The organism is Aeromonas sp. NJAU223, from assembly GCF_051125555.1.
GTDB lineage: Bacteria > Pseudomonadota > Gammaproteobacteria > Enterobacterales > Aeromonadaceae > Aeromonas > Aeromonas veronii_G.
Window position 1 is genome coordinate 3,531,454 of record NZ_CP144204.1, and the last position, 115,343, is coordinate 3,646,796.

The window sequence follows — 115,343 nt, forward strand, 5'->3', positions numbered from 1 at the left end:
GGCGCTCGCCTACCGCGAGAACTTCTCCAGCCGCGAACTGATGCCGATCCACGGCGACTGGACCGCCTGGGACACTACCGCCAATGCCAGTATCAAACTGGATGCCTGCCTCAAGGCTGCCGCCATGCGGGCATTCATCGACAAAGAAATTGGCTGGCACAAGACCCTGTCGAACGTCGGCGTGACCGGGGTCGACGGCATGACCAAGGCCCTGTTCTGGGATCTGCAAGACCCCGATACCGAGGTCGGCCTGCTCAACGCCAACGAAATCACTGCCCTCATCCGGGCGGACGGCTTCCGCTACTGGGGCAACCGCACCTGTTCCGATGATCCCCTGTTCGCCTTCGAGAACTACACCCGCACCGCCCAGATCCTGGCCGACACCATGGCCGAGGCACACATGTGGGCCAACGACAAGCCGCTCACCCCCACCCTGGTGAAAGACATCATCGAGGGCATCAAGGCCAAAGGCCGCGAACTGGTGGCAGGCGGTTACCTGCTCGGTTTTGACTGCTGGTACAACGAGGAGCTCAACGACAAAGACACCCTCAAGGCCGGCAAGCTGCGCATCGATTACAACTACACCCCGGTGCCACCGCTCGAAGACCTCGGCTTCATCCAGCGCATCACCGATACCTACCTCATCGACTTCGGCGCCCGCGTCGCGGCCGCCGCATAAGGAGCCACCATGGCACTGCCTCGCAAACTTAAACGCCTGAACGTCTTCCTCAATGGCGATAACTGGGTCGGTGAAGCGGAAGATTTCACCCCGGCCAAACTGTCACGCAAGTTTGAAGCCTATCGCGGCGGCGGGATGGGCGGTGCCGTCAACATCGACATGGGGCTGGATGACAGCGCCCTCGATGTCTCGTTCACCTTCGGTGGCTACGGCGAACCCCTGCTGAGTTGCATGGGTGAGCCAAAAGCCGATGGCACCAGCCTGCGCTTTGCCGGATCAACCCAGCGTGATGACACCGGCGAAGTGATGGCCGTCGAAATCGTCTGCCGTGGCCGCTTCAAAGAGCTCGATCGCGGCACCCTCAAGGCCGGTGACAACACCCAGGCCAAGGTCAGCATGGTCAACACCTACTACAAAGAGACCGTCAACGGTCAGGTGATCCATGAGATTGACCTCATCAACATGATCGAAATCGGCCCCGATGGCGTCGACCGCATGGCCGAACACCGCAAGGCCATCGGCCTCTAACCCACCCAACAACCCAACGGGCGGCCCACAGCCGCCCTCACCACATATCTAGGAACCAATACCATGGAAAACAAGAGCGTTACCCTCGACCAAGTCATCCAGCGCGGCGATACCACCATCACCGAGGTTCAACTGCGCAAGCCCAAGGCGGGCGAAATGCGCGGCCTCAATATGACCGATGTGGTGCAGATGGACGTCAACGCCCTCACCAAACTGCTGCCCCGCATCACAACCCCCATGTTGACCGAGGTCGAGATCGGCAACATGGATCCGGCCGACCTGATGCAACTGGGCAGCGAGGTAAGCGCTTTTTTGGTACCGAAGAGAATGGCCTACCTCATTGCGTAGACGAGGTGATGGCCGATCTGGCCATCATCGCCCACTGGCCGCCGTCCGAGATGGCGGCCATGGAGATCAGCGAGCTGATGGGCTGGCACCAAAACCTCGTTGAGACCCACAACCGCATCAACGGGGCAACAGAGCAATGAACCCTCTCAAACTTCAAATCCTGCTCGGGGCGGTCGACAAGTTGACCGCCCCCCTCAAGGCAGCCAGCGGCCAGAGCCGCATCACCGCCAAAGACCTGGTCGAGACGAAAAAACGCATCAAGGAGCTGGAAACCCAGAGCGGCCAGATTGACGGCTATCGCACCCTGGGCCAACAGATTGGCGCCACCCGCGCCCAACTCACAGCAGCCCAGCGCGATGCCCAGCAGATGGCCCAGCAGTTTGCCAAGGTCGAGCAGCCGACCAAGGCCATGACCCGCGCCATGGAGCAGGCCAAGCAGAAGGTGCGCGACCTCTCCCAACAAGAGCGGGAAATGGTCGCCCGTCACGGCAGCCTGAAACGGGCCCTGGGCGAGGCAGGCATCAACACCAAGCAGCTCGGCGAACACCAGCGCCGCCTCAAGACCGATCTGGCTTCCGCCAATACCCAGCTCGACCAGCAGCGCGCCAAGCTGGGCCAACTGGCCGACCAGCAAAAGCGCCTCAACCAGGTCAAGGCCAGCTATGACAAGACCATGTCCATGCGCGGCACCATGGCGGGCTATGGTGCCGCAGGCATGGCAACCGGTGCCGCGGCTATCTACAAGGGCACCAACATCGCCAGCAAGGCCATGGGCTTTGATGTCGATATGTCCAAGGTGCAGGCGATCACCCGGCTGAACAAAGGCAGCGGCGAACTGGCCGCCTTGCGGGCTCAGGCGCGGGAGCTGGGCGCCAATACCGCCTTCACGGCGGGCGAAGCGGCGCAGGGCCAGGGCTTCCTCGCCATGGCTGGCTTTACCCCCAAGGCGATCCGTGACGCCATGCCTGGGGTGCTCGACATCGCCAAGGCGGGCGGTGTCGAGATTGCCGCAGCTGCGGATATCGGATCCAACATCCTGACCGGCTTCAAGCTGCCAGCAAACCAGATGAACCGGCTCGGGGATGTAATGGTCGGCACCTTCACCCGTGCCAACGTCGACTTGCAGATGCTGGGTGAAACCATGAAGTACGTGGGCCCGGTAGCGGCCGGCCTCGGCGTCGATCTTGAAACAGCCTCCGCCATGGCGGGCAAGCTGGGGGATGCAGGTATCCAGGGCAGCATGGGCGGTACCGCCATGCGGGCCATTCTCGGCCGCCTGGCTGCGCCTCCCAAGGCCGCACACGACGCGCTCGCCGCCCTGAACGTGAAGACCGCCGATGCGGCCGGTAACCTGCGCGCCCTGCCCGATATTCTCGACGAGCTCTACAAGAAGACCAGCAAGATGGGGGACACCACCCGCTCGGGCTACTTCAAGGCCATCGCCGGTGAGGAAGCCTTCGCCGCCCTGGCCGTACTGACCGAACAGGCGGGATCCGGCAAGCTGCAGGAGCTCATCGCCACCTTGAAGCAATCCCAGGGCGAGGCGGGCAAGGTCGCCAAGGTCATGGCTGATAACGCCATTGGTGACCTGGATAACCTCACCTCCGCGTGGGATGACGTGGGCATCCAGATGATGGAGACCGAGAACGGCCCGATGCGCGGGATCATCCAGCGTGTCACCGAGATTATCCAGGTCACCGGTAACTGGATGCGGGCCAACCCTGAACTCACCTCCACCCTGACCCGCATCGCGGCCGTGACAGCCGTGGCGGCGGCCGCCGGCGGTTCACTGCTGCTGGTCGTGGCTGGCCTGCTGGGGCCGCTGGCGGCTATCAAGATGGGGATGTCGATGCTGCTGGTCTACGGGAGCCCCCTGCTGACCTTCATCAAGGCGCTGACCATGGGCATGGTCAGACTCGGCATTGCCATGCTCACCAACCCCATAGGCTGGTTCATCATGGGTATTGTGGCCATCGCCGCCGGGGCTTACCTGCTCTACAAAAACTGGGACGGTGTCGCCGCATGGTTCAGCGGATTGTGGGCGCAGTGCCAGGCCCCTGCGCTCGCCTTCTGGGAGCTCCTGAAAGAGCTCTTCTCATGGACGCCTATCGGCCTGCTCATCATGCACTGGGGCGAGATTTGGGCCTTCTTCGATACCCTGCCAGCCGGGGCGGCCAACAAGGGCAAGGCCATCATCGACGGCCTGATTGGTGGCATCACTGCGAAGTGGGAGAGCCTGAAAGCCAAGATAAAGGCCCTCACCGACCTGCTGCCGGACTGGATGAAAGGGGGTGGTTCGGTCACGGCCAACGTCAACCCGTCAGGCTACCTCACCGGAAACTACAACACCCCGGCCATGGCCGGGGGATCCGGTTACGGTCCACGCATCGTGACGCCGCCGCGCCCGGTCGCCAGAGGCAACACCACCACCCAGATCAGCGCACCGATCCACATCGTCCAGCAACCCGGGCAATCCGGCGCGGATGTGGCGCAAGAGGTTCGCCGCGAACTGGACAGACGCGAACGGCAGGCCGCTGCCAATGGCCGCGCCTCCCTGACCGACCGCAATTAAGGAGCAACCACCATGATGATGACCTTGGGCTGGTTCGTGTTTATGCGCTCGACCGTGGCCCCCCTCTCACAACAAGACGAACGTGCATGGCGCCATCCGGGCAATAACCGGATTGGTGCTCGCCCGGCTTACCAGTTCGTCGGCCCGGATGACGAAACCAGCACCCTGAGCGGGGTGCTGCTGCCCGAGGTGACTGGCGGCCCTGTCTCCCTCGACATGCTCAACCAGATGGGCGACAGCGGCCAAGCCTTCCCCTTGATCCAGGGCGATGGCGTCATGCGTGGGTCATTCGTGATAGAGGGTATCAGCACCACCCGCAGCGAGTTTTTCAGCGATGGCACCGCCCGCAAAATCGAGTTCACCATCAAGCTCAAGCGGGTAGATGACAACGACAGATCCCTTGGCCAGACCCTGCTGGGACGCACCGCGGGCAACCTCTTCGGCCGCCTGGGTCTGGGCAAGCTGGTCGGCAGTATCGGCAACAAGCTCGGGGGGCTTCTCTGATGGGGGCATTCGACCAGTTCGGCACGCGATTGGCAGAGAATTTGGGGCTGACCAATCCGCTCGACGCCTTGCGCCAAGGCCACCCGGTACCGGCTTACCAGGTGCTGGTCGATGGCAAAGACATCTCGGCCACCATCAGGCCGCGCCTGATGTCGATGACCATCACCGACAACCGGGGCTTCACCGCCGACACCATCGAGCTCACCCTCGATGACAGCGACGGTCAGCTAGATATGCCACGCCGGGGCGCCACTCTGCGCGCCCTCATTGGTTGGCAAGGCCAGGCCCTGGTCGACAAGGGCACCTACAAGATCGACGAGGTGGAGCACGGCGGGGCCCCGGATGTGCTCACCATACGGGGCAAGTCAGCCGACCTGCGCGGCGGCATGAACAAACTGCGTGAGCAAAGTTGGCACCAGACCACAGTCAGCGACATCGTCGATCAGGTCGCCGCCCGCTACCAGCTCACGCCCTGCGTGGGTGACTCACTCAAGGGCCAGCTGATCGACCACATCGACCAGGCCAACGAGAGCGATCTCGCCTTCCTCACCCGCCTGGCTGGTCAGTGCGATGGCATCGCCACCGTCAAGAATGGCCGCCTGCTGTTTATCAAAGCTGGCCAGGGCACCACCGCCAGCGGTCAGCCTCTGCCGGCCATCACCATCACCCGTCGGGATGGCGATCAACACCGCTTCTCAGTGGCTGACCGGGATGCCTACACCGGCGTGACCGCCTACTGGCAAGACAACAAGGAGGCGGAAAAGAAGAAAGTCGAGGTGAAGCGCAAGAAGAAGACCAAGCCGAAGCAGGAACGGCCCTTGCCCCCGGGGGTAATGGTCAACAAGCAAGAGAACGAACTGCTGGTCGGTAGCAGCGAGAACGTCAAAGAGCTGCGGCATGTCTATGCCAGCCAGGCAAATGCCATGCGGGCCGCCCGGGCTGAATGGGAGAAGCTGCAACGCGGCGTGGCCGACTTCCAGATCACCCTGGCGCTGGGGCGCCCTGAACTCTACCCGGAGCAACCCACCACCGTCAGAGGGTTCAAGCCCCAGATTGACGAGGCCGACTGGCAGCTCACCCAGGTGGTGCACGACCTCACCAACCAAGGCTTCACCAACCGCCTGCAGCTCGAAGTGAAGCTCGACGAGCTGCCAGAATGAAAATTGCAGTCGCAAAGCCGAATAGTAATACGGGGGAGATCTTCCACCGATGCTCAACCCTGGGCACGTAACCCAGCCCGCAGGGCTATTATCTCTTATCTGGATGGATGGGTGATTTATTCATAACCCCTTCGTTATCGCTTTTCTTTTTTTAAGTATGGGTTTAGCGTTCACTTGAGGCACAGTTAACTAAGGAACGTTCTAAATGAGCTTATACATCCTGTCAAACGACGCCAACCTGCACAGTAATTTTACTTTGACTGCTAAATTTGGTGAAAAAGAGCTTGTGATTTCTTGTCCGAATATAAACTTTACTTGTTCTGCGCCATTGCTATCTAATTACTTGAAAATTGGTGGAAATCCTCCTTATCAGCCTCACTTCATATCTTATGAGCCTGAGGGGTCGCGTGTTGCATGGAAGATAGAGATCCCCAGCGATGACTTTTACAGATTCAAAGATCTATACGACACCGAGTTAGCTGAGCGAAAAGCTAGACGACCAGAGATCAGTTGTGGGGTTGGTGGGGTTGGCTTACCGGTGCCTGGGGTGTTCCGTCGTTACCCGGAAGACGACGAAGATTGATGCCGATAAAGCTAGTTATCGGAATAACTTAGCTACCGGAAGTGCGAGGTTGACCATGGTTGAAACATGCAGCCATTGTGGCGCTCTTTTTACTGTCTCCTGTATCGGAGGAGGTGGGATTTGTGGTGCTTGCCAAGAGCCTATCGACTGCCCTCATTGCAAAAAAATTGTGCGGCAAGAACGAACGACAGGCACATTTACCACGACTCTTGTGAAAGCGCCGGATAGCGCTCTTGCTCAGTACCTAGGTATTACAGATGATGAATGGGATGAGATGGACGCAGAACTCCAAGCAAATACCGGCCATAGTGGCGAGATGACTTACTCTTACTGGTTCGTTGTTCCAGAGGGAACATCCGATGAACTCTTAGCGAAGACAGGCTGGGAAGTTGATCAGATGATCGCTGGCATCCCGGTTTGGGTTGTTGAACCTGATGAACCTGACATGGCTTCTTTTGGCTAACAAACCAGCTTGATTCTGTTTGGGGGGGCCTCTGGCCCCTTTGTTCTATCTACAAGCCTGACAGCGCATAATGCGAAATTCTGTTAAATCACTACCACCAACAGAAATCGATCATCAAATTCGCTGCCGCCACTTTGCCGCCACAACCGCTTAACCAACTAGCTAAATTAAAACTAAGCGATTGTTTTTAAATTGATTTTTGCGCGTTAAAAACCCAATGCTAAAGAGCATAAAACTTTTTCGGCATAATATCGATCTCGAAGAGTTATATAAAACAATCACTTAAAAACCAGTCCCGAACCCCAAGCGGCTCGACCACTGTCAATTCTGGCCCCCTGCCGCCAAATTCGGCTTGCACTTGGGCCGCCTCGGGAGAAGACCCTCGGCAGCAAACGCTGATGCAATGGAAGCAGGATGGGTATAGCTGGCGGCCTAGTCACACGAGAGGGCGAGAATCCAGACCGGCTGTTGGGCCAGCATGATAGCACTCTTTGCCAGCAGATTGCCTGACAAACGTATGCGAAAAGCGGGAAAAATCGTTCATGGCTTCATGATGAGAACCGTCTGACACGGCATTGCGCCGGCCTTGCCCCGCGTCTTGCCAGATTTCAGGTAAAAAAATAGCAGGGGGAGGTTCGAGGCCTCGCACACCTGCTGTCTGTCGATTCGGTCGTCAGTCTGGCTGACAACCCGCCTTAACGACGGTTGGCGTAGGGGTTCGGATAGTTGAAACCCTGGGTATAGAGAGACTGGGCAAACCAATAGGTTGAATTGCTGCCTGACATATTAATACTCCTGATTGCTTAACAAGTTACGTACCTTAATGCGGGCTCAGATCCTTGAACGAACACTCGGTTCCGTGGAGGCGCACTTGCTTTGCTTCGGTTCCCTGGAGGCATTGATTGTCATCCTGACAAGTGGGATGACCCACGGCGGCTAATTTACCATCGCCGGCGAAAAAGACAATATTTTTGTGAGGTGCATCACATTATTGATGTTGTGCTGCATGAACCCCGCCTGGTAGCCAGCTTCACCATTCACGCCCTCTTTATCAGCACAAGCGGACTGCAATTTGCGCTGACTGCTCACATTTTTGTGTGATTGACTGTATTATCGTTACCCACTTCCCCAGCCACCGCTGGGGCCCGCTATCATCCCGTGCAGGTAAGGAGTCCCGACGTGGCACAGCTGAGTTCCCTCTCTCCCAAACTGATTTGGCAATTCTTCGAGCAGATCTGCTCCATCCCCCATCCTTCCAAGCACGAAGCCCAGCTGAGCGCCTGGATTGTCCAGTGGGCACAAGGGGAAGGGCTGGCAGTCAAGCAGGATGCCGTCGGCAACATCATCATCAAGAAACCGGCCACACCGGGGATGGAAAATCGCAAGGCCGTCGTGCTGCAGGCCCACATCGACATGGTGCCCCAAGCCAATGCCGACACCCAGCACGACTTCACCAAGGATCCCATCGATGCCTACATCGACGGTGAATGGGTCACCGCCCGCGGCACCACCCTGGGCGCCGACAACGGCATGGGCATGGCCGGCTGCCTGGCCGTGCTGGCGGACAAGACCATTAAGCACGGCCCGCTGGAAGTGCTGCTGACCACGGACGAAGAGACCGGCATGACCGGCGCCTTCGGTCTGGAAGCGGGCTGGCTGGAAGGCGAGATCCTGCTCAACACCGACTCCGAAGAGGATGGCGAGGTCTACATGGGCTGCGCCGGCGGGGTGGATGCCAATATCCGCTTCCCGCTGGAGCTGGTTGCCGCCACCGAGGGCGAAGGCTTCGAGCTGCAGGTCAAGGGGCTGCGTGGCGGTCACTCCGGGGTCGATATCCACCGCGGCCGTGGCAATGCCAACAAGCTGCTGGTACGCCTGCTCAAGGCCGCCGAGCCGCTGGGTGTGCGACTGGCCGAGATCAGCGGCGGCACCCTGCGCAATGCCATCCCCCGCGAGGCCCGTGCCACCCTGCTGGTGCCTGCCGCCAGCGTGAATGAACTCAAGGCCCTGGTGGATCGCTATGCCGGCATCTACCAGAGCGAACTGGCCGCCACCGAGGCAAACCTGACCGTGCTGCTCAGCAGCAAGGAGAAACCGGCCAAGCTGTTGAGCGAATCCTTGCAGGCCCGCCTGCTGGACTCCCTGATGGCCTGCCCGAACGGTGTCATCCGCATGAGCGATGCCATCCCGGGTGTCACCGAGACCTCTACCAACCTCGGCGTCATCAAGACCCTTGAAGGCGAGATCTATGTACAGTGCCTCATCCGCTCCCTCATCGACTCCGGTCGCGAGAGTGTCGAGCAGATGACCCGTTCCCTGTTCAACCTGGCCGGCGCCAGCTGCGAGTTCACCGGCGCCTACCCGGGCTGGGCCCCGAACGTCGACTCACCAGTGATGGCGCTGGTGCGCAACAGCTACCAGACCCTGTTCGGCGAGATGCCTAACGTCATGGTGATCCACGCAGGCCTGGAGTGCGGCCTGTTCAAGAGCGCCTACCCGGACTGGGACATGGTCTCCTTCGGTCCGACCATCCGTGGTGCTCACTCCCCTGACGAGAAGGTGCACATCCCCGCGGTCGAGCGTTTCTGGCAGCTGCTGGTCCACGTGCTGGAACAGATCCCCGCCAAGTAAGGCCGGTTTTATTGCCAGGTGTCATGATGCCCCGCTTCGTGCGGGGCATTTTTATGGCCATCCTCTTCCGCCAACCCGCACCCTCTTCGTGGCTCCCCTGCCTCAAAACATCCTCATTCTCTTGAAAACGTATCCATAAGAAAACTTTTATACGAAAACCTTTTCCATGATTTATGTAAATTTACAACACAATAAGTTGATCGGGATCACAAAATTCCCTAGCATCAAATTGTGACCAAGGTCACATACAACAACGATTAACAGAGCGATGAGGTAAAACTATGTTCGAGAATCTGGCAGTGCTGTTCCACCTCAAGGGTGCATCCAGCAAGAAAGGCGTCGACGAGAAAGTGACCTATGCACCGGCGACCCGCAACTACTACTTCCGCTATGGCGCCTGAGTGGGCCATCCGAAAGGCAATAAGTAGTAAAATTACAAAATATACAACAATCCACACTGCAGCTATCCCCACGGGAAGCTGTCCTGCCCGGGCCAGATATTCCACGGCCAAACCTGAACTCCAACCATGAAGATGGGGCCCACAGGCCCCATTTTTTTATTGCTCGTCTTGCTGACCGTCCGGTGCGGATGCCGGAGGCCGTGGCTCGGCCGCCGGCATCACATCGCCTTTCCCAGCGGCACCGCCTCCACCGCAGCCAGGGGGAAGTGGCAGGCCACCTGATGAGCCAGCCCGTCGCACACCGTCAGTGCGGGCGAGGCGCTGCGGCACAGATCCGTGGCATAGGGGCAGCGCTGGTGGAAGTGGCAGCCGCTCGGCGGTGAAATGGGGGATGGCACGTCGCCGGTCAGCAGGATCCGCTGATTGCGGCGACGGGGATCCGGCACCGGAATGGCCGAGATGAGCGCCTGGGTATAGGGGTGACGCGGGCTCAGGTAAAGCTGCTGAGCATCCGCCAATTCGACAATCCGCCCCAGATACATGACGGCGATCCGGTCCGAGATGTGTTTGACCACCGACAAGTCGTGGGCGATGAAGATGATGGCGAGGTTCATCTCCTGCTGCAGGGTGAGCAGCAGATTGACTATCTGGGACTGCACCGACACATCGAGCGCCGACACCGCCTCGTCACACACCAGCAGCTTGGGCTTGAGGGCGATGGCCCGGGCGATGCCGATACGCTGGCGCTGGCCGCCGGAAAACTCGTGGGGATAGCGATCCGCCGCACTGCGCGGCAAGCCGACCTTGTCCAGCAGCTCCAAGACCCACTCCCGCCGCTGTGTCGTCGTGCCCTTGCCGTGGATAATGAAGGGCTCCTCCAGGATCTGCCCCACCGTATGGCGGCCATTGAGGGATTCTGCAGGATCCTGAAACACGATCTGCATCTCCTGACGCAGGGAACGCATCTCTTTTGGCGACAGCTGGGTGATGTCCCGCCCCTCGAAGGTGATCTGCCCCGCGGTGGGCTCGAACAGCTTGAGCAGGGAGCGCCCCAGGGTGGACTTGCCACAGCCGGACTCCCCCACCAGTCCCAGGGTCTCCCCCTGTTTCAACTCGAAGCTGATGCCATCTACCGCATAGACGGTGTAGTGCTTGCGCAAAAAACCGCCACCCATCTTGAAGTGCTGCTTCAAGTCCCTGACCGACAACAAGATGCTCATGGCTGTTGCTCCTTGTTATCCAGGGGAAGAGGCGGCATCAGATCCCCCCTCTCCCTCGTGCTGAAGTGCTGCTTCAAGTCCCGCATCGACCACAAGATGCTCATACGCTCAACTCCTTCCAGTGATGGCAGGACACTGTGTGCCGCTCTCCCAGGGATTCCGCCACCGGATTGGTGCCCACGCAGATCTCGGTGGCGTGGGGGCAGCGGTTGGAGAAACGGCACCCCGTCGGCATCTCGTGCAGGGCAGGCACCTGGCCCTTGATGGTCTTGAGCAGGCTCTTTGGCACATCTTCGAGGCGCGGGATCGAGGCCATCAGACCATGAGTATAGGGATGACGCGGCCGGTCAAACAGCTCGTAGATATCGGCCCGCTCCACCGCCCGACCCGCATACATCACCACCACTTCGTCGCACAGCTCCGCCACCACCCCGAGGTCGTGGGTGATGAAGATGATGGCCATGCCGGTCTGGGCTTGCAGCTCCTTCATCAGATCCAGGATCTGGGCCTGAATGGTCACATCCAGCGCCGTGGTCGGCTCGTCGCAGATGAGCAGGGCCGGCTCGCACGCCAGCGCCATGGCGATCATCACCCGCTGGCGCATGCCGCCGGAGAGGTTGTGGGGATAGACCCCGAAGCGCCGCTCCGGCTCCGGGATCCCCACCTTGTGCAGCATGGCGATGGCGGCCGCCTTGCGGTCGTGCTTGCTGTACTCCGGCCGGTGCAGGCTGAACACCTCCATCAACTGATCCCCCACGGTCTGCACCGGGTTCAGGGCCGTCATCGGCTCCTGGAAGATCATGGAGATGCGGTTGCCCCGCACCCGGTACATCTGATCCGGCGGCAGTGACAAGAGCTCCTCCCCTTGGAAGCGGATGGAGCCCGCGACGACCTGACCATGGGGCTTGGGCAACAGCCCCATGATGGCGAGGGACGTGACGCTCTTGCCGCAACCGGACTCGCCGACGATGCCGAGGGTCTGCCCCGGCGCCACGGCGAAGCTCACCCCGTCAAGCACCTTGATCTTGCCGTCATCGACGGCGAACTCCACCTCGAGATCCCGGACCTCGAGGATGGGGGCCTCTCGCTTGGCCATGGCCGCCCCTCCCTTGTCTATGGGCTCAATCCTGGACTCAATGGTGCGCATAGGTCTTGTCGAGCAGATTGATGGGGGCCAGCGCCTCGCCCGCATCCTTGGCTTTTAGGGTCTCGGCCTTCACCTTGGGATCGATCCAGAGCAGACCGCCGCTGCTGTGGGGGTAGCCATCCATGGGCCAGTAGAGCTGATCCGGGGTGTTCTTGGTGGCAGGCACCTCGGGCAGCATCACATAGCGCCAGCTGCTGGCCCGCACATAGTTGAGCTGTACACCGGGCACGAAGATGGCGAGATCATAGATACGCTGCTGGATCTGGCGGGAGAGATCGGCCCGCTTGGCGGTATCGAACTCCACGTCGTAGGCGTCGATCAGGGTGTCGAGTTGCTTGTCTGCCACGTTGAACAGGTTGTTGGTCTGTGGCTTGTTGGCGTTATCCGAGTGGAACGACTCCCAATACTGCGGATAGAGACCGCCACCGCCCCAGCCAAGCCAGGCCGCCTCGTGTTTCTTCTCCAGCATCACCTTGAAACCGGTGGCACCATCCACCAGGTTGAGCTCCAGATCCAGGCCCGCCTTCTTGGCCTCTTCCCTGAGCACGGTCAGCCGCTTGGTGTGCTCCTGGGTGGTGTAGGTGACCGCCAGACTGAGGCGCTCGCCCTTGTCGTTTTGCAAGATGCCGTCCGGCCCCGGCTTGGCGTAGCCTCCCTTGGCGAAGAACTCCCGCGCCTTGGCCACGTCATAGGCCCGCTCGGCCAGCTGCATGTCGGTAAAGTCGCCAAAGCCCGAGCCGAAGGTGGTGGCGCGGTCATAGTCGCCGCGCAGCACGGTGGCGATCATCTTGTCGAGGTTCATGGCGTGCTGGATGCCGAGGCGCACATTGATATCCGCCAACCTGGGATTGGCGATGTTGAGGTGAACCCCCTGCCCGCCCTGCTTGGTGTCGGTCACGGCCATCACCTTCTGCACATAACCCTGCTTGTACTCCGGCGTCACCGCCTTCTCGTGCCACCAGTTCGGCAGCAGCATCTCGAAGGTGTCTATCTCCCCTTTCAGGAAGTGGCGAAACGCGATGTTGTGGTCGCGGATCACCTGCACCTTGATGGTGTCGATGTTGAACCTGCGCTGGTTGTAGCGATCCTGCTGGGCCCACCAGTCTGGCTGCTTGCTGAAGGTGATGGATTTGCCCTTCTTCACCTCGGTCATGACATAGGGACCCGTCGTGGGCACCACGGACCAGTTGTACTGCTTTACCCAGTTGGGGGTCAGCTTGTAGTAATGCTTGGGCTGGGGCCAGAGCTCCGTGGTGTTGAGCAAGTCCAGCTTGGCCTTACGATTGCCCGACTTGACCAAGATGGTGTGGTCGTCAATCTTCTCCACCGCCACGATCTCGGTGGTGTAGTAGTTGTTGTACCAGGGTGCCCGGATCTCCTTGGAACGCATCATCTCGTAGCCGAAGGTGTAGTCGTCGGCGGTGACCGGCTTGCCGTCAGACCACTTGGCGCGCGGATCCAGTTTGAAATAGACGGTCTGGTTATCCGGCGCGATGGCCCACTGGGTCGCCAGCGACGGGATGGGGTTGCCGGTATTGGGGTGGAAGCTGATGAGCCTCAGCTGGTTGTCCTGGATGAAGGAGCGGAACGCACCGTTGGAGTCGGGCCCCACGGTGCGAAACGTCAGCGGGAAGCTGTCGATGAACATGGTCAGAGAGCCGCCTGGCAGCGCCTTGGGGGAGGCAAACACCGGGTCCGTGTCATTGGTTTCCCACTTGAGATCCGCGGGCAGGCTGGCGGCCCAGACCCAGGATCCATTCACCAGCAGGAAAAGTGCACCTATCCATTTTATTTTATTCTTCATATCTGACTTCCTGGTCATGACCCCTGCTGCGGGGGCTTCTTGATTAAGGGTTAAATCATGTCACTTCACACACAACCGATATCTTGCACCACGCCATCACTGGTAGCGGGTGAACTTGCGCGGATCGAACGCCTCCCGGATGGCCTCGCCAATGAAGGAGACCATGATGAGCACCAGGCTCACCGCCGCCACCACCGAGCTCACGATCCAGATGGCACCCAGGTTGTTGATGCCCTGGGAGAGCAGCTCCCCCCAGCTCGGGGTGGGCGGCGCCAGGCCGAAGCCCAGGTAATCCAGCGCCGTCAGGGTGGAGATATTGCCCACCACGGCGAAGGGGGCCAGGGTGACGATCATCATCAGGGTATTGGGCAGTATGTGGTTGAAGATGATCCGCCCCGTGCTGGCCCCCTGGGCCCGCGCCGCCATCACATAGTCCCGCGCCCGCTCCTTGTAGGTGAGGGTGCGCATGTACCAGGTGATCCCCATCCAGCCAAACAGCACGTTGATGCCGACGAACAAGCCGAAGTTCGGCTTGGCCAGCGACACCAGGATCATGATGACGTAGAGGAAGGGCACCTGGGACCAGATCTCGATGAAGCGCTGCAGCACCAGATCAAAGCGCCCGCCGAGAAAGCCCATCATGCAGCCGATGCTGACCCCGATGACGTAGCTCGCCACCAGGGTGATGAAGGCAAAACCGATGGCGATGCGAAAGCCGTATACCAGACGCGCCAGCACATCGCGGCCGCTGGTGTCGGTGCCGAGGAAGTGGCGCTCGGCCAGGCTAGGCGCATAGGGGGGATAGGCGTCCTGCTTGAAGTCCTGCTCATAGGGGTTCCAGGGCACCAAGGGCAGCAGCACCCAATCCCCTTTTCCCGCCTCTGCGAAGCGGGCCTGCAACTGGCGGTAATTGGTCTCGTATTCGTAATCCAGCCCGAACTGCTGGCCAGAGATAACGTTTCCATAAGTCGGGAAGTAGAGCTCCCCCTGATAGCTCACCACCAGGGCCCGGCTGTTGACCAGGAGTTCCGCCAGAAGGGAGATGACAACCAGCACGGAGAAGATGATAAAGGAGTAGTAACCCCGCTTTATCGACTTGAAACGCTTGAGTTTTTTCAGTGTGACCGGGTTGAGATTCAGGTTCATGGTCAGTCTCCAAACCGCACGCGAGGATCGACCAGCGCCACACAGATGTCGGAGACGATATTCCCCACCAGCATCAGCATGGAGGTGATCGCCAGGATCCCCATGACGGTGGGGTAATCCCGCTCGACGATGGCCTCGTAGCCGAGCAGGCCTATGCCGTCGATGTTGAAGATGGTCTCGATGAGGAAGGAGCCCCCGAAGAAGACGGTGAGCACGGACCCCAGATGGCTGGCGATGGGGATCAGGCTGTTGCGCATGGCATGGCCGGTGACCGCCTTGCGAAACGGCAGCCCCTTGGCCACGGCGGTGCGCACGTAATCCGCCGACAGGTTTTCCATCAGGCTGTTCTTCATGGTCATGGTGAGGATGGCAAAATCGCCGATGGCATAGGCGATGAGGGGCAGCAGAGCGTGGGCGAAGACGGTGCGGATCTGGTCCCAGCTGCTCTCCATGTACTCGAAGTCGTCCCCCGGGAAGCCCCCCATGGGCAGCCACTCCAGATGGAAGGCAAAGACAGTGATGAGGAAGATCCCCACCACGTAGGCGGGCAGCGCATAGGCCATGTAGATGAGCATGGAGCTCAGGGAGTCGAAGCGGCTGTTATGCCTGAGCGCCTTGGCCACCCCGAGCGGGATGGAGACCGCATAGCTCAGCAGGAAGGTCGCCAGCCCGAAGAAGGCGGTGACCGGCAAGCGATCCTTGATGAGGTCCCACACCGGCTCGTAGTAACGGGTCGACTCCCCCAGATCCAGCACCGCGAGTTTTTGCAGCCACTCCCAGTAAGCGATCAGCATGGGCTTGTCCAGGCCGTAGAACGCCTTGAGCTCCTCGATCTGCTCGTCGGAGAGGGCCTGGGCTCCCTTGCTGCCACTGGAGCGCCCGCTTTCATTCTGCGATACCTGCGCCTGCATCAGCATGCGTTCGACCGGACCGCCCGGCACGAAGCGGGTGATGGTGAAGACGAGCAGGGTGATCCCGAGAAACGTCGGGATGATCAAAAGCATCCGACGTAAGAAATACGACAGCATGGTGGGTTAAACCTCATCCTTGTTGTTCTTGTATGGCCATTCAAATCCGATGAACAGCCTGTCCTTCCTGGCATTACTCACTGAATTGCCTGTCATTGGCAGACAATACCGCTCGGTCACTGTAAAAGCTCTGCAACAAAAATCAAGTAAAACGAGGCACATGAAACAGGAGGGGGCGGTGCAGTAGAAAAAACCGGAATTTTTTTTTCGAAAACCCAACTTCAAGATAAAAAACTGCTACGCCATCATATTTAAATTATTTTTATTTAATAAAATTTAATTAAACAAAACACGAAATCGGCACCAAAATCCATATTTAACAATCACTTACACTAAATCAGTGGCGATGTTGATTTTACCTATAGAAGAAGAGGGATTTTTCGATGGGCAGGACAAGGCTCCGAGCGAGAACATGAACAAAGACAGATTTAAATGCTACCAAAGTAGATATTGGCGATATATCACTCATCGGGACATGTGCATTATCGATAAGTTCAAAAATAATCAATAAAATCGAAACGGGTACATTTAACATCGTTTTCACATCGCTGAATGCAAGATGAACAGTATAAAATCCCGAAAAAAACGCCCATATAAAAAATAGTCATCTAATTCCCACCTGCCTCCCCATTCACCCCGCCTCATTTGACGTTAAACCTCAAACCTTGATAAGCCTTACGCACTGCTCCAACGAGGGCGGTACAGGAAGCAAACAAAAAACAATCAGGAAGGATACTAGCGATGCTTAGGAAAAGCAGACTCTCTGCTGCCGTAGCGTTTGCCTTGGCGAGCGCGGCAGTTGTGGCCACCCCTGTCCTGGCCGAAGAGGGCCAGAACGTAGAAAAACTGCAAAAAATCAAGGTCACAGGCTCCCGGATCTCCCGGGTCGACGTGGAAGGTTCCACCCCTGTCGTCTCCGTCAGCAAGGCCAAGATTGAAGAATCTGGCCAACAGACCGTCGCCGACTACCTCAAGCAAGCCTCTTACAACTCCTTCGGGGGGGTCTCCCCCGCCTCCGGCAGCTCCTTCCAGTCCCAGGCCACCGTCGGCCTGCGCGGCCTGGGGTCTGAGCGCACCCTGGTTCTGCTGAATGGCAAGCGGGTCGCGGGTTCCCCCACCATGGGCGGCACCTCCATCAACCTGAACACCATCCCCATGGCCGCCGTCGAGCGGGTTGAAGTCAACCTGGACGGCGGCTCCGCCATCTACGGTTCCGATGCCATCGGCGGTGTCATCAACGTGGTACTCAAGGAAGGCTATGAAGGCCTGACCTTCCAGGGTCGCCTGGGCTCCCCGAGCGAAGACGGGGGTGACGAAGCAAGCGGCTCCATCGTTGCCGGCGTCAATGGCGAGAAAGGCTCCCTGATGGCGGTCTACGAGCATGACAAGAAAGACGTCATCTACGCCCGTGATCGCGATTATCTCTCCAAGCAGGGCAACGAAGCCCCCAGCGCCTATGGCCGCAACGTGGAAGGGGTGACCGGTCTGGATGCCAATGGCGATCCGGTCTGGAAATATGGCCCCCTGGCGGGCGCCACCAACGCCGATGGCAGCTGTAAAGAGCCCTTCATCGGTTTCGAAGACGGCTGTAACTACAACTACGGCAAGATTGCCGCCACCACGGCCTCCCGCAGCCGCGACACCCTGTATGTGAACGGCCGTTATCACATCAATGACAACGTGGACTTCGTGCCCCAGATCATCGGCTCCCGGGTCGAGAGTTTCGGTCGCTTCGCCCCCGCTGCCGGGGCCTTCACCATCGATCCGGCCAACCCGAACAACGCCAGCTTCTTCACCGACAACGGCCTGGATGCCGCCGCTACCCAGGGTCTGGGTGAAGCCGCCTATGCCTACTACCGCTTCAGCAACGTCGGTCCCCGTGACAACCTGGTCACCGACCTGACCGGCAGCCTGAACCTCGGCTTCGAAGGCACCATCGCCACCGAATCCGTGGGTGACATGCAGTGGAACGCCGGTTACATGTATTCCAAGACCGACAACAAGGAGAACGGTACCGGTTACGTGCTGGCCTCCGCCGCCCAGCAGGCGATCGCCGATGGCAAGTTCGTGGGTGGCGAGTTCAGCGCCGACAGCACCAAGGCCATGGCCGCCGACACCAGCCGCCGCTCCACCATGGACTTCTACCAGTGGTACGCAGGGGTGCAGTGGGACATGGGTGAACTGCCCGCCGGTCCGGTCAGCTGGTACGCCGGCGCCGAGTACAACGACTGGGTCTACACCGACAAGTACGATGCCCAGTCCGAAGCCGGCAACATCATCGGCTCCTCCGGCAACTCCTCCGGCGGTGTGCGCGACGTGACCGCCGCCTACATCGAGACCCTGGTGCCCATCACCGAGCAGATCGAGCTGAACGTGGCCGGTCGTTTCGATGACTACAGCGACTTTGGCAGCGCCTTCTCTCCCAAGGCGAGCCTGCGCTACCAGCCGCTGGACAATCTGATGCTGCGCACCTCCTGGTCCCGCTCCTTCCGTGCCCCCAGCCTGAGCGATCTCTACGCGGCGGACTCCTACTCGGCCGACTGGGCCAAGGACTATGTCTACTGCGAGGCCAATGGCATCTCGGCAGCCAACTGCCCGAACCGTCAGTACGACACTACCCGTACCTCCAACGAGCAGCTGAAGGAAGAGACCGCGGATACCTGGAACTTCGGGGTGGCTTACAGCCCGCTCGATGACCTGAACCTCTCCCTGGACTACTACACCATCAGCATCGATGACGTGATCCAGCTGAACTCCCTGCAGTCCGTCATCTATGACGAACTGAACACCGGAAGCTCCAGCAACGTCACCCGTAACAGCCAGGGCCGGATCAATGGCGCCATCGCCTCCATGGTCAACCTGGGTACCCTGGATACCTCGGGCCTCGATCTCAAGGTGGACTACAAGTACGACCTGAACTACGCCACCGTCCGTTATGACCTCGGCGGTACCTACATCCTGGAGTACAAGGAAGGTCTGTACGCCGGCGGCCCGGTCATCGACAAGATTGGCCAGAACGGTCTGCCCCAGTTCCGCTTCAGCACCGGTGTCGGCGTCAACGTTCCCCAATGGTGGAACATGGATACCTACCTGAGCGCGAACTACATCGACTCCCAGAGCCAGGACTACATCGCCGATACCGGTCAGGAAGTCGGTCACATCGCGTCCCAGACCACCTGGAACCTGAACGTCGGCGTGGAAGCGCCGTGGGATGGCAAGATCCAGGTCGGGGTGAAGAACATGTTCAACGCGGGCCCGTCCCTCGAGAGCGATGGCTTCACCTATGACGAAGAGCTCTACAGCATCGACGGTCGCATCTACTACATCGACTACGCCCAGAAGTTCTAATCCACCAAGCAAGAGACAAGCCGGCCCCACTGGGGTCGGCTTTGCCCAACATTCCAAGGAAGTAATGGAGATAGGGTAATCCTATGAAAACAAGGACTATTACAATGAAGAAAGCGCTCCTCGGCAGCCTGGTTTCCGCTGCCTTGCTGACCAGCTTCAATCTGAGTGCCGCCTCTGCCAACCAGGCCGTGGACACTCAAGCCGCCACCGACAATGCATCCAAAGTTTCCCAACAGAAGATCGACAACTACGCCGAGTCTGCCGAAACGGCCCTGGCGCAGTACAAGGCCGCCCTGCGTCAGGTCGACAGCCTGCGAACCTACAACGAGCAGGTCGGCAAGATGGTCGAGTCCCAGAGCAGCGAGCTGGCCTCCATGCAGCGCCAGATAGACCAGATCGATCAGACCAGCACCGAAGTGGTGCCCCTGATGCTCAAGATGATCGACTCCCTCGATCAGTTCGTCTCCCTGGATCTGCCGTTCCAGAAGGTGGAGCGCGAGGACCGCGTGGCCGCCCTGACCGATCTCATGAACCGGGCCGACGTCACCATCTCCGAGAAGTACCGCAAGATCCTCGAGGCCTACCAGATCGAAGAGGGCTTCAGCCGCACCATCGAATCCTACAAGGCGAGCCTGGACAAGGATGGCAGCGAGAAGACCTATGAGTTCCTGCGGGTCGGGCGCATCGCCCTGCTCTACCAGTCCCCGGATGGTAACGAGACCGGCATGTGGAACAAGAAGACCCGCCAATGGGAAGAGTTGCCCCAGGAGTATCGCAGTGCAGTAGAACAGGGCTTGCGTATTGCCAAGAAACAGGCGCCACCCGCCCTCATCAAGCTGCCGGTTCAAACTGCGGAGAAAGCATCATGAAAGGAATCAAACTGGCCATTGCCTCCCTGATTGCGGGAGCCACCCTGATCACCCTGCCGGTGACCGCCGCCGAGAAACCGGTGGATCTCAATGCCCTGCTGAGCCAGGTCAAAGCCGCCAGCACCAGCGAATCCCAGCTCAACAAGGAGCGGGAAGCCCGCTTCCTCGCGGACAAGAACGAGCAAGGGGCCCTGCTGGCCAAAGCCAAGGCCGAGCTTGCCGCCGAGACCGCCAAGGGCGAGCAGCTCAAAGCGACCTTCGACGCCAACGACAAGCAGTTGACCGAGCTGACCGAAACCCTGCGCCAGCGTTCCGGCAACATGGGAGAGATGTTCGGCGTACTGCGTCAGTTCGCCGGCGAGTTCAAGGGGATCTTCAACGCCTCCGCCCGCCGGGTCGAGCATCCGGAGCAGGCGGCGCTGCTGACTCGCCTCGCCGAGAGTAAAGAGCTGCCCTCCAGCGACGATCTGACCGCCTTCTGGACCGTCACCCTTGGCCGCATGGTCGATGGTGGCAAGGTAAGCCAGATCCCGGCCACCGTGGTCTACGGCGAGGGCAACCAGGCCGAGAAGACGGTCACCCAGATCGGCGAGTTCAACACCGTCTCCGATGGCAAGTACCTGACCTTCGTGCCGGAAACCGGCAAGTTCGAACAGCTGCCCCGTCAGCCGGACAGCAGCGTGCTGGAGCCGGTCGCCAAGTTTGAGCAGGGCGGCGGCGCCGTCGAGCCCATCTTCGTCGATCCGTCCCGCGGCGTGATCCTCTCCCTGCTGGTGCAGTCTCCGACCCTGAAGGAGCGCATCGATCAAGGGGGTGAAGTGGGCTACGTCATCATGGTACTCGGCGTGCTCGGTACCCTGCTGGCCCTGTTCTGTGGTGCCCGTCTGTCGCTGATCGGCGGCTCCATGCGCAAGCAGCTCAAATCCGAGCAGATCATCAAGGGCAACCCCATCGGCGAGATGCTGGAAGCTTACCAGGGCCATCGCGGTGACAACATCGAGGATCTGGAATCCAAGCTCGACGAGATCATCCTGCGCAACGTGCCCAAGTTCGAGAAGGGCATCAGCATCATCAAGCTGATCGCCTCCGTGGCCCCGCTGCTGGGTCTGCTGGGTACCGTGGTCGGCATGATCGCCACCTTCCAGGCCATCACCCTGTTCGGTACCGGCGATCCCAAGCTGATGGCAGGCGGCATCTCCGAGGCCCTGGTCACCACCATGCAAGGTCTGGTGGTCGCGGTGCCCATGCTGTTCCTCTACACCATTGTGCAGACCCAGAGCCGCCGTCTCATCCAGGTGCTGGAAGAGCAGAGCGCAGGCTTTGTGGCCCGCTACCAGGAGAGCCTGTACGCCGCCAAGGCTGCAGCCTAAGGAGTCACCATGTGGTTCTGGTTGATTGAAGAAGTCGAGTCGGTCCGCCGATTTCTGGGATTGGGGGGCGACGTACTGGTCGCCCTGTTCATCCTGACCCTGATGATGTGGGCACTGCTGCTGGAGCGCTGGTTCTACTTCATGACCGTCTATCCCAAGCAGGTGAAGCAGACCAAGGCAACCTGGCTGGCCCGCAGCGACCATCTCTCCTGGTCGGCCAAGCAGATCCGGCGCGAGTTGGTCTCCCGGGTCGCCATGGCGGTGGACAAGGGGATGCCGATCATCAAGGTGCTGATCGCCCTCTGCCCGCTGATGGGGCTGCTGGGAACCGTGGTGGGCATGGTGCAGGTGTTCGACACCCTGGCCATCACCGGCACCGGTTCCCCCAGAGCGATGGCCTCGGGCATCTCCAAGGCGACGGTTCCGACCATGGCAGGCATGATTGCCGCCCTTTCCGGCCTGTTTTTTGTCAATCAGCTCGATCATAAAGCCAGGCTGGCGGTCGAGAAGCTGGAAGACAACCTGAAACACGGTTAATGCAGGATGCACTGGCCAGGCGGCACGCCGCCCGGCCATCAGTTAAGCAAGGAGTTTTTGCTATGAGAAAACGTCACAGCGACAGCGGTGCTGATGAGGCGGCCATCGATTTGACCCCCATGCTGGACATCGTGTTCATCATGCTGATCTTCTTCATCGTCACCACCTCATTCGTCAAGGAGTCCGGGGTGGAGATCAACCGTCCGAGCGCCAGCACGGCGGAGACGGTGAAGAAGGGGAACATCATGGTTGCGGTTCGCGAGAATGGTCAGGTCTGGGTCGACAAGCGGGTCGTCGAAGTGGGTGCCGTGCGTGCCAACATCGAGCGCCTGCGTGCCGAAAACCCGGAGAGTGCCGTGGTGATCCAGGCCGATACCGAATCCCGTTCCGGTCTGGTGGTCCAGGTCATGGATCAGATCCGCATGGCCGGTGTCCAGAACATCTCCATCGCGGCAAGCAAGAGCAGCTGACGCCGGAGCGAGCACCATGAGATACCTGATATCGATAGCGGTCTCCTGCGTGGTGGTGTTCTTCCTGTTTCTGGGAATGAACAAGCTCATCACGCCGGATCACCGGGAGCTGACGGAGCGTGAAGACGTCACCATGACGGACTTCATTCGCCTCAAGCCCCAGGAGACTCTGCAAGAGAAACAACGGGAACTGCCCAAGCCCCCGCCCCCGAACCGGCCCCCTCCCCCTCCTGAGATGGAAGTGGCCAGCACGGACCGGCCGCAGATGGAGAGTTCCCCCATGGACATGCCCAAACTCGACATCCCGGTCAACATTGGTGGCGGCAACGCCCTCGGTGCCTACAGCACGGGTGGCGGCGGTGGTGGCATCGGTGGCAACAACGGCGCCATTCCCATGGCGACCTTCGAGCCCATGATGCCCCGCAAGGCGGCCCTGGCGGGACTGGCGAGCGGCAAGGTGCTGGTGGAATTCACCGTCACCGAGCGCGGCACCGTCAGCAACGTGCGGATCGTCAAGGAAGAGCCACGCAGCTATGACCTCGGCAAGGAGGCCCGCAAGACCATCGCCAAATGGACGTTCAAACCGGCCATGGTCGATGGCAAGCCGCAGGCTTCCCGTATGCAGCAAGAGATCGAGTTCGCGGTCAACTAAGGAAGGTGGCGATGAAAAAGTTACATACCCTGATCCTCGCCCCGGTCGCCATGGCGGTGCTGCTCAGCACCGCCAGTTGGGCCGCCGAGCAACCCGCCCTCTCCGATCGCGCCTATCGCGCGGTCAACAAGGCGCAGGAATTGATCACCGAGAAGAAATACGGCGAGGCCAATGCCAAGCTGCAGGATGCGCTGTCCGGCGCAGGCGAGCGGGTCTACGACAAGGGCGTGATCCTGCAGACCCTGGGCTTCGTGGCCGCGCAACAGGAAAAATACGGCCAGGCGACCAAGTACTTCGCCGATGCCATCGCCACCGGCGGCCTGCCGCAGCCGGTGGCCCAGCAGGTGCGTTACAACCTGGCCCAGCTCTACATGGCGGAGGGAAACTTCAAGGCCTCCATCAGCACCATGAACCAGTGGTTCGCGAGCCTTGGCAAGGACGAGAAGCCCACCCCCCACGCCTACATCACCCTGGCCAACGCCCATGTGCAGCTCAAGCAGTACCGGGAAGCCATACCGGCGGTGGATCAGGCCATCAAGCTGTCGGGGGGCAAGGCGCCCGAGTCTTGGTATCTGCTCAAGATGGCGGCGCACTATGAGCTGAAACAGTACAAACCGGCCACCGAGGTGCTGACCGCCCTCATCGACCGGTATCCGGAGAAGAAGAAGTACTGGACCCAGCTCTCCGCCATGCACATGCAGGCGGGCAACGACGCCAAGGCACTGGCGGCGCTGGAGGGGGCTTATAACCTCGGCATGCTGACCGAAGCCAACGAGTTGCAGCGCCTCGCCAACTACCTGGCCTTTACCGGCATTCCCCATCGCGCCGCCAGGGTGATGGAGAAGGCCATGAAGGACGGGATCATCGAGGGCAGTGCGGCCAACTACAAGACGCTGGCCAACTACTGGCATCAGGCCAAGGAGCTGGATCCGGCCATCGATACCCTAGCCAAGTCCTACAAGCTGGCCCCCAACGCCGAACTGCAGTTGAAGATGGCGCGCATGATGATCCAGAGCAAACGCTACCAGGATCTGGTGGCCTTCGCCGCCAAGCCAGCGGCCAATGCCAACGGGGAACAGCGGGCGGATCTGAAGTTCCTGACCGGGGTGGCTTATTTTGAGCAGCAGAAACCGAAGGAGGCACTCTCCGCCTTCAGTCAGGCGGCTCAAAACGGCAGCGTCAGCGGCCGCGCCTCTCCCTGGATCAACTTCCTGAAGGAACAACAAGGGGGCGCCGTCACCCAGTGACATGCCAGGCGAAGCATTGGCTTCGCCATGCCTCCACGACACAAGGGGCCCTGCCCCACCAGTTGCCTTGGTGGCACATTGGCCGCTCTTCGGAGCGGTCTTTTTTATGGCCGTTTATCACGCTGACTCCCCATAAAAAAATCCGGAGCCAGGCTCCGGATTTTTTGCATCGATGAGGCATCGGAAAGATGCCGCTTCATCACATCAGTAGTTGCACACCAGCTTCCAGCTGCCGTCACCGGCCTTGGGTTCGCTGCTGGTCCACCAGTTGGCCTGCCAGACCGCCTTGCCATTGGTCACGCGATCGTTGGCATTGGCGTGATCCCCCTGCGGCCAGCTCGGATAGGCCGGATAGCTCGCCGGGTTGACGCTCTGGCTGCTGCAGGCCGTGCCGCCGCTGCCGCCATCACCGCCGCCCGTGCCCACCACGGCCTCGGCCAGTGTCGGGAAGTCAGCCTTGAGACCTATGGTCTGGCTGCCGACAATCAGGCGCACGCCGCTGGGTACACCGGCCGCCGGCAGGTAGTAGGTCATGGCCACTTCCACGTCGGAACCCGGTGCCCAGGCCTTCCAGGTCGGCAGCGTCATGGCCACCTTGTGGAAGTCCTTCTCGCCCGCGATGCCATCGGAGTTCTGGTTGCCACCGCTCTCCACCACCTTCAGGCCCATGCCACTCTGATCCGTGATGGTGTCAGAGGTGGAGGTGGGTACCAGGAACTCGATACGCGTGCCACCCGGAATGGTCTGGGTCGACTTGTTCGTCAGTTTCAGGGTGGGGTTGATCGGGTAGTTGGAATCTCCTTCCTTGAAACCGGAGAGGCTGACGCCGATGTCGAGCTGGGCTGCCGGGGCAGGCAGATCGTTCTGCTTCAGGTTGGGCGGTGTGGCCGCCTTGAACTTGTCATAGGCGAGGCTGGTCAGGGTGCTGCCCATCACATACTCGTTCTTGGCCGGATCGAAGTCATAGTCCCCCGCCATCTCCCAGAACATGACGCCCCCCAGACCCCGCTTGACGATGTAGTCCAGCTTCTTGCCCATGGACTCTTCATCTTCGGTGGAGAGGAACACCTTCTTCTGCTCGTTCCACAGCCAGGGTACCTGCGCCTTGTCGTCGAAGTAGCGCACATACTGGCCCTGGATCACGTCGGCAGGATCATTGGGATCCAGACCCCAGGCGGTACCATAGCTCGGCAGCGTGGTGATGCCGAGACTGGCCGCATGCTCCAGGTTCTTGGCGTGCCACATGGGCACGGCACCGGCGCCGATCTCTTTGCCGTTCTTGTCCAGATCATGCCAGATGTTGTCGATCCCGACCGCACCGTTGCCGCAAGGAATGGTGCTGCCACCGGTGCCCGGCTGACAGTTGCTCTGACTCGGCAGGGCCGCCTTGCCATTGAGACCATGGGTCCCGCCGGTCACCCCTTGCCAGCCACGGGTGTAATAAGGCACCCCGATGTTGATCTTGCCGGCCGCCAGGGCGCCACGGAAGTAGTGGGCCGCCCAGGCGGAGTTCAGGTAGCCGATGGCGCCGTACTGGGCCTGGCTGTAGACACCCCATTGAGCCAGCTCGGGATCCGCCTTGTTGTCGAACAGGGCGGCGTTGTGAGCCACGAAGTTGTTCCAGGCACCGTGGAAGTCATAGGTCATCAGGTTGACGTAATCGAGGTACTGGGTGACCTGGAAGTTCTCCATGCCGCGCAACAGGTAGGCCGAGGCCGGCGAGGCGATGGTCAGCATGTACTTGCGCCCATCCTCGGTGCCGGCGTTGTCCAGCCGGGTACGCAGTGTCTTCATCAACACTTCGTAGTTGGCAAACAGCTTGGCCCGGCACTGGTTGGAGAGGGGGAAGTCGTTGGGGTTGCCCGCATCCTTCATGGAGGTGGGGTATTCATAGTCCACATCCACCCCGTCGAAGCCGTACTGACGGATGAAGCTCACCGCAGAATCGGCGAAGGCGTTGATGCCAGCGGTGTTGACCGTGCAATCACCCTTGGTGGTGGCGGTGTAGAAGCCGCGGGTATCGGCCCAGCCCCCGACCGAGATCAGGGTCTTCACGTCCGGATACTGCTTCTTGTACTTGGAGAGCAGGTTGAAGTGGCCCTGATAGGCGAACTCGGGATCCATCTCGGCACCCGGCACGCCGCTCCAGGTCATCTTGGTGGCGGCGTCATCCACCTTGATGGTGTGGCTCTGCTCGTCCACAGCCGCGAAGGCGTAGTTGATGTGGGTGATCTTGTCCCAGGGAATGTCGTTGACCAGGTAGGCGGGCAGGCCGTTCTTGCCGGTACGCCAGGAGGTGAAGTAGCCGATGACCCGGCGAGCATGGTCATCCCCCATGCACTCGCTGCCATCGGCGCGGTAGATCTGGCGCACATCGCAGGAGAGGTTGCCACCGGTGGGCGGCAACGCCGCCTCTTCCACCTGCACATCCACCTGGGCGGACTCGCCCACCAGATTACCCTTGTCGGTGGCGACCAGCTTGAGGCCGGTCAGCCCCTTGGCCTGGGGTGTCCAGCTCACCTGCCAGGGCGCGCTGGTATCCTCGCCCACCTTCTGGCCGTTCACGAACAGCTCGACCTTGGCCACGTCGTTGTTGGCATCGGTGACATTGCCACTCACCGCCGTGCTGCGACCCAGCGTCACCTTGGCACCGGCAGCCGGGCTCGCGATGCTCACCTTCGGCGCCTCGGGTGCCACCACGGCGGCGACGTTGAAGCTGACATCCGCCTCGCCGAGCACCTTGCCATCCTTGTCAAGCGCCCGGGATTTCAGTTGATGGGCACCGACACCGCTGGCAGTCCAGCTCGCCGACCAGGGGGCTGCGCTGCTCACCGCGACCTGGGTGCCATCGATCAGATATTCGACCTTGACCAGGGCGCTGCTGTTGCCGCCAAGGGTCACCGCCAGGGCGACCGGGGCACCTTCATTGAAAGCGCTACCAGCGGCGGGCGAGCCAATGGCCAGCGTCAGACCCGGCGTCGTGCTGCCGTCGGTGAACGGCTTCCAGGCATCCGCCCAGACGGTGCCCACCCCGGGGGCATAGTGGTAGGACGAAGCGCCGCACCAGCCGGAGTAGGGGAATTCCTTGCATTCATAGAGGTTGCCGACGTTGCTGACGATATCGCCAGCCTTGTAGGCGGTACCGGCCTGATAGGCGGGATAGGCGGCCTGCGCCCAGCCGGGCATGGTCGCAAGGGCAACCAGCATGGCGAGCCTGCTGGGCCTGAGGGTCTGTTGCATCTTGTTATCTTCCTTGTTGGTCTTGGCTTTTAATGACCGGGCAAAGGGCAACAGCAACAGGCGAAAAGGGGTCGACAACAGGCCATGGACGGGCCACATACCCTCATGTCACCCGGGGGAGCCCCGCTATCTGTCATCGCTGGCAGACCGGAGGCTTTGCGCCCCGACATCACTGTCGGTTTGCTCTTTACCTGGGTTCCGTGAGGAACAGCCCGAGTATAGGAAGCAAGTGACAAACACTCAATCTTCATTCTCGATGAGAAATATGTAAACGCTGGCGGGCTCACACTATTTCATCCGTGATGAAATGACATCTTTATCATTATTTTCATAACGTTAGCTGTGTCAAAAAAATTGAAACAGCCTCTTTTGCTTCCCCATTCTGTGCGCTGGTTCACTGGTATGAGCAGCCAGAAGTGTGACAATGCGCGCCCTTGGTTCAGGCACCAAGGCTATGGAATCACTGGCAAAAATAAAAAAGGAAACACAATGAAAGGTACCCCTACCCTGCTGTCACTGGCCGTGGGGCTCGCGCTCGCGTCCCCGTCACTCCAGGCCGCCGGCTTCAGTTGCCCGGCCGACAGCGCCCTCACCCCCATCCCCGCCATCCAGGGCAGTGGCGACAAGAGCCCCCTCATCCCGGACGGCCAGTTTGAAAGCAACCAGAGCGTCTCGGTGAAAGCCGTGGTCAGCGCCCTCGGCGAGAGTCTGAACAAGGGCTTCTACCTGCAAGACGTGCAAGGGGATGGGGATCCCCAGACTTCGGATGGCATCTTCGTCTACCTCAACGACAAGAACTTCGCGACCAAGTACCCGGGCATCAAGCCGGGGGCCGAAGTCTGTCTGGAGGCCAAGGTCGAAGAGTATTACAACCATACCCAGCTCAAGCCCGTCTTCGACGGTAGCACGCCCCGCCTGCAGGTGCTGGCTCAGGGTGCAGTCCCCACCGCCACGGCGCTGCGGGTGCTGGAGGGGGAAACCCTGGCCCGGGCGCTGGAGCGCCACGAGGGGATGCGGGTGCGCCTCGATGCGGGCAGCGAGCTCAAAATCAGCCGCAACTTCAGCTACGACTATGCCGCCCGTCGCAACAACCTGGTGCTCTCCCACCTGGCACCCCTGATGAAACCGACCCAGTTGCACGTGGCGGGTAGCGACCAGGCCAAGGCATTGGCCGAGGCCAATGGGGGCAACCGGGTGTTCCTCGAATCGGACTTCAAGGCCGCCGATGGCAAGCTGCCCTGGCTGCCCGCCTGGGAGCCGGAGCAGGGCTACCTGCGGGTCGGCGATGCCCCGGTCAACCTGGAGGCCCTGGTCGGCTACAGCTACAACGAATACCGGCTGATCGTGCCTAAGGATCAGACCATCACGGTCGGGGATCTGCTGCGCACCGACGAGAACGATCGCCAGCGCGCCCCTGCCCGCACCGCCGGTACGGATCTGCGGGTCGGCAGCTTCAACGTGCTCAACTACTTCACCAGCCACTCCAGCGTGGGCGGTGCCCTCAACGTGCTGTGCAAGGATCAGGCGGATGCGGACAGCGCCAAGGGTTGCAACCGCGGCGCCAAGAACCTGGAAGACTTCCAGCAACAGCGCACCAAGATAGTCAACGCCATCACCGAGATGGACGCAGATCTGCTCGGCCTGATGGAAATGGAGAACAACGGCTTCGACGAGCACTCCGCCATCAGCGACCTGGTCAAGAGCCTCAACGCCCAGCAGAAAGACGCGAGCCAGCACTACGCTTTCGTCAGCCTGCCCAAGGCCCAGCTCGGCCAGGAGCGCTACTTCGGCGGCGACGCCATCATGGTGGCCATGCTCTATCGCCCGGCCAAGCTGACCCCGAGCGGGGACGCCGGCGTGATCCCGCTGCCGGAGCAGCGTTACACCGTCGGTGGCGTCGCCAAGACCGCCGGTCAGCGCGACTCCCTGGTACAGAGCTTCACCGTGGCGGGCAGCAAGGATCCCCTGACCCTGGTGGTCAACCATCTGAAATCCAAGGGATCGGGCTGCTACGAGAACGGGGATGGCAAGACCGAGCCCGCCGACCTGCAGGGCAAGTGCACCGAGTTCCGGGTCAGTGCCGCCAAGGTGCTGGGCGAGGCGGTGAGCAAGCTGCCGGGCCAGGTACTGCTGGTGGGGGACTTCAACTCCTACGCCAAGGAAGACCCGATCCGGGTGCTGACCGACTATGCGCCGGCCAGCAGCGATCGCAAGATCCGCTCCGCCTCCCACACCTTCCTCGGTGAGCAAGCCTACGAGCAGATCGGCCAGGAGGTGGCCAAGAGCTACGGTCTGGTGGACTTGAACGTCAAGTTCAACCAGGAGAAAGCGATCTCCTACAGCTATGAGGCGGAGCTCGGCACCCTGGACTACGCCCTCGCCAACCCGGCCCTGGCCAAGAAGGTCGTAGCCGTCGCCGACTGGCACATCAACTCCTACGAGAGCAACCTGTTCGAATACGGCCGTGGCTTCACCGGCGACATGGTCAAGTCCGACAACCCGTTCAGCGCCTCGGATCACGATCCCATCATCGTCGATCTCAAGCTGCAGGAGCCGAGCAAGGACGGCGGTGGTGGTGCCATGGGCGCCCTGCTACTGGCCCTGTTGCCCCTGGCCTGGCGCCGCCGACACAGCTCATGATGTACGCTGCGTAACGAAAAAAGCCCGCGACAGTCGCGGGCTTTCTCATGTGGGTCATTTGATTTGTAAATGAAGAGACGGCAATCATGAAAATAATAAATGACTGAGAAAACAAAAAGGCCACCGCGATAACGGTGGCCTTGAGTGTTTGGTGGAGCTACGCGGGATCGAACCGCGGACCTCTTGCATGCCATGCAAGCGCTCTCCCAGCTGAGCTATAACCCCGAAACTTCGTCATTCAGCAAACGGTTCTGGATGCCGTCTGTCTTTCAATAATGGTGGAGCTACGCGGGATCGAACCGCGGACCTCTTGCATGCCATGCAAGCGCTCTCCCAGCTGAGCTATAACCCCGAAACTTCGTCATTCAACAAACGGTTCTGGATGCCGTCTGTCTTTCAATAATGGTGGAGCTACGCGGGATCGAACCGCGGACCTCTTGCATGCCATGCAAGCGCTCTCCCAGCTGAGCTATAACCCCACAAAGATCGGCCTGGGTGATACACACCGCACTGCCCTGGGTACTGCATTGTCAATTTGGAACCTGGTGGAGCTACGCGGGATCGAACCGCGGACCTCTTGCATGCCATGCAAGCGCTCTCCCAGCTGAGCTATAACCCCTTGGATTCCAGATTGTTCGAGGAGAATTTGGTGGAGCTACGCGGGATCGAACCGCGGACCTCTTGCATGCCATGCAAGCGCTCTCCCAGCTGAGCTATAACCCCAACTCACCTCGGCGCTACCAAAGTTATCTCTGGCAACGGAGGCGCATGATAGGCATCACCCGCTTTGCTGTCAACCCTAAAATACCACCGGCCGGAGCGTTTAGTCAAAATTCAGGCAGTTCGCTGTTTTTACCAGCAACCTCGTCGCTATCTCTCTGTTTTACGTCACAAATCCACGATAGACCCAAACAAGAAGGGCCCCCATTCGGGAGCCCTTTTGCGTCATTCACTGCGGTCTGTTCATCCGCCTTGAAAGCCAGACTGACTACGAGATCACTCGGCAGCCATGCGCGCTTCGATATACGCCAAGGCGCGATCGATACGGGCCAGGACACGCTCCTTGCCCACCAGCGCCATCACGGCGTCGGCAATGACAGGGGGATTGGCCCAGACCGGTATTACTCGGCAGCCATACGCGCTTCGATATACGCAAGCGCCCGATCGATACGGGCCAGGACACGCTCCTTGCCCACCAGCGCCATCACGGCGTCGATAGCCGGGGATTGACCCAGACCGGTGACGGCGACCCGCAGCGGCATGCCGACCTTGCCCATGCCCTGCCCCAGTTCGGCGGCGGTGGCTTCGATCAGCTCGTGCAGCGCTTCGGTGGTCCAGGTTTCCAGGGCGGCCAGCTTGCTCTTGGCCAGGGTCAGCGGCTCTGCCGCCACACCGCGCAGGTGCTTCTTGGCGGCGGCTTCATCGAGGGCCTCGTACTCCTCGAACAGGTAGCGGCTCTGGGCGGCCATCTCTACCAGGGTGTTGCAGCGCTCCGCCAGCAGGGTCACCACTTGTGGCAAGGCGGGGCCATTGCGGGTGTCGATGTTCTGGGCGGCCATGTGCCACTCCAGATACTTGGCGACATGGGCCGGATCCTGAGTACGCATGTAGTGGTTGTTCAGCCACAGCAGCTTGTCGGTGTTGAAGGCAGAAGCCGACTTGGAGATGGCGTCCAGGCTGAACAGCTTGATCATCTCGTCCAGGCTGAAGATCTCCTGATCGCCGTGGGACCAGCCCAGACGTACCAGATAGTTCAGCAGGGCTTCCGGCAGGTAGCCGTCGTCACGGTACTGCATGACGGAGACGGCGCCGTGGCGCTTGGAGAGCTTGGCACCGTCGTCACCCAGGATCATGGAGACGTGGGCAAACTCCGGCACGGGGGCGTTCAGGGCCTTGTAGATGTTGATCTGGCGCGGGGTGTTGTTGATGTGGTCTTCGCCACGCACCACGTGGGTGATCTCCATGTCCCAGTCGTCCACCACCACGCAGAAGTTGTAGGTAGGAGCGCCGTCGGTACGACGGATGATGAGATCGTCGAGCTCGGTGTTAGCAAACTCGATGCGGCCGCGCACGTGGTCATCGAACACCACAGAGCCTTCGGTCGGGTTGCGGAAGCGAATGACGTGGGGCGCATCGGCCGGGTGATCATGGGAGTGGTCACGGCACTTGCCGTCGTAGCGGGGCTTCTCGCCATTGGCCATCTGGCCTTCACGCAGGGTTTCCAGCCGCTCCTTGGAGCAGAAGCACTTGTAGGCACGACCGTCCGTCAGCATCTCGTCGATGAGACCGTTGTAGCGATCGAAACGCTTGGTCTGATAGTAGGGGCCCTCATCCCAGTTCAGCTCCAGCCATTCCATGCCTTCCATGATGGCGTCGATCGCCTCCTGGGTGGAACGTTCCAGATCGGTATCCTCGATACGCAGCACGAACTCACCGCCCTGGCTCTTTGCAAACAACCAGGAATAGAGTGCGGTACGGGCACCGCCGACATGCAAGAAGCCGGTCGGGCTGGGAGCAAAACGGGTTTTGACTTTCATCTTTAAGCCTTGTGTGGAGGGCCTTGGGCCAATTCATTAAAAAACCGCCGCATTTTAGCACCGAGAAACCCGGATGGGAAAACCATGGCACAACCAGGGGGAAAATAGGGCCCTGCAGCACAAAGACCACTATTTATGAGTGGGATCTCAGAAGCCGACCTCTTTTTCCGCTTAGCTAGCGAGGAACGCTGGAGAAATCCTCTGTCCTGCCGATAATTCCAACAACTCAGACCCTACAAGGAACGCAAGATGCAGTTTCGTTCTATTCAGAATCGCATCCTGGTGATGGCGGGGATCGCCATGACCACGGCTTTGGTCATCCTGATCCTGCTCAACCAATACTCGGGCAAGCAGACCCAGCAACTGACCATCGCCTCCAGCCGCGCCGCCCTGCAACAGGAAGCCTGGCAAAAGGTGAGCGCCAACGCCCGCGCCGAGGCTGCCACCATCACCCAGCTGCTGCAGAAGGGGCTCTCCTATACCCAGCAGATGGCCAGCGTCTTCGCCCAGCAGCAAGGGGGCAAGCTGCCGCTCGATCGCCAGCAGGCCACGGATCTGCTCAAGGCCCAGCTCGCCCTGGAACCCCAGCTGTACGGCGCCTTCGCCGGTTTCGAGCCGGGCGGCTTCGACGGCCAGGATGCGCTCTTCGCCGGCCAGACCGCCCTTGGCAGTGACAGCACCGGCCGCTTCGTCCCCTATTTCTACCGTGACAAGGACGGCATAGGCACCGATCTGCTGCTCTCCATCGAGAAGAGCGACGCGGACGAGTTCGGCAACCCGGCCAACGACTACTACGCCTGCCCGAAACGGGAGGGGCGCTCCTGCCTCATCGATCCCTTCAAGGTGGACATCAACGGCCAGCAGGTGCTGGTGAGCACCATCACCACCCCCATCCTGCTGGACGGCCAGTTCAAGGGGATAGCGGCGCTGGATCTGGCGGTGGACTCCATCAGCCGTCAGGCCCAGTCCCTCAACAGCAACATTTATGACGGCAAGGGGGAGACCCTGATCGTCAGTGCCGCCGGCGTCATCACCGGCACCAGCGGTGACGCCAGCCTGCTCGGCAGCCGTGCCGACAAGCTGCTCGGGGATGGCTGGCAGCAGTACCTCAAGCCCGAGGTGCAGCGCCAGGAGCTCACCGATGCGTTTCGCATCTCGGTGCCCATCATGGTGCCGGGCATGAGCCGCAACTGGGCCATCATCGTCACCCTGCCCTACAAGGTGGTGCTGGCGGGGGCCGATGAGCTGGCGGCCAAGCTCGCCGACATGAACCGCGCCGCCATGACCCAGCAACTCATCGGCGCCCTGCTGGTGCTGGTGCTTGGCCTCGCCACCATGGTGGTGATCGCCCGCAGCATCACGGGCCCCATCCGCCAGATGGTCAGCCTGGTGGATGACATCGCCGACGGCGAGGGGGATCTCACCAAGCGTCTCAATACCCAGTCCCGGGACGAGCTGGGGGCCTTGGCCCGCGGCATCAACCGTTTCATCGACAAGTTGCAGCACCTGCTCGGGGATGTGCAGAAGACCGCGACCGAGGTACACCGCTACGCCGGTGACACCGATCGCATCGCCGGCCAGACCGACACCAACCTGCAGCATCACCAGGCGGAGATGGAACAGATGCTGACCGCGGTGCAGGAGATGTCTTACGTGAGCCAGGAGGTGGCCACCCACGCCAACAACACCGCCGACTCGGCCAAGCAGGCCCAGGGGGCGGCGGATCAGGGCAAGGTGCGCTTCCAGCAGGTGATCCAGTCCATGCACAGGGTCGCCGCCGAATCGGGCAAGGGCGCCGAGGTGGTCGAGGGGCTGGCCCATGACAGCGAGCAGATCACCAGCATCCTCACCGTCATTCAGGGCATCGCCGATCAGACCAACCTGCTGGCGCTCAACGCCGCCATCGAGGCGGCCAGGGCGGGCGAGCAGGGCCGCGGCTTCGCCGTGGTGGCCGACGAGGTGCGCAAGCTGGCGGGCAACACCCAGCAGGCGGTGCAGAACACCCAGGAGCTGATCGAGAAGATCCGCCACAGTTCCACCAATGCGGTGAGCGCCATCCAGCAGAGCCAACAGTTGACCCATCAGGCGGTGAACGAGGCGGATCTGGCGGAAGCCGCGCTCGACAGCATCTTCCAGGCCATCGCCACCATCAACGACATGACCTACCAGATCGCCTCCGCCGCCGAGGAGCAGAGCTCGGTTTCCGAGACCGTCTCCGGCAATCTGTCAAAAACCAACGCACTGGCCAACGACATCGCCCAGGATGCGACCAACACCGCCCAGGCAAGCCAGGCCTTGCGCCAGGCGGCCGAACGTTTACAGCAATTGCTCGGACAATTCCGTCTCAGTTGATAATTTTCCTACTCTGGACTCTCCCCCTCGGGGGCGAGTCCGTTTACCATAGGCGGCATATTTGCCTGATGGCAGGCAATGTAGTGAGAGGTAAATGCCGTGCCCACCCCGGACCGTCGCCCACGTGGCCATAACAGACGAGCCCAGCAGCGTCGCCAAGACGAATCACAAGGAAACCTGCTCCATCGTATCAATGCCGCTACCCTGCCCCTGCGCCAGCGCCTCGGTCAGGGCCTGAGCGGCCTAAAATCCAGCAAGGAACCCAGCACCAAGTCCTTCAAGCTGGCGAGCCCGCTGCCTCGCAAGCACACCATAGGCCTGCTGGTGCTGATCCCGCTCTGGCTGCTGGTGCTCGCCTGGGAGCCTGCCCCTGCGGCCCCGACCGCCGCCCCGTCAGGCTCCCTCGCGGTGCCGCTGGCGGTGCCGACCCAGGCCCTGACCGTCGGCAATGGCAGCACGGGCAGCGCACCGGTAGCCGCCAAACCGGTGGAAGAGAAGGTTGACGGCACCTGGCTGCAGCACGACGTGCAGGCCGGTGAGACGCTCTACTCCATCTTCCGCAAGTTCGAACTGCCGGGGGCCGAGCTTAGCCGCCTGATCGCCATCGAGGGGCCGGACAGGCCGCTGACCCGATTGCAGTCCGGCAAGTCGGTGTTCGTGCTGGTTGATGCCGGCCGCCGCATCCAGCGGGTCGAGGTTCGCTCCTTCGGGCAGGTGAACTACCGCTACGATCGGCAAGGGGAAGGGTTCGCGCTCAAGGAGTGAGGCCCGGCCTGACTTTATCAATGCAAACGGGAGGCGCCATGCCTCCCGTTTTTCATCCCGCCGCCCGAAATACCTCGTTGATGCGTCAATACTTTTAGCTTGCTCAAAAAATGAAAAGTGCCAAATTGACAAGGGATCGACCTTACGTACAATCGTTTGTGCTTTAAACAGGGAAGAACTACATCCGGCTGGAACACATCGACGTAGTCAGTCATGGGTAGGCCCCTGCTTTCCTAAGCAAATGCTGCCCAACAAGGCGTTAGTTTCATTTTGTTATAGATAGGACTTAGCACATGTCTGACATTCGCACCGGCCAAGTAAAATGGTTCAACGAAACCAAGGGTTTTGGCTTCATCGAGCAATCCCAGGGACCGGACGTATTCGTTCACTTCTCCTCCATCCAGAGCACAGGTTTCAAGACCCTGGCTGAAGGTCAAAAAGTCCAGTTCACCGTGACCCAGGGCAAGAAAGGCCCCCAGGCTGAGAACGTCACCCTGCTCTAAGCCGCGTCCGTGAACCCGTAGGAGGAGCCTTGGCCCCTCCTATTTTTTTGCCCGCCGTTTCCCTGCCAGCACGAGCCAGTGCCCCATCCACCACGCAGATCGTCTTATAGACAGAGATAAGGGCAGCGCTCACCGAACGCTGGAAACGACAAATCATCGCGCCGCGATGTCATTGCTAATGCAAATGGAGGATGAGGACTTCGAGGAGAGATTGAATTCGAAGAATTCAAAGAGAGATTGGAGCGGGAAACGAGACTCGAACTCGCGACCCCGACCTTGGCAAGGTCGTGCTCTACCAACTGAGCTATTCCCGCAACAGGATGTCGTCTGCACATGATTGGAGCGGGAAACGAGACTCGAACTCGCGACCCCGACCTTGGCAAGGTCGTGCTCTACCAACTGAGCTATTCCCGCAACGGAATATCATTTGCAGCACTTCGATAAGACAAGTTTGGAGCGGGAAACGAGACTCGAACTCGCGACCCCGACCTTGGCAAGGTCGTGCTCTACCAACTGAGCTATTCCCGCAACAGGATGTCTTCTGCACATGATTGGAGCGGGAAACGAGACTCGAACTCGCGACCCCGACCTTGGCAAGGTCGTGCTCTACCAACTGAGCTATTCCCGCATCGGAATATCATCTGCAGTACTTCAACAATAAGCTTGGAGCGGGAAACGAGACTCGAACTCGCGACCCCGACCTTGGCAAGGTCGTGCTCTACCAACTGAGCTATTCCCGCATCGGAATATCATCTGCAGTACTTCAACAATAAGCTTGGAGCGGGAAACGAGACTCGAACTCGCGACCCCGACCTTGGCAAGGTCGTGCTCTACCAACTGAGCTATTCCCGCTACACAGGTTGTCTTGAGGTGTTTGCTGATGATTGGAGCGGGAAACGAGACTCGAACTCGCGACCCCGACCTTGGCAAGGTCGTGCTCTACCAACTGAGCTATTCCCGCATCGGAACATCATCGGCAAATTTTTGGAGCGGGAAACGAGACTCGAACTCGCGACCCCGACCTTGGCAAGGTCGTGCTCTACCAACTGAGCTATTCCCGCAATTACCTTAAAACGGCCGTACAGCATTTGGTTGCTTGCGCTACTGTACGGGAGCCGAATTATAAGAGCAGTCATTCCAATTGCAAGGGCTTTTTTGTCACCCTGCGGCCGTTCGCTCAAAAGCTGGCCGAACTGCCGATTTTAGCAACCGGGCGATGGCAAGCCCTTGCTGCCGGCTCAGATTTTGAAGACGTGAGCGCGGTAGAACTGCAGCTCGGCGATGGATTCGCGGATGTCATCGAGGGCCTGATGGGAGCCACTTTTCTTGAATTGATCCAGCAGTTCAGGCTGCCAGCGACGCACCAGCTCCTTGATGGTGCTGACATCCACGTTGCGGTAGTGGAAGAAGGCTTCCAGATCCGCCATGTGCTTGACCATGAAGCGGCGATCCTGGCCGATGCTGTTGCCGCACAGGGGGCTGGTACGCTCGGGCACCCACTGGCGGATGAAGTCGAGGGTCTCGGCCACGGCTTTCGCCTCGTCATATTCGCTGTCCTTGACCCGGGCCACCAGACCGCTCTTGGTATGGGTGTTGACGTTCCAGTCATCCATCTTGCCGAGCTCTTCATCACTCTGGTGGATGGCGATGACCGGCCCTTGCGCCAGCACGTTCAGGTCCTTGTCGGTGACGATGGTGGCGATCTCCAGTACCACGTTCTGTTCGGGGTCCAGGCCCGTCATCTCCATGTCGATCCATACCAGGTTCTGCGCGCTGACTGTCATGATTGCTCTCTCTATTGGGAGGAATGGCGGAATTTTGCCAATTTGCATGTATCATACTGGCTTTGGATCTGTTCATAAACCGGCAAACCCCGTGGCAAAGAAAGCAAAACTCAATCTGGGTCAACAAAGGCGCGTCCAGGCCAACCGCGAGCGGCGACTGCAAAAAGAGCACAGCACTGTGGTGGATGACACCCTGTTCGGCCCCGCCATCGAAGGGGTGGTGATCAGTCGTTTCGGCCAGCACGCAGACGTGGAAGCGAGCGATGGCGCCATTCACCGCAGCAACCTCCGCCGCAGCAGCATCAGCAGCCTGGTGTGCGGCGACAAGGTGGTCTGGCGTCCCGGCCTCAATGCCGCCACCGCCGGCGTCATCGAGGCGGTGCATCCGCGCCACTCGGTGTTGACCCGGCCGGACTTCTACGACGGGGTCAAACCCATCGCCGCCAACATCGACCAGATCATCATCGTCTCGGCGGTGATGCCGGAGTTCTCCACCAACATCGTCGACCGCTACCTGGTGGCGGCGGAAGACGTGGAGATCGCTCCCCTCATCGTGCTGAACAAGGTGGACATGCTCGATACCGCCGCTCGCGAGCGCATCGAGGAGCAACTCACCACCTATCGCAAGCTCGGCTATCCGGTGCTGCTGGTGAGCTGCGAGAGTGGTGAGGGGCTCGAAGAGCTCAAGGCGGCCCTGACCGACAAGATCAGCATCTTCGTCGGCCAGTCCGGGGTCGGCAAGTCGTCCCTCACCAACGCCCTGATGCCGGGGCTGGACGTGCTCACCGGCGAGATCTCGGAAAACTCCGGCCTCGGCCAGCACACCACCACCACGGCGCGGCTCTACCACTTCCCGAGCGGTGGCGATCTCATCGACTCCCCGGGGATCCGCGAGTTCGCGCTCTGGCATCTGGAGGCGGATCGCATCACCTGGTGCTTCGTCGAGTTTCGCGACTACCTGGGTGGTTGCAAGTTCCGCGACTGTACCCACAAGGATGACCCCGGCTGCGCCCTGCGCACGGCGGTCGAGCGCGGCGACATCAGCGCCGATCGCTTCCACAACTATCACCGCATCCTGGAAACCATGCAGGAAGCCCGCCACGGTCGGCAACAAGCCCGGCTGTGACCCATTCAACTCATTCCTTAGATGAAGATCATGAGCATCACTGACAACCTGAAAATTGCCGGTCAATACTGCCTGCCGAAACACGCCCTCTCCCGCCTGGTGGGCAAGCTCGCGGCCGCCGAAGCCGGCAACCTCACCACCAAGGTGATCGAGGCCTTTATCAAGCAGTACCAGGTCAACATGAGCGAGGCCCTGCACGAAGATCCGGCACACTATGCCAGCTTCAACGCCTTCTTCACCCGTGAGCTCAAGCCCGGTATTCGCCCCGTGGTGGACGATGCCATGACCCTGGCCCTGCCGGTGGACGGCACCGTCAGCCAGCTCGGCCCCATCCATCAGGGTCGCATCATCCAGGCCAAGGGCCACGACTACAGTGCCCGCGAGCTGCTGGGGGGTTATGAGGATCTGGTGGCGCCGTTCAAGGATGGGGATTTTGCCACCATCTATCTGGCCCCCAAGGATTATCACCGCATCCACATGCCGCTGGACGGCGTGCTGGAGAGCATGGTGTTCGTGCCGGGGGATCTCTTCTCCGTCAACCCGCTCACCGCCGAAAACGTGCCGAACCTGTTCGCCCGCAACGAGCGGGTGGTCGCCACCTTCCGCACCCCTCACGGCCCCATGGCCCTGGTGCTGGTCGGCGCCACCATCGTCGCCAGCATCGAAACCATCTGGGCTGGCAACATAGCGCCGACCAAGCAGAAGGAAGTGGTGCGCTGGGACTACAAGGGGGATGAGGCCATCACCTTGCAAAAAGGCGCCGAGATGGGCCTGTTCAAGCTCGGCAGCACCGTCGTCTGCCTGTTTGGCCCCGGCATGCTGGCAGGCTTCGAGCCTCATCTGGCCAACGGCGTGACGACCCGCATGGGACAACCCTTCGCCAAGCTGGCATCTGCAGAATGAGTGACCAGAAAAGTGCCGCCCAGCCAAAGAATCCACTGCATGGGCTGACCCTCGAGGCGATAGTCACCGCCCTGGTGGCCCATTACGGCTGGGAAAAACTGGGCCAGGAGATCGCGATCCGCTGCTTCACCCAGGATCCCAGCATCAAATCCAGCCTCAAGTTCCTGCGCAAGACCCCCTGGGCCCGGGAAAAGGTAGAGAGCCTCTATCTCTACGTCCAGCGCAAGCAGGCGAAACAGAAGGAAGCCCCAGATGGCCTTTAAGATCACTTACACCTACAAGAAGCAGGCCAAAGAAATTGGCTATGCCAACGACAAGTTCAACAGCATCTACGACGCCATCGCCCATGCCGAGGGGATCAACCTTGCCAGCTTCCACGCCATGGAAGCCCAGCTGGCCCAGGTGTGCCGCCGTGACAAGAAGAGCGTGAAGGATTATCAGGAGAACTACTTCAGGGAACTGGGTTTCTCCAACATCGTCATCGAACGGGATCTCAAGGAGTAAGCATGCGTACCCTGACCCTGATGGCCGCCTCCCTGCTGCTGGCGGCCTGCAGCACCCCGACCCAGCCCCCGGTGGGCAACGATCAGGATGACCACGGTTGCCGTGCCAGTGCCGGTTACCAGTGGTCGGCATTGACCAACCAGTGCGTACGGCTGTTCGAGCAGGCCATCCGCCTGCAACCCCTCGCATCCGGCGAGACCGGCAGCGCCTTCGTGCTGTTCAACGGCGATCAGAGCCAGGCCGAGCTGACCCTGCCTGATGGCGAGCAGGTCCGGCTGGTGCGTCAGGGGGAAGAGGGCAACCACTCCTGGCAGGGCGGTCGCTACCAGCTCTTCCCCTGGAAGGGTTATGTGCTCAAATCCGGTGAACAGGCGCTGTTCCACGGTGACAGCGGCTTGCAGCCCTGAGCGCCACAGCACCTATCCAAGCCCCGGCTCCTGCCGGGGCTTTTTATTGGGCGCCTCATAAAAAAGCCACACCCGAAAGGGTGTGGCAAACAACAGGCTGGATTACTCAATCAACGCTGATCAGCGGCCTCAAGACGCTGGCTACGTCGAGGCTGCCGGGACACCTCAGCGATCTATGGCGTCCAATACCCGGGCGGAATAGACCATGGCGGCCCCGGTGTTCATGGCGATGGCGACGCCGAGGGCATCGGCGATCTCCGCCCGGCTGGCGCCCTGTTTGAGGGCGGATTCGGCATGCACCGCGATGCAGCCATCGCAGCGGGTGGTGACCGCCACCGCCAGGGAGATCAGCTCGCGGGTCTTGCCATCCAGGACACCCTCCTTGCTGCCGGCGGATGAGAGCAGCTGATAACCCTTGAGGGTATCCGGGCTCAGGGTGCCCAGCTCCATCACGCGGCCGGTCAGTTCTTTACGGTATTGTGCCCAATCTTGCATCTTGACTCTCCTCTGGGGTGAACGGGCACCTGCCCGTTCGATGGAGCCAGTATTGCATCGAGGAGTGATTCAATTAATACTTAAAAGACGCAAATAAACACCATATCGAATCATGATTGACATAGATCAGTTGATCGGCCAGGCCGGGATCCGCGGCTCCTTCGATGTGCGCTGCCTCTATCGCGGCGGCTTCGCCCTCCCCCACCCGCAGAGCCCGAGCGGGGTCATGCCCTTTCATCTGCTGATGAAGGGGGAGATCCGGGTCAGTACCCAACAGGGTCAGGAGGTGACCCTGCAACCGGGTGAGCTGCTGCTGCTGCCGGGGGGAGAGCCCCATACCATCTGGCGGGGCGGCGACCCCCTGGCGGACATCGAAGATGACGCAGGCCTGTTGCCCGTTCGTGGCGACGGAGGGGATGAAGTGGAGTTTCTGTGCGGCGAGTTTCATTACCAGGGCCCCCTGCGCCCCCTGCTGCTGGACGCCCTGCCAAGCCCGCTGTGCATCCCCCTGCTGGCCAGCGAGTCCCGCGAGGCGCTGGCCCTGGTGCTGGCCCTGATCCGCCAGGAGCTGACCCGTGAACAGCAAGGATCGAGCGCCGTGCTGACGGCCCTGAGCCAGGTGTTGCTGGCCATGGGGCTGCGCGCCCACGCCAGCGATCCCGGCGGGGCGCTTGGCCTCATCGGCGCCCTGCAGGATGCGCGGCTGGGTCGCTCCCTGCAAGCCATGCTGGCCAATCCCGCCCATCCCTGGAGCGTGGACGAACTGGCGACCCTGGCCGCCATGTCGCGTGCCACCTATTTTCGCCATTTCCGCCAGCGCCTGGGGTGCAGCGTCTGGGAGTTCATGGTGCGGGTACGCATGGTGCGGGCGGCGGAGCTGCTGCGCCAGCCGGATCACCTGCCCATCGGCGAGGTGGCCCAGCGGGTGGGTTATCAGTCCGAGGCGGCTTTCGCCAAGGCCTTCAAGCAATCCACCGGGCTCGCCCCTGGCAAGTTTCGCCAGCAGGGGCAGGCCTTCGGGGAGTGACGGGCAAAAAAAGACCCCGCTGCACGCAGCGGGGTCTGTGATCGTCAGGCTGTCCGGTGAGCGGGATCAGTTGCTGAGGGTTGCGAACAGGCTCTGTTCCAGGCTGCCGCGGGAGACGCAGACCGGCGTGATGGAGGGAGCCAGTACCCGTTCACCCGAGCCTTCGACGAAATAGAGCTGGGTGTTGCCCTTGACGTTGACGGTGGCGACGCTGTTGTTGCCGCTCTGGGTGATGATCAGGTTGATCTGCAGATTGGGGTTGCCCAGCGCCACTTTGGAGCCCATGGTGCCACAATCCAGCCACTCCAGGCCGTCGGCCGAGTTCTCAACGTTGGCGGTCATCAGGCCGGAACCACGCTGGCTGTTCTCGATGTTGAGGCCGTGATCCCCAAACCACTTCTCGGCCCGGGCCCACACCAGATCCACCGGGATCTGCATCTCCTGGGTATTGTTGGTCGCCTTGGCAACCGGCGGGGTATAGCGATATTGCTCGCCACCGTTGTTGTCACTGGCACAACCGACCATCAACAGGGCCAGGGCGCCCCCCATTATCTTCTTCATGCTGCTTCTCTCGTCCATAAGGCCACCACAGGCCAATCGGCGGCTATTATGAGGCCGGCGCGACAGGCTGTCAGCAGGGATCGGCACAAATGATCGCCATTAACCCAAGCTTTACAAAATTGGCTTGTTATCATAGATTTGCTCGAAATCTCCCCGGTGGACGCCCACGTGCCTTCCTCGCTCAACCTGGCTCTGCTCCAGCAGATCATCGACCAGTTGCCCATGAATATCTTTTGCCGGGATGCCAGCGGACGCTACCTGTTCGCCAACCAGATATTCGCGCAAGAGGCCGGACTGCAGCACCCCAGCGAGCTCATCGGCAAGACGGATGCCGAGATGCCGTGGGGAGATCTGTTCAGGGAGGAGGATCAACGTCTGCTGGCCGAGGGCCACCCCTTGCTCCACCAGCAGCTGCACTGTCATAGCGGCGAACACACCAGCTGGATGGAGATCCACAAGGTGCCCCTCTATGACGAGCAGGGCAATCCCCTCGCCCTGTTTGGCATGGTCAGCGCCATCGATCAGCGCAAGGAGCTGGAGCAGACCTTCCGCCAGCAACAACTGCTGCAACGCCGCCTGCTGGATGCCATCCCGGATCTCATCCGGCTGGAGGACCATCAGGGGGTGCTCATCGACTGCAATCAGGCCTTCCTCGATTTCATGGGGCTGACGGCGAGCGAGGCCATCGGCCATCGCGTCACGCCGCACCTGCCGGTGAAACAGACCATGGGACAGGGCGAGTACTGCCTGATGGATGCGGAGGGTCAGGGCCGCCATCTGGAGATCACCCGCATCGAGGTGCCGGACGAAGAGGGCAACGCCCTCGGCATCCTCACCCTGGGCCGTGACATCACGGGGCTGCGCACCACCCAGGCCCAGTTGCAGCAGGAGCAGCATTACGACAGCCTCACCGGCCTGCTCAAACTCTCCCACTTCCTGCAGACCAGCCGTCATCTGGGCGCTCGCAAGGCCAGCCTGCTGCTGCTGGACTTGCAACATTTTCGCGAGATCAACGATCGCTTCGGCATCCGCGTCGCCGATCGCCTGCTGAGCCAGGTGGCTCGCCGCCTGCAACGGCTGGCGCCTCCCAACTCCCTGCTCTGCCGGGTCGCCGCCGATGACTTCGCCCTGCTGCTGCCGGAGCTCCCCATCCCCTTGAGCGACTGGGGCCGCAACCTGCAGCAGGAGCTGATGATCCCCTATCAGGTGGAGGAGCACAGGATCCAGATCCCGGTCTTCCTCGGTATCGCCCACGGCAAGGCCAAGGATGCCGAGCGTCTGCTGAGCCACGCCGAGGCGGCCCTCGCCCAGGGCAAACGCCAGCAGCAGCACTGGACGCTGTTCGACCCCGAACTCGATGCCAAACTCAGGCGCCGCCAGCTCATTGCCGCCCAGTTGCCCCTTGCCATCAAGTCGGCCCAGCTGACCGCCGTCTACCAGCCCATCATCTGCACCCACAACGACAAGTTGCACGGTGCCGAGCTGCTCTGCCGCTGGCCCCACGCCGAGTTGGGGATGATCTCTCCCGATGAGTTCATCCCCCTGGCCGAAGAGCTCGGCCTCATCGGTCAACTCGGCCAGTTGATGCTGGAGCAGGGCTGCGCCCAGCTGGCCCATTGGCAACAGGTGGCGCCGGATCTGGTGCTCTCCGTCAATCTGTCGCCGCTGCAATTTCGCGATCCCGAGCTCTGCCAACAGATCTTCGCCTGCATCGAGCGCCACGGCCTCGCCCCCTGGCAGCTGGAGCTGGAGATCACCGAAGGGGTGTTGATGGAGAATGCCGACGAGATTGAGAGCAACCTCGCCAGTCTGATCGAGGCGGGCTTTCACCTCGCCATCGATGACTTCGGCACCGGCTACTGTTCACTGGCCTACTTGCCGAGGCTCCAGGTCGCGACCCTCAAGCTGGACAAGAGCTTCACCCAGGGCTTGGCCACCAACCAGGCCACCACCGCCATCGTGCGCTCCGTCATCGGGCTGGCCCATGAGCTCGGCATCAAGATCACCGCCGAAGGGGTGGAGACGCCGGAGCAGCAGTCCTGGCTGGCCCAGGCCGGTTGCGACCGCCTGCAGGGCTACCTGTTCAGCCGCCCCTTGCCCCCCGACGAGTTTGCCCTCAGCTATCAGCTGCCCCAGCGCTGACGCTCACAGCAACAAGGCCACCCGAGGGTGGCCTTGTTGTGTTGGCAGAGGGCGACAGTGACACGCTGACTCCTGCAAGCCGGTGCCCCAACCGTCGTCATCCGCCCCGTCTTTTGCAAGCAAGTGGGCAGCCTCTTCCCGACAAGGTTGGGATGCGCGCCTTACTCCTGGAAGTAGGTGCCCCAGCCGTCGTAATCCACTCCGTATTTCTCAAGGATGGGCAGCATCTTCTCGATGTCGGCCAGGATGGGTTCAATCTCCAGCTTGCGTTCGACGGTGGCATCGAAGCAGAAGATGGTGGCGCCGTCATCCAGCTCCATCTCTTCGGCATCGGTCACCTCGAAGCCAGCCTTGAACAGGTCGACCGCCGCCTTCTCCAGCAGATCGAAATCCTGGCAGGCGAAGTGGTGCTCGATCTCGTAGTCCACATCCGGATTGCTGCCGTCGGCCAGCAGCTCGTTGACGATGGCGGTAGTCTCTTCGCGCCACTCCTGCATATTGATACTCATATAAACCCCTGACGCTCTTGGATGGATGTCGACACCTGGCCGCTGCGCCGCGCCAGTGGGTGCGACTCGCCCGCCAGGGCACAGTTGCGGCCAAGCATACTCGTAGAGCCCGGCCGGCTCAATGCGGCAACCCAAGATAAGTGCCGGGCCCCCTCCCTCCCAAATGGTGGTGGCCGGAAAAAGGCGCAAACAGCGCAATAAACCAGCGCTGAAAACCCCGTCAACAGATCCAGCCACCATGAACACCATCAATGGTGCACGGACCCAGTGGATCGTAAAAAAAGCAGTCTCTTTAACCACCGACGCCGGAGTGACAAACCGCCCCCACGCAGGTATCAAGGGACGCGGGTGAATCACTACCCGCCAGGAAAGCGGAGCCCCGTGGGCTCCCTTTTTGATCATGTGAAGGAGCACATAGTAATGCCTAAAAAAACAATAATGAGCCTGCTTGTCAGCTCGACCCTTATGATTGGAAACCACGCCCTGGCCGCCCCGGCCCACGGCCCCTTTGATGCCCCCCTTGCCGACGAGGTGAAGGTACTGGAGATGCTCAAGAAGAGCGGCCGCATCCCGACCCTGGCCTCGCCGGAGCAGGAGCAGGCCGCCCTGGCCCGCTACTACCGCGAGAAGGCTCGCACCTACCCAGGCAGCAGCGGCAGCCTGGCCCAGAAGGAGGGCAAGGTGCGGGAGACCATCCTCAAGAAGATCCGGCTGAACGGCACGGCGCGCCCCGGGGATCGGGTGCCCACCCTGCAGCTCAAGTCCATCGAGCAGGAGACCTACAGAGGCAAGATGCGCAAGGACAAGATCCTCGCCATCCTGGTGGACTTCCCCGACTACCCGAAGAACAGCCTGAGCCCCGAGCTCACCAAGATGTACTACCCGGACTACAACCCGGCCCACTACAACGATCTGCTGTTCTCCGCCAAGGGCTATGCGGGCCCTAACGGCGAGCGGTTCATCTCCATGCGCCAGTTCTACGAGCAGCAGTCCGGCCAGAGCTACAGCGTGCGCGGCCAGGTGGCGGGCTGGTATACCGCCGAGAAGAGCGCCACCTACTACGGCAGCAACAAGGATGAGACCGCTGTGCGGGAGCTGGTGAAGGAGGCTCTGATCCAGGTGGCCGGGGATCCGGCCATCGACCTGTCCGAGTTTGATCAGGAGGATCGTTACGATCTCAACGGCAACGGCAATCGCAACGAGCCGGACGGCCTCATCGACCACCTGATGATCTTCCACTCCAGCGTGGGGGAAGAGGCGGGTGGCGGCGATCTCGGCGAGGATGCCATCTGGGCACATCGCTGGAATCTCGGCGCCCCCTACCCCATCCCCGGCACCAGCAGCCCGAACGGCAACTTCGGCGGCCAGTATGCTGCCTATGACTACACCATCCAGCCCATCGACGCGGCGGCAGGAGTCTGCGCCCATGAATATGGCCACGATCTGGGACTGCCGGACGAGTACGACACCAAGTACAGCGGCAAGGGGGAGCCGGTGGCGACCTGGTCCATCATGTCATCCGGCTCCTGGGCCGGGGTGATCGGCGGCACCGAGCCCACCGGTTTCTCCGCCTGGGCCAAGGAGTATCTGCAGGCCTCCCTCGGCGGCAACTGGCTGCACGGCAGCAACGTGCACGTCGACGAGCTGAACGGTCGCGGCAACGTCTACATGCTGGATCAGGCCAACGACAAGGGGCGCAACGACGATGTGGTGCGCATCAACCTGCCTCCCAAGCAGATCCCCCTCAATCCCCCCTACGCCGGCCAGTACCAGTACCACGGCGGCAAGGGCAACAACCTGGACAACCGCATGAACCTCGCGCTGGATCTCAGCGGCAGGCAGAGCGCCAGCCTCAGCTTCAAGGCCTGGTACCAGATTGAGGAGGGCTTCGACTACGCCAGGGTACTGGTCAACGGCGAGCCCATCCCGGGCAACCTGACCCGCACCGACGATCCGAACGGCGTCGGCTTCGGGGTCGGCATCACGGGGGATTCCGGCGGCTGGGCCGATGCCGACTTTGACTTGAGCCCCTGGGCCGGCCAGCGCATCACCCTCAGCCTGCAATACCAAAGCGATGCGGGTGTGGCCGAGAACGGCCTGTTCGTGGATGAGCTGCAGGTCATCGCCGATGGGGAGACCCTGCTCAGCGACGGCGCCGAGGGAAGCAGCGCCTTCACCCTCGCCGGTTTCGTGCAGAGCAACGGCAAGGAAGCCAAGGATCACTACTATCTCGCCGAGTGGCGCAACCACGCCGGGGTCGACAAGGGGCTGGCCCACATCAACGTGGCGGATCAGCTGATGCGCTACGAGCCGGGCCTGCTGCTCTGGTACGTGGACAACAGCCAGAGCAACAACTGGGTCGGCCAGCATCCGGGTGAGGGTTTCCTCGGGGTGGTGGACGGGGATCAGCGCACCCTGCACTGGAGCGATGGCGCCGTCGCCGGCACCCGCTACCAGATCCACGATGCCACCTTCAGCTTAGGGTTCCAGCGTCCTCTCGATCTCACCCATCCGAGCGGTGCCCTGCTGCGAGACTTCTGGGTGACGCCGAACCGGGTCTTCAAGGACTCGCGCAGCTATCAGAGCGAGGCGATCCCGGACGCAGGTCGGCTGCTGCCCGAATATGGCCTCAAGATCAGCGTCACCGGTCAGGCCAGGGACATGAGCACGGGTCGCATCATCGTCAGCCGCCACTGAGACAGATCGAGACGATGGGGGCCAATGGCCCCCTTTTTCATGACAAGTGGCTGAAAAGTCGTGCACTCTGGCTCTCTGCCAGGGTAAAAATCCCCCACAAGAGGCTGGATTGTTCGGTTATCGAGCGAACGGCACCACAATCTGCACCCCGTGGTTGACACCTCAGTCCAGAAGAGGTTTAATGCGCGCCGTTGCCCAGATAGCTCAGTCGGTAGAGCAGGGGATTGAAAATCCCCGTGTCGGCGGTTCGATTCCGTCTCTGGGCACCAACAATTCCTCCTTAGTTCAGTCGGTAGAACGGCGGACTGTTAATCCGTATGTCACTGGTTCAAGTCCAGTAGGAGGAGCCAAATTTGAAAGGCCCGCTCATCTGAGCGGGCCTTTTCGCATTTCGTCATCCTCGTCGTGCCTCCCTAATAGCGGTTCTCGTCCCCGTGCCAGACATGTCCGGCGGAGCAGGCCCGCGCCACCTCGTGGCAGGGGTCATCCGCATGACTGCGAAAGAAGTGCTGATCCTGCTGTAGCAGGAGCGAGCTCATCGAGTGGCTGATGCCGGCAAGCGCCTCCCCGGCAGTCAATCCTGCCACCCGGTGATCGGTGGCCAAATGAGCCAATACTTTTTCACGACTATTCATGATCGCCTCCCTCGATGAACTGAGCCGTCTCTTGACCATAGCAGTCCCCCTTCCCATCCCGCAAACCCGCGCCGACAAAGGGTTTCAGGCTAGTCCGGCGATGACGAGCGAGGTGCGGCCCATGTAAAAGGCCCGCTCAGGAGAGCGGGCCTTTTACATTCATGGCTAGCCGCCGTTACAGGCCGCCAGCAGCAAGGTGGCCCCACAGGTGGCGCTGAACATCAGCAATCCAGCCTGCAACACCCCTTCGGGATCCGTCGGTTTCTTTCTCTTCCTGAACCTTATCCATCTAGGCTTCATCGAGCCCACCTCATCCTTTGGTGCACCAGGGTGCGCATCCCCTGCCCTCCTCGGCAGGCGGCTCATCTTTGACCGGCCAGGGTCCTTCGTCAATGGCCCCTGGCGGATAAATTTTCAGCTATGAGCCGGATGAAACCAATGGATGCTAACCCCTTATCAGCAATGCGTTAACAATCCAGAAAACCGGCGTGACCCGATCGCGAGCCAGGGCTATGATGAGGCCGACGTTTTCATCCCAGAGAGATCCCAGATGAGCAGCCCCTTGCATTACGTGCTGGATGGCATCCATTGCGAGCCACACTTCTTCACCGTGCCCCTCGACCACCAGCAGCCCGATGACGAGGCGAGCCTCACTCTCTTTGGTCGCACCCTCTGTCGCAAGGACAGGCTGGACGATGACCTGCCCTGGCTGCTCTACCTGCAAGGGGGCCCGGGCTTTGGCGCACCGCGCCCCAGTGCCAGCGGCGGCTGGATCAAGCGGGCCCTGCAGGAGTTTCGGGTACTGCTGCTCGATCAGCGTGGCACGGGCCACTCCAGCCCCATCCACGCCGAGTGGCTGACTCACCTCAACCCTCGCCAGCAAGCCGACTACCTCAGCCATTTTCGCGCCGACAGCATAGTGCGGGACGCCGAGCTCATCCGCGAGCAGCTCAGCCCGGACCGTCCCTGGAGCCTGCTCGGCCAGAGCTTCGGCGGTTTTTGCAGCCTCACCTACCTCTCCCTGTTCCCCCAGAGCCTGCACGAGGTCTACCTCACCGGCGGCGTGGCCCCCATCGGCCGCAGTGCGGACGAAGTCTATCGCGCCACCTATCAACGGGTCGCGGACAAGAACCGCGCCTTCTTCGCCCGCTTCCCCCACGCCCAGGCCATGGCGAACCGGCTGGCGAAGCACCTGCACAACCACGACGTGCGCCTGCCTAACGGCCAACGGCTGACGGTGGCGCAATTGCAGCAACAGGGACTGGATCTCGGGGCCAGCGGCGCCTTCGAGGAGCTCTATTACCTGCTGGAGGACGCCTTCATCGGCGAGCGGCTCAACCCCGCCTTCCTCTATCAGCTGCAAGCCATGCAGCCGTTCAACACCAACCCGGTATTCGCCATTTTGCACGAGGCCATCTACTGCAAAGGCGCCGCCAGCGACTGGGCGGCCGAGCGGGTAAGACGCGAATTCCCGGCCCTCGACTGGGCCCCCGGCCAGGATTTCGCCTTCACCGGCGAGATGATCTTCCCCTGGATGTTCGAACAGTTCCGCGAGCTCATCCCTTTGAAAGAGGCCGCCCATCTGCTGGCCCAGAAAGCGGACTGGGGTCCCCTCTACGACCCGGCGCAGCTTGCCCGCAACCCCGTGCCGGTGGCCTGCGCCGTCTACGCCGAGGACATGTACGTGGAGTTCGACTATTGCCGCGAGACCCTCAAGGGCCTTGGCAACAGCCGCGCCTGGATCACCAACGAGTACGAGCACAACGGTCTGAGGGTCGACGGCGAGCAGATCCTGGACAGGCTCATCCGGCTGAATCGGGATCGCTGAGCCCCGGCAGGCAACCACTGCCAACAATAACGATAGAGGGCGGACAATAAGCCGCCCCATCCCCTGGAAGCAGCACAAAATAATAAGGAACATCCATTGGAACATCCGGAAATATCGGCCGGCTGGCTAAGCCGTCTCTTTTATCACTGGACCGGTCCCCTGCTGCGCAAGGGGCTGAGCCAGCCTCAGGTCAGCCTCGACGATCTCTATCCCCTGCTGCCGGAAGACAGGCGCGACCAGCGGGCCGATGCCTTCCTCGCCCTCACCGCCAAGGCCCCGGTGCGCCCCTGGCCCATCACCGCCTTCATCTGGCGCCACTATCGCGGACGCATCGGTCTGCTCACCCTGTTGCAACTGCTCGGCATGCTGGCGACCCTGGCCAGCCCCTGGCTGCTCAACCACAGCATGACCCAGCTCGGTGCAGGCGCCGATACGAGTCACAAGCTGCTATTGGCCCTGGCCTTGTTCGCCTCGGTGCTGGCATCCGGCATGCTGGCGGAGCATTCGCTGCAACTGGCCCTCAAGATGCACGTGCCCATCCGGCGGCTGCTGGCGGAGTCCCTGCTCGCCAAGGTGATGAAGCTCGGCGGCAAGAGCTTTGACGACAGGGCCGGTGGCCGGGTGCAAAACCTCATCAACCGGGACGTGTGGGACATCACCTGGATCCTGGCAGACCCCGCCATGCCGCTCACCATGGCCCTGCAACTGGGGGGCACCATCGCCCTGCTGGTGTGGCAGGTAGGCAGCGCGGGCCTGGTGGGCTTCGCCGTGCTGGCCCTGCTGCTGCTGGTCTCCACCCGGGTGGTGCGCCGCATGAACCAGCAGGAGCAGCAGCTCAAGCGCAGGCAGGACGAGCGCAACGGCATCCTGGCGGAGTACATCAAGAAGTTGCGGCTGGTGCGCCAGAACGGCCTCGGGGCCTTCTTCACCCGGGCCGCCAACGACAAGCGCCAGCAGGAGCTCGGCGTACTCGGCCGGGTGCTCAAGCTCGATGCCATCAACAGCTTCCTGATGATGAGCACCCCGCTCCTGGTGACGCTGGCCACCTTCACCACCTATCTCGCCTCGGGCCAGAGTCTGACCCTGCCCCAGGTCTTCACCACCATCGCCCTGTTCGCAGTGCTGCGCATCCCCATGATGCGTCTGCCCTATCTCATCCGCACCCTGATCAACTTCAACACCGGTTTCAACCGCCTGTGCGAGTTTCTGAACAGCCCGGAGCAGCACCGGGATCTCACTGACCCCAGCCTGCCGCTCGGCAGCCTGCAGTTATACAAGGTCACCGCCCAGCATCAACAAAAAACCGTGCTGCAAGACATCAGCCTCGCCATAGCACCTGGGGAACTGGTGGGGATCACGGGCGCCACCGGCGCCGGCAAGAGCTGCCTGCTGCACCTGGTCGCCGGTTTTGACAACGACTTTGCGGGCAGCATCCGCCGCCACGGCCGGGTCGCCCATCTGGGCCACAAGCCCTGGCTGATGAACGACAGCATTCGCAACAACATCCTGTTCGGCCAGCAATGGGATGAGGAACGCTACCAGTGGGTGCTCGGGGCCTGTGCCCTCGGCGCCGATCTGGGGCTGCTCAGCCACGGGGATCAGACCCTGGTGGGGGAACTCGGCACCCGTCTCTCCGGCGGCCAGCAGCAGCGGGTCGCCCTGGCCCGCGCCCTCTATGCCAAGGCCGACATCCTGCTGCTGGACAACCCGCTGTCGGCATTGGATCCCATCGTCTCGGCCCAGGTGCTGGAGCAGGGGCTGGCCTTCAAACCGGGGCCGACCCGGCTGCTGGTGAGCCACGACCCCGACGTGCTGGCCCGCTGCGATCGGGTGATCCGCATCGAGCAGGGGCAGTTGGTGGAGCTCGATGCCCACCAGCTGGCGGATCTCGCCGTGCACCCGCCACCCACCCCGACGCTGGCCCCGCAAGAGGCTGAGCTGTTCAGCGAAGAAAAAGTGGTGGAGGGCAAGGTGGACTGGGGGCTGTTCGGCTTCATGTGGCAGCGTCTGGCCGCCCCCGGCGCCATCCTGATCGCCCTGCTGCTCACCCTGGGCCAGGAGGGGCTGCGCATCGCCTCGGATCTCTGGCTCGGTGGCAAATCCGAAGTGAGCGACGTCGGCTCACTGCTCGGCATCTATGTGCTCTTGGGGGCCGGCTCCCTCGTCTTCATCATGGTGGTCCGGGTCATCAACTACAAACTCGGTCTCAAGCTGGCCTGGACCCTGTTCGACGGCATGCTGGGGCGCATCAGCCGCGCCCCCATGGCCTTCTTCGACAAGGTGCCCCAGGGGCGCATCCTCAACCGCTTCGACCGGGATCTGGGGGAAGCCCAGGAGGTACTGCTCTCCATGCTGATGGGGCTGTTCGCCATGTTGATCTCGGTGCTGTTGCAGGTGGTGGTCATTGGCATCAACATGCCCCTGCTGCTGCTCATCGCCCCCCTGGTGGGCTGGGCGCTCTATGTGCTGCAACGCCGCTACCGGGCGGTACAGCTCAAGCTGCGGCGCCAGTCATCGGTACTGCGCTCCCCGCTCTACATCAGCATCAGCGAGACCATTCGCGGCGCCCCCGCCCTGCGCCTGGCCGGGGCCGAGCGCTTCGCCCTGAATCAGGTGCTGCTGCACTATGACAACAACCTGCGCAGCTGGTACACCACCACCTCCATCAACCGCTGGCTCGGCATGTACCAGACCCTGCTTTCCGCCGCCCTGGTGGGGGCCGTGGCACTGATGGTGGCCTTCAGCAGCAGCTCCCTGCTGGGAGCCGTGGCCATTACCTACGCCTTCACCGCCTCCGCCATGCTCAACTCCCTCATCCGCAACTTCGCCGAGGTGGAGCAGGTGATGAACGCGGTGGAGCGGGTGCGGGAATACAGCGAGATAGAGAGCGAGCGCCAGACAGGGGAGACTCTCGCCACCTCCCATCCGGCCGTGCGCTTCGACAACCTGGGGCTGCGCTATCCCGGTGCCAGTCAGTGGGCCCTGCACAAGGTCAGTTTCGTACTGGCCCCCGGCGAGAAGGTCGGGGTGTGCGGGCGCACCGGCGCCGGCAAGAGCTCGCTGCTCGGGGTCATGCAGGCCATGTACCCCAACGCCCAGGGAGAGATCTATTACGGCGATCAGCCGCTCTCGGCGCTGGCCCCCGAGGCGGTGCGAGATCTTTACGACACCGTCTCCCAGATCCCCCTCACCTTCTTCGGCACCTTGCGTGCCAACCTGGCGCCGCTGACCGAGCAGGACGACGAGGCCCTGAAGCAGGCGCTGACCCGGGTGGGCCTCGCCGAGCGCTGCGCCGATCGGCTGGACGAGGATCTCGACAAGTTGCAGCTCTCCGCCGGCGAGACCCAGCTGCTGGTCATCGCCCGCATCCTGCTGTCCCGCCGCCCGCTCATCGTGCTGGACGAGGCCACCTCGGATCTCGATCACATCGGCATGCGCAAGATGGCGGAGCTGCTCTATCGCTACCGGCCGGAGGCGAGCTATCTGGTCATCGCTCACCACCTGGAACCCCTGCTGTCGGTCGACAAGGTGGTGGTGATGGAGGCGGGGACAGTGGTGGAACAGGGGGCGCCGGTCAGCCTGCTCGCAAACCCGGGCTCCCGCTTCCACCAGCTGTTCGCCGGCCAGGTTAATCGCCAGGTGGCGCAGATAGACATCTAACTCCCATCACCATGCAAAAAAGGCAGCCCGCGGGCTGCCCTTTTTGCATTTCCCAGTGTCGTGTCCTAAATGATTGGCCTCCGCCCCTCAAGGACAAGGTGTATGGAGATTGTATTCACCTGACAGTTGCCCACAAAAGGGAGTGGTCATACGGCTTCAAACCGGATAACAAAACGGTACCCCTACCGTGTTATCCGGAGTCACCGTATGACCACCAACGAGAAAGTAGCACGTCGTAAACTCAGCCTGCTAGAGCTCGCCAAAGAGCTCAATAACGTCAGCAAAGCCTGCAAGCTCATCGGCTACAGCCGCCAGCAGTTCTACGAGATTCGCCGTAACTACCAGACCTATGGCGCCGAGGGCTTGCTCGACAAACTCCCCGGCTGTAAAGGCGCTCATCCCAACCGGGTCGCTCCCGAGATTGAGCAAGCCATCCTCGATTACTCTCTCACCAGACCAACCCATGGCCCGCTGCGGGTCGCGCAAGAACTGGCTCTGCAAGGCATCAACGTCAGTGCGGGCGGTGTGCGCGGCGTGTGGCAACGTCACGACTTGCTCTCCAAGCATGACCGCTTGTTGCGCCTCGAGAAAACCCATAGGGAACAGACGATTGAGCTCAATGACGAGCAGATCCGCCTGCTCGAGCGCTTCAGCCCCGAGTTTCGCGAACGCCAAATTGAGGTTCACTACACCGGGGAACTGGTGGCGGTCGACACCTTCTTCGTCGGCGCACTCAAGGGGGTAGGCAAGGTGTATCTGCAAACCGTGCTGGACTGCTACAGCCGCCACGCCTGGGGACGGCTCTACACCAGCAAGCTGCCGGTGACCTCGGTTCATGTGCTCAACGAAACGGTCCTGCCGTTCTTCGAGGCTCACGAGGCGCGGGTCTATACCATCTTGTCGGACAACGGGCGCGAGTTCTGTGGGCGCCCTGACCATCATCCCTACGAGCTGTTCCTGCAACTGGAGGGGATTGAGCACCGGACCACCAAGGTACGCAGACCGCAGAGCAACGGCTTTATCGAGCGGCTACATCGTACCCTGCTGGATGAACACTTCCGTATCAAGGGGAGGACAACCTGGTATGAGTCGGTAGAGCAGATGCAGACAGACCTGGACAGCTACCTGGAGCACTACAACACCCAGCGGCCACATCAGGGCAGGATGATGGAGGGTCAAACCCCCTACAGCATGTTCAAAAAGGGTCTGAAATTGATACCGAAGGAAGTGCGCACTAAAGTAGCGTAAACAAGACACCGGTTTGAGGCCGGTGTCAGGTGATAACTAGATCTGTACAGACAAGGCTTCAATGCTGAAGAAGCTAAAAATATGTTTCTATTACACTATTAAATAAAATTAGCCATATTGTCACAAATTGTAAAAATAAATATGGAGAGCAAGAAATCCAATACCTTGTCATATTCATCTTCACTTCATTATTTATCATCCAGATCATTTTATAATGACAAAAAACAACATATATCTTTATGGGAATGATATTTTTGCTATAAGATTTACATCTCTAGATGTTGCAATCACATACAGTATATATACATTCAATATTCATATTTAAATACTGTCAAAAAATTCTCAGCTTCCAAACCAAACGCAATGTGGACCCAATCAAACCCACAGCATGAGAACCTAGATCACAAGAAAGTCAACACCCCAAAAAAATCAAAAAAAATACACAAAAAGGAAACATTTGGAATACAACTGAGAAACAACAATCAAGATAATTTGTTTTTCAATTGTTTTTTGTAGAAGAAATCTTACTTTTATAAACAAAATGCCTAAGGATCACCCGAATGTGATTTTTGTTGCAAAAAAATACACTTTTGATAGATTCCGTTCCTGAATTCAAATGACAACGCAATTGCTAAAAACATCAGTAAACTTGTGAGAGAATGAAGTAAACTGCGACACTTGGCGTCGCAAGATGCGTACTCTCGTTACATCCCTTGTGAAAATCATCCAGGGTGCGGTAGCTATGAATTTATAGAGATAATTATCAATTGATGCTGCTTCCTGCTCAGACCTCTGTCTATTTTACACCACTTTAATTGATGGCTTTCTCAATATTTTTTCCCGTCCCTTCTTGAACATGCTGTCAGAATGACTCCCTCGATGATTCAATGATGCCCCAGATGTACCCGTTGGATTTGATTGTTGTGTTCCACGTGGCGATCCAATCCACCAATTCATACTAGGTAACCTTCCATTAGGAGCGTTTTTTCAGCTAACAAGGCACTATTCCTTTCAGATGTTGGAACAGTTCGTATAGGTGATGGCCTGTTCAGAGGAGTGCAGAGTTTGCAGGTGAAATCTCCAATAGAATCTATAGCCCTGCAACTCTTAAGCATTGAATGGCTGTAATACCGCTGTTCGGTTTATTAGGTACATGAATTGAGAAGGTCAGTAACTTGTTCGTGCGGTTCCGTTCTTTAGCATGGTGCGTCTACAGTTCTGTTTTGGTTATCGATACATAGCCCTTTGAGCCTGAACGCCTCACGAAGAACATCAATCGCTACCAGTCATCACTGTAGTCGCTAGCTATCTAACGCTCTCTTAATTCCGTGCTGAAACATTCAAATGGATCATTTATCTCATTCGTCTGCTTCTAATGGACTTTCTAAAAACGCAATGAATTGGCCGAGCTTGGAGCGCAACTCGTGGCGCAGCCATATTCTTCCACTAACACAGCAGCGGCATTGACGCTGGTGCCATGCAAAGCTAAACCGGTAGACTGAAAGTAGGCTTGGTGAAACAGCAATCATTGTCTGTTTTAAATAGAACTAATGAGTCGTTAGTGTTTTTATGATAGCAGTTTTTAGCTGCATGAATTCTATATAAAAACTATCAGCACAACTGACATTCATAATGGCACCATTGGAATGTCTTCCAACATATTAAAACCGCACTATTTTATATAACAAATCCAAATAAGACTGAATAACTTTAACTTTTATCGCTATAAAACATTTATCAAGGCTTTCTTTAAATGAAATTTATACTAATCCCCTGGATGATCTCAGCAGTGACGCTGAGCGCTATCGCTGCACCAGATATCAGCCCGCAAATGATGGAACAGTTCAAGCGACTGCCCGCGGATCAGCAGCAAGCTCTGGCAAAGAAATACGGTATTTCTGTCGACCAGTTCCAGAATGCCAGCGCCATGACTCTTGTCACCCCGTCAACACCGGTGGCGGCGCCACGGGAAGTTGACTATAGCCAGGTATCCCAACGCCCGCTGATTGCAGGGGTGGCCCAGCCAGGGGAACTCCAACCATTTGGTTACAATGTGTTCGCTGGAGAACCCATCCTCGATGCTCCTGTGACCGACATGCCCGTTTCTGATGACTATGTCCTTGGACCAGGTGATGAAATCCACGTGCAGCTTTATGGCAAGGAGAATGCAGTTTATGATTTGAGCATCGGTCGTGAAGGATATATCGACTTTCCCAGCCTGGGTCCTATTTCAGCCAGTGGATTGACTTTCCAACAATTCAGAAGCGACCTTGAAGTCCGGATCAAGGAGCAGATGATAGGCGTCAATTCCTTCATCAGCTTTGGTTCCATGCGTACCATGCAGGTATTTGTGATGGGGGATGCTTATCGTCCCGGTGCTTACAACGTCAGTGGCATGGCGACCGTCACCCAGGTCTTGCAGGCGGCGGGTGGTATCGATACCGTCGGCTCCCTGCGCAAGCTCCAGGTCAAGCGGGCCGGGCAAAAAGTCATCGATGTGGATCTGTACAAGATGCTGGTCTGGGGAGATACCAGCCAGGATATTCGTCTGCAGGCGGGGGATACCGTCTTCGTCCCTGCCAAAGGCAGTGAAGTGTCCATCAGCGGGCTGGTCAAGCGCCCCGCCATCTACGAATTGAGAAATTCGGCGCCGCTTGCAGACGTGCTCACCTTAGCCGGTGGCGTAAAGGCCTCCGCCTTGCAGGAGATTTCGGTAGAACGTCATACAGACACCGGCCTGAAGGTATTCAACCTGACGCTGGCCAATGCCCATGACCGTCTGTTCAGCATCCGGGACGGCGACAAGATTTCGGTCAAACCGAGTAGCACCGAATACAGTCAAGCTATCGTCGTCAAAGGGGCTGTGGTCCGTGATGGCGTCTACAGTTACACCCCAGGTACCCGCATCAGCAACATACTCAAAAGTATTCAGCGGGACCTTATCTCCGCAACAGATCTGAGTTATGCCCTGGTCGTTCGGGAAGTAGACTCCCAGCGCAATATCAATGTGCTTCAGTTCAACCTGGGTAATGCATTGCAGCATCCAGGCAGTAAGGACGATGTGGTACTCCAGGCCAGGGATCAGGTACTCGTGTTCCGTAATGATGCCACTGACCGCCTCAGAGAGGTGGCTGCGACCTCGACGAGAGTGACGGATCTCAAGGCTAAATCACGAGAGCTGAACAATGCCGCCATGATGAGGACCGATGTATCCACCGGGGCCGATGTCAAAAATGACGAACTCAACGGCGACAACCAACTCAAGCTTTCCTCCCTGTCCGACAAGACGGCCACAGATGCTGTGGTGGCGGATTCGCGCCAAACACTTCTGGCTCCCGTTATAGAGCGCTTGAAGGCGCAGTCCACCCTGGGCCAGCCGGTGAAGATCATGGAAATACGTGGCGAAGTGAAATACCCGGGCCTCTATCCACTGACCGATAATAGCCGTATGTCCGACGCAATCCTTGCTGCCGGTGGTTTTAATGAGCAAGCCAACGTTGTCGAACTGTCCCGCGTCAATGAACGAGGCGACAGTATCCTGGTACAAAACGAACGATTATCTCTAGACACAGCCAATAGCCCGTATGGTTCACCGCTGCTGCAGTCCAAGGACAACATCAACGTCCTGCCCCACCCCCAATGGCGAGAAGAAGCAACCGTCCAGGTCTTCGGTGAAGTGAAATTCCCGGGTACTTACACTGTACGCCGAGGGGAGAGCCTGCACGATCTGATTGAGCGCGTGGGAGGCATCACGACCTACGCCAATCCCAACGGAGCCATCTTCGCCCGCAAGGCTTTGCGCAAGCAGGAAGAAGAGCGGCTGGTGATGCTGCGTGATGAACTTCGTCAAGAGATCTCGACCATGACGTTGCGCAGACAAAGCACCATTGCCAACTACAGCAGCTCTCCAGCCGAAGCCATGACTGTGGTCAACCAACTGGAGAACAGCAAGGCCATCGGACGCATGACCATCGACATGCCGGCCCTACTGGCTGGAGAGAAACAGTCGGACATCTTGCTGGAAGATGGCGACAAGCTCTATATCCCGACCATGCAGAATGTGGTTTCCATCGCGGGCATGGTGCAGTTCCCCTCTTCCCATATCTACAAAGAAGAAACCAGCATCAACGAGTACATCAGCCTGGCCGGTGGTACCAAGAAGCAAGCCGATACCGATCGCGTCTATGTCATCAAGGCCAACGGCAGTGTGATGCTGCCCAATGACAGCTGGTTTGGCGGGCGCAAGAGTCTGGAGCCGGGGGACACCATCATTGTGCCGGTGGATTCCGACTATCTGGACAACCTGAGCATCATGTCTTCGGCGACCCAGATCATGTATCAATTGGGCGTCGCCTGGTCCGCCATCAAATAACGCGCTGGACGCGTCCTGTCATATTCCATAGGACTCATCAAATCATCATGGAAGCACAAAAAGCGAACGTCATTCCCTTGCCGAGGGATCTTGCTCCGGTAAGCGATGAAATCGATCTGCGTGAACTGGTTATAGCTTTGTGGCACGGCAAGTGGTGGCTCTTTGCCACAACCCTGATTGCCAGCTGCCTAGCTGTAGCATTCGCACTGTGGAGCCCCAACATCTATCGTGCCGAAGCGCTCCTGACGCCCTCTCTTGAGCAACAAGGTGGCGGACTCTCTGCGCTGGCCTCCCGCTTCGGTGGTCTGGCTAGCCTGGCAGGTGTCGATCTTGGCGATAAAGGTGGAGATAAAGCATCTATAGCAATCGAAGTAGGCAAATCAAGGTTATTTCTTGGTGATTTCATTCGCCGTCACCAGCTGGCTGTCCCCCTGATAGCAGTCACCGGCATGGATAAAACCACGGGGGAGCTGCTCATCGACCCCGAGGTCTACGACACCCAGGCCCAAAAGTGGGTCCGCGAGATGCCGCCCGGCAGGTCTCCCGAGCCGACAGACTGGGAACTCATCAAAGCTTTCAGGAGTTTGGTCAATCTCAACAGCGATCCCAAAACCGGGCTACTGACCGTCAGTGTCGACTTCTATTCCCCACAACTGGCAAAACAGTGGGTGGACTGGTTGATCGACGATCTCAACAGCACCATGAAACAGCGGGATCAGGAGGAGTCAAAACGCAATATCGCCTATTTGACCGAACAACTCTCCAAGACTTCCGTTGCCGATATGCAGAAAGTATTTTATCAACTGATAGAAGAACAGACCAAGACCTTGATGCTCGCCGAAGTCAATCAGGAATATGTTTTTAAAGTGCTTGACCCTGCCGTTGTCGCTGAAGAGAAAATAAAGCCAAAACGTGCACTCATCGTCGTATTGGGTGCCCTCTTGGGGGGCATGCTGGGGGTGATGATAATTTTGGTTAGATTTGCATTTCGTCATGACAAAAAATAATGGATGCAAATTTACCAGAAGATGATGGCTTGCCATCATGATAGAGTAAGACAATTGTCTATTATTCTTATTTTATAAGGGAAATATATGCAAAAGAGTGTTTTGATTATGACTGCACTGCTGGCCCTGTCCAGCCCGGCCATGGCTGCAGAAGCAGTCGCAGCTGGCGCTGGCGCCAGCACTGGTGGCGCTGCTGCCGGTGCCGGTGCTGCTAGCGCTGCTGCTGTCGGTGGCATCACCGCTGGTGCCCTGGCCGTTGGCGTAGCCACTGCTGCTGCCATCGGTGTTGCCGTTGCCGTTGCCAGCAGCAACAACGACAACGACAACCCCTCGACTGTGACCAGCACAGCTCGTTGATATAATGAAATAAAGACTGCCTCAGGGCAGTCTTTATTATTCTTCTATTTATTCAGTGATGTTTTCATGCTAATCAAGTGCATTCTTTTATTGCTATCAATGTTGTTGTTTGGCTGTGCAGACAGCAACGTTGATAGCTATCAACAGCTCAAATATATCTTCACTGCAGATGATGAGATAACAATTACCCCGGAAGCCATCGAAAAGCTGCCCTATGCCAGTGCATTGCTCACCGTTGACGACAGACCAACTGTATTGCTCGTGCTCGCCTTTGCCGAGGGGGATCGCCTCTCCTGGATCAGCAGCGACAGAGGCTTGATAGTGACCGAGCATGGTCGAATTACCAAAACGCTCAAGCTGGATAATGATCTTCGCTACTTCGCCGCCACCATGCCGGATCCCTTGAGTCAGGCCGTCATTCCCGGCGATGCCCAATTCAGTTATCTGGCCGAATGGGTGCAACTTCGCCACAGCGGAAGAAACCTCAACACCACCTTAAAACAGCTGGCCGATGAAAATCTGGATATAAATGGAAATATAATTCTAACCTCTCACTATGAAGAAACTGTGCAATCAATAAAAGATGACCAAGTGTGGACTAATTATTACTGGTTGGACAAAACATCCGGTGTGGTCAGAAAAACTATTCAGAAGTTAGGCCCTGACAATAACACCATCGAAATGGTCTTTACCAAGCCCTATTTGCCATGAAAAAAATCATATTTTCACTCTTGATTGGCTATACGCCATGGCTTTATGCCGACAGCGTCACCCGGGTGATCATCGGCAATGCCAGCAAAACCACCATTTCCCTCTCCGATAGCCAGCGCCTGGAACAACTGTTGAATGCGCCCGGCTTGCCCGGTGACACCTACTGGCCTGCCGCCATCATCTCCTCCCCCGCCCAAGATAAGTCTGCACAGCAAGCCAAAGAACAGCTGCTCAGCGATCTGAAAGCCCTCCAGGTTCTCTGGATGAGAGCGCATCAGGGAGGTCTGGTTCAGGCCACCCAGCAACTGCTGCGCGAGCTGGATCAGCTCGATGTGGCCGGCCGGATTGACATCAAGCTGGATCCGGATCTCAGCAGAGTGGAGCCTGCAAACGACCCTCGTCTGTCTGGCGACTATTCTCTCTATCTCTCTCGCAGGCCATCCAGCCTCTACCTGCTGGGATTGATCAACAGTCGCAGGTCCATGCCCCATGAACCAGCCAAGGGGCTGGCTGAATATTGGCAGGGCCACAGTCTGCTACCCGGCGCCAACCCTGGAGAGGTCTATCTCATTCAGCCGGATGGCCGCGTCCAGTTGTCCCCCGTCGCGGTGTGGAACGAATACCATATCGAGCCCATGCCGGGTGCAACATTATTTGCCGGCTTCGACCCTGAGCTGCTTCCTGCCAAATTCAAAAACATCAATCTCCGTATTGCCGACATGATTGCTAATCGGATACCCGAGTAATGCTGACCAGAATCGCCACTCTCTCGCTGCTTGTCTCACCCTTCGCGTTTGCCAACACGGACAGCTTCTCGCCAACTTTCCCCACCCAGAGTGATTTTGGTGGCGTAGGTCTGCTCCAGATGCCGACGGCACGCATGGCGCCCGAAGGCGAGTTTTCATTCAACTACATGGATGACCAGGAATACCGGCGCTGGTCCATCTCCATGCAGCCATTCGCCTGGCTGGAGGCCACCCTGAGATACACCGACATTCGCACCCGGCTCTATAGCAATGACGAGAATTTCAGCGGGGATCAGACCTACAAGGACAAGGGACTGGATGTCAAAGCCAGGCTATGGGATGAGTCCACCTGGCGCCCACAGGTCTCTGTGGGACTGCGCGATGTGATGGGGACCGGGCTCTTTGACAGCGAATACATCGTCGCCAGCAAACGCTACAAGAACCTTGATTTCACCCTGGGAATGGCGTGGGGAAACATGGGTCAGAGCGGCAACATCAAGAATCCCTTCTGTGAAGTCCGTGAAGGCTGGTGTCAGCGTGATGACGGCTTCTCGGGCAGCGGCGGCAAGTTTGAATTCGGCAGCCTGTTCCATGGCCCGGCGGCCCTCTATGGAGGGATAGAGTACCAGACCCCCTGGCAGCCCCTCAGGCTCAAGCTCGAATACGAGGGCAACGACTACAGTCACGAGTCGGCGGGGGCCATCGTTCAGAGCACCCCCATCAATGCGGGCATCGTCTACCAGCCCTACGATGTGTTCGACATGCACCTCAGCTATCAGCGCGGCAATACCCTGATGTGGGGGGTGACATGGCATACCAACTTCAACGATTCCTCTCTGTCGCTGCCCAAGGTCATGGATCCCCCCGTTCCTGCCTATCAGACCAGCCAGGTCGACTCCCTGGAGCAGGTCGACTGGTCGACGCTCTCTTCCCAGCTAGCCAGCAATGGGGGCTGGCAACAGGCCTCACTCTACAGTGATAAGGAGACCCTGACGCTGGAAGCAGAGCAGACCCGATACAGGGATCAGGCCCAGAGCGAGCAGCGAGCCACCCTGCTGGCCGTCAATGCCCTGCCTTCCACGGTGAAAGAGCTGCGCATCATCGAGCAGAAGCAGGGAATGCCCCTGCAGGAGAGCCGAGTCGATCTCGACTCCGTGCGTCGTGCCAACAGCGATCTCCCTCTAGGCCAGACACAAGAGATCGAGGTCAGCCGCCAGCCACCGGCCCCCGTCGAAGGAACTCGGCGCCATGGGGCCGAACCCCGCTCATGGGATTTCAAGATTGTGCCCAAGCTGAGTCAGTCCATCGGGGGAGCCGAAAGTTTCTACATGTACCAGCTCGGGTTGAATGCCAACACCGACTGGCACATGACCGAGCACGACTGGGTGAGCAGCACAGTATTCTTAAACCTCGTCAACAACTATGACAAGTTCAATTACACCGAGCCGCCGCCCGATGGAGAGGCCCTTCCCCGGGTCCGAACCTGGGTGCGGGAGTACGTCACATCGTCGGATGTGCTGCTCAACAACCTGCAGCTCACCCACATGGACAAGTATGGTGAGGCTTGGTACGCCCAGGCTTATGGCGGTTATCTGGAGATGATGTACGCCGGGGTGGGTGGAGAAGCCTTGTATCGTCCCTTCAACCAGTCTTGGGCCATAGGGGCGGACGTCAATCTGGTGAGGCAACGGGATTGGGAAAACACCCTCCAGCTTGCAGATTACCAAGTGGCTACGGGCCATGTTACCACCTATTGGCAACCAGAGTTTCTGGACAAGGTAACCGCCCAGATCTCGGTGGGTCGCTACCTCGCGGGGGACTATGGCGCTACTTTCAACTTCGCCAAAACATTTGATTCAGGGGTCAGCGCCGGTTTCTTTGCCACCTTCACCAATGTGTCGGCAGAGGAGTACGGCGAAGGTAGCTTTACCAAGGGCCTCTACATCACCATCCCATTCGACCTGATGATGTTCAAGTCCACCATCGACAGCGCCAACATCAGCTGGGTTCCCCTGACCCGGGACGGCGGCCAGATGTTGTCGAGGAAGTTCGGCCTCTACGACCAGACCAGCGTGGCCTCATTCTGATCTAAATAGGTACTGTCCTTCGGATAAAAAGCACCTTCATTGAAGGTGCTTTTTTTATTTCCGGTTTATACATATGTCGTTCGATTTATCTCCCCTTTCTTCGCTCCAGTTCCCTCAGCGCTCCATGATTTGCGTCACGTCGTCTTTCTTGATCAGCATCTCCCGGCCCTCTTCGTCGTAGTAGCGGTACATGCCGGTGCTGTCATCCAGCTTGGGTTTGCTGTCGGTGGCTATCATGCGTCCGTCCTTGGTGCTCATGATGTATTGGGAGCTGCACCCCGCCAGGGCCAGCGTGCACACCAGGATCGTCATCAGTCGTTTCATCTTCGCCTCTTCTCCCTCGCCATCCTCGGAACGAGGATGCTGCTTGAAGCCTAGCTCAGTCATGCCCTCCCGAATAAGCTCACCATGTTCATCGGAAATACCTGTTTACTTCACTGTTCAGCATCTTAAAAACAGCACAAAAGACACGTAAAAACAAAAAAGGCCGGACATCCGTCCAGCCTTTTCACTCGGGCAACGGGGGTCGTCAGCTGTTGGGCTGACGCTCGCCGGTGATGGTGGGATTCTTGGGATCCATGCTCCACTCGTACCAGCCGCCGTCGTAGACGCTGATCCGCTTCCAGTCCATCAGCCAGGCGTAGAAGAAGGCCTCGGAGGCGCGCCAGCCGGTACCGCAATAGAAGGCGGCCTGCTGGGTCGGTTCGATGTCCCACTCATCCCACATGGCGAGGATCTCGCGGGCGGGCTTCATGGTGCCATCCGGGTTGTGGAAGTCGCTCATGCTGTTGGCATCCACGCCACCCCGACCCCACTTGGCGCCGGGAATGTCACCCTTGGGCTTGATGTAGCTATAGCCGGATGTCTTGCCGACGAACTCGTCCCAGGTGCGTACGCTGACCAAGGCGCCATCCGGCTGCTTGAGCAGCGCCTTGGCCTGGTCCAGGGAGGTGAGGTATTCCGGGTGAGCCGGTATGGTCACGCCGAAATCCTTGGCCGGCTTGAAGGTGTTGGCCAGACCGGTTTCGGTGCGCAGGTGCTGCATGAACCAGGCGTCGAGGCCGCCATCCAGCAGGCGCACGTCCTCCACCCCCGCATACATCATCAGGTGGGCGGCACGGGCCGCCGCCATGGTGTTGCGACCATAGAGGATGACGGTGGTGTCGTGGCGGATGCCGTTCTCCAGCAGCAGCTTCTTGAGCGCCTCGTCAGAGACCTTGTTCCAGAGCGGCTCCTCTTCGAGGCTATTGGTGTCGATGTAACCCGCCCCCGGGATATGGCTCAGCAGATAGGCCTTGGGGGCGCCCCACGCCACTTCGAACAGCTTCCAGTCTCCCTTGGGTGCAGCCACCACCGGTTTGCCGGCTTGCAGGTCCGCCAGCCAGAGGGGATGGACCAGCTGCTGCCAGCGGGCCAGGTGCTCACGCGGGGCGCTCTTCCAGTCCTGCAGCTCGAACAGCTGCTTGATGCCCTGCTGGCGCAGCAGGCGGGCCACCTCGGCCACACCGCGGGATTCCCCGTAGAGCGCCACCGGCTTGTCCGCCGACAACCCCTTGTCCTTGAGCGCCTTCACCCACTCCTCGTCACTGTATTTCCATTCGGCGGAGAGGTTTTCCGCCCCCGCCACATGACCACCCTGCTGCTCATCCGCCATCGGCCAGCCCTGATAGAGATAGCTCGGACGGGTATCCAGGATAACCGTCCCCTTGGCCGTGGCATCGGCCACGGAGAGAAGGGGCAATTCAGCGGCCAGCGCCGGCAAAGCACTCCACAGCGACAGGGTGGCCAGAGCAGCCCGCAACAGCGTCATTACTCGTTTCATGGTGATTCTCGTCTTCAAAGTGAACAATCAAACATCAAAAAATGGAGCGTCCGAGCCGCTCGGCCAGCAGCTCGAGGGCAGCCGTGCCCGCCAGGGAGTTGCCAGCCTTGTTGAGCTCGGGTGACCAGACACAGACACACAATTCGCCGGGGATGAGCGCCATGATGCCGCCGCCGACCCCGGATTTGCCCGGCATGCCCACGCGATAGGCAAAATCCCCCGCCTCGTCGTAAAGACCGCAGGTGGCCAGCAGGGCATTGACCTGTTTGGCGGTGCGGGCCGGCAACAACGGCGTACTCTCACCGAGCGGCACCCCGCGGTTGGCCAGATAGATGAAAGTACGGGCAAGATCGGCGCAGCTCATTCGGATGGCGCAAGCATTGAAGTAGCTTTGCAGCACCTTGTCCACTTCGTTTTCGAAGTTGCCATAGGCCTTCATCAAATAGGCGATGGCGGCATTGCGGGCGGCGTGCTGATACTCGGAGCGCGCCACCACCTGATCCGCGATGATGGCCGGGTTGCCACTGAGGCGACGAACCAGCTCCAGGGTGCGCTGACGCGGGGCGGTGAGCCGGGTCTCCAGCAGATCGCTCACCACCAGGGCGCCGGCGTTGATGAAGGGATTGCGCGGTATGCCCTGCTCGAACTCGAGCTGCACCAGGGAGTTGAACGGCTGGCCGGAGGGCTCCTTGCCGACCCGGCGCCAGATCTCCTCCTCCTGATAGAGGGTCAGGGCCAGGGTGAGGCTCAGGGCCTTGGAGATACTCTGAATGGAGAAAGGCTCGAAGGCGTCACCGGCGGTGAACAGCTCTCCCTCCACGGTGCAGACCGCAATGCCCAGCCTGTCGGCCGGCACCTGGGCCAGTGCGGGAATGTAATCGGCCACCTTGCCTTGCCCCAGCAAGGGGCGAACCTGCTCAAGAATGCTGGCCAGTAATTCGGATGACAACACCATCGACGATTCCATGACAAAAACCGGTGAGCCTGCGCCCACCGACAAAAATCCCGCCGGTGGCGGGATTTTCCTGTTGCCCTGCGGGCGGTTTGACTCAGGCCGGCTCGCCGTACCAGAGGTCAAACAATTCGGTGACCACCACGGCTTCCAACCCCTTGCCAGCCAGCCAGGACTGGACGGCGGCGCGGTCTTCCTCGGTGCATTTGCCGAGTTGCTGGGTGCAGATCATGCCTTCCCAGGCCAGATGGCCGGAGCCGGCAAAGGCCAGCTTGCGGGGCTCGATGACCTCGTCGATGAAGGTATCGACCACGTTATCGATGGTCTCTTCGGCGGTACCGACCGGGAAGTTGAAACTGATGTCGAACCCCATTTCCTGGAATTCATCGACGCGCAGTTTCTTACGCAGACGGCGACTACGATTGGCCATGACAGCTCCTTAGGTTAGTTGACGGGTGATTAGCTAACGCGCTTGAAAATCAGATCCCAAACCCCGTGCCCCAGACGATGGCCACGTTGTTCGAATTTGGTCAGGGGACGCCACTCGGGACGGGGCACCCAGTTGCCGCTCTCGGCCGTGTTCTCGTAGCCTTCGGCGGCACTCATCACTTCCAGCATATGCTCGGCATAGTTTTCCCAGTCGGTGGCCATGTGGAAGACGCCACCGATGGCCAGCTTCTGGCGAATATCCTGAGCGAAGGCGGGTTGCACGATGCGGCGCTTGTGGTGGCGGCTCTTGTGCCAGGGATCCGGGAAGAAGAGCTGCAGGCAGGCGAGCGAACCGTTCGGGATCATGTGCTCAAGCACTTCCACCGCATCGTGGCAGATGACGCGCAGGTTGGTGACGCCGGCCTCCTGGGCGGTACCCAAGCAGGCACCTACGCCCGGGGAGTGCACCTCGATGCCGATGAAGTTCTTCTCGGGGGCATTCTTGGCCATCTCCACCAGGGAGGCGCCCATGCCAAAGCCAATCTCCAGCACCACGGGTGCCTCGCGGCCAAACAGCGCCACCATGTCCAGCGGCGCCGGTGCGAAATCGATGCCCATGACCGGCCAGAGTTCTTCCAGGGCCTTCTCCTGCCCCTTGGTCAGGCGGCCTTCGCGACGGACGAAGCTGCGAACCTTGCGCATGAACTTGCCGTCTTCGTTAAACACATCTTGGGTCACAGACATAGTAAATAGCTCGTTATCTCATCGCGCTGGATCCCAGGCGACATTAATGGATTGCTCGTTATTGCATCAGCGCGCAAAAACCGGGGAGCGAATTATCCCAAGATAGGCCCAAGGCGCAAGTGTTTCGCGCAACAAATCCCCCGTCATCGACCATTTCCGCCCTCCTGATTGACAAATGCCGCCCCACTCACAGAATCTGCCGGGGGTCGGGTGCATCCTGACTGCTGATAATAAAGCCATACACAACAAAGGATTGCAGTATGAAGAAAACCCTGCTGACCCTGGCCATCGCGACCCTGCTGGCCGGGTGCAACCCCTCGGACAACGACTCACAACCTCCGGCGCCCGCCCATCAGGCCCATGAGTATCTGGTGCAGCTGAGCTCCGGCGCCGAGGGCATCGGTGCCCGTCCCACGGGCACCGAGGCGGAGACCCGCGCCGCCGCCTGGATCCAGGATCTCCTGACCGGCTGGGGCTACGAGGTGCAAAACCAGCCCTTCACCTACACCCGAAGCGGCGCCAGCAAGCAGTCCCAGAACATCGTTGCCGAACTCAAGGGTCAGAGCGACAAGGTGATCCTCATCGGCGCCCACTATGACAGCACCGGTGAGAAGAAGGGTTCTGAAGGGGCCACCGACAACGGCGCCGGGGTGGCGGCCCTCCTGGCGGTGGCCGAGGCCCTCAAGGGCCAGACCCTGCCCTACACGGTCCGCTTTGCCTTCTTCGGGGCGGAAGAGAACGGCCTCAACGGCTCCAAGGCCTATGCCGCCAGCCTGGACGCGGCCGCTACCGCCCGGCTGCTCGCCATGGTGAACTATGACACCATCGCCGGCGGCGACATCGTCTACGTCCACTCAGCCCACTCGGACGTGGCCGAGTACAGTTGCGCCGATCCGAGCCGCTACAGCTTCGATCCCAAGGTGCGGGATCGCCTGCTGGCGCTCTCCAAGAGCACGGCGACCCCCTTCGCCATCCACCCGAGCTACCCCGGCTATCCGGAAGGGGAGACCGGCAGCTGGTCGGATCATGCCCCCTTCGCCTGCCTCGGGGTGCCCATCGCCTACGTGGAGGCCACCAACTTCACCATCGACGGGGAAGATGGCTACGACGGCTACTCCCAGAGCACCCATCCGGCGCTGTGGGACTGCTACGACGAGGCAACCAAGAGCGCCTGCGATCGGGACAGCGAGACCCAATGGGGCAAGATCTGGCACACCGAGCACGACCGCCTCGACAAGATGGCCGAACTGTTCCCGGGCCGGGTTGAGCAGCAGCTCGGCGCCAACACGGATCTGATGATCCGCTTCCTCAAGGAGCCCGGGCTCTGAACGCTGGGCGATGATCCGCCCCCGCCTGCCAGCGAGGGCTGAGCGGTGAACGCCCATCGCTTGAGCAAGCCCCCCGGCAGAGGGATTGACGTTCTTTGGGCCGGGGGAAGCCATAAAATATGGGCAGGTGCCAAACCTGCCCTTTTTTATGGATTTTTGTGACAGCCATTGCCTCATTTCTCAAATCTGATACAAACGGATAACGTGGCGGTTGAATGGAATGACCGCCCCCTAGTCAGAGAGAACCTTATGCAGCCGTTTTTCGCCCAGCGCTTCGAGAAAGTCGAACCCTCCTTCATCCGTGAAATCCTGAAAGTTGCCGCCAATCCGGAGATCATCTCCTTCGCCGGCGGCCTGCCCAATCCCCATCTGTTCCCGGTCAAGGCCATCGATCAGGCCTGCCAGGACGTGTTGCGCGAGCAGGGTGCTGCGGCCCTGCAATACGCCACCACGGAAGGCTTCGCCCCCCTGCGCCAGTACATCGCCGACCGTTACCTGAGCCGCCACGGCATGGAAGTCAATCCGGACAACATCCTCATCACCAGCGGCTCCCAGCAGGCGCTGGACCTGCTGGGCAAGGTACTGGTGAACGAGGGGCAGGATCTCATCATCGAGGAGCCGGGCTACCTCGGCGCCATCCAGGCGTTTTCCGTCTACCAGCCGCACTTCAAACCCATCACCCTGGGCGAAGAGGGACTGGATCTGGCCGCGCTGGATGCACTGCTGGAGCAGGGCTCGAACGCCAAGCTGCTGTACGGCGTGCCGAACTTCCAGAACCCGAGCGGCGTTTCCTACAGCCGCGCCAACCGCGAGGCCCTGGCCGAGCGACTGGTGCGTCACGAGCTGCTGATGGTGGAAGATGATCCTTACGGCGAGCTGCGTTTCGAGGGGGAACACCTGCCCCCCATCGCCAAGCTGGCACCGAACAATACCGTGCTGCTCGGCTCCTTCTCCAAGACAGTGGTGCCGGCGTTTCGTCTCGGCTGGATGCTGGTGCCGGACTGGCTGCGCAAGAAAGTCACCATCGCCAAGCAGGCCACCGATTTGCACAGCAACGCCTTCAGCCAGCAGGTGCTGCACCGCTTCCTGACCGACAATTCCCTCGATGCCCACCTCGAGAAGATCAAGGAGGTCTACGGTCGCCAGCGCGCCGCCATGGAGGCCGCCCTCGGCCGTCACTGCCCGCCTGGGGTCAGCTACACCCGGCCGGAAGGGGGCATGTTCCTCTGGCTGACCCTGCCCAAAAGCGTCAGTGCCATGGCCCTGTTCGACGAGGCCATCAAGGAGAAGGTCGCCTTCGTACCCGGTGCCCCCTTCTACGTTCGCCCCGAAATTCAGAACACCCTGCGCCTGAGCTTCTCCTGCGTAGATGAAGCCACTACGGAAGAGGGCATCAAGCGGTTGGCCCGCGCCCTCGCCCGCATGCTCTAAGCACGCCTCGAATGCAAAAAGCCAGCGACCTGATCGCTGGCTTTTTTTATGGGCACCCGGGCCGGCAGCCGGGGCCCATACCCCCGTTATCAGTTTATCGAGGGGTCAGCTGGCTGATGAAATCCGTCATCGGCATGGGTCTGCCATAGAAGTAACCCTGCTGGAAGGTGACCTTGTGGGCCTGCAGGTAGGCGGCCTGCTGCTCGTTTTCCACCCCTTCCGCCACCAGTTGCAGCTCGAGCCGGGTCGCCAGATCGACGACGTTCTCCACGATGTGGCTGGAGAGGGCATCCGAGCCAATCATGCCGACGAAGCTCTGGTCGATCTTGAGGAAGTCGACCTGGAAGGCCTGCAGATAGGCCAGGCTGGAGTGGCCGGTGCCGAAATCGTCGATGGCGATGAAGACCCCGAGGGCGTGCAACTCGGCGAACAGCCGATCCGTGGTCTCGTCCGCCACGATCAGCTCCCGTTCGGTCAGCTCCAGCACCAGTTTGATGGGGTTGGCCTTGAAGGCATCGATGAAGTCACGGCAATCCTCCACCAGGCTCAAGTCCTTGCAGTGGCTGGCGCTGATGTTGAAGCCGAAGTGGAACCCCTTGGGCAGGATATGCACCCGGCCGGCGAACTGCTCGCGCACCTGCTTCATCAGGGAGCGGGTCATGGGGACGATGAGGCCGCACTCCTCCGCCATGGGAATGAAGCGATCCGGCGAGATCATGCCCTGGCGCGGGTGTTGCCAGCGCATCAGCACCTCGCAGCCGCTCCAGTGGGCATCCTCACCGGTGACCACGGGCTGCAGATAGGGTATGAACTCCTGGTGAGCCAGTGCCCGTTTCAACTCCTGTGCCGGCGAGGCGGCGCGCCCCGTCAGCCAGAAGACCCAGCAGCCAAACAGCAGGCTCAGCAAGGGGTAGAGGATGAGGCTGACCTTGGAGTAATCCCACAGGTGGGCGACATAGTCGCGGTTCGAGAGGGCGGTCACCACCTTGAAGGGATACTTGCTGGAGACCTGCTCCAGATAGCCGTCGGTGCCGGGGGTGAGCAGTTGATCGGTGAGCTGGCTGTCTCGCAGCAGCATCTGAGGGCCGACCACCAGCCCGATGGGGGAGTTGCGGCTCATCATGTCCAGGATGTTGAGCAGATAGTAGCCATCCACCCCCACCAGCACGCTGTGCTTTCCCGCCTCCTGGCGGTAGACGATGAGCGGCCGCTTCGGCGTCACCGGGTTGCCCCGCATCAGATCGAGCCTGCCCTCCACATAGTCGTCGAGATCTATCTCCCCCTTCACCGGGCCATAGAGGGAGGTGCAGTAGATGGTCTCCCCCTCGGTCAGGTTGACGCTGCGCACATCCGGCACCGTCGCCACCTGATCCCTCAGTCCCTGCATGACCTCGAGACAAGGTTTGCCCGCGCTCCCCATCACCGCCGAGGCGGCCAGCTCGGCGTTGTCCAGGGTGCGATCGAACATGTACTGGGCATGCAGCAAACGCTGCTGTGCATCCTGCGTCACGCCGCTCATGGTCTGCCAGATGGAGATGGAGATCCCGAGCACCATGGGCAGCAGGCCTGCCAGCAGGCCCCAGGCCAGCCGGACGTAGTATTGGCGCACTATCAGACGACGAAATGGCATAATTCCCCACTATCAAGGCGGTGAAAAAGCGGGCGATTTTACAGCTTGTCGCCGACTTGGCAAGTCACCCCGGCTGCAAAAGGCGCCCTGCCCTGTCTGCATTCTCTCTGCGAACCCGCCCCCTGTATACGTCTTTTCCGCGTCAGGAGGAAGGGCGTCATCCGACGGACTCTCTCCAGCGGGAAAAAGATAACGTCAGCAAAAACAGCCGCTTGTTCATCGGGCCCCGGCCCTCTAGAGTAGAGTCAACGACATCGGGAGGCTCGGCATGAAGATACTGATCACGGGGGGGACAGGGTTTATCGGCCGCCGTCTGGTGGCACACCTCAAGGTCGCCCACGAGGTATGGGTGCTGACCCGCCAGGGCAACCGTGCCTATGAGCTGCTCGGCCACGACGTCAAACTGCTGGACAACCTGGACCGGCTGGACGATCTCAACGACGTGGACATCGTCATCAACCTGGCGGGGGAGCCCATAGCCGCGGGCCGCTGGAGCGAGCAGCGCAAGCAGCTGCTGTGCAACAGCCGCTGGCTGCTGACCGAGCAGCTGGTCGATCTCATCAAGCTCTCCAACCGGCCACCCCGGCTGCTGCTCAATGCCTCCGCCATCGGCTGGTATGGCCGCCAGGATGGCACTGCGCTGGATGAGAGCTGCCAGCAGCCCCATGACGAGTTCACCCACCAGCTCTGCCAGCGCTGGGAGCAGCTCGCCCTGCGGGCCAACAGCCCCAGGACCCGGGTCTGCATCGTGCGTATCGGCCTGGTGCTCGGCCAGGATGGCGGCGCCCTGCCCAAGTTGCTGCCCCCCTATCGTCTCGGCCTCGGCGGCCCCATGGGCTCTGGCAAGCAGATGATGAGCTGGATCCACGTGCAGGATCTGGTGCGCGCCATGCTGTTTCTGCTGGAGCACGACGAGTGCGAGGGCATCTTCAACGGTACGGCCCCCGGCCCCGTCGACAACAACAGCTTCAGCCTGCGTCTGGCCCAGACCCTGCGCCGCCCGCACCTGCTGCGAGTGCCGGCCGCCGCCCTGCGCCTGCTGATGGGGGAGGCGGCGGATCTGCTGCTCACCGGCCAGCATGTGCTCCCCGCCCGCCTGCAACAGGCGGGGTTCCATTTCACCTACCCGGCCCTCCCCCAGGCGCTGGAGAATCTGCTGCGCACCCCGCGCTGAACAGACAAAAAAATCCCGGCGCATGCCGGGATTTTTTTGTGTGACGAACATCGGTGAATAGACAGCACCTGAGCCCGGTAGCGGATGGCCGCCCAGGCCATCCGCACGGGCTTCGCTAGAGCAGCCCCTGCCCCAGTCCCCTGAGCCGATCGCTCAGGGTACCCGCCAGCAGCTGGCGCCGCATGCCCTGACCGGCCAGGGTCACCAACAGGGCCCCCAGCAGGGGCAGGCCGGCCCAGATGGCCCAGTGGAACTGCCACTGGCCATCGAACCACCACCACTGCAGGCCGAAGGAGCAGAGCTCCACCACCATGGCGGCGCAGAGCCCCGCCAGCAGGCCGCTGGCCACCAGCTCCCAGCGCAGCATCTTCTCGAGCAGTTTGCTGCCGGCTCCCAGGGTGCGCATCAACAGGAGTTCCCGGCGCCTGTGGGCCATGCTGGCCTGGGTCTGGGTCAGGAGCACCAGCAGGGCCGCCACCGTCACCAGCCCCAACATCAGGCCGAGGGCCCGGCTCACCTGATCCGAGACCACGGTGAGCCGCGCGATCAGATCCTCCACATCGATGAGGCTGACGGTAGGATGGCGCCGGATCAGCTCCACTTCGGCACTCTTCCCCTCCGCGGGCAGGCGATAGCTGCCGAGCCAGGTCTGGGAAAAGGGGGCCAGCACGTCGGCGGAGAAGATCATGTAGAAATTCGGCCTCATGTTGTCCCACTTGATGGATCTCAGGCTGGTGACCCTGGCCTCGAAGTCGCGCCCCTCGATGGAGAAGCCGAGGATATCCCCGAGAGCGATGCCGAGCTGGCCCGCCAGCACCTCGTCCACGGAGACCTCACCCTTGCCGCCGAGCCACTGACCCGCGGTCACCTGATTATCGGGGGGGAGCCCCGCCGTGGTGGTGAAGTTGAGCTCCCGGTTCACCCCCTCCCGCGCCGCGTCCTCCCCCACCGCCTGGCCGGCGATCTGGGTCAGGCGCCCGCGCACCATGGGATAGAAGTCCGAGGTAACGGCACCGGCCCGGTGCAGATCCGTCACTATCCCCTCCCGCTCCTCATCGGCCACATTGACCAGGAAGCGGTTGGGGGCATCCGCCGGCAAGCGGGCGGAGAAGTCGTCGAGCAAATCGACCCGGGCCGCCCACAGCAGGCCGAACAGCATGAGCGCCAGCGCGAAGCCCGCCAGCTGGAACAGACCACTGCCCCGCTCCCGGGAGAGATGGTTGATGGCGAGGCGCAAGGCATGGGGCCCCTTGACCCGGCGGCCGAGGCGCAGCAGGCCGGAGGCGAGCAGCGCCAGCAGCAGCATCAAGACTCCCATGCCGCCGATGAGGCCGAGGGAGAGCCTGGCATCGGCGGTGAAGCCCCACACCAGTCCAAACAGGCCGAGCAGCCCCACCGGCACCGTCAGCCAGGGGGGGATCCCCGCCTCCAGCTCACGGCGCAGCACCCGCAGCGGGGGCACCTTGAGCAGACGCAGGAAGGGGATGAAGGCCAGCAGCAGGGTGATGAAGAAGGCCACCGCCAACCCCAGGGCAAAGGGACGCCAGGAGGGAGGCGGCAGATCAGAAGGCAATAGATCCCCGAGCAGTTGCAGGGTCAGCCACTGCATGGCACTGCCCGCCACCAGCCCGATGAGGGCCCCGATCAGCGTCAGGGAGAACAGCAGGGTCCCCATCAGTTGCCAGAGGGTGCCTCTGGAGGCGCCGAGGGTCTTCAGCAGGGCCACCATATTGGTCTGGCGCTCGGCGAAGTGGCGCACCGCTATGCCCATGGCCAGGGCCCCGAGCAGCACGCCCGCCAGTGAGGCGAGGCGGAAGAAGCGCTCCGCATTGGCCAGGGACTTGCCCACCTGGGAGCCCTGATCGTCCGGTTTGATCAGCTTCTGCCCAGCGCTCAGCTTGGGAGTGAGCCAGGCCTCATAGCTCGCGATAGCTTCTCGCGGCCCCTTGATGAGATAACGCCACTGCTGGCGGCTGCCCGGCAAGAGGGCGCCGGTCGCCTCGATGTCGGCACTGTGGATCAGCGCCCGCGGCGCCATCTGGAAGGGGCTGAAGCCCTGATCCGGCTCCTGGCCGAGTTCACCGGCGACCCTGAGGGTCGTGTTGCCCACCTCGAGCTCATCCCCGAGCCTGGCACCGAGCAGTTTCATCACCCGATCGGAGAGCCAGATTTCGCCGGGGGCCGGGGCCCGTTGCGGGCTGAGTTCCAGCTTGCCGTAGAAGGGAAACTCCGCCGGCACGGCCCGGATGGAGGCCAGCTGCAGGTTGTCACCGTGAAACAGCATGCTGTTGAAACTGACCGTGGTCTGCACCGCCAGACCGTTCCGGGCGGCCTGTTCGAGCCACTCCCCCTGCGCCGGGGTGGCCGTACGCAGCACCCGGTCGGCACCGATGAAGTCCCGCCCCGAGGCCTTGAGCCCCGCATCCAGCCTATCGGCCACCAGCGCCACACTCAGCACGCAGGCCACGCTCAGGGCCAGGGCCAGTACAAACCAGCGCAGTTCACCGCTGAAACCTTCCCGGCGCAGCAGTTTCAAACCCAGTCTCCACCTGCTCATGACGACTCCCTGACGCGGGCCACTTGCGACATGACCTCGGCCTCCAGCCGTCCCGCCGCCATCACCAGCTGCCGCTGGCAGCGCTGGGCCAGCTCATGATCGTGGGTCACCACCACCAGGGTAGTGTTATGTTCTCTGTTCAGGCGAAACAGCAGTTCGATCACCTTCTCCCCCGTCTTGCTGTCGAGGTTGCCGGTGGGCTCATCCGCCAACAGCAATTGGGGACGGGTCATGAAGGCCCGGGCGATGGCCACCCGCTGCTGCTCACCGCCGGAGAGCCGGGGCGGCAGATGATGCAGCCGCTCGGAGAGCCCCACCTCGGCCAGGAGCTCGCGGGCCCTGGGCTCGCAGTCCACCTCCCCGCGCAGCTCGGCCGGCAGCATGACATTCTCCAGGGCGCTCAGGGTCGGCAACAGCAGGAAGGACTGGAAGATGAAGCCCACCTGCTCGGCCCGCAGCCTGGCGCGCCCCTCCTCATCGAGCTGGGTGAGTGACTGGCCGAGGATCTCGATGTCGCCGCTGCTCGGCAGATCCAGCCCGGCCAGGAGCCCGAGCAGGGTGGATTTGCCGGAGCCGGAGGCACCGACCAGCGCCAGGGTCTCCCCCGTGTTGACCTGCAGATTGATCCCCTCGAGGATGCAGAGGCTCTCCTGGCCGAGGCTAACCGTCTTGCCCAGCCCGTTGACTGTGATGATGGGGGTTGAACTCATGTTGCGTTTCCTGTGTGCTTGGGCCCTGAATGGCGGTGAATGATGAGCGTTGAATTCATGGCATTATTCCTGTTTACTCGGACCCTTGCTGAAAATCCATACCGGCGAAACGGCAGGGCCATCATGACCTGGTCACGGACGTGTCGACGCCATGGCAGGGTGGCCGTCATCCTGCCCCTTGCCGATAATCCATAGCGCCTGATGAATCGGGCCTTGCATGACATGATGGGAGTTGAATCCATGGCGCGTTTTCTGCTGGCTTTGAGTTGCCTGTACTGCTGGGTGTCCTCGGTGCAGGCCCAGACCCTGCTGGTACTGGGGGACAGTCTGAGTGCCGGCTATCAGATGCAGGCCGAGCAGAGCTGGCCTGCCCTGCTCAATGAGAAGTGGCAGCAGCAAGGGGGCAAGCACAGGCTCATCAACGCCAGCATCAGCGGCGAGACGACCCAGGGCGGTCTGGCCCGCCTGCCTACCCTGCTCGAGGAGCACAAACCGGATTGGGTGCTGATCGAACTGGGGGCCAACGACGGCCTGCGCGGCTTCGCCCCGGCCATCACCCGGGCCAACCTGAGCAAGATGCTGGCGCTGACCAAGGCCAGCCAGGCCCAGACCGTGCTGACCCAGATCCAGCTGCCCCGCAACTACGGGGCTCGCTACCTGCAACAGTTCGAGCAGATCTTCCCGGATCTCGCCAAGGCCAATGCGCTGCCTCTGATGCCCTTCTTTCTGGATGATATTGCGCTGCGCCCTGAACTCATGATGAATGATGGACTGCATCCCACCGCAGAAGCCCAGCCGCAGATCCGCGATCGGGTCGCGAGTTTCATCGAGCCCCTGCTGGCCCAGTCACCCGCAAAAGGCTAACCCGCTCGTCGTCACGGACAGCAAAAAGCCCCCGCCAAGGCGGGGGCTTTTTCATGTCGCAACTCTATGTTGCAACCTGGGCGCGAGCGCGGGGTCAGGCCCCCAGGATCTGGCGCAGCCGCTCCTGGGCCACCCCCACCAGCAGGTCCGGTTGGAACTTGGAGATGAAGCGATCGCACCCCACCTTCTTCACCATGGCCTCGTTGAAGTTGCCGCTCAGCGAGGTGTTGAGGGTGATGAAGAGATCGGCCATGCGCGGATCGCTGCGCACCTCGTGGGTGAGGCGATAACCGTCCATCTCCGGCATCTCCGCATCGGTGATCATCAGCATGATCTCGTCGGTCACCTTCTTGCCCGCGTCACACCAGCCCTTGAGCAGCTTGAGGGCCTGCAGACCGTCCTGGCACTCGATCACCTCGAGTCCAAGCTGGGCCAGGGTCTCGCGCACCTGGTTGCGAGCCGTGCTGGAGTCATCGACGATGAGCACCCGGCGCCCCTGCATCTGGGGCAGGATATTGCGGTCGAGCACCTCGTTCGAGATGCGGATGTCGTAGGTGATGATCTCCGCCAGCACCTTCTCCACATCGATGATCTCGACGATCTGATCGACGTCCCCCTCGGGGATGCGGGTGATGGCGGTCAGGTAGTTGGAGCGACCGGCGGAGCGCGGCGGCGGCAGTATGTCCTTCCAGGTCATGTTGACGATGTGGGCCACCTGCCCCACCAGAAAGCCCTGAATGGTGCGGTTGTACTCGGTGATGATGAGGTTGGATTCACTGTCGATGGGCATGGGGCGCATGCCGATGGCGCCGCGCAGGTTGATCACCGGGATGGAGGCCCCGCGAATGTTCGCCACCCCGCTGATGTTGTGGTGGGCCCCCGGCATCTTGTTGAGGTGGGGCAGTTTGACCACCTCCCGCACCTTGAACACGTTGATTGCAAACAACTGCTGGGATCCCAGGCGGAACATCAGCAACTCCAGACGGTTCTCTCCCACCAGCTGGGTACGTTGATCCACTGAATCCAATATGCTCGCCATATAAAGCCCTTAGGTCCGTTGCCCGAGTGCCGCCCCGTCTCGGGACGCCAAGATACCAATAGGATCCGCATTCTCCCCTGCCGGGGCAACACGGTTCCAGATAGAAATAATGAAAAAGGTCGGGGAAAGATAGGGACTTGCGCCAGGGGCGTGATCTTCACCCCATCGCCGGCATGGCGTTGAACAAGCAGGCCCCAGTTCCCGCTATCCAGGGTTATCGACCAGAGTGGCGCAATACTGAACCGGGGATTTTCAAACCCGGTACCTGTCTGCCGCGCGCCCATAAAAAAACCGGCCGCGAGGCGGCCGGTTCAAAAATACAGTAGGCAGTCAGGGAATGACTTAGAAGTTGTACTGCAGTGCTACCGCTACGATGTCGTCGGTAGACTTGCCCAGGCTGTTCTTGCCGGTGGAGCCGACTTCGTCCAGCAGGTTGATCTTGTAATCAACGTAGGCGTTGAAGTTGTCGGTGAAGTTGTACCAGGCACCCACGGAGACGTACTCGGTGGAGGTGTCATCGATACCGTGGGCATCGTCTTTCACGTCAGTACGCAGGTAAGCCAGGGACGGCTTGAACTTCGGCGTGATGTTGTACTGCACGACGGCTTCGTAACCATCCATCTTCTCGGCGTAACCGCGCATGGCGCCGGTATCGACGAACATGTGGTCTTCACCGTGGGAGTAGGTGGCCGCCATGTAGAGGTTGCCGGCAGAGTACTTGGCGCCCACACCGAACAACTTGGCATCGTCGTTGCCGCCGAAGCTCACGTTCTCGGACTGCTCGTCGGTCTTGCCAGCCTGGTTGTAGGCGGCACCCAGGCTCAGGCCCATGTCGAAGTCATAGTTGGCAGACAGGGCGTAACCTTCGGAAGAGCCTTTCGGGTTCCAGGTGCCGTTCGGGCCAACACGTTCGCTGCGGCTTTCGTTCTGCGGATCGTTGTTGCCGGTGAACTGGGCGCCCAGAGTCAGGCCCTGCCAGTTGTAGATGTACTGAGCCAGGGCGTTGTTACGACCGGTACCGAACACGTCGGTGTCCTTGCCCAGGCCGTCACCACCCCACTCAGGCAGCACGTCGGTGTAGTTGTTCACCGCTTTGGTGAACAGACCGTCCTGGCGACCGTAGCTGAAGGCACCGAAGCGATCGTGCTTGATACCGGCATAGCCATAACGCAGCTCGTCGTTGTCAGAACCGGACACCGGCAGGTTGTACTCGGCGAAGCCGAATGCGGTCAGCTCGTCGTCAATCTTGGTCTCGCCGGCAATGTGCAGACGCAGGTAGCTGGCATCGCCTTCGGCGTCGTTGTCATCGGTACCGTAGTACATGCCGTTGACACGGCCGCCGATGTCCAGCTTGGAGCCATCCTGATCGTAAACAGTGGCAGCTTGTGCGCCGCCAGCCAGCAGCAGGCTGGAGATGGCCATGGTCAATGCTGTCTTTTTCATTATTAGTTCCTCTGGTGTAAACACTCTCTATCAGACCTGTGCTCGGTCGTTTGATCGGGTTTATGTTCCGATGACCTAGGGTAGATCCGGAAACCTTGACTGGAACTGAAGCGACGGATGATTAATTCGAAAACACCACGAGAAGGCTATTTTTCCCGACACAAAGTGTCGCCACCATTGACATGTGTCGACATTTAAATCTAAAAAAATGAATTTAATCGAAGCAAATGAACAATCAAGAAAGGGGATGGCAGTCGTTTATATCGACAACCATAGCATCCCCATGGTGAGAAAAGCATCTCCTTTATGATGCCCCCTCGCCAATCAGATAGGCTCCCATGCCTGCATGACGCCGAGCAGATCTTTCCAGCTGACGATCCCCACCAGGGCACCCTCTTCCAACACCGGCAGACAGGAGACATGTTTCTCCAGCATCAGCCTGGCGGCGGCCTGCAGGGTCTTGTCCGGGGAGATGGTGACGGGGTGGCGGCTCATGATCTGGTGGGCGCGACGATTGAGGGTTTCGGTATCGCGGGTCATCTCCGCATCGGTATCCAGATAGGGGCTGATGGCCCGCAGCATGTCTCTGTCCGAAATGACCCCGACCAGCACGTCCTCCTCCAGCACCAGCAGGTGGCGAAAGTGGGCCGCATCGAAGATCTCTTTGATGACGTTGAGCCTGTCATCCATGGAAACCGTTGCGATCCGGGTCGTCATGATCTCTCTCACCAGCATGCCTGCCTCCTGCTACCTGACTGATGTCTCTGTTATGGCACGTTTTTCTGTCCGCAACCAGTCGGCGCCCCCCGCCTCCAGTGCATATTGGTGCCATTTCACGTAAAATCCGCGCCAGTTTCTCCCTTTCATTCGAATCAAGCAGATCCAACCCATGATAGTTGCCAGTCAAATCGAACTGATCCGCGGCGGCCGCACGCTGCTGGACAACGCCTCCGCCACCATACATCCCGGCCACAAGGTGGGTCTGGTGGGCAAGAACGGCTGTGGCAAGTCCACCTTCTTTGCGCTGGTGCGGGGTGAGCTGGCCATCGACAACGGCAGCTTCAGCCTGCCCGCCGGCTGGCAGATTGCGGGGGTGGCCCAGGAGACCCCGGCTCTGGACTGCTCGGCTCTCGAATACGTGATCGACGGCGACAGGGAGTTTCGCGCCCTGGAAGCCCGCCTCGCCCAGGCAGAGAAAGATGACGATGGCCTGGCGGTGGCAGAACTGCACGGCAAACTCGACACCATCGGTGCCTACAGCATCCGCGCCCGCGCCGCCGAGCTGTTGCACGGCCTCGGCTTTGGGGGCGATCAGCTCGCCTCACCGGTGAAGAGTTTCTCCGGTGGCTGGCGCATGCGCCTGAACCTGGCCCAGGCCCTGCTGTGCCGCTCCGATCTGCTGCTCTTGGATGAACCCACCAACCACCTGGATCTCGACGCCGTCATCTGGCTGGAGAAGTGGCTCAAGGGCTATCAGGGCACCCTGGTGCTGATCTCCCACGACCGCGACTTCCTCGACTCCGTGGTGAATCGCATCATCCACATCGAAAACGGCAAGCTGAACGAATACAGCGGCGGTTACTCCGACTTCGAACTGCAGCGGGCCGAACACCTCGCCCAGCAGCAGTCCATGTACGAGAAGCAGCAGCGGGAGATGTCCCACATGCAGGCCTATGTGGACCGCTTCCGCTACAAGGCCTCCAAGGCCCGTCAGGCCCAGAGCCGGTTGAAAGCCATGGAGCGGATGGAGAAGATCCTGCCCGCCCACGCCGACTCCGAGTTCAGCTTCGAGTTTCGTGAGCCCTCGGCCCTGCCGACCCCCCTCATCGCCATGGAGAACCTCAGCGCCGGTTACGGTGACAAGGTGATCCTGGAGAAGATCAAACTCAACCTGGTGCCGGGTTCGCGCATTGGCCTCTTGGGGCGCAACGGCGCGGGCAAGTCCACCTTCATCAAGATGCTGTCCGGCAGCAACCCGCCCCTGTCGGGCAAGCTGGAGGTGAGCGCCGGGGTCAGCATCGGCTACTTCGCCCAGCATCAGCTGGAGACCCTGCGCCTCGATGACACGCCGCTCGATCACCTGGCCCGCCTCGCCCCGGACAAGACCGAGCAGGAGCTGCGCAACTACCTCGGCAGCTTCGGCTTCCACGGCGACAAGGCACTGGACAAGGTAGCCCCCTTCTCCGGCGGCGAGAAGGCGCGGCTGGTACTGGCCCTCATCACCTGGCAGAAACCGAACCTGCTGCTCCTGGATGAACCGACCAACCACCTGGATCTGGAGATGCGCCACGCCCTGACTATGGCGCTGCAAGGCTTCGAAGGGGCCATGGTGGTGGTCTCCCACGATCGCCACCTGCTGCGCACCACCACCGATGACTTCTATCTGGTGCACGGCGGCCGGGTCGAGCCCTTCGATGGGGATCTGGACGACTACCACAAGTGGCTGGGCGAGCAGGACAAAGAGTCCAGCACCCGACAAGGGGACGCCCCCGCCTCTGCCAACTCGGCGGTGGCGCGCAAGGATCAGAAACGGCGCGAGGCGGAATTCCGGCAAGCGACGCGGCCCCTTCGCCAGAAGCTCGAGAAGCTCGAGGCCAGCATGGAGAAGCTGCAAGCCAGGCTCGCCGATATCGAGAGCCAGCTGGCGGATCCCGCCATCTACGAGGAGAGCGCCAAGCCCAGGCTCTCCGAGCTGCTCAAATCCCAGGGGCCTCTCAAGGAGGAGCTGGAAGGGGTGGAACTCGAGTGGATGAGCCTCTCGGAAGATCTGGAGAGCCAGGAGCAAGCCTTCTTTGCGTGACACGGCGACCATGACGGACGAGCGGGTCCCCTGCCACGCGCTGCCGAGCCCGCTCGACTTCTGGAACTGGAGCGGCAAGCATTACGGCCAGCGCAGTCAGGACTGGTTGCAGGTGCAGACACTCGGCGGCAACGTCAATCTGGCCCTGCTGCTGCACCGACTGGATCTGGACGACATAGTGGTGGATCTGGGGGCCCTGCAGCCGGCCCTGATCCAGACGGAGGCGGTGCTGACCCCCTGGCGCACCCTGCGCCAAAATGCCAAGTCCCGGCTCGATGAGAGCGAGTACCAGACCATGCTGGCCCACGAGCTGGAGCTGGAGCGACTGCAACAGGGCGTCTTGCTGCAAGCCCTGCGCGCCCTGCCCCTGTATCGGGGAGAGAGCCACAACCTGTTGAACTATCTAACGATATTGGGGGCCCAGCAGGGTCCCCTCAGAGACCTAATATGCTGAGCTATCGCCACGCCTTTCACGCCGGCAACCATGCCGACGTCCTCAAACACGCCGTCCAGGCCCTGATCATCGAGTCCCTCAAGAAGAAGGAGAAGCCCTTCATCGTGCTGGACACCCATGCCGGCGGCGGTCTCTACGATCTGCGCGGCGACTGGTCCCAGAAGAAGGCCGAATATGTCGACGGCATAGGCCGGCTGTGGGACGAGCGGAGCCAATGGGCCGCCATGGCCCCCTATCTGGGCGTCATCGGGGAGATGAACCAGAGCGGTGAGCTGCACACCTATCCCGGTTCCCCCGAGCTCTCCCGCCGTCTGCTGCGCGAGCAGGACAAGCTGGCGCTGATGGAGCTGCACAACAACGAGGTGGAGGACCTGCGCGCCAACATGGGTTATGACCCCCGCGTCGCCGTGCACCACCGTGACGGCTTCGAGGGACTGGTGGCCCTGCTGCCGCCGACTCCGCGCCGCGGTCTGGTGCTGATCGATCCGCCCTATGAGCTCAAGGAAGACTACTTCGCCGTGGTCGATACCCTCAAAAAGGCACAGAAACGCTGGGCGACCGGCATCTATGCGCTCTGGTATCCCATCCTGGGGCAGGAGGCGGACAAGTCCCGCGACATGCTCAAAGCCATCAAGCGGGAGAACTTCGGCAATGTGCTGGTGGCCGAGCTGGAAGTGGCGGGTCAGACCGCAGATTGGGGCATGAACGGCTCCGGCATGTTGATCATCAGCCCCCCCTGGATGCTGGCCGAACAGATCGAGGCTTTCTTGAAGCCCCTGTGCGCCAAGCTGGCCCAGGGCGCCGGCGCCCAGTACCGGGTGGAGTGGCTCAACAAAATCGAGGAATAACGCCTCGCCTGCACGTCAAAAAGCCCCTCGCGGGGCTTTTTTATTGGCCTGGGTTTCTTGGCTCAGCCTCATTGCAGTCCTGACGATTGAAGCACCGGCTTGTCCCGCCACAGGGCCAGGATCACCAGCGCCAGCAGCGCCATGGGCGGAAACAGGCAGAGGATGACGCACAGAATGGTGATGAGCTTGGGATGCTCGCTCTTGCGGCGCGCCAGCCGATAGGCGATAAAGCCGACGATCACCATCAGCAGCAGAATGAAATATGCAGCCAAGGTAGAACTGATATTCATGAAAACTCCTTTTTTCATGGAAAAAACCAGTGTAACAATCAGCGCCCCCCCGGCAAGCCCCCATCTGGCAGCCACCACCAGACCGATAGTTTTTCCCTATCACAACAATAAATGAGAATTATTTTCATTTAACTAATTTCCGAGGCATACTCTTCTCATCACCAGAGGGAGTCATCATCATGCTCAAGACCATCAGCTTCGCCTGCCTGCACTTCACCGTCGCCTTCACTTTGGCTTACCTGCTGACCGGTGAGCTGCTGACCGCCAGCCTGATCGCCCTCGTCGAGCCCGCCGTCAACACGGTCGCCTTCTACTTCCACGATCTGGGCTGGCACAAGTTCAAGCCCAATCACAGCCTGCAGGCCAAGACCAGCAGCTTCGCCGTCGTCCACTTCTCGGTGGCCTTCGGGGTCGCCTACCTGCTGAGTGGCGAACTGCTCACCGGCGGTGTCATGGCCATGCTGGAACCCACCGTCAATACCGTGGTGTTCTTCTTCCACGAGCGGCTGTGGCGCGCCCGCCAGCAACCCGCCCTGGCCTGATCCTCCCCTTTCGCAGCAAGGGCCGCCTGGGGCAAGAAAAGCCTCGGCGGCCCCGCCAGATTGTGCTCTAGTATGCGGGTCGTCCCTCACGTTGGAGCCTTTTCTCATGAACAAGTTATTGCTTGGCACCCTCTTGCTGATGTCGCCGCTCACCCAGGCCGCCACCCCCTCCTTCGACTGCACCAAGGCTCACGGCAGCGCCGAGCAGCTCATCTGCCAGGATGCCGGTCTGGCCACCCTGGACAATGAACTCGCGGCCCTCTATCCCAAGGCCATCGCCAACTTCTCCCCCGAACAGGTAAAGACGGAGAAGGCGCTGCAGCGCGGCTGGATCAAGGGACGCAACGAATGCTGGAAGGATACGGCCCCCGGCAAGTGCATCGAAGCGAGCTACCAGACCCGTATCACCGAGCTGCAGATAAAGGGAGGCCAGCAGACGGTGCCCGCCCCCATCCTCTACCAATGCGGCAAGGATCTGACCGTGACCGCCTACTTCTACAACGACACCAAGTTGCCCGTCTCCGTCATCAACCTGGGGCCGGAGCAGCAGGTACTGGCCTATCAGGTGCCCAGCGGCAGCGGTGCCCACTACGAGGGACAGAACCTCAGCTTCTGGACCAAGGGCAAGGAGGCCATGCTCGAACGCTATGGCGAGCCCAAGCTCTCCTGCCAGGAATTGGGCAAGGGCAGCGACGAATAGACAACGCCATCACCATCATGAAAAAGCCCCGCAATGCGGGGCTTTTTGTTATCGACATTGACCTTGGCAAGCGGGGTTATTTCACCGCGACCGGCTCGAGGGCTGGCGTGTTGAACTCGCGCTCGGCTTCGTCGAAGCGATCCAGCATGGCCTTGGACGGAGCCTTGTCCAGCAGGCTGAACACCACGATGGCCAGGGCGGAGAAGAGGAAGCCCGGGATGATCTCATACAGACCCAGCCAGCCGAACTGCTTCCAGACGATGACGGTCAGGGCACCGACCAGCATGCCCGCCAGGGCACCGTTGCGGGTCATGCGCGACCAGAGCACGGAGAGCAGCACCACGGGACCGAAGGCGGCACCGAAGCCGGCCCAGGCATAGCTCACCAGACCCAGTACCCGGTTCTCCGGGTTCACGGCCACGGCGATGGCGATCACGGCGATCAGCAGCACCATCAGGCGACCGACCCAGACCAGCTCCTTCTGGGAGGCGTTCTTGCGCAGGAAGGGCTTGTAGAGGTCTTCCGTGATGGCGCTGGAGCAGACCAGTAATTGACAGCTGAGAGTACTCATCACCGCCGCCAGGATGGCGGAGAGCAGCACGCCCGCAATCCAGGGGTTGAACAGGATCTTGGAGAGCTCGATGAAGACCCGCTCCGGGTTGCCGGTGACGCCGGCCGCCTGCTCGGTGAAGGTGCTGAAGTAGGAGAGACCGAAGAAGCCGATGGCCACGGCGCCGCCGAGGCACAGCACCATCCAGGTCATGCTGATGCGACGGGCGCTGGCCATGGAGTGGTGGGAATCCGCCGCCATGAAGCGCGCCAGGATGTGGGGCTGGCCGAAGTACCCGAGGCCCCAAGCCATCAGGGAGATGATGGCGATGAAGTCCAGGTTCTTGAACATGTCGAGGTTGCTGGCGTTCTGCGCCGCCACCTGCACCATGGCGGTGTCGATGCCGCCGACGGCGATGATGACGAACACCGGGGTCAGGATCAGGGCGAAGATCATCAGGGTGGCCTGCACCGTATCGGTCCAGCTCACCGCGAGGAAGCCGCCGAAGAAGGTGTAGGTGATGGTGGCCGCGGCACCGACCCAGAGGGCGGTGTTGTAATCCATGCCGAAGGTGCTCTCGAACAGGCGAGCACCGGCCACCACGCCGGAGGCGCAGTAGATGGTGAAGAACAGCAGGATCACCAGGGCGGAGAGGATGCGCAGCACCCGGCTCTTGTCTTCGAAGCGGTAGGTGAAGTAGTCCGGCAGGGTCAGGGCGTTGCGGTTCTTCTCGGTGTGAACCCGCAGCCGACCGGCGACCCAGCGCCAGTTGAAGTAGGCGCCGATGACCAGGCCGATGGCGATCCAGCTCTCGGAGATGCCGCCGATGAAGACGGCGCCCGGCAGGCCCATCAACAACCAGCCACTCATGTCGGACGCACCGGCGGAGAGGGCGGTGACCCAGCTCCCCATGCGGCGTCCGCCGAGAATGTAATCGTCGAAGTTGCGGGTGGCGCGATAGGCGATGAAGCCGATCAGCACCATCCCGAGGATGTACACCAGGAAGGTGATAAGCATTGGGGTGCTAGCTGTCATTCAAAACTCCGTTATGTGACTTTGTACCCGTTCTGACGACGGGTTCTTCCTTAAAAACCGGCCTAGAGTAATCAGCAGATCCCATAAGCTCAACTGTTTTTAACAAATAAAAAACACAATAAAAACGTTTTACTGCTAACTAATTAACCACTCATGGATGAATTAGCCAGATATTATGCCACTGTCACAATGACTTATCCCAGCACCCAGGCTGGATGGACATAAAAAAGCCCAGGCCAGAGGCCGGGGCTTTTTTGTTGCACCGCGGGGATCAGCGGTTGATGGCGATAGGCATGCCACTGCGCTGTTCCAGCGCCTGTTTCACCAGCTGGGAATCGCTGTCGGCGTGGGCGATGAAACGAGTCACTTCAGGCGTCATGGGCAGGGGGGCCGGCATGCTGGAGTTGAACTCGGCCTCATCCCGGGAGAGGGGCTGGTGCACTTCCAGATAGCGGTGACCATCGGGTTCGAGGGATGCCTTCATCGGCTGGTTGATGAACTGCACGCGCGTACCGACCGGCACCTGCTTGAACAGGTACTCGATGTCATCGTTACGCAGCCGCACGCAGCCATGGCTCACCCGCAGGCCGATGCCGAACTGGGCGTTGGTGCCGTGGATGGCGTACATCTTGCCGATGTAGAGCGCGAACAGCCCCATGGGGTTGTCCGGGCCCGCCGGCCAGACCGCGGGCAGGGTCTCGCCACGGGCGGCGTATTCGGCATGCATCTTGGCAGTCGGGGTCCAGGTCGGGCCCTCTTTCTTGCGCTGCACGCTGGTCACCCAGTTCTCCGGGGTATCGGTGCCGAGCTGGCCGATGCCGATGGGCAGCACTTCCACCACCTTCTTGCCCTTGGGGTAGTAATAGAGGCGCATCTCCGCCACGTTGATGACGATCCCCTCCCGCGGCGCATCCGGCAGGATCAGCTGGTGCGGCACGACGAGCTTGTCACCGGCCTGCACCAACAGGGGATCCGCCTTGGGGTTGGCTTCCAGCATGTTGGTCAGCCCCAGCTGGAATTTGGCCGCCACCGTCTCCAGGGGCTGGCCGCCTTCCTCGGCGGGCACCACGTACTCCGTGTTCTCGCCCACCAGGCGGCTGTTGGCCGCAGGCAGGACATACTCGACGGCCAGGGCGGGTGCCGCAGCCAGGATGAAACTGCAGCAGAGCGTGGCGGCAGTGGCGTGAAGAAGCTTCATAGGATTCCCGTCATGGATAAGGTGAGTCAGTGCTCCGGCCCGATTGGGCGCGACAGGGCGCTCCAGGGGCCCGGAGAAGGCCGCCATTTTTCTCCCATGCGGGTAAAAATTCAACCGGCAAATGCGCGGATATTAAGCGCTGACCCATAACCCCGCCCCCTAGTCGTTGCCAGCCATCTCCCGTTGCCAGAGGCGCATATCATAACCTGTTGGCGATTGGTGCAACCGCAGATGAAACTGCCCGATAATGGCAAATAGGTGGTCGAAAATATCGGCCTGTATCCCTTCGTACTCGGCCCAGGCGGTGGTCGCCGTGAAGCAGTAGATCTCCAGCGGGATCCCCTCGCTGGTCGGGGCCAGCTGGCGCACCATCAGGGTCATGTCCTTGCGGATGTTGGGATGAGCCCGCAGATAGGCATCCAGATAGGCCCGCAGGGTCCCCAGGTTGGTGAGGTGACGGCCGTTGATGGGGTAGTTGATCGCCTCGCTGAGCTGCTGGTTGTAGCTGCTCAGCTCCTGCTCCTTGCGACTGAGATAGGGGGCCAGCAGCTTGGCCTGCTTCAAGGCCACCTGCTCGTCCGGCGTCAGGAAGCGCACACTGGTCATGTCGATGTTGACGCTGCGCTTGATGCGACGCCCGCCGGACTCCGTCATCCCCTGCCAGTTCTTGAACGAATCCGAGATGAGGGCGTAGGTGGGAATGGTGGTGATGGTCTTGTCCCAGTTTGACACCTTGACCGTGGTGAGACCGATGTCGATCACCTCGCCATCCGCCCCGTATTTGTCCATCTGCAGCCAGTCGCCGACGCTGAGCATGCGGTTGGCGGAGAGCTGGATGCCGGCGACCAGACCCAGGATGGGATCCTTGAACACCAACATCAATACCGCGGTCATGGCACCCAGACCGCTGAACAGGATCACCGGTGACTTGCCCAGCAACAGGGCAATCATCAGGATGCCCACCAGGATGCTGCCCACCAGTTTCACCCCCTGGAAGATGCCGCGCAGGGGCAGATCCCGCCCTATCCGGGTGTTGCGACTGAGGGAGAGCATGCAGTCGAGCAGGGCAAACAGGGAGAGCAGCAGGAACAGCAGGATCCAGAGCTGGGTCACGGTCTCGATCAGCATCAGGCTATCGGAGGCCCGTGGCAACCAGATCTCCGCCTGACCGAACATCACGGCCCCCTGCAGCACGAAGGCGAGACGGTGGAACAGGCGCTGCCGCAACTGGGGTGGCAACCACATCTGCTTGGTCTTGCCGAGCAGCGCCACCAGGCGCACCAGCAGCACCCGGTGCAGCACCAGGTGCAGCACCAGCGAGGTCAGGAGAATGAAACTCAGGGCAATCACCAGGGCCATCAGATTGCTGACTTCGATCCCCATGCTACCCAACCAGTGAAAAAACGCGTCTTTCATCCCAACCTCCACTCATGAAACAGCCTGTCAGGGTACTTATCTCGCCCGTCATGTCAAATGACAAAACGCTCAGGCCGAGCCCAAAACGACAACGCCCGGCACAGGCCGGGCGTTGTGATTCAGCAAGATGGCATCAGCCAACCAGGCTCAGGGCATCGCGGGCGATCACCAGCTCTTCGTTGGTGGGCATCACCAGTGCCAGCGGGCTGTCTGCGGTGGTGATGCGACCCTCCCCACCCAGCACGGCGGCGTTGTTCGCCTCCTTGTCCACCTTGAAGCCGAACAGGGCCAGACGGGCCAGCACCATCTCGCGCACCATGGCGGCGTTCTCGCCGATGCCGCCGGTGAACACCAGGGCATCCAGACGACCGTCCATGGCGGCAGCATAGGCGCCGACGTACTTGGCCACCCGGTAGGTAAACACGTCCAGCGCACGCTTGGCCCCGTCATCGGTGGCGTAGTTGGTGGTGACATAGCGGCAGTCGCTGCTCGCCTCCGTCATGCCCAGCAGGCCGGATTCGCGGGTCAGGCAGTGGTTGATCTGATCCACGCTGTAACCCAGGTTGTCGTGCATGAAGAACACGATGGCCGGATCGATGTCACCGCTGCGGGTGCCCATGGCCAGCCCTTCCAGCGGGGTCAGCCCCATGGAGGTATCGACCGACTCGCCGCCACGGATGGCGCAGACGGAGGCGCCGTTGCCCAGGTGGCAGTTGATCATGTTGAGCTCGGACAGCGGCTTGCCCAGCGCCTTGGCGGTCTCTTCGGCAATGAAGCGGTGGGAGGTACCGTGGGCGCCGTAGCGACGGATGCCGTGCTCTTCATACAGCTTGTAGGGCAGCGCGTAGAGGTAGGCCTCTTGCGGCAGGGTCTGGTGGAAGGCGGTGTCGAATACGGCCACGTTCTTCTCGGCCAGGGCCGGGAACACCTTCAGGGCGGCACGGATGCCAATGAGGTGAGCCGGGTTGTGCAGGGGGGCGAACGGGATGGCGGCTTCGATACCGGCGATCACGCCGTCATCGATGCGCACGGAGCGGGAGAACTGCTCGCCGCCATGCACGATGCGGTGACCGATGGCCACCAGTTGTTCGGCCAGGGCAGGGTCCTGGGGCAGGATCTGACCCACGATGTGGTCGAGGGCTTCCTGGTGAGCGGCACCCGCTCCCAGCATGGCTTCGCCCTTGACCCCGTGGAGTTTCCACTTGATGCGTGCATCATCCAGGTTGAAACATTCGGCCAGGCCGGACAGCATGTCCTCGCCTGTTTCGGCGTCCATTACGGCAAATTTCAGGGAAGAGCTACCGCAGTTAAGGATCAATACCAACTTGCTCATGTTCTACATCTTCCTGTGCTTCGGCTTGATGCCGACAGTGTCGTGTCATCCAAACAAGGATGGGATTCCCCTGCCGGGGGCTTATGGTCGCAGGAAAGTGCGTCCAATTTTTCAATTCGCTCGGTGCAGGCCGCAGGCGCGCTGCACTCATGAGGGGCTGGGCGAGCCACTGACGGCGGCCTCGTCCCGGGCGGGCACCTCGGCACCCGCGACTGGCGGCTACAGGCCTGCCAGCAGATCCTTGTGAACCTTGACCACCAATTTTTTCACCAAACCCGGGGTGGTCAGGGTACCAAGAGGGCGATGCAGTTCTCCCGGCCAGAAGATGGCGAAGTGGCCGGGCTGCAACGCCAGATAACTGGTCTGTTCGTCGTCGACGAACCAGAGATCGGGATGGGGATGATCCGCCCCTTCACATGCATAGGCATGAGGGCCTACTCCGATCCACTCTTCACCGCGCAGCAGCAGCTGGATGTCCAGATACTGCTCGTGAAACTCGCCACGGCGCGCTGCGACTGGCTCGGTCAGCTCCTCGCTCACCAGGCAGAACAGCCGCATGCCATCGACCTCGGTCTTGCCGAGGGGAGCATCCAGCCAGTGCGGGACGCTCTTCACCACGTCCGCCATGATGCGGGCCAGGGGAGCGGGCAAGGGAGTGCGTTGCAAGGTATCCAGACTGCCGGTGATCATCGCTGTGCTTCCTTAGGTGTATTCGCCGTCTATCTTCGTCTGCCAATAAAAAAGGACCCGTCAAAGGTCCTTGTCCAGCGCCGTCTGCTATCCGTGCAGACCAGAAGGAGCATGTTCATCAAATGGGCGCCGGATCACTGTTGCACAGTTTTTCGACGTTTGCCAAGAAATAACCGCTCACTCGCCAGATGATCGTACCAGCTGAAACAATATTATTCACTAGCGAATTGCCCCCGACTTTGACCAGACGCAAAAACGGGAGCATCAGCTCCCATTTTTTCTGTCCAACCAGCCTCATTCAAGCCTTTTTGGCATTCTCGACCGGTTTCGCATACATCTGACGCCAGATGTGCTTGTACTCTTCTGGCACCTCTGACTGGCGAGTCAGGAAGGCGGTCTGCTCGATGGTGCTGGCCTTGCCAGGCACATCCGCCGCCAGATAGTTGCCGGGGAAGAGTCGATAGCTGCCCCAGATGGCCTTGTCGATCAGGGCGGCGAGTTCGTCCGGATCGCTGAAGCCCTCGGTGATGGGGGCGCCGAAGGAGACATGAACCCGCCCCTTCTGGCCGACGATGCCGGCGACGATGCTCTCGATGTCCTCGAACTCCCCTTTCTCGTAGCTGCCGTTGACGGACTTCTCGTACAGCTCCCGCGCCTTGGCCTTGTCGGTGGGATCCAGCTCGTAGCTGATGCTGACCGGCACTATGTTGAGGCTGCGCATGTAGTCGACAAACTCGATCTTCTGCTTCTTGCCGTCCACGTAGAACATCTTGAGGATGGCGGGATCCGTCTTGTCGTCCCCGTCCTTGGCGCGGCCCTCTTTCTGGGCGATCCAGATGGAGTGCCCCTCGTGCACCGACTGGCCGATGTAGGCCGACAGCTCCCCGAGCATCTTCATCATCTCCCGCGGCCCCTTGGCGGAGCGTTTGACGATGAAGCTCTTGTTCAGCTTCATCAGCTCGGTGGCACAGGGTTTGCGCAGCAGGTTGTCACCGATGGCGATGCGCACGGTATCGAAGCCGTGGGTGTGCAGCCCCCAGTTGACGAAGGCGGGGTCCATGGCGATATCCCTGTGATTGGAGACGAACAGGTAGCCCTGCTCCTTCTTCAGGTGCTCGAGGCCGGAGAAGGTCACCCCCTGGGTGGAGGTCGCTATCATGCGGCTCATGTAGCGGGTCACCCCCAGCTGCACCTGGCGCACCGTGGTCACCTTGGCCCACTTGTGGCGCAGGAACTGGCGGATCAGCGGGCGAATGGCCCAGCCCAGCCAGCTCATCAGGGAGCCGAAACGGTATTTGGCGATGGCACCGATAAACTCATCATCCTGGATCAGTCGCTCGATGGCTGCCGGCACTTCGTCATCGCGATAGGGGCGAATGTCCGCGAATCTGTCTACGTCAGTCACAATGTCAGCCTTGCAAGTATGGGATCGCGGCCAGCAGCAGCTGGCCGGGCAAAAATTCAGGGCGCAATTTTACACGCTTTTGGGGTCAGGGGTATGAGCAGCGCACAGATAGTGCGACCGATCCCGAAAAAGCCAGGATCAGGCCCCGTTTTCGGGCTTAAACCGCGGGATTGATCAGCGCCGTGAGGACGTGATCCTCCCAGCGGCCGTTGATCATCAGGTAATCCCGGGCATAGCCTTCCCGCTCGAAGCCGAGGCGCGCGAGCAGGGCGCCACTGCGCTCATTCGCTGGCATGTAGCTCGCCATGACGCGGTGCAGGCCGAGCTCGCGAAACAGATGCTCGATAGCGGCGGCCACCACCTCCTGCATCAACCCCTGCCCTTCGTGGGCCTTGTCCACCGCATAGCCGAGATGGCAGGCTTTGAACATGCCCATCACGATGTGGGTGAAGTTGCAGGTGGCGAGCACCCGCTCCCCCTTGGGGTCGAGCGCCACCAGTTGCAGAGCTCTGCCATCGAAGAACTGGCTGTAGCCGTCCCGCAGCCGCAGGCGCCAGTGATCCAGGGTATAGAAACTCTCGTCCCGCGCGGGCTCCCAGGCCTGCAGATGGGTGCGATTGCGCAGATAGAAATCCAGCATCAGATCGGCCCGCTCCGGGGTCAGCACGGTCAGCCGGGTGCGGGCGGTCTGGATGACGGGCAGACTCATGGATGCTCCCGCTGGCGCAGCCAGTCGTCCCGCAAGAGGCCATAGTGGACGTGATCCACCACCCTGTCGGCCAACCGCTCGGCACGGCGGATGATCCCCTCCTGCTCCATGCCAAGCCGCTCGCATACCGCCCGGCTGGCGTCGTTCTCGGTGGCGGCGCTGATCTCCACCTTCTCCATCCCCATCTCCTCGAAGGCGTGATGGATCATCGCCTGGCAGGCCCGGGTGATGATGCCGTTGCCCTGCCAGCGCTCCGCCAGCCAGTAGCCGATGGTGACCTTGCCGAGGGCGGCATCGATCTGGTTGTAGCCGATGATCCCCACCACCTCCCCCTGATACTCGATGGCGGTAGTGAGCCCCTCGCCGCGGGCGAACTTCTCGATGGCGTGGCGAATGAAGGTGGCCGTGTCGGCCGGTTGCTGGATATAGGGCACCCAGGGCAGCCATTGGGTCAGGTAGTCACGGTTGCGCTGGCAGAGGCCGAACAGCTCGCTGGCCATATCGGGCTGCAGAAACAGCAGCGACAGCTCATCATCCAGTTGCCATGAAAACATCCGTTTTCTCCTCCCTTGTGGCTCCCCATGAGCCGTCATGAGGGCCAATGTAGTCAATCAAGCCATTGTCTGCCAAGGACTTTCAGTACGAGATCCCGGCCGGCAACCCCCATATGGACACCCCCATCCGGGCCAGGATTCGACGCCCAGATCACTGCCCCTCTTTTTTGGAACAAAAAACCAACAATTTGGCATATGGCAGGCGTAGTGGATGGCAACAGTCACTTCCACTACCTGTTTATGCTGCCCTGTCACAACTAACAGGGCGCAATTTCAAACCGGCCCACTAGTGTAGGAATGCCGGGCAAGAGACCCGGAATGCACTCTTCATCGACTTAAGGAAAGACGAGATGAACAAAGTTTATTTGGCCGTGGTACTGGCCTGCTGGGGAAGCGCCGCCATGGCGGCAGAACAGGTGGAAGTGAATCAGGTTGCCGGCATCCAGGGGGCACCAAGCGGGGCCGCCGGTGTCGGTGCCCTGGCCGGAGAGGGGGAGTACCGCCAGGTGCGGGTCGTCAAGCTGCCCAACGGCCAGCAACGGGTGCGCTATGAGCAGACCTGGCGCGGCATCCCGGTCTGGGGCCAGGTGCTGGTCGCCGAGCAGTCTCTCGGTGGCCAGGTCAGTCAGGTGTCCGGCCAGATCCTGCGCCAGATAGACGCCGATTTGGCGAGCCCCGCTGCCACCCTCACCCCCGCCGATGCCGCGAGCAAGGCCCGCGCCGGCGCCAAGGGCAGCAACGAGCGGGTCAAGCTGTTCGTAATGCAGGATGAGGCCGGTCAGGCCCGCCTGGTCTACCTGGTCTCCTGGCTCGCGGCGAGCGACGAGCCCAGTCGCCCCTTCGTGGTGATCGATGCCCAGAGCGGCAGCGAGCTCAAGCGCTGGGAAGGGATCAACCACAAGGACGCCACCGGCCCCGGTGGCAACACCAAGACCGGCAAGTACTTCTACGGCGCCGACTACGGCCCGTTGCAGGTGGATGACAGCTGCCGCATGAGCAGCGCGAACGTGGATACCATCAACCTGAACCACGCCACCTCGGGCGGTGCCGTGCACCAGTTCACCTGCCCGGAAAACACGGTCAAGGAGATCAACGGCGCCTACTCCCCCCTCAACGATGCCCACTACTTCGGCAACGTGGTGTTCGACATGTACCGCAACTGGTACAACACGGCGCCGCTGAGCTTCAAGCTCAAGATGCGGGTGCACTACAGCCGCAACTACGAGAACGCCTTCTGGGACGGCAGCCAGATGACCTTCGGCGACGGTGCCACCACCTTCTACCCGCTGGTGAGCCTGGACGTGGCCGCCCACGAGGTGAGCCACGGCTTCACCGAGCAGAACTCGGGGCTGGTCTACTCCGGCCAGTCAGGCGGCATCAACGAGGCCTTCTCCGACATGGCGGGGGAAGCGGCCGAAAACTACATGAAGGGCAGCAACGACTGGCTGGTGGGAGCCCAGATCTTCAAGGGCAACGGCTCACTGCGCTACTTCGAGGATCCGACCCGGGATGGCAAGTCCATCGGCCATGCCAGCGATTACTATGATGGCATCGACGTGCACCACAGCTCGGGGGTCTACAACCGTGCCTTCTACCTGCTGGCCAACACCAGCGGCTGGAATACCCGCAAGGCATTCGAGGTGTTCGTGCTGGCCAACCGCCTCTACTGGGGCGCCAACACCACCTACGATCAGGGCGCCTGCGGCGTGACCAAGGCAGCCACGGATCTGGGCTACAGCCTGACCGATGTGGCGGCGGCCTTCACCACGGTCGGGGTCAACGCCACCTGTGGCGGCACCACGCCACAACCCGGCAGCGTGCTGCAAAACGGTGTACCGGTGACCGGTCTGGCCGCCGCCAAGGGGGGCAAGGTGAGCTACACCATCGACGTGCCCGCCGGCAAGAGCCAGCTGGTGATCGCCAGCAGCGGCGGCAGCGGGGATGCGGATCTCTATGTGAAGTTTGGTTCGGCCCCGACCAGTACCAGCTATGACTGCCGTCCCTACAAGAGCGGCAACGCCGAGACCTGCACCCTGAACGCCCCCAAGGCGGGCACCTGGCACGTGCAGCTCAGCGCCTACAGCGCCTTCTCCGGGGTAACCCTGAAAGCCAGCCACTGATCCCGTCCCAAGGGATTGACTCACTCAGGCGCCGGACTTGTCCGGCGCTTTTCTTTTGGCTCTCAGCTGGTGCTCAGCGCCCCGCCCAGCGCCTGGCCAGGGTGCGGGCAGCCTCCAGTACCCGCTCCTTCTCCCGGTTCGGTCGCTTGCCGCTGCGCCAGGCCATCATCACGTCCCAGTGATCCGGCGGCAAATCCACCACATCGAGCTGCACCAGGCGGCCGAACTCCAGATCCCGGCTGATGGCGAGCGCCGGCATCAGGGTGATGAAACCGTGCTCCAGTGCCAGCTCCCGCGCCGCGCTGGCGGGCTGGATGGCATGCAGCGGGCTCGCCACCTGGCGCAGCAGCCGCAGCTGCAGGATCAGCTCGTCGCAACCTGTGCCCCATTGCTGGGGGGCCAGCCGCTCGTTGGCAATGTCCTGCAGGGTCAATCCCTGCTTGCCTGCCAGCGGGTGACCGGCGCTGGCCACGGCGATGATGGGGGAGCGATAGAGCAGCTCGAGCTGGATGCCGGCGATGGCGGGGCATTTCAAGATGAAGCCCACATCGGTCTCACCGGTCAGCAGCTCCTGCATGATGACGCCGGAGTGATCCGTGTTGCAGCGGATCTCGAACGCCTCGTCCACCAGGGCCAGCAGCAGTGGCCCGAAAACCACGGTGGTGAGGGACGGCAGACAGGACAACTTGATGCGTGGCAGGGCGGGCGCCCCCTGCATTGCCAGCCGCCCTCCCTCCAGGGCGCTGAGGGCCGCGCTCGCGGCGGGCAGGAACTGCTCGCAGGCCGGGGTCGGGGCCGCGCCCCGGCGATGACGGAAGAACAGGGGCTGTCCCAGCGCCTGTTCCAGCACGGCGATCCGCTGGCTGACCATGGGTTGGGACCAGCCGCGAATGGCGGCGACCTTGCTGAAGCTGCCACGGTTGGCCACATCCAGCAGCAATTGCAGATCATCGAGGGTCATAGCCATAACAAAATCCAATATGAAATATAGCCAGTTGTCGGCTACCACTATATCTGGCCCCCTTCCAGAATAGCAGTATCAAATGTCATGAAATGGCCACAGCGCCGCCGAGCCAGGGACTTATCTTCGTCCTTGGCTCTGTTTGGTGACGGCGCCATTCAGGCAACACACACCATAAATACAATATTCGATGCAGTAGAGGTTCTAAGGGTCATGGTTGAGCGGGCAAGGCGGTTGGGGCGGTGGTTCTTGGCATTGGATTCCCTCTTGGTGATCCTGGGGTTCTTCGTGGTCATGCCCATGATCAGCCTGCGCTTCGTGGATCAACTCGGCTGGGCAGCCGGCGTGGTCGGACTGGCGCTGGGGTTGCGTCAGCTGACTCAGCAGGGGCTGGGGGTCTTTGGTGGCTCCCTTGCCGACAAGTTCGGCGCCCGCCCCCTCATCGTCTGCGGCATGCTGCTGCGCGCAGCCGGCTTTGCCAGCCTGGCCTATGCCCAGACAGGGCTGGATCTGATCCTCTCCTGCGTCATCTCCGGGCTCGGCGGCTGCCTGTTCGATCCCCCCCGCGCGGCCCTGGTGATCAAGTTCACCCGTCCCCGGGAGCGGGGCCGCTACATCTCATTGCTGATGATGCTGGAGAGTGCCGGCGCCGTGGCCGGGGCCCTGCTCGGCAGTTGGCTGCTCAACTTCGATTTCGAGTACGTCTGTCTGCTGGGAGCCGGGCTTTTCGTCTGCGCGGCCCTCTGCAACCTGCTGATCCTGCCCGCCTACAAGCTCTCACTGCGGCCCACCCCGATCCGGGCAGGTCTCGGCCAGGTACTGGCGGACAAGGCCTTCTGCCGAGTGGTGCTGGTTCTGAGCGGCTACTACGCGCTCTGGGTGCAGGTGATGCTGATCTTCCCCATCCTGGTCAAGCAGATGGCGGGCACCACCACGGCGGTGGGCTGGATGTACACCCTGGAGACCGCCATCTCCCTGACCCTGCTCTATCCCCTTGCCCGCTATGGGGAGCGCCATTTCAAGCTGGAGAATCGCTTGATGGCCGGGGTACTGCTGATGACCGCCGGCATCGGACTGGTGGCCTTCGCCACCACCCTGCCCGCCGTCTTCATGCTGCTGGCCTGTTTCTATCTCGGCATCGTCATCGCCGAGCCGGCACGGGAGACCCTCATGACCAAGCTTGCTCAGCCGGGGGCCCGTGGCAGCTACATGGGCTTCAGCCGGCTGGGACTGGCGCTCGGCGGCATGACCGGCTATGTCAGCGGCGGCGCCCTGCACGACTACGCCAATGCCCAGGGCCAACCCTGGCTGCCCTGGCTGGTGCTGGGCACCGTCGGCATCATCACCTTCCTGCTGCTGGTCAGCTGCTTCCAGCGCGGCTCCCGCCTCGCCAGCATCAGCGCCTAGGCCCGCAAGACAAACACGTCATCATATCGATATGAGCAGGGGGCCGGTTTATACCACCCGGCCCCCTGTTGTTATCCGCTCGTCCATCGCTGAGCACCCCAGGGGTACCAACACTCATCCGCGCTCACCGTCAACCTCCCCTGCATCTTCGGATAAGGTCGGGATTGCAACCATGACCGCCGTTGACTGCTCCCCTCATCAAGCCAGCCCATAAAAAAAGCGGCAGATTGCTCTGCCGCTTTTTGTTCCACCCGAGAAGGTTACTTGTCGATATCCAACATATTGTTTTGCAACATGAAGTCGATGACCTGGTTGGCCGTGGTGCCGGAGCCACCGGTCAGGGTATCGAAGGTGTGGTTCGTCAGCACTATCTCCTGCGTCACCGGTGCAGTGCTGTTCTCCTTGACCTGCAGATGCACCCCTTCGCTGTCCTGGAACACCGAGAGCAGGCTCTTGAGCGAACTTTCGTTCTTGCTGCCATCGCTATCCAGCAGATCGCTGAGATCCAGCTTGTCCCCTTCGGCCTTGGAGAAATCGGTGACATAGTCCTTGGTCACAATGCCAGGGGTCGTGTCACCCTTCTGCCAGACGAAGGTATCGGCGCCGGCATCCCCGGTCAGGATGTCGTTGCCAAGCCCCCCACGCAGGATGTCATTGCCCAGACCGCCGCTCAGCAGATCATTGCCAGCGCCACCGTCGAGGTTGTCGTTGCCGCTCCCGCCATAGAGGGTGTCGTTGCCACTCTCGCCGAACAGGTTGTCGTCACCGCTACCGCCAAACAGGATGTCATTACCGGCCCCGCCGTACAGGAAGTCATTGCCACCCTGACCGAACAGGATGTCGTTGCCATCCCCACCCAGCAGCACATCCGCCTTGTCATTGGCCGAAGACTGGTCAAAGTCGCTGGCATGCTCCTGAATATAGCGATGTACGTCGGCATCCAGCACATCGCTGCGGCCCAGCTGCGCCGCCACATAGCTCTTGATGGCGGCATAGCCTTCCCCGTTGATGCCGGCAAAGTGCACCGCATCGCCAAACAGGATGTCATCGCCGGCCCCGCCATCGAAGCGGTCGGCTCCCGGCAGATTGTTCACCGAGGTGCCGAGGATGGCGTTGGCCAGATCCGAGGCGTTGACCCCGGTCTTGAGCACGCCGTCTGAGTCGTAAGACTTCAGGTCATTGGTGGAGATGTTTGCCCCCAGCCCGATGGCCTCGACGGTCACTCCCATCCCGGTCAGTAGCCCGAAGCCCGCTACCGAGTTGTTGATGGTGGTAGTGGTCGAATCCTGCCCGTTACCGCCAAGGGTCGAGTAGGTATAGCCACCCTTGCCGTCTGCACGCATATAGCCAATCGCAGAACCAGCGGCATATACCCGCCCATTGCTATCGATGATGGTATAGCCATTGGCGGTATAAACCTTCCCAACAACATAATTACCACCGAGAACCGTATTCAGATAAACGTCATTGCTGCTCCCCGAGTAATTCAATACACGAGGGTTGCTGCCTTCACTATCCAGGTAATAGGTCGGCTTGCCATCGGTAATGAAGTAGGTCAGGTTCTTGGCATTGGTGTTGCTCTGTACGGTCGAGCTGTTGAACCAGTTGGCCGTGGTTTTGAACACATCCTCGTAGTTGGTGCCACCGCCGTTGTTGCTGCTGCCATCCATGCTGTCAAGGATGGTCTGCAGCTGGCTCAGGGCATTGGCATCCTTGAGGTTCACGCTGACCGACTTGTTGGCCAGGGTATCGAAGTCCACCAGGAAGATATTGACCTTGCCCGCCCCTTCCGTGCCGGCACTGTTCTTCAGGCTGGCGAAGACCTGGGCCAGCTGGTTCTTGATGGTGTTCATGGCATCGGTGCCGATACTGCCGGAGCTGTCGACCATGAAGGCGATATTGTAGTTCTGGCCCGACAGCACCACGCTGCCATCCAGATCCCCCACCACGATATTGTGCTCGCTGCCAAAGGTCCGGTTCTGGTCGCCCGGCTCCCCTTCGGTGGCGTTGAAGTAGCTCAAACGGATGCTGTCATCGTCGGTGGCCGAGCTGGTCTGATCGGTCCCCACTTCCTTGGCGATGGCCTCGACCTTGAGATCAACCTGGCCGGCACTGGCACCGGGGACGCGCAGAGTCAGCCCGGTCAGCTTCACATCCAGTGCACTGGCGCTCCACAGGCCATTGCCGGCGATCAGGGTGATCTTGCCATCAGCGCCTGCGGTACCCAGCAGTTGGGCGCCGTTATAGAGCTGTGTCCCCTGTGGCATGCCGGTCAGCACCAGGCTGTCGAACACTTCGCTGCCATCTCTGTCACTCAAAGAGGCCGTCAGCTCCACCGGATAGTCGACCACGCTCGGCTGCACCAGCGTCAGCGCCCCCGTATCCTGGTTGATCTGGTAGATGCCGTCAGCGAACTGGACATACTCGATGTCGTGCAGCGCCTTGGTGACCCCGCCCCCCTTCTCCGTCACCGAGAAATCGAACCAGCGATCATTGGTCGAGAAGCCACTGCCCTTCTTGATGGCGTAATCCGCACGGTTACCCGTCAGGACGGCGATATCAGTACCGGCACCACCATAGAGACCATCGTTGCCAAGGCCGGACACCAGCACATCGTTGCCATCGCCACCATAGAGGGAATCCCCCTGGGCTGCGTTACCGCCGACCAGAATGTCATTGCCCCCCTGACCATAGAGCAGGTCGCCACCACCGTGAGTGCTGACGATATAGTCGTTGCCACTGTTGCCAAGTACCTGTTCCTGACCACTGCTGCTATCGGTCAGCGAGTTGGTGATGCCAAAGGCCGTCTTGTTGAAGTTGCCGGACTGGAATTGCTCCGTCGTGATACTCGCACTCGGGAAGCTCAGGTTGTAAAGCGGTATGCCGTTACCGGTCAGGGTCAGGTTGACCGTCGGCTTGTCCGCCACGGCCGCCACATCGATCACCAGCTTGCCACTGTTGCTGAGGTTGGCGCCATCGCTGACCTGATAGCTGAAGCTGGCGTAATCCCCCTGCTTGTTGCCGGTCGAGGTGCCGTTGCCATTGGCCGCAATCGTGCTCGATTCATTGAGCCCGGGCACGAAGCGCAGATGGCCGGTATCGATGTCGCTGTAGGAGATCAGATCCCCCGCTTTCACGGCGACCCACTGACCCGCGGCGTTGAGGTATTCCAGCTTACCGTTGAGGGGCAGAGTGCCTATCTTCACGCTCAGATCGCTGTTCGCCTGATCGTCGCTGGCACCAAACTGGGCCCACTTCAGCACCTGAGGCTGATCTTCCAGCCCTGAGCTGTAACCACCTGCTGCGGTCGGCGCGCGATCATTGTCTGTGATGGTGCCCGTGCCCGTCTGTCCACCTATGGTGACCGACAGGGTCTCGTTTGCCTCGACCAGACGATCGTCCAGAGTCGGAATGGTCACCGTGAAGCCGGATACGCCGGCAGGAACAGTGATCTTGCCGGTCGCGCTGTTGTAGGTCACCCCATTGCTGAACTGCGCCGTTCCCCAGTCGAGGCTGGAGGCCGGGTTGGCACCACTGCCCTGGATGGCGAAGTCATACTGAGTCGCCTCCTGGGTTGCATCAGACAGGATCACCCGGTGACTCAGGTTGCTGCCTTCGGTCACGTTCTCGCTGGAGACCGACTGCACTATGGGAGTGAACAGCGGCTTGGTGGCAAACGACCCTATGCTGCCATCGCCATCCCCATCCACTGCCTTGAACTGGAAGTCGATATCCCCATCGCCCAGCGGCTTGGACATATTCTGGTACTGGAAGAACTCCCACTTGCCGGTCGCCGGAGTGAACTCCAGACGGAACACCAGGGTGCCATCACTGGTCTTGCCAACCAGGGTATTGGCCGATTCCAGCGTCGTGGTGATTGCCTTGCCGGTGGCCGTGGTCAACCCGGTTTCGGTTGTGCCGACCAGCTGCATCGCGCCCTTGCCATCGGCTCCCCACTGGGGTGTGACGCTACCCGAGCCGTAGGCGATGGCCTGAGCCGAACTGGCACCGAGGAACTCGATGCTCTTGACGGTGAAGTCACTGTTGTCCGAAGTGTTGGTATTGCCGTTGTTGGTGGCCTTGATCACCATGGTGTCGAAGCCGCCCTGTTGCACCTGGAAGTTGCCGGCATAGTCGCCGCCAGAGACATTGGAGCTGAAGGTCTGAGTGCCGATCAGCACGCCACCGCGGTAGAACTCCACCACGCCGCTCTCCAGCTCGCCACCGAACATCTGGCTGAATTGAATATTGGCGCCGTAGGCGACCTTGCCCGCATCCAGCTTGATGATCAGTTGCTCGGAAGCCGAAGTGCCATTGGCGAAGTGACGGAAATCGATCTCGTTGGCGATGTTGTGATAGGGGGCCGCCACACTGGAAACCCCCAAGCCTGCACTGGAACCATTGACATTCGCGGCAACCAGGGTCGAGTCGGTCGCCGACTTGAAGCCCAGAGCCGTGATGGTAAAGCCCGTCATCCCCACAGAGTTCTGATTGCCGCTGTATTTGGTCAGATCGAACACACCCGTCAGGGCGGCCGGGATATCCGTCTTGGTGACGGACACCGCAGCAGCATCCCCCGCTATCGGCGAGTCATCCTCTATCGAGATGGGCAGGTTCCCCGTAGTGGTCGCCTTGCCATCCGACACCGTCACACCGACCTGGAAGTTGAGCACATCCTCACTGCCCTTGACCGGGTGATCAAGCGGTGCCTTGAGGGTTACGTCATAGCTCCAATCACCCTTGCTGCCACCGGTCGGCGCCGTCAGCTTGACGTCGATGATCGCCTTGTAGTCAGCACCGCCCACTGTGCCGGTATACCCGGTCAGTACCTTGGTTGCGGCATTCCAGCTCCACTGCACCGCAGCACCGCCGGATGTCAGGCCGGTCGGCCCATTCAGGCTGACGGTCAGTACGTCCTGACTGTCGACATCGCCAACGGTGATCTTGCCGCTCGCAGCCACACTGTTGGTGGTATCGCTGCTACCCGCCGTATCAGCAATACCGCCGGCAAGGCCTTCTTCGGATACTACGGCTCCCTGGTCGATGCTCAATGTCGGCGCATCGTTGGTGCCGGTGATGGTGACCGAGACGATATGGCTGGTGCCATCAGTACTCTTAACGGTGAAGGTCTCGACCTTCGTCTCACCCTGACCCAGGTACTGCACCTTGCTGTTGTCGACGTTGTAGCTCCAGGTCCCGCCTTCGGTGATGGAGAGACTGCCCAGCGCACCCGCGCTCGGGGTGCCGCTGCCCGCCACGAATTTGGCCTGCCCCAGATCTGCATCGCTGATGGTCAGCACACCGCTGTCGCTCAGCTTGCCGCCGCTCACGTTCAGATCCTCGGTCACCGCCCCCAGATCATCCCCCGCGACCACAGCACCATCGTTCACGCCGGTGATGGTGATGGTGACGGTGTGGGTGGTGCCATCCACCGACTTCACGGTGAAGCTTTCAATACGCGTCTCGCCCAGCCCCAGGTACTGCACCTTGCTGTTGTCGACGTTGTAGGTCCAGGCACCACCGTCGGTGATCGAGAGGCTGCCCAGCACACCCGCGCTCGGGGTGCCGCTGCCCGCCACGAATTTGGCCTGCCCCAGATCTGCATCGCTGATGGTCAGCACACCGCTGTCGCTCAGCTTGCCGCCGGTCACGTTCAGATCTTCGGTCACCGTCCCCAGGTCATCCCCCGCGACCACAGCACCATCGTTCACGCCGGTGATGGTGATGGTGACGGTATGCTCGGTGCCATCCACCGACTTCACGGTGAAGCTCTCGACCTTGGTCTCACCCTGGCCCAGGTACTGCACCTTGCTGTTATCGACGTTGTAGGTCCAGGCACCGCCTTCGGTGATGGTCAGGCTGCCCAGTGCGTCCTTGCTGGCCACACCGTTGCCGGCCACAAATTTGGCTTCGTCCGCCCCATCCACGTCGCTCACGCTCAGGGTGCCGGTCTCGGTCAGGGTCGGGTTGGTTTCGTCTTCGGTGACCGCACCGCGGTCAGTGCCACCGATCACGGCAGAGTCGTTGACGCCAGTGATGGTGATGGTGACGGTGTGCTCGGTGCCATCCACGGACTTCACGGTGAAGGTCTCGACCTTGGTCTCACCCTGGCCCAGGTACTGCACCTTGCTGTTGTCGACGTTGTAGGTCCAGGCACCACCGTCGGTGATCGAGAGGCTGCCCAGCGCACCCGCGCTCGGGGTGCCGCTGCCCGCCACAAACTTGGCCTCGTCCGCCCCGTCCACGTCGGTCACGGTCAGGGTGCCGGTCTCGGTCAGGGTCGGGTTGGTTTCGTCTTCGGTGACGCCGCCGCGGTCAGTGCCGCCGATCACCGCGCCATCGTTGACGCCAGTGATGGTGATGGTGACGGTGTGGGTGGTGCCATCCACCGACTTCACGGTGAAGCTTTCAATACGCGTCTCGCCCAGCCCCAGGTACTGCACCTTGCTGTTGTCGACGTTGTAGTTCCAGGCACCGCCTTCGGTGATGGAGAGGCTGCCCAGCGCACCCGCGCTCGGGGTGCCGCTGCCCGCCACGAATTTGGCCTGCCCCAGATCTGCATCGCTGATGGTCAGCACACCGCTGTCGCTCAGCTTGCCGCCGGTCACGTTCAGATCTTCGGTCACCGTCCCCAGGTCATCCCCCGCGACCACAGCACCATCGTTCACGCCGGTGATGGTGATGGTGACGGTATGCTCGGTGCCATCCACCGACTTCACGGTGAAGCTCTCGACCTTGGTCTCACCCTGGCCCAGGTACTGCACCTTGCTGTTATCGACGTTGTAGGTCCAGGCACCGCCTTCGGTGATGGTCAGGCTGCCCAGTGCGTCCTTGCTGGCCACACCGTTGCCGGCCACAAATTTGGCTTCGTCCGCCCCATCCACGTCGCTCACGCTCAGGGTGCCGGTCTCGGTCAGGGTCGGGTTGGTTTCGTCTTCGGTGACCGCACCGCGGTCAGTGCCACCGATCACGGCAGAGTCGTTGACGCCAGTGATGGTGATGGTGACGGTGTGCTCGGTGCCATCCACGGACTTCACGGTGAAGGTCTCGACCTTGGTCTCACCCTGGCCCAGGTACTGCACCTTGCTGTTGTCGACGTTGTAGGTCCAGGCACCACCGTCGGTGATCGAGAGGCTGCCCAGCGCACCCGCGCTCGGGGTGCCGCTGCCCGCCACAAACTTGGCCTCGTCCGCCCCGTCCACGTCGGTCACGGTCAGGGTGCCGGTCTCGGTCAGGGTCGGGTTGGTTTCGTCTTCGGTGACGCCGCCGCTGTCAGTGCCGCCGATCACCGCGCCATCGTTGACGCCAGTGATGGTGATGGTGACGGTGTGGGTGGTGCCATCCACCGACTTCACGGTGAAGCTTTCAATACGCGTCTCGCCCAGCCCCAGGTACTGCACCTTGCTGTTGTCGACGTTGTAGTTCCAGGCACCGCCTTCGGTGATGGAGAGGCTGCCCAGCGCACCCGCGCTCGGGGTGCCGCTGCCCGCCACGAATTTGGCCTGCCCCAGATCTGCATCGCTGATGGTCAGCACACCGCTGTCGCTCAGCTTGCCGCCGGTCACGTTCAGATCTTCGGTCACCGTCCCCAGGTCATCCCCCGCGACCACAGCACCATCGTTCACGCCGGTGATGGTGATGGTGACGGTATGCTCGGTGCCATCCACCGACTTCACGGTGAAGCTCTCGACCTTGGTCTCACCCTGGCCCAGGTACTGCACCTTGCTGTTATCGACGTTGTAGGTCCAGGCACCGCCTTCGGTGATGGAGAGACTGCCCAGTGCGTCCTTGCTGGCCACACCGTTGCCGGCCACAAATTTGGCTTCGTCCGCCCCATCCACGTCGCTCACGGTCAGGGTGCCGGTCTCGGTCAGGGTCGGGTTGGTTTCGTCTTCGGTGACCGCACCGCGGTCAGTGCCACCGATCACGGCAGAGTCGTTGACGCCAGTGATGGTGATGGTGACGGTGTGCTCGGTGCCATCCACGGACTTCACGGTGAAGGTCTCGACCTTGGTCTCACCCTGGCCCAGGTACTGCACCTTGCTGTTGTCGACGTTGTAGTTCCAGGCACCACCGTCGGTGATCGAGAGGCTGCCCAGCGCACCCGCGCTCGGAGTGCCGCTGCCCGCCACAAACTTGGCCTCGTCCGCCCCGTCCACGTCGGTCACGGTCAGGGTGCCGGTCTCGGTCAGGGTCGGGTTGGTTTCGTCTTCGGTGACGCCGCCGCTGTCAGTGCCGCCGATCACCGCGCCATCGTTGACGCCAGTGATGGTGATGGTGACTGTGTGGGTGGTGCCATCCACCGACTTCACGGTGAAGCTTTCAATACGCGTCTCGCCCAGCCCCAGGTACTGCACCTTGCTGTTGTCGACGTTGTAGTTCCAGGCACCGCCTTCGGTGATGGAGAGGCTGCCCAGCGCACCCGCGCTCGGGGTGCCGCTGCCCGCCACGAATTTGGCCTGCCCCAGATCTGCATCGCTGATGGTCAGCACACCGCTGTCGCTCAGCTTGCCGCCGGTCACGTTCAGATCTTCGGTCACCGTCCCCAGGTCATCCCCCGCGACCACAGCACCATCGTTCACGCCGGTGATGGTGATGGTGACGGTATGCTCGGTGCCATCCACCGACTTCACGGTGAAGCTCTCGACCTTGGTCTCGCCCTGGCCCAGGTACTGCACCTTGCTGTTATCGACGTTGTAGGTCCAGGCACCGCCTTCGGTGATGGAGAGACTGCCCAGTGCGTCCTTGCTGGCCACACCGTTGCCGGCCACAAATTTGGCTTCGTCCGCCCCGTCCACGTCGCTCACGGTCAGGGTGCCGGTCTCGGTCAGGGTCGGGTTGGTTTCGTCTTCGGTGACGCCGCCGCGGTCAGTGCCGCCGATCACCGCGCCATCGTTGACGCCAGTGATGGTGATGGTGACGGTGTGGGTGGTGCCATCCACCGACTTCACGGTGAAGCTTTCAATACGCGTCTCGCCCAGCCCCAGGTACTGCACCTTGCTGTTGTCGACGTTGTAGTTCCAGGCACCGCCTTCGGTGATGGAGAGGCTGCCCAGCGCACCCGCGCTCGGGGTGCCGCTGCCCGCCACGAATTTGGCCTGCCCCAGATCTGCATCGCTGATGGTCAGCACACCGCTGTCGCTCAGCTTGCCGCCGGTCACGTTCAGATCTTCGGTCACCGTCCCCAGGTCATCCCCCGCGACCACAGCACCATCGTTCACGCCGGTGATGGTGATGGTGACGGTATGCTCGGTGCCATCCACCGACTTCACGGTGAAGCTCTCGACCTTGGTCTCACCCTGGCCCAGGTACTGCACCTTGCTGTTATCGACGTTGTAGTTCCAGGCACCGCCTTCGGTGATGGAGAGGCTGCCCAGCGCACCCGCGCTCGGGGTGCCGCTGCCCGCCACGAATTTGGCCTGCCCCAGATCTGCATCGCTGATGGTCAGCACACCGCTGTCGCTCAGCTTGCCGCCGGTCACGTTCAGATCTTCGGTCACCGTCCCCAGGTCATCCCCCGCGACCACAGCACCATCGTTCACGCCGGTGATGGTGATGGTGACGGTATGCTCGGTGCCATCCACCGACTTCACGGTGAAGCTCTCGACCTTGGTCTCACCCTGGCCCAGGTACTGCACCTTGCTGTTATCGACGTTGTAGGTCCAGGCACCGCCTTCGGTGATGGAGAGACTGCCCAGTGCGTCCTTGCTGGCCACACCGTTGCCGGCCACAAATTTGGCTTCGTCCGCCCCATCCACGTCGCTCACGCTCAGGGTGCCGGTCTCGGTCAGGGTCGGGTTGGTTTCGTCTTCGGTGACCGCACCGCGGTCAGTGCCACCGATCACGGCAGAGTCGTTGACGCCAGTGATGGTGATGGTGACGGTGTGCTCGGTGCCATCCACGGACTTCACGGTGAAGGTCTCGACCTTGGTCTCACCCTGGCCCAGGTACTGCACCTTGCTGTTGTCGACGTTGTAGGTCCAGGCACCACCGTCGGTGATCGAGAGGCTGCCCAGCGCACCCGCGCTCGGAGTGCCGCTGCCCGCCACAAACTTGGCCTCGTCCGCCCCGTCCACGTCGGTCACGGTCAGGGTGCCGGTCTCGGTCAGGGTCGGGTTGGTTTCGTCTTCGGTGACGCCGCCGCTGTCAGTGCCGCCGATCACCGCGCCATCGTTGACGCCAGTGATGGTGATGGTGACGGTGTGGGTGGTGCCATCCACCGACTTCACGGTGAAGCTTTCAATACGCGTCTCGCCCAGCCCCAGGTACTGCACCTTGCTGTTGTCGACGTTGTAGTTCCAGGCACCGCCTTCGGTGATGGAGAGGCTGCCCAGCGCACCCGCGCTCGGGGTGCCGCTGCCCGCCACGAATTTGGCCTGCCCCAGATCTGCATCGCTGATGGTCAGCACACCGCTGTCGCTCAGCTTGCCGCCGGTCACGTTCAGATCTTCGGTCACCGTCCCCAGGTCATCCCCCGCGACCACAGCACCATCGTTCACGCCGGTGATGGTGATGGTGACGGTATGCTCGGTGCCATCCACCGACTTCACGGTGAAGCTCTCGACCTTGGTCTCGCCCTGGCCCAGGTACTGCACCTTGCTGTTATCGACGTTGTAGGTCCAGGCACCGCCTTCGGTGATGGTCAGGCTGCCCAGTGCGTCCTTGCTGGCCACACCGTTGCCGGCCACAAATTTGGCTTCGTCCGCCCCATCCACGTCGCTCACGCTCAGGGTGCCGGTCTCGGTCAGGGTCGGGTTGGTTTCGTCTTCGGTGACCGCACCGCGGTCAGTGCCACCGATCACGGCAGAGTCGTTGACGCCAGTGATGGTGATGGTGACGGTGTGCTCGGTGCCATCCACGGACTTCACGGTGAAGGTCTCGACCTTGGTCTCACCCTGGCCCAGGTACTGCACCTTGCTGTTGTCGACGTTGTAGGTCCAGGCACCACCGTCGGTGATCGAGAGGCTGCCCAGCGCACCCGCGCTCGGAGTGCCGCTGCCCGCCACAAACTTGGCCTCGTCCGCCCCGTCCACGTCGGTCACGGTCAGGGTGCCGGTCTCGGTCAGGGTCGGGTTGCTCTCATCTTCGGTCACGCCACCGGTGTCGCTGCCAGTAATGACAGCCGCATCGTTCACGCCAGTGATGGTGATGGTGACGGTGTGCTCGGTGCCATCCAGGCTCTTGACCACAAAGGTCTCGACCTTGGTCTCGCCCTGGCCCAGGTACTGCACCAGGCTGTTGTCGACGTTGTAGGTCCAGGCACCGCCTTCGGTGATGGAGAGACTGCCCAGTGCGTCCGGGCTGGCCACACCGTTGCCCGCCACAAACTTGGCCTCGTCCGCCCCGTCCACGTCAGTCACGGTGAGGGTACCGGTCTCGGTCAGGGTCGGCTTGGTTTCGTCTTCGGTGACCGCACCGCGGTCAGTGCCGCCGATCACGGCGCCATCGTTGACGCCAGTGATGGTGATGGTGACGGTGTGTTCGGTGCCATCCAGGCTCTTGACCACAAAGGTCTCGACCTTGGTTTCACCGTCGCCCAGGTACTGCACCAGGCTGTTGTCGACGTTGTAGGTCCAGGCACCATCGGCATCAATGGTCAGGCTACCCAGTGCGTCCGGGCTGGCCACACCGTTGCCCGCCACAAACTTGGCTTCGTCCGCCCCGTCCACGTCAGTCACGGTCAGGGTACCGGTCTCGGTCAGGGTCGGCTTGGTTTCGTCTTCGGTGACCGCACCACGGTCAGTGCCGCCGATCACGGCGCCATCGTTGACGCCAGTGATGGTGATGGTGACGGTGTGTTCGGTGCCATCCAGGCTCTTGACCACAAAGGTCTCGACCTTGGTCTCGCCCTGGCCCAGGTACTGCACCAGGCTGTTGTCGACGTTGTAGGTCCAGGCACCGCCTTCGGTGATCGAGAGACTGCCCAGTGCGTCCTTGCTGGCCACACCGTTGCCCGCCACAAATTTGGCTTCGTCCGCCCCGTCCACGTCGCTCACGCTCAGGGTGCCGGTCTCGGTCAGGGTCGGCTTGGTTTCGTCTTCGGTGACGCCGCCGCGGTCAGTGCTGCCGATCACCGCGCCATCGTTGACGCCAGTGATGGTGATGGTGACGGTGTGGGTGGTGCCATCCACCGACTTCACGGTGAAGCTTTCAATACGCGTCTCGCCCAGCCCCAGGTACTGCACCTTGCTGTTGTCGACGTTGTAGGTCCAGGCACCACCGTCGGTGATCGAGAGGCTGCCCAGCGCACCCGCGCTCGGAGTGCCGCTGCCCGCCACAAACTTGGCCTCGTCCGCCCCGTCCACGTCGGTCACGGTCAGGGTGCCGGTCTCGGTCAGGGTCGGGTTGGTTTCGTCTTCGGTGACGCCGCCGCGGTCAGTGCCGCCGATCACCGCGCCATCGTTGACGCCAGTGATGGTGATGGTGACGGTGTGCTCGGTGCCATCCAGGCTCTTGACCACAAAGGTCTCGACCTTGGTCTCGCCCTGGCCCAGGTACTGCACCAGGCTGTTGTCGACGTTGTAGGTCCAGGCACCGCCTTCGGTGATGGAGAGACTGCCCAGTGCGTCCTTGCTGGCCACACCGTTGCCCGCCACAAACTTGGCTTCGTCCGCCCCGTCCACGTCAGTCACGGTCAGGGTACCGGTCTCGGTCAGGGTCGGCTTGGTTTCGTCTTCGGTGACCGCACCACGGTCAGTGCCGCCGATCACGGCGCCATCGTTGACGCCAGTGATGGTGATGGTGACGGTGTGTTCGGTGCCATCCAGGCTCTTGACCACAAAGGTCTCGACCTTGGTCTCGCCCTGGCCCAGGTACTGCACCAGGCTGTTGTCGACGTTGTAGGTCCAGGCACCGCCTTCGGTGATCGAGAGACTGCCCAGTGCGTCCTTGCTGGCCACACCGTTGCCCGCCACAAATTTGGCTTCGTCCGCCCCGTCCACGTCGCTCACGCTCAGGGTGCCGGTCTCGGTCAGGGTCGGCTTGGTTTCGTCTTCGGTGACGCCGCCGCGGTCAGTGCTGCCGATCACCGCGCCATCGTTGACGCCAGTGATGGTGATGGTGACGGTGTGGGTGGTGCCATCCACCGACTTCACGGTGAAGCTTTCAATACGCGTCTCGCCCAGCCCCAGGTACTGCACCTTGCTGTTGTCGACGTTGTAGGTCCAGGCACCACCGTCGGTGATCGAGAGGCTGCCCAGCGCACCCGCGCTCGGAGTGCCGCTGCCCGCCACAAACTTGGCCTCGTCCGCCCCGTCCACGTCGGTCACGGTCAGGGTGCCGGTCTCGGTCAGGGTCGGGTTGGTTTCGTCTTCGGTGACGCCGCCGCGGTCAGTGCCGCCGATCACCGCGCCATCGTTGACGCCAGTGATGGTGATGGTGACGGTGTGCTCGGTGCCATCCAGGCTCTTGACCACAAAGGTCTCGACCTTGGTCTCGCCCTGGCCCAGGTACTGCACCAGGCTGTTGTCGACGTTGTAGGTCCAGGCACCGCCTTCGGTGATGGAGAGACTGCCCAGTGCGTCCTTGCTGGCCACACCGTTGCCCGCCACAAACTTGGCTTCGTCCGCCCCGTCCACGTCAGTCACGGTCAGGGTACCGGTCTCGGTCAGGGTCGGCTTGGTTTCGTCTTCGGTGACCGCACCACGGTCAGTGCCGCCGATCACGGCGCCATCGTTGACGCCAGTGATGGTGATGGTGACGGTGTGTTCGGTGCCATCCAGGCTCTTGACCACAAAGGTCTCGACCTTGGTCTCGCCCTGGCCCAGGTACTGCACCAGGCTGTTGTCGACGTTGTAGGTCCAGGCACCGCCTTCGGTGATCGAGAGACTGCCCAGTGCGTCCTTGCTGGCCACACCGTTGCCCGCCACAAATTTGGCTTCGTCCGCCCCGTCCACGTCGCTCACGCTCAGGGTGCCGGTCTCGGTCAGGGTCGGCTTGGTTTCGTCTTCGGTGACGCCGCCGCGGTCAGTGCTGCCGATCACCGCGCCATCGTTGACGCCAGTGATGGTGATGGTGACGGTGTGGGTGGTGCCATCCACCGACTTCACGGTGAAGCTTTCAATACGCGTCTCGCCCAGCCCCAGGTACTGCACCTTGCTGTTGTCGACGTTGTAGGTCCAGGCACCACCGTCGGTGATCGAGAGGCTGCCCAGCGCACCCGCGCTCGGAGTGCCGCTGCCCGCCACAAACTTGGCCTCGTCCGCCCCGTCCACGTCGGTCACGGTCAGGGTGCCGGTCTCGGTCAGGGTCGGGTTGGTTTCGTCTTCGGTGACGCCGCCGCGGTCAGTGCCGCCGATCACCGCGCCATCGTTGACGCCAGTGATGGTGATGGTGACGGTGTGCTCGGTGCCATCCAGGCTCTTGACCACAAAGGTCTCGACCTTGGTCTCGCCCTGGCCCAGGTACTGCACCAGGCTGTTGTCGACGTTGTAGGTCCAGGCACCGCCTTCGGTGATGGAGAGACTGCCCAGTGCGTCCTTGCTGGCCACACCGTTGCCCGCCACAAACTTGGCCTCGTCCGCCCCGTCCACGTCAGTCACGGTGAGGGTACCGGTCTCGGTCAGGGTCGGCTTGGTGTCGTCTTCGGTCACGCCACCGGTGTCGCTGCCAGTAATGACAGCCGCATCGTTCACGCCAGTGATGGTGATGGTGACGGTG

General features: G+C 60.9%; 83 protein-coding genes, 15 tRNA genes, 2 pseudogenes and 1 riboswitch (2 of these 101 only partly in view). Of the genes and pseudogenes, 51 read left to right on the top strand and 49 right to left on the bottom strand.

Annotated elements, in window-relative coordinates; translation table 11 throughout:
* From VZC39_RS16135 to VZC39_RS16180, 10 genes are all read left to right on the top strand, one after another.
* Positions 1 to 679, top strand: the 3' portion of a protein-coding gene (locus VZC39_RS16135; RefSeq protein WP_434663882.1) for a phage tail sheath protein. 500 nt of this gene lie to the left of the window's left edge; only the last 679 of its 1,179 coding nucleotides appear in the window; the start codon falls outside the window, past its left edge; it ends in the stop codon at positions 677 to 679.
* A 9-nt stretch (positions 680 to 688) separates the two neighbouring features.
* Complete coding sequence (locus tag VZC39_RS16140; protein WP_182787809.1) at positions 689 to 1,207, top strand: phage major tail tube protein; 519 nt, start codon at positions 689 to 691, stop codon at positions 1,205 to 1,207.
* A 63-nt stretch (positions 1,208 to 1,270) separates the two neighbouring features.
* Positions 1,271 to 1,555 carry a phage tail assembly protein gene (locus VZC39_RS16145; protein WP_434663885.1) on the top strand — a complete coding sequence of 95 codons (285 nt, stop codon included), beginning with the start codon at positions 1,271 to 1,273 and terminating at the stop codon, positions 1,553 to 1,555.
* 8 nt (positions 1,556 to 1,563) lie between these two features.
* On the top strand, positions 1,564 to 1,695 hold the full coding sequence (locus tag VZC39_RS16150; protein WP_029306174.1) for a GpE family phage tail protein: 132 nt from the start codon (positions 1,564 to 1,566) through the stop codon (positions 1,693 to 1,695).
* Positions 1,692 to 4,127: a phage tail tape measure protein gene (locus tag VZC39_RS16155; RefSeq protein ID WP_434663889.1), complete on the top strand. Its 2,436-nt coding sequence runs from the start codon at positions 1,692 to 1,694 to the stop codon at positions 4,125 to 4,127. The genes VZC39_RS16150 and VZC39_RS16155 overlap by 4 nt, the downstream gene beginning before the upstream one ends.
* A 12-nt stretch (positions 4,128 to 4,139) precedes the next feature.
* On the top strand, positions 4,140 to 4,631 hold the full coding sequence (locus tag VZC39_RS16160; protein WP_429169015.1) for a phage tail protein: 492 nt from the start codon (positions 4,140 to 4,142) through the stop codon (positions 4,629 to 4,631).
* Positions 4,631 to 5,791: a phage late control D family protein gene (locus tag VZC39_RS16165; protein WP_434663891.1), complete on the top strand. Its 1,161-nt coding sequence runs from the start codon at positions 4,631 to 4,633 to the stop codon at positions 5,789 to 5,791. Before VZC39_RS16160 ends, VZC39_RS16165 begins: the two co-directional genes overlap by 1 nt.
* 205 nt (positions 5,792 to 5,996) lie before the next feature.
* The gene (locus tag VZC39_RS16170) at positions 5,997 to 6,374 is read left to right on the top strand and encodes a hypothetical protein (RefSeq protein ID WP_434663893.1); all 378 of its coding nucleotides are present in this window, start codon (positions 5,997 to 5,999) and stop codon (positions 6,372 to 6,374) included.
* Between the two features lie 49 nt (positions 6,375 to 6,423).
* Positions 6,424 to 6,837, top strand: coding sequence for a hypothetical protein (locus VZC39_RS16175; RefSeq protein WP_434663896.1), 414 nt, complete (start codon positions 6,424 to 6,426; stop codon positions 6,835 to 6,837).
* 1,179 nt (positions 6,838 to 8,016) lie between these two features.
* Entirely contained in the window at positions 8,017 to 9,468 is a 1,452-nt protein-coding gene (locus VZC39_RS16180; protein ID WP_434663898.1) for an aminoacyl-histidine dipeptidase, read from the top strand.
* Between the two features lie 619 nt (positions 9,469 to 10,087).
* Here VZC39_RS16180 and VZC39_RS16185 read toward each other — a convergent pair.
* From VZC39_RS16185 to VZC39_RS16205, 5 genes are all read right to left on the bottom strand, one after another.
* Positions 10,088 to 11,089, bottom strand: coding sequence for an ABC transporter ATP-binding protein (locus VZC39_RS16185; protein ID WP_349919320.1), 1,002 nt, complete (start codon positions 11,087 to 11,089; stop codon positions 10,088 to 10,090).
* 100 nt (positions 11,090 to 11,189) lie between these two features.
* Positions 11,190 to 12,185 carry an ABC transporter ATP-binding protein gene (locus VZC39_RS16190; RefSeq protein WP_434663901.1) on the bottom strand — a complete coding sequence of 332 codons (996 nt, stop codon included), beginning with the start codon at positions 12,183 to 12,185 and terminating at the stop codon, positions 11,190 to 11,192.
* Between the two features lie 37 nt (positions 12,186 to 12,222).
* Positions 12,223 to 14,040 (bottom strand): extracellular solute-binding protein, encoded by a 1,818-nt coding sequence (locus VZC39_RS16195; RefSeq protein WP_434663903.1) that lies wholly within the window; start codon positions 14,038 to 14,040, stop codon positions 12,223 to 12,225.
* A 96-nt stretch (positions 14,041 to 14,136) separates the two neighbouring features.
* Positions 14,137 to 15,180 carry an ABC transporter permease gene (locus VZC39_RS16200; RefSeq protein WP_434668493.1) on the bottom strand — a complete coding sequence of 348 codons (1,044 nt, stop codon included), beginning with the start codon at positions 15,178 to 15,180 and terminating at the stop codon, positions 14,137 to 14,139.
* A gap of 8 nt (positions 15,181 to 15,188) precedes the next feature.
* Positions 15,189 to 16,214, bottom strand: a complete 1,026-nt coding sequence (locus tag VZC39_RS16205; protein WP_434663906.1) for an ABC transporter permease subunit — start codon at positions 16,212 to 16,214, stop codon at positions 15,189 to 15,191.
* Between the two features lie 741 nt (positions 16,215 to 16,955).
* Between VZC39_RS16205 and VZC39_RS16210 the strand changes: the two genes are divergently transcribed.
* From VZC39_RS16210 to VZC39_RS16240, 7 genes are all read left to right on the top strand, one after another.
* A complete protein-coding gene (locus tag VZC39_RS16210; RefSeq protein ID WP_349919326.1) occupies positions 16,956 to 19,562 on the top strand; it encodes a TonB-dependent receptor plug domain-containing protein in 2,607 nt (868 codons plus the stop codon).
* Positions 19,563 to 19,666: 104 nt separating this feature from the next.
* Positions 19,667 to 20,431, top strand: a complete 765-nt coding sequence (locus tag VZC39_RS16215; RefSeq protein WP_349919328.1) for a DUF3450 domain-containing protein — start codon at positions 19,667 to 19,669, stop codon at positions 20,429 to 20,431.
* Positions 20,428 to 21,801, top strand: coding sequence for a MotA/TolQ/ExbB proton channel family protein (locus VZC39_RS16220; RefSeq protein ID WP_349919329.1), 1,374 nt, complete (start codon positions 20,428 to 20,430; stop codon positions 21,799 to 21,801). The genes VZC39_RS16215 and VZC39_RS16220 overlap by 4 nt, the downstream gene beginning before the upstream one ends.
* A gap of 9 nt (positions 21,802 to 21,810) precedes the next feature.
* On the top strand, positions 21,811 to 22,338 hold the full coding sequence (locus VZC39_RS16225) for a MotA/TolQ/ExbB proton channel family protein (RefSeq protein ID WP_349919330.1): 528 nt from the start codon (positions 21,811 to 21,813) through the stop codon (positions 22,336 to 22,338).
* Positions 22,339 to 22,400: 62 nt separating this feature from the next.
* Positions 22,401 to 22,808 (top strand): ExbD/TolR family protein, encoded by a 408-nt coding sequence (locus tag VZC39_RS16230; protein WP_005327075.1) that lies wholly within the window; start codon positions 22,401 to 22,403, stop codon positions 22,806 to 22,808.
* A 16-nt stretch (positions 22,809 to 22,824) separates the two neighbouring features.
* Complete coding sequence (locus VZC39_RS16235; protein ID WP_349919333.1) at positions 22,825 to 23,460, top strand: energy transducer TonB; 636 nt, start codon at positions 22,825 to 22,827, stop codon at positions 23,458 to 23,460.
* Between the two features lie 11 nt (positions 23,461 to 23,471).
* On the top strand, positions 23,472 to 24,707 hold the full coding sequence (locus VZC39_RS16240) for a tetratricopeptide repeat protein (RefSeq protein ID WP_434663914.1): 1,236 nt from the start codon (positions 23,472 to 23,474) through the stop codon (positions 24,705 to 24,707).
* A 204-nt stretch (positions 24,708 to 24,911) separates the two neighbouring features.
* On the opposite strand, the gene VZC39_RS16245 is transcribed toward VZC39_RS16240, so the two are convergent.
* Positions 24,912 to 27,914, bottom strand: a complete 3,003-nt coding sequence (locus tag VZC39_RS16245; RefSeq protein WP_434668495.1) for a glycosyl hydrolase family 18 protein — start codon at positions 27,912 to 27,914, stop codon at positions 24,912 to 24,914.
* Between the two features lie 146 nt (positions 27,915 to 28,060).
* A riboswitch (cyclic di-GMP riboswitch) is annotated at positions 28,061 to 28,142 on the bottom strand.
* Positions 28,143 to 28,436: 294 nt separating this feature from the next.
* On the opposite strand from VZC39_RS16245, the gene VZC39_RS16250 reads away from it, so the two are divergent.
* A complete protein-coding gene (locus tag VZC39_RS16250; protein ID WP_434663916.1) occupies positions 28,437 to 30,587 on the top strand; it encodes an ExeM/NucH family extracellular endonuclease in 2,151 nt (716 codons plus the stop codon).
* 149 nt (positions 30,588 to 30,736) lie between these two features.
* On the opposite strand, the gene VZC39_RS16255 is transcribed toward VZC39_RS16250, so the two are convergent.
* The 6 genes from VZC39_RS16255 to gltX all read right to left on the bottom strand — a co-directional run bounded on the left by VZC39_RS16255 (position 30,737) and on the right by gltX (position 33,124).
* A tRNA-Ala gene (locus VZC39_RS16255) sits at positions 30,737 to 30,812 on the bottom strand.
* Positions 30,813 to 30,863: 51 nt separating this feature from the next.
* A tRNA-Ala gene (locus tag VZC39_RS16260) sits at positions 30,864 to 30,939 on the bottom strand.
* A 51-nt stretch (positions 30,940 to 30,990) separates the two neighbouring features.
* Positions 30,991 to 31,066 (bottom strand) — tRNA-Ala (locus VZC39_RS16265).
* 64 nt (positions 31,067 to 31,130) lie between these two features.
* A tRNA-Ala gene (locus VZC39_RS16270) sits at positions 31,131 to 31,206 on the bottom strand.
* Between the two features lie 28 nt (positions 31,207 to 31,234).
* Positions 31,235 to 31,310 (bottom strand) — tRNA-Ala (locus VZC39_RS16275).
* A gap of 398 nt (positions 31,311 to 31,708) precedes the next feature.
* Positions 31,709 to 33,124, bottom strand: coding sequence for a glutamate--tRNA ligase (gene gltX / locus VZC39_RS16280; RefSeq protein WP_434663918.1), 1,416 nt, complete (start codon positions 33,122 to 33,124; stop codon positions 31,709 to 31,711).
* Positions 33,125 to 33,373: 249 nt separating this feature from the next.
* Between gltX and VZC39_RS16285 the strand changes: the two genes are divergently transcribed.
* The 3 genes from VZC39_RS16285 (at position 33,374) to VZC39_RS16295 (ending at position 36,744) form a co-directional block, all read left to right on the top strand.
* Complete coding sequence (locus tag VZC39_RS16285; RefSeq protein ID WP_434663920.1) at positions 33,374 to 35,476, top strand: methyl-accepting chemotaxis protein; 2,103 nt, start codon at positions 33,374 to 33,376, stop codon at positions 35,474 to 35,476.
* Between the two features lie 99 nt (positions 35,477 to 35,575).
* Complete coding sequence (locus VZC39_RS16290) at positions 35,576 to 36,241, top strand: LysM-like peptidoglycan-binding domain-containing protein (protein WP_349919340.1); 666 nt, start codon at positions 35,576 to 35,578, stop codon at positions 36,239 to 36,241.
* 293 nt (positions 36,242 to 36,534) lie between these two features.
* Positions 36,535 to 36,744 carry a cold-shock protein gene (locus VZC39_RS16295; RefSeq protein ID WP_005327092.1) on the top strand — a complete coding sequence of 70 codons (210 nt, stop codon included), beginning with the start codon at positions 36,535 to 36,537 and terminating at the stop codon, positions 36,742 to 36,744.
* 238 nt (positions 36,745 to 36,982) lie between these two features.
* Here the strand turns inward: VZC39_RS16295 and VZC39_RS16300 are convergent.
* The 9 genes from VZC39_RS16300 to orn all read right to left on the bottom strand — a co-directional run bounded on the left by VZC39_RS16300 (position 36,983) and on the right by orn (position 38,528).
* Positions 36,983 to 37,058: transfer RNA gene (locus tag VZC39_RS16300), tRNA-Gly, on the bottom strand.
* A 24-nt stretch (positions 37,059 to 37,082) separates the two neighbouring features.
* Positions 37,083 to 37,158: transfer RNA gene (locus tag VZC39_RS16305), tRNA-Gly, on the bottom strand.
* A 38-nt stretch (positions 37,159 to 37,196) separates the two neighbouring features.
* A tRNA-Gly gene (locus VZC39_RS16310) sits at positions 37,197 to 37,272 on the bottom strand.
* A 24-nt stretch (positions 37,273 to 37,296) separates the two neighbouring features.
* A tRNA-Gly gene (locus VZC39_RS16315) sits at positions 37,297 to 37,372 on the bottom strand.
* A gap of 36 nt (positions 37,373 to 37,408) precedes the next feature.
* A tRNA-Gly gene (locus VZC39_RS16320) sits at positions 37,409 to 37,484 on the bottom strand.
* A 36-nt stretch (positions 37,485 to 37,520) separates the two neighbouring features.
* Positions 37,521 to 37,596: transfer RNA gene (locus tag VZC39_RS16325), tRNA-Gly, on the bottom strand.
* Between the two features lie 33 nt (positions 37,597 to 37,629).
* Positions 37,630 to 37,705 (bottom strand) — tRNA-Gly (locus tag VZC39_RS16330).
* Between the two features lie 24 nt (positions 37,706 to 37,729).
* A tRNA-Gly gene (locus VZC39_RS16335) sits at positions 37,730 to 37,805 on the bottom strand.
* Between the two features lie 177 nt (positions 37,806 to 37,982).
* Complete coding sequence (gene orn / locus VZC39_RS16340; RefSeq protein WP_349919341.1) at positions 37,983 to 38,528, bottom strand: oligoribonuclease; 546 nt, start codon at positions 38,526 to 38,528, stop codon at positions 37,983 to 37,985.
* A 91-nt stretch (positions 38,529 to 38,619) separates the two neighbouring features.
* Here orn and rsgA point away from each other — a divergent pair, with 91 nt between their 5' ends.
* The 5 genes from rsgA to VZC39_RS16365 are packed head-to-tail and all read left to right on the top strand — an operon-like array spanning position 38,620 to position 41,468.
* Positions 38,620 to 39,654 (top strand): small ribosomal subunit biogenesis GTPase RsgA, encoded by a 1,035-nt coding sequence (gene rsgA, locus VZC39_RS16345; protein ID WP_349919342.1) that lies wholly within the window; start codon positions 38,620 to 38,622, stop codon positions 39,652 to 39,654.
* Positions 39,655 to 39,684: 30 nt separating this feature from the next.
* Positions 39,685 to 40,557 carry an archaetidylserine decarboxylase gene (asd, locus tag VZC39_RS16350; RefSeq protein WP_434663923.1) on the top strand — a complete coding sequence of 291 codons (873 nt, stop codon included), beginning with the start codon at positions 39,685 to 39,687 and terminating at the stop codon, positions 40,555 to 40,557.
* A complete protein-coding gene (locus VZC39_RS16355) occupies positions 40,554 to 40,820 on the top strand; it encodes a VF530 family protein (protein WP_349919345.1) in 267 nt (88 codons plus the stop codon). Before asd ends, VZC39_RS16355 begins: the two co-directional genes overlap by 4 nt.
* On the top strand, positions 40,810 to 41,061 hold the full coding sequence (locus tag VZC39_RS16360) for a DUF2960 domain-containing protein (protein WP_349919346.1): 252 nt from the start codon (positions 40,810 to 40,812) through the stop codon (positions 41,059 to 41,061). Before VZC39_RS16355 ends, VZC39_RS16360 begins: the two co-directional genes overlap by 11 nt.
* A 2-nt stretch (positions 41,062 to 41,063) precedes the next feature.
* Positions 41,064 to 41,468, top strand: a complete 405-nt coding sequence (locus VZC39_RS16365) for a hypothetical protein (RefSeq protein WP_434663925.1) — start codon at positions 41,064 to 41,066, stop codon at positions 41,466 to 41,468.
* A 165-nt stretch (positions 41,469 to 41,633) separates the two neighbouring features.
* Here the strand turns inward: VZC39_RS16365 and VZC39_RS16370 are convergent, their stop codons facing one another.
* On the bottom strand, positions 41,634 to 41,963 hold the full coding sequence (locus tag VZC39_RS16370) for a carboxymuconolactone decarboxylase family protein (protein ID WP_102948417.1): 330 nt from the start codon (positions 41,961 to 41,963) through the stop codon (positions 41,634 to 41,636).
* Between the two features lie 112 nt (positions 41,964 to 42,075).
* On the opposite strand from VZC39_RS16370, the gene VZC39_RS16375 reads away from it, so the two are divergent.
* Entirely contained in the window at positions 42,076 to 42,990 is a 915-nt protein-coding gene (locus VZC39_RS16375; protein ID WP_434663927.1) for a cupin domain-containing protein, read from the top strand.
* 66 nt (positions 42,991 to 43,056) lie between these two features.
* On the opposite strand, the gene VZC39_RS16380 is transcribed toward VZC39_RS16375, so the two are convergent.
* Positions 43,057 to 43,551, bottom strand: a complete 495-nt coding sequence (locus VZC39_RS16380; protein WP_349919350.1) for a hypothetical protein — start codon at positions 43,549 to 43,551, stop codon at positions 43,057 to 43,059.
* Positions 43,552 to 43,719: 168 nt separating this feature from the next.
* Here VZC39_RS16380 and VZC39_RS16385 point away from each other — a divergent pair, with 168 nt between their 5' ends.
* Positions 43,720 to 45,693 (top strand): putative bifunctional diguanylate cyclase/phosphodiesterase, encoded by a 1,974-nt coding sequence (locus tag VZC39_RS16385; RefSeq protein ID WP_434668497.1) that lies wholly within the window; start codon positions 43,720 to 43,722, stop codon positions 45,691 to 45,693.
* A gap of 161 nt (positions 45,694 to 45,854) precedes the next feature.
* On the opposite strand, the gene rraB is transcribed toward VZC39_RS16385, so the two are convergent.
* Positions 45,855 to 46,190 (bottom strand): ribonuclease E inhibitor RraB, encoded by a 336-nt coding sequence (gene rraB / locus VZC39_RS16390; RefSeq protein ID WP_349922543.1) that lies wholly within the window; start codon positions 46,188 to 46,190, stop codon positions 45,855 to 45,857.
* A 477-nt stretch (positions 46,191 to 46,667) separates the two neighbouring features.
* Between rraB and VZC39_RS16395 the strand changes: the two genes are divergently transcribed.
* The 3 genes from VZC39_RS16395 (at position 46,668) to VZC39_RS16405 (ending at position 49,249) form a co-directional block, all read left to right on the top strand.
* Positions 46,668 to 48,899 carry an immune inhibitor A domain-containing protein gene (locus VZC39_RS16395; RefSeq protein WP_434663928.1) on the top strand — a complete coding sequence of 744 codons (2,232 nt, stop codon included), beginning with the start codon at positions 46,668 to 46,670 and terminating at the stop codon, positions 48,897 to 48,899.
* Positions 48,900 to 49,092: 193 nt separating this feature from the next.
* Positions 49,093 to 49,168: transfer RNA gene (locus VZC39_RS16400), tRNA-Phe, on the top strand.
* Between the two features lie 5 nt (positions 49,169 to 49,173).
* Positions 49,174 to 49,249: transfer RNA gene (locus VZC39_RS16405), tRNA-Asn, on the top strand.
* A gap of 63 nt (positions 49,250 to 49,312) precedes the next feature.
* Here the strand turns inward: VZC39_RS16405 and VZC39_RS16410 are convergent.
* Positions 49,313 to 49,534: a hypothetical protein gene (locus VZC39_RS16410; protein WP_349919355.1), complete on the bottom strand. Its 222-nt coding sequence runs from the start codon at positions 49,532 to 49,534 to the stop codon at positions 49,313 to 49,315.
* 550 nt (positions 49,535 to 50,084) lie between these two features.
* Here VZC39_RS16410 and VZC39_RS16415 point away from each other — a divergent pair.
* The 9 genes from VZC39_RS16415 to VZC39_RS16455 all read left to right on the top strand — a co-directional run bounded on the left by VZC39_RS16415 (position 50,085) and on the right by VZC39_RS16455 (position 65,550).
* Positions 50,085 to 51,362, top strand: coding sequence for an alpha/beta hydrolase (locus VZC39_RS16415; RefSeq protein WP_349919356.1), 1,278 nt, complete (start codon positions 50,085 to 50,087; stop codon positions 51,360 to 51,362).
* A 96-nt stretch (positions 51,363 to 51,458) separates the two neighbouring features.
* Positions 51,459 to 55,022 carry an ATP-binding cassette domain-containing protein gene (locus VZC39_RS16420; RefSeq protein WP_434663929.1) on the top strand — a complete coding sequence of 1,188 codons (3,564 nt, stop codon included), beginning with the start codon at positions 51,459 to 51,461 and terminating at the stop codon, positions 55,020 to 55,022.
* Positions 55,023 to 55,229: 207 nt separating this feature from the next.
* Complete coding sequence (locus tag VZC39_RS16425) at positions 55,230 to 56,270, top strand: IS481-like element ISAs19 family transposase (protein WP_042864152.1); 1,041 nt, start codon at positions 55,230 to 55,232, stop codon at positions 56,268 to 56,270.
* 1,753 nt (positions 56,271 to 58,023) lie between these two features.
* Positions 58,024 to 60,642 (top strand): SLBB domain-containing protein, encoded by a 2,619-nt coding sequence (locus tag VZC39_RS16430; RefSeq protein ID WP_349919359.1) that lies wholly within the window; start codon positions 58,024 to 58,026, stop codon positions 60,640 to 60,642.
* 47 nt (positions 60,643 to 60,689) lie between these two features.
* On the top strand, positions 60,690 to 61,649 hold the full coding sequence (locus VZC39_RS16435) for a Wzz/FepE/Etk N-terminal domain-containing protein (RefSeq protein ID WP_349919361.1): 960 nt from the start codon (positions 60,690 to 60,692) through the stop codon (positions 61,647 to 61,649).
* A 108-nt stretch (positions 61,650 to 61,757) separates the two neighbouring features.
* Positions 61,758 to 62,006, top strand: coding sequence for a hypothetical protein (locus VZC39_RS16440; RefSeq protein ID WP_349919362.1), 249 nt, complete (start codon positions 61,758 to 61,760; stop codon positions 62,004 to 62,006).
* A gap of 66 nt (positions 62,007 to 62,072) precedes the next feature.
* On the top strand, positions 62,073 to 62,717 hold the full coding sequence (locus tag VZC39_RS16445; protein WP_349919364.1) for a YjbF family lipoprotein: 645 nt from the start codon (positions 62,073 to 62,075) through the stop codon (positions 62,715 to 62,717).
* Positions 62,714 to 63,463, top strand: a complete 750-nt coding sequence (locus VZC39_RS16450; protein ID WP_349919366.1) for a capsule biosynthesis GfcC family protein — start codon at positions 62,714 to 62,716, stop codon at positions 63,461 to 63,463. The genes VZC39_RS16445 and VZC39_RS16450 overlap by 4 nt, the downstream gene beginning before the upstream one ends.
* The gene (locus VZC39_RS16455) at positions 63,463 to 65,550 is read left to right on the top strand and encodes a YjbH domain-containing protein (RefSeq protein WP_349919367.1); all 2,088 of its coding nucleotides are present in this window, start codon (positions 63,463 to 63,465) and stop codon (positions 65,548 to 65,550) included. Before VZC39_RS16450 ends, VZC39_RS16455 begins: the two co-directional genes overlap by 1 nt.
* Before the next feature lie 114 nt (positions 65,551 to 65,664).
* On the opposite strand, the gene VZC39_RS16460 is transcribed toward VZC39_RS16455, so the two are convergent.
* From VZC39_RS16460 to trmB, 5 genes are all read right to left on the bottom strand, one after another.
* A complete protein-coding gene (locus tag VZC39_RS16460) occupies positions 65,665 to 65,937 on the bottom strand; it encodes a YgdI/YgdR family lipoprotein (RefSeq protein WP_349919369.1) in 273 nt (90 codons plus the stop codon).
* A 142-nt stretch (positions 65,938 to 66,079) separates the two neighbouring features.
* Complete coding sequence (locus VZC39_RS16465) at positions 66,080 to 67,372, bottom strand: rhodanese-like domain-containing protein (RefSeq protein WP_349919370.1); 1,293 nt, start codon at positions 67,370 to 67,372, stop codon at positions 66,080 to 66,082.
* A gap of 34 nt (positions 67,373 to 67,406) precedes the next feature.
* Entirely contained in the window at positions 67,407 to 68,327 is a 921-nt protein-coding gene (glsB, locus tag VZC39_RS16470) for a glutaminase B (RefSeq protein ID WP_349919372.1), read from the bottom strand.
* 94 nt (positions 68,328 to 68,421) lie between these two features.
* Complete coding sequence (locus tag VZC39_RS16475; protein WP_349919373.1) at positions 68,422 to 68,754, bottom strand: YggL family protein; 333 nt, start codon at positions 68,752 to 68,754, stop codon at positions 68,422 to 68,424.
* A gap of 29 nt (positions 68,755 to 68,783) precedes the next feature.
* Positions 68,784 to 69,497, bottom strand: coding sequence for a tRNA (guanosine(46)-N7)-methyltransferase TrmB (gene trmB / locus VZC39_RS16480; protein ID WP_349919375.1), 714 nt, complete (start codon positions 69,495 to 69,497; stop codon positions 68,784 to 68,786).
* Between the two features lie 260 nt (positions 69,498 to 69,757).
* Between trmB and VZC39_RS16485 the strand changes: the two genes are divergently transcribed.
* Both VZC39_RS16485 and VZC39_RS16490 read left to right on the top strand, forming a co-directional pair.
* Complete coding sequence (locus VZC39_RS16485; RefSeq protein ID WP_349919376.1) at positions 69,758 to 70,825, top strand: M28 family metallopeptidase; 1,068 nt, start codon at positions 69,758 to 69,760, stop codon at positions 70,823 to 70,825.
* 249 nt (positions 70,826 to 71,074) lie between these two features.
* Complete coding sequence (locus VZC39_RS16490) at positions 71,075 to 72,256, top strand: PLP-dependent aminotransferase family protein (protein WP_349919377.1); 1,182 nt, start codon at positions 71,075 to 71,077, stop codon at positions 72,254 to 72,256.
* Positions 72,257 to 72,350: 94 nt separating this feature from the next.
* On the opposite strand, the gene VZC39_RS16495 is transcribed toward VZC39_RS16490, so the two are convergent.
* Positions 72,351 to 73,886, bottom strand: coding sequence for an EAL domain-containing protein (locus tag VZC39_RS16495; RefSeq protein ID WP_434663938.1), 1,536 nt, complete (start codon positions 73,884 to 73,886; stop codon positions 72,351 to 72,353).
* 268 nt (positions 73,887 to 74,154) lie between these two features.
* On the opposite strand from VZC39_RS16495, the gene VZC39_RS16500 reads away from it, so the two are divergent.
* Entirely contained in the window at positions 74,155 to 75,060 is a 906-nt protein-coding gene (locus VZC39_RS16500) for a TIGR01777 family oxidoreductase (protein ID WP_434663939.1), read from the top strand.
* 115 nt (positions 75,061 to 75,175) lie between these two features.
* On the opposite strand, the gene VZC39_RS16505 is transcribed toward VZC39_RS16500, so the two are convergent.
* Complete coding sequence (locus tag VZC39_RS16505) at positions 75,176 to 77,617, bottom strand: ABC transporter permease (RefSeq protein WP_434663942.1); 2,442 nt, start codon at positions 77,615 to 77,617, stop codon at positions 75,176 to 75,178.
* Complete coding sequence (locus VZC39_RS16510; RefSeq protein WP_349919383.1) at positions 77,614 to 78,327, bottom strand: ABC transporter ATP-binding protein; 714 nt, start codon at positions 78,325 to 78,327, stop codon at positions 77,614 to 77,616. The genes VZC39_RS16505 and VZC39_RS16510 overlap by 4 nt, the downstream gene beginning before the upstream one ends.
* Before the next feature lie 240 nt (positions 78,328 to 78,567).
* Here VZC39_RS16510 and VZC39_RS16515 point away from each other — a divergent pair, with 240 nt between their 5' ends.
* Entirely contained in the window at positions 78,568 to 79,191 is a 624-nt protein-coding gene (locus tag VZC39_RS16515) for an arylesterase (protein WP_349919384.1), read from the top strand.
* Between the two features lie 94 nt (positions 79,192 to 79,285).
* Here the strand turns inward: VZC39_RS16515 and VZC39_RS16520 are convergent, their stop codons facing one another.
* The 3 genes from VZC39_RS16520 to VZC39_RS16530 form a co-directional block, all read right to left on the bottom strand.
* On the bottom strand, positions 79,286 to 80,230 hold the full coding sequence (locus VZC39_RS16520; protein WP_349919386.1) for a chemotaxis protein CheV: 945 nt from the start codon (positions 80,228 to 80,230) through the stop codon (positions 79,286 to 79,288).
* A 342-nt stretch (positions 80,231 to 80,572) separates the two neighbouring features.
* On the bottom strand, positions 80,573 to 81,673 hold the full coding sequence (locus VZC39_RS16525; protein WP_349919388.1) for a porin: 1,101 nt from the start codon (positions 81,671 to 81,673) through the stop codon (positions 80,573 to 80,575).
* Between the two features lie 324 nt (positions 81,674 to 81,997).
* Entirely contained in the window at positions 81,998 to 82,408 is a 411-nt protein-coding gene (locus VZC39_RS16530; protein WP_434663945.1) for a CBS domain-containing protein, read from the bottom strand.
* Between the two features lie 154 nt (positions 82,409 to 82,562).
* Between VZC39_RS16530 and VZC39_RS16535 the strand changes: the two genes are divergently transcribed.
* Genes VZC39_RS16535 through VZC39_RS16545 form a run of 3 tightly spaced genes read left to right on the top strand, consistent with a single transcriptional unit; the run spans position 82,563 to position 85,775 of the window.
* Positions 82,563 to 84,473 carry an ABC transporter ATP-binding protein gene (locus tag VZC39_RS16535; protein WP_434663948.1) on the top strand — a complete coding sequence of 637 codons (1,911 nt, stop codon included), beginning with the start codon at positions 82,563 to 82,565 and terminating at the stop codon, positions 84,471 to 84,473.
* Positions 84,466 to 84,927, top strand: a complete 462-nt coding sequence (locus VZC39_RS16540) for a DUF2390 domain-containing protein (RefSeq protein WP_434663950.1) — start codon at positions 84,466 to 84,468, stop codon at positions 84,925 to 84,927. The genes VZC39_RS16535 and VZC39_RS16540 overlap by 8 nt, the downstream gene beginning before the upstream one ends.
* Positions 84,921 to 85,775 carry a 23S rRNA (adenine(2030)-N(6))-methyltransferase RlmJ gene (locus VZC39_RS16545; protein ID WP_349919394.1) on the top strand — a complete coding sequence of 285 codons (855 nt, stop codon included), beginning with the start codon at positions 84,921 to 84,923 and terminating at the stop codon, positions 85,773 to 85,775. Before VZC39_RS16540 ends, VZC39_RS16545 begins: the two co-directional genes overlap by 7 nt.
* A gap of 68 nt (positions 85,776 to 85,843) precedes the next feature.
* Here VZC39_RS16545 and VZC39_RS16550 read toward each other — a convergent pair whose 3' ends face one another.
* Positions 85,844 to 86,065 carry a hypothetical protein gene (locus VZC39_RS16550; protein ID WP_349919395.1) on the bottom strand — a complete coding sequence of 74 codons (222 nt, stop codon included), beginning with the start codon at positions 86,063 to 86,065 and terminating at the stop codon, positions 85,844 to 85,846.
* A gap of 179 nt (positions 86,066 to 86,244) precedes the next feature.
* On the opposite strand from VZC39_RS16550, the gene VZC39_RS16555 reads away from it, so the two are divergent.
* Positions 86,245 to 86,607, top strand: a complete 363-nt coding sequence (locus VZC39_RS16555; protein ID WP_349919396.1) for a DUF2061 domain-containing protein — start codon at positions 86,245 to 86,247, stop codon at positions 86,605 to 86,607.
* Between the two features lie 106 nt (positions 86,608 to 86,713).
* Positions 86,714 to 87,307, top strand: a complete 594-nt coding sequence (locus VZC39_RS16560) for an MliC family protein (protein ID WP_349919397.1) — start codon at positions 86,714 to 86,716, stop codon at positions 87,305 to 87,307.
* A gap of 76 nt (positions 87,308 to 87,383) precedes the next feature.
* Here the strand turns inward: VZC39_RS16560 and putP are convergent, their stop codons facing one another.
* From putP to VZC39_RS16600, 8 genes are all read right to left on the bottom strand, one after another.
* Positions 87,384 to 88,892: a sodium/proline symporter PutP gene (gene putP, locus VZC39_RS16565; protein ID WP_349919398.1), complete on the bottom strand. Its 1,509-nt coding sequence runs from the start codon at positions 88,890 to 88,892 to the stop codon at positions 87,384 to 87,386.
* 271 nt (positions 88,893 to 89,163) lie between these two features.
* Positions 89,164 to 90,090: a L,D-transpeptidase family protein gene (locus tag VZC39_RS16570; protein WP_349919400.1), complete on the bottom strand. Its 927-nt coding sequence runs from the start codon at positions 90,088 to 90,090 to the stop codon at positions 89,164 to 89,166.
* Positions 90,091 to 90,249: 159 nt separating this feature from the next.
* A complete protein-coding gene (locus tag VZC39_RS16575) occupies positions 90,250 to 91,506 on the bottom strand; it encodes a mechanosensitive ion channel family protein (RefSeq protein ID WP_349919402.1) in 1,257 nt (418 codons plus the stop codon).
* Positions 91,507 to 91,639: 133 nt separating this feature from the next.
* Positions 91,640 to 92,839, bottom strand: a complete 1,200-nt coding sequence (locus VZC39_RS16580; RefSeq protein WP_349919403.1) for an acetate kinase — start codon at positions 92,837 to 92,839, stop codon at positions 91,640 to 91,642.
* A 219-nt stretch (positions 92,840 to 93,058) separates the two neighbouring features.
* Positions 93,059 to 93,529, bottom strand: coding sequence for a YhcH/YjgK/YiaL family protein (locus tag VZC39_RS16585; RefSeq protein ID WP_434663954.1), 471 nt, complete (start codon positions 93,527 to 93,529; stop codon positions 93,059 to 93,061).
* Between the two features lie 298 nt (positions 93,530 to 93,827).
* Positions 93,828 to 94,934: a 1-acyl-sn-glycerol-3-phosphate acyltransferase gene (locus tag VZC39_RS16590; protein ID WP_349919407.1), complete on the bottom strand. Its 1,107-nt coding sequence runs from the start codon at positions 94,932 to 94,934 to the stop codon at positions 93,828 to 93,830.
* Positions 94,935 to 95,091: 157 nt separating this feature from the next.
* A complete protein-coding gene (locus VZC39_RS16595) occupies positions 95,092 to 95,643 on the bottom strand; it encodes a GNAT family N-acetyltransferase (RefSeq protein ID WP_434663957.1) in 552 nt (183 codons plus the stop codon).
* A complete protein-coding gene (locus VZC39_RS16600; RefSeq protein WP_434663960.1) occupies positions 95,640 to 96,197 on the bottom strand; it encodes a GNAT family N-acetyltransferase in 558 nt (185 codons plus the stop codon). Before VZC39_RS16600 ends, VZC39_RS16595 begins: the two co-directional genes overlap by 4 nt.
* Positions 96,198 to 96,547: 350 nt before the next feature.
* Between VZC39_RS16600 and VZC39_RS16605 the strand changes: the two genes are divergently transcribed.
* Positions 96,548 to 98,317 (top strand): M4 family metallopeptidase, encoded by a 1,770-nt coding sequence (locus VZC39_RS16605; RefSeq protein WP_349919411.1) that lies wholly within the window; start codon positions 96,548 to 96,550, stop codon positions 98,315 to 98,317.
* Between the two features lie 73 nt (positions 98,318 to 98,390).
* Here VZC39_RS16605 and VZC39_RS16610 read toward each other — a convergent pair whose 3' ends face one another.
* Positions 98,391 to 99,284, bottom strand: a complete 894-nt coding sequence (locus VZC39_RS16610) for a LysR family transcriptional regulator (protein ID WP_349919412.1) — start codon at positions 99,282 to 99,284, stop codon at positions 98,391 to 98,393.
* Positions 99,285 to 99,491: 207 nt separating this feature from the next.
* Here VZC39_RS16610 and mdtH point away from each other — a divergent pair, with 207 nt between their 5' ends.
* The gene (gene mdtH / locus VZC39_RS16615) at positions 99,492 to 100,685 is read left to right on the top strand and encodes a multidrug efflux MFS transporter MdtH (RefSeq protein WP_349919413.1); all 1,194 of its coding nucleotides are present in this window, start codon (positions 99,492 to 99,494) and stop codon (positions 100,683 to 100,685) included.
* A gap of 260 nt (positions 100,686 to 100,945) precedes the next feature.
* On the opposite strand, the gene VZC39_RS16620 is transcribed toward mdtH, so the two are convergent.
* The 3 genes and pseudogenes from VZC39_RS16620 to VZC39_RS16630 form a co-directional block, all read right to left on the bottom strand.
* A complete protein-coding gene (locus tag VZC39_RS16620) occupies positions 100,946 to 107,353 on the bottom strand; it encodes a VCBS domain-containing protein (RefSeq protein ID WP_434668499.1) in 6,408 nt (2,135 codons plus the stop codon).
* Positions 107,338 to 114,385 (bottom strand): annotated as a pseudogene (locus VZC39_RS16625) (VCBS domain-containing protein); the annotation flags it as partial. The gene VZC39_RS16620 and the pseudogene VZC39_RS16625, both read right to left, overlap by 16 nt.
* A pseudogene (locus tag VZC39_RS16630) lies at positions 114,368 to 115,343 on the bottom strand (VCBS domain-containing protein); its annotated part runs 929 nt beyond the window's last position; the annotation flags it as partial. The pseudogenes VZC39_RS16630 and VZC39_RS16625, both read right to left, overlap by 18 nt.

Coding starts and splice junctions, on each gene's coding strand:
- VZC39_RS16140 (WP_182787809.1), top strand. CDS start 689: ATGGCACTGCCTCGCAAACTTAAACGCCTGAACGTCTTCCTCAATGGC.
- VZC39_RS16145 (WP_434663885.1), top strand. CDS start 1,271: ATGGAAAACAAGAGCGTTACCCTCGACCAAGTCATCCAGCGCGGCGAT.
- VZC39_RS16150 (WP_029306174.1), top strand. CDS start 1,564: ATGGCCGATCTGGCCATCATCGCCCACTGGCCGCCGTCCGAGATGGCG.
- VZC39_RS16155 (WP_434663889.1), top strand. CDS start 1,692: ATGAACCCTCTCAAACTTCAAATCCTGCTCGGGGCGGTCGACAAGTTG.
- VZC39_RS16160 (WP_429169015.1), top strand. CDS start 4,140: ATGATGATGACCTTGGGCTGGTTCGTGTTTATGCGCTCGACCGTGGCC.
- VZC39_RS16165 (WP_434663891.1), top strand. CDS start 4,631: ATGGGGGCATTCGACCAGTTCGGCACGCGATTGGCAGAGAATTTGGGG.
- VZC39_RS16170 (WP_434663893.1), top strand. CDS start 5,997: ATGAGCTTATACATCCTGTCAAACGACGCCAACCTGCACAGTAATTTT.
- VZC39_RS16185 (WP_349919320.1), bottom strand. CDS start 11,089: ATGAGCATCTTGTTGTCGGTCAGGGACTTGAAGCAGCACTTCAAGATG.
- VZC39_RS16190 (WP_434663901.1), bottom strand. CDS start 12,185: ATGGCCAAGCGAGAGGCCCCCATCCTCGAGGTCCGGGATCTCGAGGTG.
- VZC39_RS16195 (WP_434663903.1), bottom strand. CDS start 14,040: ATGAAGAATAAAATAAAATGGATAGGTGCACTTTTCCTGCTGGTGAAT.
- VZC39_RS16205 (WP_434663906.1), bottom strand. CDS start 16,214: ATGCTGTCGTATTTCTTACGTCGGATGCTTTTGATCATCCCGACGTTT.
- VZC39_RS16210 (WP_349919326.1), top strand. CDS start 16,956: ATGCTTAGGAAAAGCAGACTCTCTGCTGCCGTAGCGTTTGCCTTGGCG.
- VZC39_RS16215 (WP_349919328.1), top strand. CDS start 19,667: ATGAAGAAAGCGCTCCTCGGCAGCCTGGTTTCCGCTGCCTTGCTGACC.
- VZC39_RS16220 (WP_349919329.1), top strand. CDS start 20,428: ATGAAAGGAATCAAACTGGCCATTGCCTCCCTGATTGCGGGAGCCACC.
- VZC39_RS16225 (WP_349919330.1), top strand. CDS start 21,811: ATGTGGTTCTGGTTGATTGAAGAAGTCGAGTCGGTCCGCCGATTTCTG.
- VZC39_RS16230 (WP_005327075.1), top strand. CDS start 22,401: ATGAGAAAACGTCACAGCGACAGCGGTGCTGATGAGGCGGCCATCGAT.
- VZC39_RS16235 (WP_349919333.1), top strand. CDS start 22,825: ATGAGATACCTGATATCGATAGCGGTCTCCTGCGTGGTGGTGTTCTTC.
- VZC39_RS16240 (WP_434663914.1), top strand. CDS start 23,472: ATGAAAAAGTTACATACCCTGATCCTCGCCCCGGTCGCCATGGCGGTG.
- VZC39_RS16245 (WP_434668495.1), bottom strand. CDS start 27,914: ATGCTGGTTGCCCTTGCGACCATGCCCGGCTGGGCGCAGGCCGCCTAT.
- VZC39_RS16250 (WP_434663916.1), top strand. CDS start 28,437: ATGAAAGGTACCCCTACCCTGCTGTCACTGGCCGTGGGGCTCGCGCTC.
- gltX (WP_434663918.1), bottom strand. CDS start 33,124: ATGAAAGTCAAAACCCGTTTTGCTCCCAGCCCGACCGGCTTCTTGCAT.
- VZC39_RS16285 (WP_434663920.1), top strand. CDS start 33,374: ATGCAGTTTCGTTCTATTCAGAATCGCATCCTGGTGATGGCGGGGATC.
- VZC39_RS16295 (WP_005327092.1), top strand. CDS start 36,535: ATGTCTGACATTCGCACCGGCCAAGTAAAATGGTTCAACGAAACCAAG.
- orn (WP_349919341.1), bottom strand. CDS start 38,528: ATGACAGTCAGCGCGCAGAACCTGGTATGGATCGACATGGAGATGACG.
- asd (WP_434663923.1), top strand. CDS start 39,685: ATGAGCATCACTGACAACCTGAAAATTGCCGGTCAATACTGCCTGCCG.
- VZC39_RS16355 (WP_349919345.1), top strand. CDS start 40,554: ATGAGTGACCAGAAAAGTGCCGCCCAGCCAAAGAATCCACTGCATGGG.
- VZC39_RS16360 (WP_349919346.1), top strand. CDS start 40,810: ATGGCCTTTAAGATCACTTACACCTACAAGAAGCAGGCCAAAGAAATT.
- VZC39_RS16365 (WP_434663925.1), top strand. CDS start 41,064: ATGCGTACCCTGACCCTGATGGCCGCCTCCCTGCTGCTGGCGGCCTGC.
- VZC39_RS16370 (WP_102948417.1), bottom strand. CDS start 41,963: ATGCAAGATTGGGCACAATACCGTAAAGAACTGACCGGCCGCGTGATG.
- VZC39_RS16375 (WP_434663927.1), top strand. CDS start 42,076: ATGATTGACATAGATCAGTTGATCGGCCAGGCCGGGATCCGCGGCTCC.
- VZC39_RS16380 (WP_349919350.1), bottom strand. CDS start 43,551: ATGAAGAAGATAATGGGGGGCGCCCTGGCCCTGTTGATGGTCGGTTGT.
- rraB (WP_349922543.1), bottom strand. CDS start 46,190: ATGCAGGAGTGGCGCGAAGAGACTACCGCCATCGTCAACGAGCTGCTG.
- VZC39_RS16395 (WP_434663928.1), top strand. CDS start 46,668: ATGATTGGAAACCACGCCCTGGCCGCCCCGGCCCACGGCCCCTTTGAT.
- VZC39_RS16410 (WP_349919355.1), bottom strand. CDS start 49,534: ATGAATAGTCGTGAAAAAGTATTGGCTCATTTGGCCACCGATCACCGG.
- VZC39_RS16415 (WP_349919356.1), top strand. CDS start 50,085: ATGAGCAGCCCCTTGCATTACGTGCTGGATGGCATCCATTGCGAGCCA.
- VZC39_RS16425 (WP_042864152.1), top strand. CDS start 55,230: ATGACCACCAACGAGAAAGTAGCACGTCGTAAACTCAGCCTGCTAGAG.
- VZC39_RS16430 (WP_349919359.1), top strand. CDS start 58,024: ATGAAATTTATACTAATCCCCTGGATGATCTCAGCAGTGACGCTGAGC.
- VZC39_RS16435 (WP_349919361.1), top strand. CDS start 60,690: ATGGAAGCACAAAAAGCGAACGTCATTCCCTTGCCGAGGGATCTTGCT.
- VZC39_RS16440 (WP_349919362.1), top strand. CDS start 61,758: ATGACTGCACTGCTGGCCCTGTCCAGCCCGGCCATGGCTGCAGAAGCA.
- VZC39_RS16445 (WP_349919364.1), top strand. CDS start 62,073: ATGCTAATCAAGTGCATTCTTTTATTGCTATCAATGTTGTTGTTTGGC.
- VZC39_RS16450 (WP_349919366.1), top strand. CDS start 62,714: ATGAAAAAAATCATATTTTCACTCTTGATTGGCTATACGCCATGGCTT.
- VZC39_RS16455 (WP_349919367.1), top strand. CDS start 63,463: ATGCTGACCAGAATCGCCACTCTCTCGCTGCTTGTCTCACCCTTCGCG.
- VZC39_RS16460 (WP_349919369.1), bottom strand. CDS start 65,937: ATGACTGAGCTAGGCTTCAAGCAGCATCCTCGTTCCGAGGATGGCGAG.
- VZC39_RS16465 (WP_349919370.1), bottom strand. CDS start 67,372: ATGAAACGAGTAATGACGCTGTTGCGGGCTGCTCTGGCCACCCTGTCG.
- glsB (WP_349919372.1), bottom strand. CDS start 68,327: ATGGTGTTGTCATCCGAATTACTGGCCAGCATTCTTGAGCAGGTTCGC.
- VZC39_RS16475 (WP_349919373.1), bottom strand. CDS start 68,754: ATGGCCAATCGTAGTCGCCGTCTGCGTAAGAAACTGCGCGTCGATGAA.
- trmB (WP_349919375.1), bottom strand. CDS start 69,497: ATGTCTGTGACCCAAGATGTGTTTAACGAAGACGGCAAGTTCATGCGC.
- VZC39_RS16485 (WP_349919376.1), top strand. CDS start 69,758: ATGAAGAAAACCCTGCTGACCCTGGCCATCGCGACCCTGCTGGCCGGG.
- VZC39_RS16490 (WP_349919377.1), top strand. CDS start 71,075: ATGCAGCCGTTTTTCGCCCAGCGCTTCGAGAAAGTCGAACCCTCCTTC.
- VZC39_RS16495 (WP_434663938.1), bottom strand. CDS start 73,886: ATGCCATTTCGTCGTCTGATAGTGCGCCAATACTACGTCCGGCTGGCC.
- VZC39_RS16500 (WP_434663939.1), top strand. CDS start 74,155: ATGAAGATACTGATCACGGGGGGGACAGGGTTTATCGGCCGCCGTCTG.
- VZC39_RS16505 (WP_434663942.1), bottom strand. CDS start 77,617: ATGAGCAGGTGGAGACTGGGTTTGAAACTGCTGCGCCGGGAAGGTTTC.
- VZC39_RS16510 (WP_349919383.1), bottom strand. CDS start 78,327: ATGAGTTCAACCCCCATCATCACAGTCAACGGGCTGGGCAAGACGGTT.
- VZC39_RS16515 (WP_349919384.1), top strand. CDS start 78,568: ATGGCGCGTTTTCTGCTGGCTTTGAGTTGCCTGTACTGCTGGGTGTCC.
- VZC39_RS16520 (WP_349919386.1), bottom strand. CDS start 80,230: ATGGCGAGCATATTGGATTCAGTGGATCAACGTACCCAGCTGGTGGGA.
- VZC39_RS16525 (WP_349919388.1), bottom strand. CDS start 81,673: ATGAAAAAGACAGCATTGACCATGGCCATCTCCAGCCTGCTGCTGGCT.
- VZC39_RS16530 (WP_434663945.1), bottom strand. CDS start 82,408: ATGCTGGTGAGAGAGATCATGACGACCCGGATCGCAACGGTTTCCATG.
- VZC39_RS16535 (WP_434663948.1), top strand. CDS start 82,563: ATGATAGTTGCCAGTCAAATCGAACTGATCCGCGGCGGCCGCACGCTG.
- VZC39_RS16545 (WP_349919394.1), top strand. CDS start 84,921: ATGCTGAGCTATCGCCACGCCTTTCACGCCGGCAACCATGCCGACGTC.
- VZC39_RS16550 (WP_349919395.1), bottom strand. CDS start 86,065: ATGAATATCAGTTCTACCTTGGCTGCATATTTCATTCTGCTGCTGATG.
- VZC39_RS16555 (WP_349919396.1), top strand. CDS start 86,245: ATGCTCAAGACCATCAGCTTCGCCTGCCTGCACTTCACCGTCGCCTTC.
- VZC39_RS16560 (WP_349919397.1), top strand. CDS start 86,714: ATGAACAAGTTATTGCTTGGCACCCTCTTGCTGATGTCGCCGCTCACC.
- putP (WP_349919398.1), bottom strand. CDS start 88,892: ATGACAGCTAGCACCCCAATGCTTATCACCTTCCTGGTGTACATCCTC.
- VZC39_RS16570 (WP_349919400.1), bottom strand. CDS start 90,090: ATGAAGCTTCTTCACGCCACTGCCGCCACGCTCTGCTGCAGTTTCATC.
- VZC39_RS16575 (WP_349919402.1), bottom strand. CDS start 91,506: ATGAAAGACGCGTTTTTTCACTGGTTGGGTAGCATGGGGATCGAAGTC.
- VZC39_RS16580 (WP_349919403.1), bottom strand. CDS start 92,839: ATGAGCAAGTTGGTATTGATCCTTAACTGCGGTAGCTCTTCCCTGAAA.
- VZC39_RS16585 (WP_434663954.1), bottom strand. CDS start 93,529: ATGATCACCGGCAGTCTGGATACCTTGCAACGCACTCCCTTGCCCGCT.
- VZC39_RS16595 (WP_434663957.1), bottom strand. CDS start 95,643: ATGAGTCTGCCCGTCATCCAGACCGCCCGCACCCGGCTGACCGTGCTG.
- VZC39_RS16600 (WP_434663960.1), bottom strand. CDS start 96,197: ATGTTTTCATGGCAACTGGATGATGAGCTGTCGCTGCTGTTTCTGCAG.
- VZC39_RS16605 (WP_349919411.1), top strand. CDS start 96,548: ATGAACAAAGTTTATTTGGCCGTGGTACTGGCCTGCTGGGGAAGCGCC.
- VZC39_RS16610 (WP_349919412.1), bottom strand. CDS start 99,284: ATGGCTATGACCCTCGATGATCTGCAATTGCTGCTGGATGTGGCCAAC.
- mdtH (WP_349919413.1), top strand. CDS start 99,492: ATGGTTGAGCGGGCAAGGCGGTTGGGGCGGTGGTTCTTGGCATTGGAT.